The organism is Dermacoccus abyssi, from assembly GCF_003515945.1.
GTDB classification, from domain to species: Bacteria; Actinomycetota; Actinomycetes; order Actinomycetales; family Dermatophilaceae; genus Dermacoccus; species Dermacoccus abyssi.
This window is the reverse complement of sequence record NZ_QWLM01000007.1, coordinates 1-115343: the sequence shown is the minus strand read 5'-3', so window position 1 is coordinate 115343 and position 115343 is coordinate 1. Positions and strand designations below refer to the sequence as shown.

Here is a 115343-nt window from a genome sequence, read left to right as displayed (position 1 = left end):
CGCATCGGCGTCTTGTACGGGTCCTCACCCGTGATCCGCGCGTACATGTCGAACAGGTTGCCGTACTTCTCCTTGACGGCGGCCTCGCCCATGCGCTCCATGGCAGCCGTGAAGTCGAGGTAGACGCCGCGTCGCATCTGACGCTTGTTGCCGTGCTCGTCGACCTCGTCGACGAGCGGGCCGACGCCGCGACCCTCGTCGCACATGTTCTTGGCCTGGCGCGACGCGATGTCACGCGGCACGAGGTTTCCGAAGGCCGGGTAGATGCGCTCGAGGTAGTAGTCGCGCGCTTCCTCGGGGATGTCGCGCGGGTCCTTGTCGCAGTCGGCTTCGTTCTTCGGCACCCAGATGCGACCGTCGTTACGCAGCGACTCCGACATCAGCGTCAGCTTCGACTGGTGGTCGCCGGAGACGGGGATGCAGGTGGGGTGGATCTGCGTGTAGCAGGGGTTGCCGAAGTAGGCGCCCTTGCGGTGCGCGCGCCACGGAGCCGTGATGTTGCAGCCCATCGCGTTGGTCGACAGGAAGAAGACGTTGCCGTAGCCGCCCGTGGCGAGCACGACGACGTCAGCGAGGTGCGTCTCGATCTCACCGGTGACCATGTCGCGCGCCACGATGCCGCGCGCACGACCGTCCTTGATGATGACCTCGAGCATCTCGTGGCGCTTGTACTCCTTGACCGTGCCCTTGGCGACCTGACGCTCCATGGCCTGGTAGGCGCCGATGAGCAACTGCTGGCCCGTCTGGCCGGCCGCGTAGAACGTACGGGCCACCTGCACACCACCGAACGAACGGTTGTCGAGCAGACCGCCGTACTCGCGAGCGAAGGGCACGCCCTGCGCGACGCACTGGTCGATGATGTTCGTGCTCACCTCGGCGAGGCGGTAGACGTTGGTCTCGCGGCTACGGTAGTCGCCACCCTTGACCGTGTCGTAGAAGAGGCGGTACGTGGAGTCACCGTCGTCGTTGTAGTTCTTCGCCGCGTTGATGCCGCCCTGCGCAGCGATCGAGTGCGCGCGTCGGGCCGAGTCCTGGTAGAAGAACGTCTTGATGTTGTAGCCGGCCTCACCCATCGTGGCGGCGGCCGACGCACCGGCGAGGCCGGTGCCGACGATGATGACGTTCAGCTTGCGACGGTTGGCCGGGTTGACCAGCTTGTTCGTGAACTTTTGCTGGGTCCACATCTGCGCGATGTCGACGTCCGGCGCCTTGGTGTCGCGGATCGGCGCGCCCTCGGTGAAGAAGGCGGCAGCGTCGTTGCGCTTGGCCGAAGTGGTGGTCTGCTCATCCATGGGAGTGCTCATGTTTCTCGTGTCTCTCCTAGCTCAGATGATGCCGAAGAGGATGGCAAGCGGCGGAATCAGGAAGCCGATGACGACGATCGCCGCAACGGCGTGCGACACGAGCTTCGCGTTCTTGCGAGCCGACGGGGTGCCCGTGAGGCCCAGCGTCTGCGAGGCGCTCCAGATGCCGTGCATGAGGTGCATGCCGAGGGCCACCATCGCGAGGACGTAGATGAGGGCGACCCACCACAGCTGGAAGCTGTCGTGCACGAGTCGGTAGGGGTTCTCGGTCGTACCACCGTCGAAGTTCACCTTGGGGAGGGTGAACTGGATGAGGTGGAAGACCACGAACAGCAGGAGGAAGAGCCCGCCCCAGCGCATCGTCGGCGCGGAGATCCCCTCGATGCCGCCCACGCCGGATTTCTTCACGGCGTACCGCTGCGAACGGGCCTTGCCCGAGCGCTGCCAGAGCTTGACAGCCGAGTACACGTGCGCGACGAGCGCGAGCACGAGGAGAACCTCGGCGAGAATGAGTGCGCCACGGTGCGGGAGCATCGGCTCACCGATCGTGCGCAGGTGATGGGCGTATTCGTTGAACGCGCTCTCGCCCGCAAGGAGCTTGAGGTTGCCGTACATATGCCCGAGGACGAAGAGCACAAAGAAGATTCCCGAACCCGCCATGAGGGTCTTCAGGAAGATGGTGCTCCCAGCCTTGCCGGTCCGCTTCGCGGGGAGAGTATTCGTTGCCACGCAGGGCACTTTACGCCCCTGAAACACGCCGGGGACGGCCGGGGTTCCCACCGCAAGCAAATTGTGACCCATCCCACTGTCCGTGAGCCGGCTACGAAGTGGCTGAAGGACGCCTGGGAGCCGTTCAGCCCTCGAGGGGGAAACGCTCGACGGGTGCCCACGCGCCGTCCTCGTCCTGCAGGTAGAGGTGGAACGCGTCGACGAGGAAGCTCGCTTCGAAGTGCTTGTTCTTCTCGAACGCCCGGTCCAGGGCGTCCTCGTCGAGGTGGTGGGCGATCGTGACGTGCGGGTGATAGCGGAACTCGAGTGGACGCTCGACAGGGCCGCTGCGCACTGCGGCTTCGAGCAGCTCGCAACTGCTGACGCCCTGCGCGAGTTGGACGAAGACCACCGGGGAGACGGGCCGGAACGTGCCCGTGCCACGAAGGATCATCTCGAACGGCTCGGTGCGCGCAGCCACGTCACGCAGGTGGGCCGAGAGCGCCTCGAGGGTCGTTTCGCCCTGCTCCCCCAGGTCCGTCGGGGGCATGAGCGTGACGTGCGGCGGGACTGCGTCGGCCTGCGGGTCGCCAACGTCCCGGCGCATCTGCTGCAGCGCCGAGAAGTAGGGCTCCGGGACGGCGATCGAGACGCCGACGGTCTTCACGACCTCGCTCCTCAGCGGGCCGCCGGGACGAGCCCGACTGCGTCGTACGCCCTGGCGAGCGTGGCCGAGGCAACCTCGCGGGCGCGCTCGGCACCCTGCGCGAGCACACGGTCGAGCTCCGCCCGGTCGTCCATGTAGGTGAGGTAACGCTCGCGGAACGGCCCCTGCACCGATGTGACCACGTCGGCGACCTCGCCCTTGAGTGCGCCGTACTTGTTCTCACCGGCGAAACGCTCGACGAGGACGTCGATGCTCTCACCCGAGAGCGCCGAGTGGATGCGCAGGAGGTTCGCGATGCCCGGCTTGTTCTCCGGGTCGAACGCGACGTTGTTGTCGAGGTCGGTCACCGCGGACTTGATCTTCTTGAGGTTGACCTTGGGCTCGTCGAGCATGCTGACCGACGCCTTGGGGTCCTCGTCGGACTTGCTCATCTTCTTCGTCGGGTCCTGCAGCGACATCACCTTGGCCGTGCCCTCGGGGATGTAGGGCTCGGGGACGACGAAGGTCTCGCCGAAGCGCGAGTTGAAGCGCTGCGCGAGGTTGCGTGTGAGCTCGAGATGCTGACGCTGGTCCTCACCCACCGGCACGGCCTGGGCGTCGTAGAGCAGGATGTCGGCGGCCATGAGGACGGGGTAGGTGAACAGACCGACGCTCGTGTTCTCCTGGCCGCGCTTGCCGGCCTTGTCCTTGAACTGCGTCATCCGACCGGCCTCGCCGAAGCCCGTGATGCAGTTGAGCACCCAGGCGAGCTCGGCGTGCTCACGCACGTGGCTCTGAACGAAGACGGCGGAGCGTTCCGGGTCGATGCCGCCGGCGAGGTACTGGGCTGCCGTCGCGTAGGTGCGCTCCCGCAGCTGCGCCGGGTCGGGGTTGACCGTGAGGGCGTGAAGGTCGACGACGCAGAAGTACGGCGTGTAGTTCTCCTGCAGCGTCACCCAGTTGACCTGCGCCCCGAGGTAGTTACCGAGGTGCAGCGAGTCGGACGTCGGCTGCATTCCGGACAGGATGTGCGGGCGCTCCTGGCCCGCCACGAGGGGCGAGGTGTTGTCGGACATGCCGCCATTCTGACACTCGCCATGGGCGCTGTCGCATCCGAGCGGCCCTGTGAGCGATGAGGGGCCCTCATCACGGGGCGTTCGACTATGTTGGGATCTGTTGGGTCGCACCGGTTCCAGTGGCACGAGGAGGTCGCATGCTGGCACGCCAGCGTCAGGAAGCCATCCTGCGAGGCATCGAGGACGACGGAGGGGTCCGTGTCAGCGACCTCGTCGAGCGGCTCGGAGTCTCCGACATGACCATACGCCGCGACATCGAGTTCCTCGCCGGCAAGGGTCTCGTGCTCAAGGTCCACGGCGGGGCGACGGCGATCGGCGACCACACGATCGACGAGCCCGGCTTCTCCGTGAAGTCGGCGATGAACCCCGTGCAGAAGTCCGAGATCGCGCGTACGGCCGCGAGTCTCATCGGCCACGGGCAGACCGTGGCGGTCAGCGCCGGGACCACCGCGTACGCCGTCGCCGTCGAGCTGCGCCCGGTGAAGCGACTCACCGTCGTGACGAACTCGCCGCGCGTTGCCGAACTGCTCTACGACCCCTCCCGCGAAGACCAATCGATCGTCCTCACCGGAGGGGTGCGCACACCGTCGGACGCCCTCGCCGGCCCGGTGGCCAACCGGATGCTCGCCGACGTCCACGTCGACACACTGATCCTCGGTATCCACGGCATCGACCTCGACGCGGGTCTGACGACCCCGAACCTGCTCGAAGCAGAGACGAACCGACTCCTCATTGCTGCGGCAAAGCGTGTGATCGTCGTGGCGGACCACACGAAATGGGGTGTCATCGGCCTCTCGACCATCGCCCCGCTCGAACGTGTGGACGTTCTCGTCACCGACGCGCAACTCGACGTGGAGGCCAGACGCCTTGTCAGTGACAGGGTGGGCCAGCTCATCCTCGCGACGGGATAGGTGCCGCGGCGCACCCGTTAATATCTTCCACAGCAGCGGCAGACGCAGCGATGCTCGGCCCAGTCTCGCGGCTCAGCGGTGCCTGGATCGGTAGTGATGTGAAACGTCCCGCCCCCTCTACAGCGGCGGCATTCCCAGTGGCGGGGATCAGGGGCTTATGCGCCGGGCGTTATGCTGGTTAGCAGAAAAATGCGTATTACGTGCCCGGTCGGGTGCAGCGTCGTTCAAGTGTCAAGGGGAGCGCACAGTTTAGTGACCGGGGCGTCGGCAAGAACAGGTCCTCTTGGACGCCTGCGGGGAGATTGGCGTCGAAACCTTCTGATCGTGTTGGCGTGTCTTGACCTGGGCGTCGTGACGTTCTCCCTCGTCATCGCGTTCCTGGCACGCTTCGCCACAGCTGAACAATCCTTCGCCGAAGTCCGCGAAGCGGGGTTGTTGTACGTGATCTCGATGGCCGTGCTGATCGTCGGTTGGCTCGTAGCGCTCGTCGTCAACCAGACCTACCACATCGAGTCCCTCGCCATCGGTAGCGACGAATACCGCGGAGTCGTGCGCGCCACGTTCGCCACATTCGGCGCGTTCGCCATCATCATGACCCTGATGCGATGGCAGGTGGCTCGCGGATTCCTCGCCGTCGCTCTTCCGCTCGGGCTCTTCCTCCTGCTCGTGGAGCGCCTGCTCGTCCGGCGTTGGTTGCTTCGCCAGCGCCAACATTCGATGCTTGTCGACGGGGCGATCGTCATCGGCTCGCCGCAGGAGGTTCGGTACGCAGCCGAGGCGATCGCGCGTAACCCGGCAGCTGGCCTCGTGGTGCGGGCGGTGGCGACCGATGCCGAGGCGCCGACCTTCGAACTGGCGAATGGGGTCGTCGTGCCAGAGGCAGGTCCGATCGCCGACGTGGTCGACGCGGTGCACCGATATCGCGCGACGACCATCATCGTCGCCGGTCACAACCGAGTGAATCGCAAGCAGTTGCGGCAACTCGGGTGGCAGTTGGAGGACACGCCCATCAAGCTGGCCCTCGCAAGTCGCATGACCGACGTGGCCGGCCCCCGCATCCACTGGCGCCCCGTGGAGGGGCTCCCGCTGATGAACGTCGCGATGCCCCGTTATAGCGGTGTGAAATACACCCTGAAGCGACTCTTCGACTTCGTCGTAGCAGGGGGAATGGTGCTGATGTTGGCGCCGGTCCTGCTCGCCGTGGCCCTCTGGGTCAAGCTGGACAGCACAGGTCCTGTGTTCTTCCGTCAGACGCGTGTGGGTGTGAACGGCACCCTGTTCAAGATGACGAAATTCCGCTCCATGGTCGTCGACGCGGAGGCGCGTCTGGCCGAGCTCGAGCGTCAGAACGAGGGATCGGGGCTCCTGTTCAAGATGAAGGACGATCCCCGCATCACGCGGGCGGGGGGCTTCATTCGCCGATACAGCCTGGATGAACTACCGCAACTCTTCGATGTGCTCCGGGGCAGCATGTCCCTCGTGGGGCCACGGCCTCCGTTGCCCCACGAGGTCGAGGCCTACGACAACCACGTCCACCGTCGTCTCAACGTCAAGCCGGGCATCACCGGGCCGTGGCAGGTGGGTGGCCGCTCGAACCTCTCCTGGGAGGAGTCGGTCCGCAAGGATCTCTACTACGTCGAGAACTGGTCCCTCTCGGGTGACGTGGTCATCATGTTCAAGACGGTGCGGGCTGTGCTCGCGCGCGACGGCGCCTTCTGAGGCATAGCGACTGCGACGCTTCGAGATCAGCGTCCGCCACAACCCCGAACTGCGACCCGAGCACTCACACACCTGGCCCGGATGGAACTTCCCGAAGCTGCTTGACACCAGTAGGAGCATCCACTGGCAGGGGCTCCACTGATCCAGGCCTTGACCCCACTTTCGTGACACGGATCGCGTCCACCATCACGCAGTCACCGAACGCGGCACGCACATCGTCCACCGTGCGGGCGATGTGAGCTTGTTTCGAGCCATCTCGGTGGCGTTGAACGATGAGCGTCCTCCGGGGAACGCGAGACGGGCGTTACGGTGGGACGCGAAAACCTCCGCACGTGGTTGCGGGCCTTAGCCAAGCCACATCCCACCCGGAGGTTCTCGCAACTCGAGCCCACTTCGCTACCAACGTCCTGGTCGGATACACCGAGACAGCTACGCGGCATTCCGAGGGGTCTTGGCCTGTCACCCCGTTCAGAACGACGAGCCGCACAGACTCGTCCCTCGTGCCCGTTCAACAGGCAGGAGGGCGGCGCCACACCCGTTGTCGTCCCCACGGCGAAGATGCCCGGACGCTCTGTCCCAGTGGAGCTACGGCATGTGTCATACTGAGGATGAAACGTTCCCGCACACTCCGGAGTTGTCATGAAAGATGTTTCACGTCGCACAGTTGCTCGCGGCGCTGCCTGGGCGGTTCCCTCTGTAGCCATTGCAGGATCAGCACCAGCACTGGCTGCGAGCCCCACGACCCCTTCTTGTCCTACGTGCCTCGTTCCCGGCAATGCCGGTGGATTTACAGCCCAGGCAGTTGTTGCTAACAACCGGGGGGCGCTAATCGGGAACCTCACTGCCAATATTGACGCTCGAGGTTGCGACCTCACCCTTTTCAAGCCTGCCTATACGATTATCGGGCTGGGCGCCTCGCTGACGATGAGCGACGGTCGAACGTACTCGTCACCAGTGGGCGTCACCGCTGGGGCAGGGACGCTGGGCCGCGTGAGTGCATTGAACTCAACCTTCACATTCGGGGGTGTGCGGTTCCCTGATGGAACATACTCGCTCCTGGGAGCGCCGGTCACCCCGAAGCAGCTTTGCGTGAGCTTCCGGGCAATTTTCATTGGCCTCCCACGCCTTATCGAGATCTCATGCGAGTACTCGCTGTGCTACAACGTTGAACTCGGAGTGTCCACGGGAATCGTCGGAGCTCTGACGCACGCGGGAACGATCAACTACACCGGTACTCTTGACGCTGCGCGGGGCTGATGCCGTGTCTGTCGTCTCAACGGGGTGGTCCCCGTTGAGAGACAGACATCAGCGGTGGTTTTTAGATCTGTCGTCGTGCGCGGGCCGGTTCTAAATTAAGTTATTCGATCTGAACCGCAGTGAGTTTTTTTACCGGCAATAATTGCCAGAGCCTTCTCAAGGCAGTCTGTATTCACCCTCTTACGCCCAGTATTGGGTGGACCCGGCCGTGATCGGCGTGTGTGCGACGGCGTTGTTCTGGTGTTCCGACCAGCGTGACGGGTCAGTGCCCTTGGGGAAGTATTGACGAAGCAGGCCGTTCGTGTTCTCGTTGGTGCCGCGCTGCCACGGTGAGTGCGGATCGGCGAAGAACACCGGGATGCCTGTCTCGACACGAAACGCTATGTGCGCGGACATTTCCTTGCCGTGGCCCCAGGTCAGTGAACGCGTCAACTCCGCCGGCAGACGTGTCATTGTCGTCGACAACGCGTTCTTCATCGTGATCGCGCCGTACCCGGCCAGGGCCGGCCCGTTCTTCACTGATTCCTTGTGCCGATAGCCTTCCTCGCGGGGCAGGTGAACGAGCATCGTGTAGCGGGTGGTGCGCTCCACGAGCGTGCCGATCGCGGAGCGTTCCAGCCCGATGATCAAGTCGCCCTCCCAATGGCCCGGCACTGCACGGTCGTCGGCTTCAGCAGGCCGTTCACTGATGAGCGCTTCGGGCGTGACGTGCGCCCACGTCGTGCGCTGCGCGCGCGCCCGCGGGGCGCGCAGCGCACGCCCGGTGCGCAGGCACAAGATGAGTTCACGTTTCAACGCTCCTCGGCCTTGGATGTAGAGGGATTGATAGATCGCCTCGTGACTGATGCGCATGGACTCATCATCGGGGAAATCGAGGGGCAGGCGCCTACTGATCTGCTCCGGGCTCCACACGCGCACCCACGCCCGGTCCTTGCGGCGTGGCTTGTTACGGCCCGTCCATTTCTCTACCGGCGGCCCGGCCACGACGTTTCCGTCCTCGTCGACGATGTGGCCGCTGAGTCGTTGCTCAACGTACTCGCGCAACCGCGGGTTCGCCACGAGCTTGGCTTCCTTCGGCCGCCGCGCTGCCATGTCGGCCTTCCACTGCGCGACCGACGCGCGATAGTCACGCGTGCGGCCCCGTGTCGCGGCGTTTCGGCGTAGCTCGCGCGAGATCGTTCCTGGGTCGCGGCCGATCGTGCGCGCGATCTGCCGCACACCATGACCTTTCGCGACAAGAATCGCGATCTCTTCACGCTCGGTGAAGCTGAGGTAACGCCCTGACGGCGTCGGCGGCATGAACGGGCGCATCCCACCATGCTGGCGGTACCAGCGCGTCGCGACCGCAGGGGCCACGCCGATGACACGAGCCGCTTCCTCTGCCAGCAATCCCAGCGCTATCTGATCCCAGAACGCTGACTCGACATCCCGGCGGTACTTCGGATGCCCAGGCGATCGCAGCTTGGGGACTGCTCATCGTTCAACGCCACCGGGCTGGCTGGAGACACACTCACATCCCCGCAGCGATGGGCGTGTCCCGCAAATGCGTCGAGTGCATCGCACGGGGTCTCTTGAAGGCTCCCGACCTTGGAAACGAGGATGGAGCCATGCCGAAGGATCAGACGCCCGGGAACCCGCAGTTGCGGCGCTACCTCGGAGGAGAAGGCGGCACCGGTCCGGATGGTCCGCACGCTGCGAGCAGAGCTGGGAGCCGAGCACGGAACGGTGCAGCGGGTTGCGACCCAGCTGGGCTACGGGGTCGAATCGGTTCGTCAGTGGGTCGAGCAGGCCGACATCGACGAGGGCCACTCGGGGGTGTCAAGACGTGGAAGCAATGTGGGTTTGGCTGGCGAGTTGATGGAAGACTCGCGGGGTGTGAGGTAGCCAAGCGTGATTCGGGGGCGCTCGTTCAGTTCAGTGTTGATCGCTCGCAGGTAGGGCTGGTGCGCGGGGATGGCTTCGCCCTCGGACAGGTATTCGCGGATCAGCCTGTTCGTGTTCTCGTTGCTCGGGCGCTGCCACGGCGATCGTGGGTCGGCGAAGTACACCGGCAGGTCGGTGGCCAGGCTCAACACGGCGTGACGCGCCATTTCGCTGCCTTGATCCCAAGCCAGTGACGCGCGCATCATTTCGGGCCACTCGCTCGTGTGTTCGATGAGGATGTCCGCGACGATCGCGCTGTCCTTACCCATCGGCCATCGGGTACGCCAGGAACGTGACGTAGCGGTTCATCCGCTCCGCAAGAGTGATCGCGCACGACGCGCGGTTCGTGCCGATGATGAGGTCGCCCTCCCAATGGCCTGGCACCCGCCGCTCGAGCGCGCCCTCCTCGAGTTCGCTCAGGGGCGTCATCCGATCGGTGCGCGTTTCGTTTGCATTCCGGGATGTCGGCGCGCAGGGCGGCGGGTGCGCTTGGACTGCAGGAACACCACGTGCGTGACCAGTTCGGCGCGGGGCATGGCGTAGATGAGCTGCTAGATCGCCTCATGGCTGGCGACGTGCCCCTCGGCCGGCAGGGAGTTCGGCATGGGCTCAACGCTCGCGTCGGCTGTTTCCAGGTGCAAGCGGCCCGCGATCTGGCGTGGCGTGCGTGACTCACGCAGATCCGCCACCACCCTGGGCCGCAACACCTGGCATGCCATGACTTCGCGGGCCTGGGGGCGAGCGCGGCGGCGGTCGGCTCTCAGGTCACCCCGGCCACCACGCCGCCCGGACTGTTGCTACGACGCTATGACACCGCCCGCCACTCAGCGCTCGGCTAAGTCAGCCCCATCCAGCATGCGCTAGCATCCCCCCGCAGCCGAATATCCGCCCGGCTCATCCACTCAAGTTGGAAACCCGTGTGGGGCAACGTAACGGCGCAAATCACGGTGTGCGACACGTCACTTTTCCGGCTCCCCCCTCAAGCGGGCGTGCCAAGTTTGGCATTCCAGGTAGCTCGGCAAAATACCCGCGTCCCGCGCTTCCAGTAACGACGGCGCGGAGGCGTCCTTCGGAGATAGTGCAGGGACAAGGCCACTTGGGATAGCCAATCCCACATGGGTGTCGAGAGGATTGATTCCGCGCTCGTTGGTCGGGTTGTAACCCTGCGAGCACAAATAGACCGCAGTTGAGTTGTCCTCGAGCGCTACGAGACAGTGGCCCAGCCCCTCGCTCAGATACACGGCGTCCCGCGTCTCGGTGTCCAAGCGGAGGCTATCCCACTGCCCGAACGTCGGCGACCCGACGCGAATGTCTACGATGAAGTCAAGGAACGAACCGCCCACCGCGGTGACGTACTTGGCCTGCGAGGGCGGGAGGTCAGCGAAGTGGATGCCCCGCACGGCCCCCCTAGACGAAATCGAGATATTCGTCTGCACGACGCGCATCTCATGGCCGATGTGTTCGGCCAGCTTGTCGCCGCGGAACCCCTCCATGAAGACACCGCGGTCATCGGCAAACTGACGAGGACGGCAGCGATAGGCGCCTTCAATATTCAGAGGTTCGATGTCCATCGAGATCAAACACCCTTCGGCTGGTTGTGCGGATCCGCGGCGATGCGGTGCAGGTAGTGGCCGTAGCCGCTCTTGGAGAGCTCATCGCCGAGTGTGAGCATCTGCTCGGTGGTGATCCAGCGGTTGCGCCAGGCAATCTCCTCGATGCATCCGATCTTCAGGGCCTGCTGCGCCTCGACGACCTGAACGAACTGACCAGCAGCCATCATGCCCTCGAAGGTGCCGGTGTCGAACCAGGCCGTGCCGCGCGGCAGCACCTCAACGGTGAGCGAGCCGTCACGCAAATAGGACTCGTTGATGCCGGTGATCTCTAGTTCGCCGCGAGAACTTGGCTGAAGCTCGTGCGCGCGCTGGACGACCGAGTTGTCGTAGAAGTACAGCCCCGGCACTGCGTAGCCGGACTTGGGCTCGGTTGGCTTCTCCTCGATTGAGACCACAGTGCCGTTCTGGTCGAATTCCACGACGCCGTAGGACGACGGGTTGGGTACGTGATAGGCAAAGATCAGGCCACCATCAGTAGGCACGCGCCGTGAGAGCGCGGTACCGAGGCCGGGGCCATGGAAAATGTTGTCTCCGAGCACGAGCGCCACGCTCTCGTCGCCGATGAACTCTTCGCCCAGCAGAAACGCCTGTGCGAGGCCGTCGGGCGAGGCCTGGACGGCGTAGGAGATCGCAATGCCCCACTGAGAGCCGTCGCCGAGAAGTCGTTGGAACTGCTCAGCGTCGTGCGGTGTCGTGATGACGAGAACGTCCCGAATGCCCGCCATCATGAGCGTCGAGAGCGGGTAGTAGATCATCGGCTTGTCGTAGACCGGCATGAGCTGCTTGCTGATACCCCGGGTGATGGGGTGCAGGCGCGTGCCCGAGCCCCCGGCGAGAATGATGCCCTTCATGCCCCCGAGCATACGGGGAGCGCTCGACGTGGCCGTGATGATCGGACCGTTGCCTCGGAATGGGGCACTGGCCCGTAGACTTCCCTCATGCGAGTTCTCGTCACCGGTGGAGCCGGATTCATCGGCAGCAACTTCGTTCACCTCACCCGCGAGCAGCGGCCCGACGCACAGATCACGGTGCTCGACAAGCTCACCTACGCGGGCACCACGCGCTCTCTCGACGGCGTCGCGGACGACATCACCTTCGTCGAGGGCGATGTGGCCGACCGCGAGCTCGTCGACCGTCTCGTGGCCGATTCCGACGTCGTCGTGCACTTCGCCGCGGAGAGCCACAACGACAACTCCCTCGCCGACCCGTGGCCGTTCGTCGACACGAACGTGCTCGGCACGGTCTCCCTGCTCGAGGCGGTGCGCAAGCACGACGTGCGCTACCACCACATCTCCACCGACGAGGTGTACGGCGACCTCGAGCTCGACGACCCGGCGCGCTTCACCGAAGCCACGCCGTACAACCCCTCGAGCCCCTACTCCTCGACGAAGGGCGCGAGCGACCTGCTCGTGCGCGCCTGGGTGCGCTCGTTCGGCGTGAAGGCCACCATCTCGAACTGCTCCAACAACTACGGCCCGCGCCAGCACGTCGAGAAGTTCATCCCGCGTCAGATCACCAACGTCATCGACGACGTCCGGCCCAAGCTCTACGGCGACGGCCTCAACGTGCGCGACTGGATCCACGTCGACGACCACAACTCGGCCGTGTGGGCCATCATCGAGCGTGGCCGCATCGGCGAGACCTACCTCATCGGCGCCGACGGCGAGGAGGACAACAAGACGGTCGTCGAGGCCATCCTCACGACGATGGGCAAGGACGCCGGTGACTACGACCACGTCACCGACCGCCCGGGGCACGACCGCCGCTACGCGATCGACCCCACCAAGCTTCGTGAGGAGCTGGGCTGGGAGCCGAAGTACACGACGTTCAGCGACGGGCTTGCGGCAACCATCAACTGGTACCGCGCCAACGAGTCGTGGTGGCGGCCGATGAAGGACGAGACCGAGGCCAAGTACGCGAAGATGCAGAAGGTCGAGAAGCGTTGACCCGTTGGGTGATCACGGGCGGTACCGGCATGTTCGGCACCGACCTTGCAGTTGTCGCACGTGACAAGGGCTATGAGGTCCTCGCCCTCGGCTCCGGCGATTGTGACATCCGCGACCTCGAGGCCGTGCGCCGGGCCGTTGCCGGAGCCGAGGTCGTGATCAACGCTGCGGCGTACACCGCCGTCGATGCCGCTGAGAGCGACGAGGCCGCCGCCTTCACGCTCAACGCGACCGGTGCACACAACGTGGCCATCGCGACACGGGAGGCAGGTGCAAAGCTCGTGCACATCTCGACGGACTACGTCTTCGACGGCTCCTCCTCCGAGCCGTACGCCGAGAACACCCCGCAGAACCCGAAGTCGGCTTACGGCCGCACAAAGGCTGCCGGCGAGTGGGCCGTACGAGCCGCAAATCCGGAAGCTCTCGTGGTGCGCACCGCGTGGCTCTACGGCGAGCACGGGCCGAATTTCGTCACGACAATGCTTCGCCTCGCGGGCTCCCACGAAACGCTCGACGTCGTCAACGATCAGCACGGGCAACCCACGTGGACCCTTGATCTTGCCCAGTACGTCGTCGCACTGCTCGAAAGCGACGCTCCGGGTGGGTATTACCACGGTACGAGCGAGGGCTCGACCACGTGGTTCGACTTCACCCGCGAGATCTTCCGCCTCTCAGGGCTCGACCCCGAGCGTGTCCGCCCGACGACGAGCGACAACTTCCCGCGCCCGGCCCCGCGACCGGCGAACAGCGTTTTGACTCACTCCTCGACCGACCGGCTCCCAGATTGGCCCGTCAGTGTTAAGACTTACCTTCGTTCTGCGGTGCTCGCCCAGGACTAGAGGAGCCGCGATATCGAGCTTGAGTGGCCTGGGCATCTCTTGCAGGTGGCTAGTACGAAAGGGACGCATCAGATGCACGTCGTTTGTTTTTCACGCTTCGTCCCGGTGCCCAATGCGAATCACGCAGGCGGGGTCTACCTCTACGAGCACCTCAGTGCCCTGCTCGGTGCCAGCCACACGGTCCACGTGTTCGCGCCTTCGTCCTCGCGCAACCGTGACGACCTCCCCCTGGTGGAGTCCAAGTTCCAGGTGAGCCTTGTTGGTGACGGCGAACAGGGCTCGCCTAAGTGGGGGCGGCTGGGGCACCTAGCACACCGCGTCCTCCCCGAATGGCTTCCGCGCCGTGTTGTCCGTGAGGTTGCTCGAGATGCCCGCATCGTGCGGGAATGCGAAAGCGCTGATCTCGTCGAATTCCAGTGGTTCGAGTCGCTCGCGTTCATCCGCATGATCGCGAACCTGATCCCGGATACACCCCGGCTTCTGGTTCTGCACGACCTCAGTTCGATTGCCTCCGCACGTTCTATGACGCAGGGCCTCCCCTGGAACCGCGCCCTGGCCGCCCTGCGCTTCGGCATGACCCGCGTCCGCGAACTTCGCCTTATCCCACTCGCCAATTCGGTCTCCACACTGAGCCCGAAGGATGCAGCACTCGTCCGTCTTGTGACGCCCGGACTTCGTCATGTCACGTTCGTCGATGTGCCCCTGCTTCCGCCCGGAATGCCCGTCCCCAACCCACCCTCGGAGCATGAGGTACGTGACGTACTGTTCGTGGGCGCCTTCGACCGAGGACCCAACTCGGACGCAGCACATTGGCTCATCGACACGATCATGCCGATCGTTTGGGATGAAATGCCCAGCGTGCGACTCACTTTGGCCGGAATCAACCCCACTGATCGCATGCTCGTAGCTGCCGAGCAGGACCAACGTGTTGCCGTGACCGGTGCAGTGGAGAGCCTCGAGCCTTATTACCAGCGAGCGACCGTCGTGACGGTCCCTCTCCGCGGCGGCGCGGGCGTCAAGTTCAAGACCATCACTGCGATGCTCGAACGGCGAGCTGTCATCGCCACCCCTGTCGGCATCGAAGGCATCGCGGGCCAAGACAGTGACCTGATCTTCGCCGTCGCCGACGACGCCCGCGGTATCGCGAACGGCATCCTCGCAGCCCTCCGCGACGAGTCAGCCCGCAATGCCACAGCTGACCGGGCTTACGAATGGGCGACGGCGAAGTACTCGCACGAGGCCTTCTCGCAACGACTCAGCCGGATCTACGAGGCTGCCCGCGCTGTCAGGTGACCGTGTCCAATGACAAACCGCCACTAGTTCTGCCGACGCTCACCAGGGCGCCGAGCAGACTCGCCTTGGGATCAGGCGAGCGGGATCTCGTGACGCGACGACAACGGCACCGCGAGTCCGTCGCGTACTGCCAGCATCATGAGTCGGAAGTTGTCTGCCCGACGACTTCTCGCTGCGAAAACCGTGGCCAGCATGAGGAAGCCAGCACCGTTCAGGATGAAAGCCGGCGTCATCAACCGGCCCCGACGAAGCCGCTCCGTGTGAACTTGGTTCCTCACTGAGTAGTACAAGAGGGCCGGATGACGCGATGTCATGTATGAAGCGGCCCGGAATCCCGGCGCGTTCCACTTCTCCGAGATGTCGTGGACGAGCGCGCGCGGAGTGACGGACAGGACTCCTCCGGCCGACACGATTCTGGCCGTGAACTCGGTGTCGTCGCAGTAGACGACGTACTCGGACAGCGGCATTCCGACGGTGGCGAAGACCGACTTGTGCAGGAGGAGACCGCCCCAGGGCGCGTACTTCAGGTCGAAAGTTCCCTGCACGCGGATTCGCGCCAGTCGTTGAGGGTCCGGACGCGATCGTCGGTTGAGTGCTTTGGCAACGAACGTCGCCCAGTCGAAGTCGACGAACGATCGCTCGAGCGGCGAGTAGTGAGCCTTGCTTCGAGAGACCAACTCGGCATCAGCGTTCGGATCGCCGTCGCGAAACCCTCGGAGGGGGCCCACTGCGATCAGTCCTGAGCGATGGCCCGAGTCGGCAAGACGACTCCACTCGATCATCAAGTGCTTCAGGCAGCCAACTTGCGCCACGTTGTCGTCATCGAGGAGCCACACGAATTCGGCCCCTGATTCGAGTGCGCTGGCGATACCGCGCGAGAAAGCGGGCGCTGATCCCGCATTCTTCGAATTGACGAGTAGGTGAATGCGTTCCCCTCGGCTTTCCGCGTAATCGCGGAGGGCACGTGCGTCCTCCTGCGCCGAACCGTTGTCGACCACGAGCACTCGGCGCGCACCGTTGTGTAGTGCGGACTCAGCGGCCTCGACGCACAAAGCGGATCGCCGCCCGTACGTGACGACCACACACACGACGTTTTGAGTAATCACGGGATCACACCAATCGGTACAACTTTGAGGCAAGGCGATTTCGTGAAGCAAAGTGCGCCGCGAATTCCTTGACGGTCGATCGGTCATCAGCACCGAGCACCCGCCAGGCAAGACCGTAGCCGAGGAGCCAGACACTCCCCAGAATCACCAAGGCGATCGGATCCCCCTCGCGTGAAGCCATGGTCGTCGCCACGAGCCGAACAAGGCCAAGGGCGACGAGACCGATGGCCATGCACCGCAAGGCCGTTTCGATGTAGGGAGCCGCTGGGAGGCCCGCCCGGGGGAAGTAGATCGCGCCGCTGACGATCCACAGGAGCCACTGGCCGAAAACGACGGACCACGCGACCCAATAGGGATCTCCAAAGGCTGCGCAAGCGATCAGCACGACCAACATGATCGATCGAGAGATCAGTTCGGACTGGGCCAAGAGCCGAGTCTGTGCCGTGGACACAAAGCCCCAGTAGTACACGTAGCCCACGGCCTGAAAAGCGGAGCTCAAGCACAGAATGGTGATGAAGGTTGCGCTCATCTCCCATCCGGGTCCGAGCACCAGGTTCACTGCGGGAAGTGACAGCGCGGCGAGCGCACTGGAAAAGGCGGTCAGGGGGTAGGCGAGCAGGATGTGGTAGCGCCGCAGCAGGGTTGCCGCAGCACCTTCCTGTGCAGCACCGGCCACCTTCGGCACGACAATCGCCGTCAGCGGCGCCGCGACCTGCTGGACAGCCATGGAGGACATCTGAGTGGCGCGGTTGTAGTAGCCGACCGGCACAGGTCCGAAGAACTTGCCGATCGCCAACGTGTCCGCGTTCGTCGTGACGTAGTTGGCGAGCTGCGCGATCATGGTGTGCCACCCGAAGCGAACCATTCCGCCCACGGAAACGTCGCGCCGGGGCCAGCCAGGCCTCCATCCAGCCCAGGCAACGTGAGTCACCAAACCTGCCAGCGCTGCGATGGTCACGTTCAGGGCCAACGCGAAGTACCCAAAGCCGCAGAGAGCCAGGACGAGCGTGCCCACGAAGCCGATCAAATCCCCGAGGAACCGCGCTCCCGCCAGTCGGCCGAACTGTGAGTTCCTGTTCATCTCGACCCCGAATTGCACGGCCGCTCCCCGCAAGAAGAACGCCGGCGCCATGCACAGGATGATCCCGACGAGCCTCTCGTCGCCGAACAGCATGGCGAGGGGGAAGGAACAGAGCGGGACGAGAACAGCGAGCCCGAGCCCCATCGCCGTGTTGAGCCAAAAGAGATTGCTCTTCTCTGCCTGTGTGAGGCGAGGAGCCTGGAGGGCAGCGAGGCTCAACCCGAAATCCCCGAGCACCCAGGCAAAGCCGGTCAAGGCCGTGGCCACTGCTACGAGTCCAAAGTCGGCAGGGTTGAGCAACCGCGCAAGGACCGCAAGGTTGGCGATCTGAAGCAGATACCTGCCCCACTGGGCTCCCAGGAGGTACTTGGCGGCCTTCATCGAGCGCCCTGGAACGTGGCCGGCGAATTGTCGACATCCTCGGAGCGGGCGTTTTCGGGCGCAGACAGTACGAGAACCAGCAGAGGCAGGATGGTGACGGCGAAGAGCTGGGTGGGCAGGGTTGGCGTCGTCGTCGTTTCAGTCGCGGCCACCGCGAGCTGAGCGACGACACAGATCACTCCGAATCGTCGAACCTCGCGGTCAGCCGACTGAACCGCGCAGCGGCGCGCCTTGATGATGACCAGCGCCAGCGCTGCGACGAGGAAGAGTCCTCCGATGACGTAGTTCGTCACGAAGGTGTTGTGCGCGTGGAGTCCCTCCAACGTGAGAGCTCTTTCAAGGCGTTTGCTGTTCTCCGTGATCCAGCTGGTACCGTGCCCGGTCCACCGCGCGTGTCCCGCAACATCGAGGTAGTAGTGCCAGATCTTTCCTCGACCTGTGAACGCCCTCGGATTCTCCGTCATGATGGGCAGGAGAACGACGATTGTGGCCAGTACGAGCGTGAGGAACGTGGCAAGCCGCGAGAACGACTTCTCCTTCCAAACCAGGGAGATGAGCCACATGACGATGATGACCGCGGCCGCCGCCATACAGGTACGTGAACCGGTGAAGACGGTCGCCGTCGCCAGGATGCCAACAGCGACAACCCGTGTGCGCCAACCTCGGATGAGCAGGGACGGCGGGATAGACAGAACGCAGAAGAGTCCCATCGTGTTGGGGTGTGAGAAGGGACCATCCAGCAGGGCCATACCCGTGAGCGACTTACCGGTGAGCTCGCCCGCCAAGCTGGTATAGGTGACACGTGCGGGGTCGATCTGCAAGAGCGCCAGCGAGCCCAGTGCCAAGAGCGCTCCCAGCTTGCCGATGATCGCAAGGTGCTGTGGAGTCACGCCGGCCGCCCACACGGCCACGACAACAATTCCGGGGAGCAGAATGCTCGCCTTGAAGAGCGAGTCGCCGTGCATGTACTGGCCCAGCAACACAGCCAGCGTCGGAAGGAGCGCCCACATCAGGCCTGCAGTGGAAAGAGGCTTCTTGATCAGAAGTCGCGCATAAAACGCCATGGCTGTGACGACGACCACCGTGTACGTGGCATACGTCTCGACATTGCGTCCCTGAACAGCTTCGGATGCCGCGCCTCCTTTGTTTCCCGAGACCGTCTGGCTCAGCGCCGACGCGACACAGAGGAGCCATACACCGAACAAGACCAGGCCCGGCAGCGCCTGAGCCCGCCGAGCCCGTCTTCTCTCCGACCTCTCCTCGGACGCAGATTCTGGGGTGATCAGCTGTGCTTGAGTCATACCGAGCAACGATCCTGCCCACGTGCCACGTGCACTGGAAGGGCCACTTCGATTTCCTGGGACCCTGTGGGACGGACCTTCACGCACACCCTCTCTCGTCGGCATCGAGGTCGCGCAGGAAGCTCTGCCACTTCCGAGCCACGGCAACCTCACTCAACGACGAACGAACCGCGACACGTCCTCGCGCGAGCGATTCCCTTGTGGTCGCGTCCAGTGACTCGAGCGCACGCGCCAGCAGCTCCGCTCGATCCACTTCAAAGGCGACAGCGGCGCCCTCATCTGTGAGGAAGTCGTGCGCGGCGATGTTGCTCACCACGATGTCAGCGTCCATTGCCACTGCTTCGAGAAGTGACACAGGCATGGCCTCCCACCGCGACGGCAACAAGAACGCAGTGCAGTTAGCCATCAGGGCGCGCACCGCGTCGTTGTCCATGCGGCCGACGAAGTGCGCTCGGTCGGAGACCCCGAGACCCTTCGCAAGTGCCTTGAGCTCATCCGTGTCCGGCCCTCCGCCGACGAAGGTGATCGTGCGATCGTCAGGCAGCAGGGCCAGCGCGCGCAACGCCGTATCGAGGGCCTTCTCCTCCGCGTGGCGCGCCACCACCAAAATGTCCACGGGATGCCCGTCGGCGACGCCGCCCAATGCACGATCAGTATTCGGGACGGGGTTCGGGATGACCTTCGCTCCGCGGGGTGCGACCGCAGCGCTGCAGTAGATCTCCGCAGCGAAACACCCGAGACGACGCGCCAAACGGACGCCTGCACGCGCTCCGCGCGGATAACGATCCTCGGGCCAATGGTGCACAGCCACGGTCTTCACCCCCTTACGTGCGAGACGCCCAACGAGCGCCGCGAACACGATGGCGTAGTGGGTATGCGCCAGCAGGACCTCACCCTCACTACAGCTCTTGGCCCAGCGAGAAGTCGCGCGCACCATCTTCAGCGCGCCGGCCGGGTTCTTGGGACGCGTCTCCAGGAGAAGCTTGGGGTCCGGGAACAGATCGCTCTGAGCCTTCTCGTACAGGAAGAGCGTCCCCGAGTTCACCACGCCGGACGCCTCGAGCCATGCGGCGATCGACTGCGCGCCCGCCGGTTCCAGCTGAGTGACAACTTGGGTGACGCGCGAGTTACTTGGCACTGAGATCGCCTTTCCATCCCAGATCGTCAATGGCACGCAAATGCCCGAACAGCTTCCAGAGCGCCGGGGCGTGAATGGTGGCGTAGAGGGCATCCACGGTGTATCTGCGCAGGAGCCTCTTCGGCTCGTGCACGATGCGCCACAACCAACCCAGACGGAGGGTATGGAGCAGTGGCGGGAAATACTGCTCGTGGCTGGCCAGCTGATCGATCCAGCCGCCAGCGGTGAAGACGATCTTGGAACCGCCGAACTCGGCCAGTTGGAGGGCCGCGCGCTCCTGCGCACCCGCACCCATCCCGATCACCAGCATATCCGGCAGTTCCGTCTCGGACTCCGACAAGTTGCCCAGGAGTTCGCCAACCCCCTCGTACCCGTCAACAGCAAGCACGACATTCATCTCGGGATGCCGCTGTCTGGCCGCTTCGGCGACGCCCGGCTTACCTCCGATGAGACCGATTGTCATCTCCGGCTCCATGGCCAGGAACTGAGGGATGACCAGATCTGCTGACGAGCGCCCCACCCAAGACCCGCGCACACGCAGAAGGATCTGAAGGAACGTGCCGTCGACTCCGACGAAGTCGACTTGCCGCAGGTGTTGCTCATCGACGCGCAACGCAGACCAGTGATTCAACCACGTCACGCACACGGGACTTCCATCGCGCAGGCTGTCTCGCAGGAACTGTCCAACCCTCTGACCGTGCCTCCACGAGACAGGGAGCGAGTCCTCCCGCGACGTCGACTTCTTACTCATACCGAGCACTCGACATTCGACGCTTGAACGCCTGGACGAAATCCGTCGGGTAGGAAAACACCAATGCGCCCACGAGGTGGCGAGCGTATTCCGGGCGCGGAGTCCCCGGGACGAGTCGCGCGATGTGGGACTGCCGCTGCAGGATGCGATCCTGGCGCCGAGTGAGCCGAGAGGCATACTTCGCACGGTAGCGGTTCAGGCCCTCCACCTGCCGGGGACCTCGCGACGACAAATGCGAACCCGCGGCTCCGGTGGCGTCCTGCACAACGAGTTCCTGGCTCACCACGGAGTACGTTGCACCCGCGTCGAGGAGGCGAATCAGAAAGTCGAGATCGTCATTGACGACCATCTCGCTGTCAAAACCGCCAACTCGATCGAACACGGCCCTACGGATGACGAAGTTGCTGCCCGTGATTCCGGGGTTGCCCGCAATGACGTCGTCACCACGGCAGCCGGTCTCCATGGCCCAATTCTTGTGGACAAGGCCCTTGGACGTCAGCATGGCACCCCACGTGACGACGAAATCCGCCTCGGACCGCTCGAGCTCGATCAGCGCGGTCGCGAGGTAGCTGGGCAACCAGTAGTCATCGTCGTCCAGGAAAGCCAGCACAGACGACGACGCGCGGCTGGCACCGAAGTTGCGTGAGGCCGCCGCAGACTTCGAAGGGTTCTCGAAGGGGAGAACGTGCACACGTGGGTCGAGATCGGCTATCGCCTGCAACGAGGGCCGCTCCGGGTCGCGCCCGGAGTCGTCGACCACAATGATCTCGACAGGCACGATCTCTTGCTTCAACACGCTCGAGACAGCCCGCAGACACAGCTCATCTCGTTGATGAGTCGGGATAACACAAGACACTTGAGTCTCAGTCACTGAAACCTCTTGAAGTTGATTCTGTACAAGGGGTGCTGCTGCTTCCGGGATGGTGGTGAGCACAGCTTCCGTGTCTGGGACGTCGCGTGAACACGACGCCGACTATTATGTCACGCATAGTTTTCCTCCTCGCGTGACGACGAGTCTCCCACGGTGTTGGCGAGAACGCGCAGATCGGTCAGCTGTCGCAGGAAGTCCTCGATGGGCTGCGCGACCTCGACCGCGTCCACGTTCTGCTCCTCAGCCACCACTGCGACGAGTTCCTCCGGCGTGGCCTCTCCGTGGACCAGCATCTCCATGAGATCGACTGCGGTTGCGCTCAGGAACAGCGGTTGCGCCAATTGGCCCGTGAGTGGAAGGACGTACTCATTCCCGCCGGCTGGGACGCGGGCCACGTGTTCCAGCCTGTAACCGGCAGTCCGGCGACGCCCGGGCCGCCTCGTAGCTTCGGATGGACCACTCGCCCGGGAAGGTGCCGCATCGGCTTTTCGGACAGGACTGGTGGCGTTCCAGCGGCTCTCATCGGCACCGAGGGCGCGCCCGCTGCTAATCGTTCGCTTGAAGAGGCTGGACACGAGGGACGGCAGGCTCGCGAGGCCCGCACGGACGCGAGCCACGCGCACACGCCATCCGGCTTCGGAAGTCACATCAGGCTTCTCGATCGACAGATCCTCCGCGCTCGGCAAGAGCGCCTCACGCAGGATCTTCCAACGGGGATAATCCTGGCCTTGCGCGATTGCAATCGCCCATCGGAGCGTGCGACTTGCGCCGGCCGACTGAGCAGTCCACCGCGCGTAGGCGCCACGGTCGTTGAATGCCCGGTCGGAATGAAGATCCAGGAAAGGCAGGACACCTGCCAACGTGCGCTCGGCTCCGACATTTCGAACGAGGCCGACGAAGTCATCTCTGAACGTTGCACTCGCGCAGAGTTCCTCCAACAGGCCCTTGGCGTACAGCAGATCCTGTTGGTGCCTTTTCGAGTCCGGCGACCGTAGCCCGTGAAGGATCTCGAGCAGCAGCGCAGCCGGTCGGTCAACGCCCAGCACCTCGACGCCTGCGAGCGAGTAGGTCTGTAGGTGCCCCGTCAGAGAAGCGAAGATTTCCGTGGGCGGCTTCAACATGCCTGGGAAACCGCGATGAACGTCGATGTCGCAGGGCCAGTTGGGATTGATGTAGGCGCGAGAGTGATCGTTGAAGAGACGTTGAGCGAAGGATTCCGGTCGTCGGGACCAACCGGCGTTGTTCAACTCCTTTTCGAAAGCCTCCATACGATCGGGCTCCACGAAGACATCGACATCCATCGACACCCGAGGCATGCGGGCTCCGGCGAGCGTGGCGACTGGTCCTTTCACACAGAAGTACGGTGCATCGACACGCTTGGCGACCTCGGCCACCAAGGCGTGCCCCAACTCCGTCGCGACATCGAGTGGAAGGTAGGCACCCACTCGATCCGTCTCGCCCATGAAAGTCCTACTCGCCGTTGTTCAGGGTGTCACTGCGAGCCGCACTCTCGGCGCGGGCGCGACGAATGCCTCGTGTCATCGGAACGTCGTCACGTGACCGGTCACGGCCGGGAAGCTGGGCCGCAACGTCTCGGGCCGAATGGCCTTCACGCTGGATGGTGTCCGCAGGCAGGGCCGCCTCCGACGTGGTGCGCTCACGCGACACCTTGCGGTTGCCCTTGCCGCCCGAAGTGTCCGCTGTGTAGGCCTGGTAGGTGTAGGCACCGCCGTACCCGTACTTCGAATAGCCGTACCGGCCGTTCTTGTCGGACTTGGCACGGTTCATCACTGCACCCAGGACATGACCGTTGACGGCAAGGATGTTTCGGACGGCCTGCTCGACGTGTTCCTTGCGCGTGCTCATGGAGTCAACAACAAGCAAAGCACCGTCGGTGGACGGCAAAAGCAACGCCGCATCCGTGACGGGGAGCAACGGGGGTGCGTCGAGGATGACGAAGTACTCCTGACGCAACTCTTCGATGATCCGCTTCATGGTTCGCGAACCGAGAAGCTCACTCGGGTTGGGCGGGATCTGCCCGGCGGGAACGGCGAACATGTTTCGGTGCGTCGTCGGAATGATGACGTCGGACGCCTCGACGGAGCCCGCGATCAGTTGCGAGAGTCCAACCTCGGGCTCGATGTCGAGGATCGCACTCACCATCGGGCGACGCAGGTCAGCGTCGATGAGCAGAACACGCTCGCCGCTCTCGGCAAGAACTCGTGCGAGGTTCGAGGCAATCGAGGACTTACCCTCACCCATGCGGGAACTGGTGACGACGATGGCTCGAGGCGGATTGTCGGGGTCGACGAACCGCAGGTTGGTCCGCAGCTGGCGGAGCGCTTCGCGCGTACGGAAGTCTTCACGTTCCGCCTCACGACCATCGCTGGCCAGTCCCTTGCTGTCAGGGATCGCAGCCAGCACGCTCGTGCCGGAAGCCCGCTCAATGTCCTCCTCGCTGCGGACGCGCGTGTCACGGCGTGCCTGCGCCAAGGCGAAGAGCATCCCGAGCGCCAGGCCGGCGATCAAGCCGATCGGAAGGATCCGAGAAGGATTGGGGTAGCTGGGGGAACCCGGCAACTCCGCATTCGAGACCAACCGGATCTCTGCACCGGCTCCGGAACCCTCGAGCTTCGTCACCTGGTCTGCCGTCGCCTTGACGATCTCGTTGGCAGCGTCACGTGCCTGAACCGGCGTGGAAGCCGTGGCGCTCACGGTGATGACGGGGGCTTCTTCGTCCATCGTGGTGCTCACGGTGCTCGCCAGTGCGGCGGGGCTCGTGTCGAGCTTCAGCTTGTTGATGACCGACTCCATGACAGGAGTCGTCTTGAAGACGGGGAGCCAGGCCTGGGCCTTCTGCTTGGCCAGCATGCTGTTGCTGTAGGCCATCGCGGCCTGGGCCTGCTTGTCCGCCTGCGAATTGCCACCGTTCGTCGCGCCGGCCGTGACGTAGGCCGTCGTCGTGGCGGTGTATCGCTCCGGCTGAGTGAGCAGGAAGAGCCACGCGATGGCAACACCCGCGAGACTCATCGCCACCAGAATCGCCCAGTAGCGCCGTGCGATCCTCCACAGGTCGTCCAGTGACACGCAGCAATCCTTCGTCGATGTTCACTCGGGGCGGCCGCAAGGCGGCGCTCGGCCATCGTATCCGAGCCAGGTCAGTTGACCAAAATATTCCGGACAGCGCTCGGGGGCGCTCGACGGCTAATATACGGAGCGAACCTGACATTCCTCGGAGCTCGGAGGCCCTTGTGCACATCGTTTTCGTCTGCACCGGCAACATCTGCCGATCGACCTTCGCCGAGCGGTACGCCGCGCTGGTCGACGCCGAAGCCGGCGGGTCTCTTCACTTCTCGAGCGTGGGGGTCGGAGCCGTCATCGGAGCACCGATGGAGGAGCTCATGGCGGAGCGACTCGTCGCTCGCGGAGGCAGCCCCGAGGGATTCATTGCCCGCCAGCTGAACTACGACGCGATCGCGGATGCCGACCTCCTCCTCCCCCTCGAGTCGACGCACCGCCGCATCCTCATCGAGGAATACCCCCAACTGCACAGCAAGGCCTTCGTCCTGCGATCCGCCGCACGTCTCGCCTCCGAAGCGCCGGACGATGTCGACCGGGTCGAGTGGATTTTGCAGCACCGCCCCAGTCGCACGCGCGGCGACAGCATCGCCGACCCCTACCGCCGCGGGCCGGCTGCCGCCGACGAGGCCGCCGCTCAGATCACCGAGGCAATCGACACGATCTTCGGCTGACGCACCAGCGCGGCAAGGTCGGACAACGACGAGAACAGCAAGAAGCCCCGCCCGTCAGAACGACGGGCGGGGCTTCTCGGCGACAACACCGATGTCAGGCGTTCATGGCCTTCGTCAGGTTCTCGTCGATGGCGGCGAGGAAGTCCTGCGTGTTGAGGTACGGCTGGTCCTTGCCGATGAGCAGCGCGAGGTCCTTGGTCATCTTGCCGCTCTCGACGGTCTCGATGCAGACGCGCTCGAGCGTCTCGGCGAACTTCGTCACCTCGGGCGTCTCGTCGAGCTCGCCACGCTTGGCGAGACCACGCGTCCAGGCGAAGATCGACGCGATCGGGTTGGTCGACGTCTCCTTGCCCTGCTGGTGCTGACGGTAGTGACGCGTGACGGTGCCATGCGCGGCCTCGGCCTCGACGGTCTTGCCGTCGGGGGTCATGAGGACCGACGTCATGAGGCCGAGCGAGCCGAAGCCCTGCGCGACGATGTCGGACTGCACGTCGCCGTCGTAGTTCTTGCAGGCCCAGACGTAGCCGCCCTCCCACTTGAGCGCCGCAGCGACCATGTCGTCGATGAGGCGGTGCTCGTAGGTGAGGCCGCGCTTGTCGAACTCGTCCTTGAACTCGCGGTCGAACACGTCCTGGAAGATGTCCTTGAACGCACCGTCGTACGCCTTGAGGATGGTGTTCTTCGTTGACAGGTAGACCGGAACGTTCCGCTCGAGGCCGTAGTTGAACGACGCGCGGGCGAAGTCCTCGATCGACTTGTTGTAGTTGTACATGCCCATCGCGACGCCGCCGTCCTCGGGGAACTCGGCGACCTCGTAGACGACCTTCTCGCCACCGTCGGCCGGCGTGTAGGAGATCTCGACGGTGCCGGCGCCGGGCACCTTGAAGTTCTGCGCCTTGTACTGGTCACCGTGAGCGTGACGACCGACGATGATCGGCTTCGTCCAGCCCGGCACGAGACGCGGCACGTTGCTGATGATGATCGGCTCGCGGAAGATCACGCCACCGAGGATGTTGCGGATCGTGCCGTTCGGGCTCTTCCACATCTCCTTGAGGCCGAACTCCTCGACGCGGGCCTCGTCCGGCGTGATGGTGGCGCACTTGACGCCGACGCCGTACTCCTTGATCGCGTTCGCCGCGTCGACGGTGACCTGGTCGTCCGTGGCGTCACGGTTCTCGATGCCGAGGTCGTAGTACTTGAGGTCGATGTCGAGGTACGGGTGGATCAGGCGGTCCTTGATGAACTGCCAGATGATGCGCGTCATCTCGTCACCGTCGAGCTCGACGATGGGGTTCTTGACCTTGATCTTCTCCATGGCCTGTGCTGGCTCCTTCGATCAGTTGGTGCGACGAATGTTCGCTTGCCTCAGGCTATCGCTACGTGGGCGACCTCCCCAAGACGAAGGCATTGCAGCCCGAACGCCTGTGTCAGCACCTACCCCGGCGGCCGTCTCGGGGTACTCCTACCCCACTTGGAAAGAGCCGCTGCGCAGATATGCGCGCAGGTGCGCTGCTGTTGCCCCTGCAGTCCGGTCAAGAGAGGTGGGGAGGCCGGCCAGCGGCCACCACGTGTGCTCTGCGGCTTCACCGTCCGCGCCCCAGGCCGGCGGACGCTGTGCTACGCGCACAACAAAGCACAAGGCGAACGCCTGCACCTGGTCGCCATTGGAGTAACGAAGATGCGTGACCTTCGGATCGGAGAGGCAGGCAAAGGGCTCGAGCTCGTCCTCGCGCACGAGTACCCCGGCCTCCTCGGCCAGTTCTGTGATCGCGATGTCGGCGAAAGATTGCCCACGCTCGGCTGAACCGGACGGAAACTCCCACTGGCCTGAATCGGCGCGTCGCTGCATCAGAACGTGGCTACCCGCATCAAGCAGAACCACCTGGGCGCCAGGCATCAGGATGAGCTGAGACCCCACGAGGGCTCGTAAGCGTCCGAGGTACGTCTCGGCGAATGGGGTCATACGGCATCGTCGTGCGAGCCGTACCCCGTGACGTCATCGTCGGGGTGCGGCGCCAGCTCGTGCACGAGCGGAACGACGTCGGCGATCGAATCGCAGATGCGCGTCGGCACGAATGGGTACCGATCGACCTGATCGGGCTTCGTCGAGCCCGTCAGCACGAGGATGCTGCGCAACCCCGCCTCGAGGCCGCTGCGCACGTCCGTGTCGAGACGATCACCGATCATCACCGTCGACTCCGAGTGCGCGTCGATACGGTTCAGCGCACTGCGCATCATGAGCGGATTCGGCTTGCCGACGTAGTACGGCTTGACGCCCGTCGCCGCCGTGATGAGCGCCGCGATCGACCCCGTCGCCGGCAACGGCCCCTCCGTGCTCGGGCCAGTGACGTCCGGGTTCGTCGCGATGAACCGCGCCCCACCCTCGATGAGACGGATCGCGCGCGTGATCGCCGTGAACGAATACGTGCGCGTCTCCCCCAGCACGACGTAGTCGGGCTCGCGCTCCGTCATCGTGTAGCCGACGTTGTAGAGCGCCGTCGTCAGCCCCGCCTCACCGACGACGTACGCGCTGCCACCGGCGCGCTGATCGGCGAGGAACTGCGCCGTCGCGAGCGCCGACGTCCAGATCGCCTCCTCCGGCACGTCGATGCCCGACGCGAGCAACCGCGCGCGCAGATCGCGCGGCGTGTAGATCGAGTTGTTCGTGAGCACGAGGAAGCGACGCCCCGTCTCCTGCAACGCTTGCAAGAACTCCGAAGCCCCCGGAATGGCGCGCTCCTCATGCACGAGAACGCCATCCATGTCCGTCAGCCAGCACTCCACTGCGTGGTGGTTGCTCATCTGATCATCCTCACTGTCGTGCCGAATCGTTCAACCCATGATGCGACGAACGGCCGCCGCCACGGTCGCGAGCGCCGGATCGACCTGCGCCGCCATCCTCGCAAAGACCTCCGGGCCCTGACGGAACGGGTCGAGAATCTCCGCCTGGGCATCCAATCGAGTGCTGTGACGCTCGACGCTACCCGCCGGCGATTTGGCGACGAACTCGCGCAGCCCGTCGACGCCCTGGGTTCGGGGTAGGGGCGCCTCGGCGCAGACGTCGGCGAAGTCGAGCAACGCGAAGATGCGCGACGCCGCCGTCGGCGTCTCTTCGACGAGGACGCGCCGATGCTCGCGCGACGCTGCCAGCACGAGGTCCGCCTCGCGCACGAGCGCGGGCGCCACCTGACGCGGACGATAGCGCGCGCCGTCGAGGCCGCGCTCACGCAGGAGAACCTGCGTCCCCGATGACATCCTCTCGATGAGCAACGCGCCCGTCCCGGCGCCCTCGACGCGTACCGGCAGGCCCGCCAGGTCGGCAGCCAGCACACGCTCGAAATACGGTGAGCGACAGACGTTTCCCGTGCACACGACGAGGATGGTGAAGGTCTCGCGATCATCCCCAGTGGCCAGGCTGTCAACCTCATGGCCCGCCTGCTGAGGGCGAACCGGCGCCGGCCCAGCATCGAGGCTGAGCGAAACGTCCGGGCGGGCTCGCGCTGCCTCACGCTCGCGCTTCGCGGCCTGCACCTGCGCGAGCCGTCGCTGATCGGCGCGCGTGCGGAACGTGCCCCACTGCCCGGGCGTGACGGGCTCGACGGCCTCGTCAGCCTGGGCCGGTTCGCCCGACGACGCGGCGTCGCGCGGTTCGCTCACGTCACTCCCCCGTCCTCTCGAGCGCGGCCAGGTCGTAGTCGACGACGACCGCCGCGTGGTCGCTCCACCGCTGATCGTAGGCTGCGGCGCGCCCGATCCACGGTTCGCGGGCGACAGCGGCGAGCGTCGGGCTCGCGAACTGGTAGTCGATGCGCCACCCGGAGTCGTTGTCGAACGCCTTTCCGCGCCACGACCACCACGAGTACGGGCCCGGCACGTCGCCGTGATTGGCGCGCACGACGTCGACCCAGCCGTCCTGGGTGAGCCGCGTCAGGTACGCCTGCTCGTCCTCGAGAAACCCGGCCTTGCCACGGTTCCCCTTCCAGTTCTTGAGGTCGTTCACCGTGTGCGCGACGTTGAAATCGCCCATGACGAGCGCCGGACGATCGACGAGCTGCGCCATCCGCGCCTCCAGCGCGTCGAGGAAGGCGTACTTCGCAGTCTGCTTGTCGGTGCCCGCCTCGCCGGTGTGCACGTAGACGCTCGCGATCGTGACGCTGCGCCCGTCGACGACGACGTCAGCCTCCACCCAGCGGCCGAACTCGTCGAAGCCGTCGATGACGCAGCTCGACGACGCGAGCGCATGCTTCGTCAGGATGGCGACGCCCTCACGGCCCGCAGCGGCCGACTCGGCGTGCGCGAGTTCGTACTCGGCGAGAGCCGAACCGTCGAGTGCGGTCGCGAACTGCTTCGCCGACGCGCGCACCTCCTGCATCGCGACGACGTCCGGCTCCTGCTGCGCCAACCACTCCAGCCCCCCGCGACGCTGCGCTGCCCTGATGCCGTTGACGTTCGCCGTGATCACTCGCATGTGCTCATCGTTTCAAGGCCTGATGGTCGTGTCGAACCCACCGACCGCAACCGCGCCCAGCCCGAAACCCTGCGTCCAAGTGCACCCGCGTGCATCTGGACGCGGGGAATAGGTCAGCTTGCGGGGGCGATCGTCGGGCGGCCGAGGGCGTGGACGGTGAAACCCGCCTCAGCCCACCGCTGCCGATCCAACGCATTCCGCCCATCGATGAGCACACGACCCGCGACCTGCTCAGCAACATCGGCCGGGTCGAGATCGCGGTACACCTGCCACTCCGTCAACAACACGACCACCCGCGCCCCCACCAACGCCTCATCAACCGTGTCGACATAACCCGGCCCCGGACGCTGAGCCCGCGCCACAGCCAGTGCCTCCGGATCATGCACCCGCACATCCACACCCAACGCCACCAGACGCTCAGCCACGTCCAACGCCGGACTATCCCGAATATCGTCCGAATTCGGCTTGAACGCCGCCCCCAACACCGCCACCGGCGCCCCCACGACGTCCTCACCCAACTCGTCACGCACGAGCTCCACCACCCGCGAACGACGACGCACGTTCGTCGCATCCACCGTCCGCAAGAACTCCACCGACTCCGCCAGGCCGAGCTCCTCACCACGTGCCATGAACGCACGAATGTCCTTCGGTAAGCACCCCCCACCGAACCCGACACCCGCACCCAAGAACTTGCGGCCGATGCGCTCGTCATGCCCGATCGCATCCGCGAGCGCGACGACATCACCGCCGCTCGCCTCACACACCTCAGCCATCGCATTGATGAACGAGATCTTCGTCGCGAGGAACGCATTCGCGCTCACCTTGACCAACTCAGCCGTCGCGAAATTCGTCACCAACCGCGGCGTACCCGCCGCCAATGCCCGCGCATACACCTCATCCAGACGCGCGACATTCGCATCCGCGAACGCCCCCTCCACGCCGTACACGAACCGATCCGGCGTCAACGTGTCCTTCACCGCGAATCCCTCACGCAAGAACTCCGGATTCCAGATCAGACGCGCATCCACCCCGTCACACACGCCGGCCTGCAGCACCTCCAGCACGCGCGGCACCGTCCCCACCGGCACCGTCGACTTGCCCACCGCCAGCGACCCCGCCTTCATGTGCGGCGCCAACGACGCGAACGCACCGAACACATAATCCGTGTTCGCCGCATACTCCCCCGGCTTCTGCGGCGTCCCCACACACACGAAATGCACATCAGCATCCGCCACATCAGCGATGTCCGTCGACCACCGCAACCGACCCGACGCCTGCGCACTCGCCAACAACTCCGGCAACCCCGGCTCGAAGATCGGACTACGCCCCGCCGCCAACGCCTCGATCTTCAACACATCCGTGTCGACACCCACCACGTCATGACCCAACTCAGCCATGCACGCCGCATGCACCGCACCCAGATAGCCCGTGCCGATCACCGAGATCTTCAAACCCATGCCGCATATTCTAGGGTGCCGCCCCCTGCTGCGACGCTCATTTGCCGCGCGCGGCACCCGTCACTGCGTCGTTGTTCGACGCGCGTTCACCGGACGGCGCGCTCACGCACTCGTCGGTGCGCTTCGGCATCTCGGGTACGACGGCTGACGGCGTCGGCCGCCGTCGACGATGCGACCTGAACCACACGCGCCCGACGACGAGTTCGAACAGGCGCCCCACCGCGTCCGCAAGCGGGCCGACGATGCCGTGACCACGCGCCGCTTCCCTGAGGGGCCGCAGCACCCACCGTCCCTGACACGACGGAGACAGGCCCCACGCAGGTCGCCGTTGCGCCCGTTGTCGACAAGGACGAGGACGAACGGCGGCGCGTCGAGCTGCACGGCGAGCACGCTCAGCTGCACAGCCAGGCTCACGCTCGACCCACGGACGGGGATGATGACGCTCACCTCGACGTCCGAGGGAGGTGTCAACAGTTGCGACCTAACCGAGCTTGACGCCCGTGAAGGCGACGAAGGTGACGATCGCACCGAGCGCGTACAACGCGACGTCCGTGCCCCTCGAACGCACCTTGAGATCGGGCACGACACGCTCGGGGAAGACGGCGCGCATGATCGCCCCCAGCAGCGGACCCACGGCCATGAGGATGCCTCCGACGCGCACATGCCCGCCGAAGACGACGGCGAGGCCCAACGCGACCGGCAACACGACGACGAGCCACGGGACGCCGAGCTTGAAGTGACTCACCGACCCCGAGCCTCGGCCTCACGCTCGGCGGCCTGCACGACGTTCGTCAGCAGCAGCGCACGCGTCATCGGGCCGACGCCGCCGGGGTTCGGCGACATGAATCCGGCGACCTGCGCGACGTCCGGTGCGATGTCACCGGCCACCTTGCCGTCGACGCGGCTGACTCCGACGTCGAGCACTGCGGCACCCTGCTTGACCATGTCCTTCGTGATGAGCCCTGGCACACCGGCGGCGGCGACGATGACGTCCGCGTTCTTCGTGTGAGCTGCAAGATCCTTCGTGCCGGTGTGGCACAGGATGGCCGTCGCGTTCTCGCTGCGACGTGTGAGGATGAGACCGAGCGGGCGCCCCACCGTCAGCCCACGCCCGACGACGACGACCTCCGCGCCGTTCAGCGGCACGTCGTAACGGCGCAGCAGTTCGATGACGCCCATCGGCGTGCACGGCAGCGGCGCCTCCTCGCCGAGCACGAGCTTGCCGAGGTTGACCGGGTGCAGACCGTCGACGTCCTTCTGCGGCTTGACGCGTGAGAGCAGCGCGACCTCGTCGAGACCCGTCGGCTGCTGGATGAGGAAGCCCGTGCAGTTCTCGTCGTCGTTGAGCTCGTCGATGACGGCCTCGACCTCGGCCTGTGTCGCGGTGGCCGGCAGATCCTTGCGGATCGAGGTGATGCCGACCTCCGCGCAGTCCTTGTGCTTGGCGTTGACGTACCACTGCGAGCCTGGGTCATCGCCGACGAGCACCGTGCCGAGGCCCGGCGTGATGCCGCGCGCCTTCAACGCAGCGATGCGCTCGCGCAGCTCTTCCTTGATCGTCGCGAGGGTGGCCTTGCCGTCGAGCGTCGTCGCAGTCATGGCCCCAATCCTGCCAGACACCCCGGGCGCGCGGTCGGCGCTCACACCGGGGTGTGACGGGACGCTCGTGATCGACCTGGGCTCACGCGTACGGTCGTCGTATGACAGGAGCGTGCCGAGCGGCGAGTGGCGTGGCGCGTTCCCGCGCTCGTGGCACTCGTCGTCGGGGTGCTCGTCGTGGCGTTGTTCCTCGTCGTCGACCGCCGTTCGTCAGCCCCGGTCGCCGACGCGCCCTCACCCAGCCTGAGCGGACGCCCCGTGGTGGCCTTCGTCGGCGACAGCTACTCCGCCGGCTCGGAGGCGAGCTCACCGGACAAGCGATGGACCACCGTCCTGAGCGCTGAGCGCGGGTGGAACGAGATCAACGTCGCCGTGCCTGGCATGGGCTACGACGTGGGGCGTCCGACGCAGCACTACCTTTCCCAGGTCGCACGAGCCGCAGCGTCGAAGCCGGGCACGGTCATCATCTCCGGCGGATGGAACGACGTCGCCCGCGGCGTGCCGACGGCGACCATCGTCGAGGGCCTGCGCGAGACGCTCGCGGCGGTGACGAAGCACGTCCCCGAGGCGCGCGTCGTCATCATCGCACCGATCGGACCGGCAAGTTCTCCCCCACCCGACCTCGTACGGCTGCGCGATGCCGCCGCACCCGTGGTGCGCAGCTCAGGTGCGACGTGGCTGGATCTCGACTTCCCGCTCACCGGTCACCCTGAGTGGATCAGCCCTGACGGCCTGCACCCCAACGACGCGGGCTACAAGCGCCTCGCCGAGCTCACGAACGCGCGTCTGAAGTAGCCCGTCGGCCACCGGAGCGTGCCGCCACCGCTGCCGCCGCAGCGGTGACGACCATGCCGACGACGGTGCGCACATCGACACCTTCGCGCGCCACCGGGTCGAGCAGGTCGATGACGAGCGCCGCGACGAGCTGCCCCATGATGCCCATGAGCCCGAGCACGAGCACGCTGATGTGCTCCGTCGCCCACGCCGACAACCCGATGAACGCGATGCCCAGCGGCGCACCGAGCCACGCCCACCAGGGAGCGTCGTGCGGCCACTGCCACTGCGTGAAGCCGAGGAGCACGCGCGCACCGGCGAACACCACGAGAGCGATCACGCCGACGAGGAAGTTCTGCAGCGTCGTCGCGTACGAACTACCTGCCCGCGCACTGACGCGCCCGTTGAGACCCTGCTGGAACTGCGTCATGACGCCCGCGATGATGACGGCGAGGGCCGGCAGGATCGCGATGCCACCCGGGACGTGCTGGCCGCTCACCGTGATGCCGACCCCGACGACGGCGAACGCTCCGGCGAGCGCGCGAGCGGGGGTGATCGGCGTGCGCCCCTTGGGGCCGGCACCGACGTGATCGGCGAGCAACCCGCCGAGCGCACGACCGCCGACGCTCGCCACGATGAAGACGGCAACACCGAGAAGCGCGACCGCGCTCGTCTGCACGGCGACGAACGCGCCACCCAGGACGCCGCCAAGGCACTCCCACCAGCGCAGACGTCCGGCCCGGATCGACAGGACGAGTCGTGTGGCGCCTTGGCGCAAACTCGGCACCGCGAGCGCCAGCACGAGCAGTGCGAGACCCGAGCCGAAACTCCAGATGGCAGCGACGAGCGGCTCCGACAGAGGTTCGCCGAGCGTCCCGTTGAAGCGAGCCTGGAGCGACAGGCAGGCACCACCGACGAACGCCGCGGCGAGCGCGAGCGCCTCCGAGGACGCACGTCGTTCACGCGTCATCGCGTCACCCCTATGGACATGGCGTGTTTGGCTGGAGATGGCGCCGACGTCGCGATGATCCCCCACCAAACACGCCATCCGGCACTCGCCGGGCCGCGATCAGTGGGCGAAATGACGCGTACCGGTGAAGTACAGGGTGACGCCGGCCTTCTGCGCAGCCTCGATGACCTCGGCGTCACGGATCGAACCACCGGGCGCGACAACGGCCTTGACGCCGGCGTCGAGCAGGATCTGCAGGCCGTCGGCGAAGGGGAAGAACGCGTCCGACGAGGCAACGGAGCCACGAGCGCGTTCGGCGCCCGCACGCGTCACGGCGAGGTTGCACGAGTCGACGCGGTTGACCTGGCCCATGCCGATACCGACGGACGCGCCGTCCTTGGCGAGCAGGATCGCGTTCGACTTCACTGCGCGCACGGCACGCCACGCGAAGGCGAGATCACGCATCGTGTCCTCGTCCGCGGCCTCCCCCGCGACGAGCTGCCAGCGCTGCGGGTCGTCACCCGTCGTGCCGCCGTTCTTGTCCTCGCCCTCGGCGTCGATCATGTCGCGCTCCTGCACGAGCAGACCGCCGCTGATCGGGCGCATCTCGAAGCCGCCGGCGCCCGGCGCGGGCACCGTGACGAGGCGCAGGTTCTTCTTCGCCGTGAGCACCTCGAGAGCGTCGTCGTCGAAGGAGGGCGCGACGACGACCTCGGTGAAGATGTCCTTCACCGTGTCCGCCATGGCCTTCGTCACCGGGCGGTTGGTCGCGATGATGCCGCCGAACGCGCTCGTCGAGTCGCACTCGTGGGCGCGCTGGTGCACGGCGGCGATGTCCTCGTCGGGAGCGCCGACGGCGATGCCGCACGGGTTGGCGTGCTTGATGATGGCGACCGTCGGCACGTCACCGTGGTCGTACGCGGCGCGGTAGGCGGCGTCGGCGTCGACGTAGTTGTTGTACGACATCTCCTTGCCGTGCAGCTGCTCGCCCTGGGCGAGGCCGCTCGCGTCGGCCGACGTGTAGAGGGCCGCCGCCTGGTGCGGGTTCTCGCCGTAACGCAGGCTCGCGGCCTTGGTGTACGTCGAACCCGTCCAGTCGGGGAAGGTGTCGCCGGTGGTGGCGTCGTTCGAGCCGACGAGGTTCGCCCCCATCCAGGTGGCGACTGCGACGTCGTAGGACGCGGTGTGGACGAAGGCGTCACGCGCCAGCGCGGTGCGCTGCTGCAGTGTGAAGCCGCCCCCGCGCACGGCGTCGAGCACGTCGGCGTACGACGTCGGGTCGGTGACGATGGCCACCGTCGGGTGATTCTTCGCGGCCGCGCGCACCATCGTCGGGCCGCCGATGTCGATCTGCTCGACGCACTCGTCGATGCTCGCGCCCGAGGCGACCGTCTCACTGAACGGGTAGAGGTTCACGACGACGAGGTCGAACTGCTCGACACCGAGGTCCTCGAGCTGCTTCATGTGATCGCTCTTGCGCGAGTCGGCAAGGATGCCGGCGTGCACCTTCGGGTGCAGCGTCTTGACGCGACCCTCGAGGCACTCGGGGAAGCCCGTGAGCTCCTCGACCGCCGTGACGGGGATGCCGAGACCCGCGATGAGCTTGCTCGAACCGCCCGTCGAGACGATCTCCACCCCGGCCTCGTGCAGGCCGCGGGCGAGCTCCTCGAGCCCCTGCTTGTCGTACACCGAGACGAGAGCCCGCCGAATAGGGCGCATGCCGTCACTCATTGATCGAAACCGTCCTGCCGTTGATGGACCAACCTCGTGCGAACCCGCGGACCACGTCCACGAGCATGGTGCGCTCCTCGACCTTGATGCGTTCGTGGAGCGATTCCTCGTCATCGTCGGCGCGTACGTCGACGACGCGCTGATCGATGATGGGGCCTGTGTCGACACCGGCGTCGACGACGTGGCACGTCGTACCGGTGACCTTGACGCCGTGCGCGAGCGCGTCCCGGACGCCGTGCGCCCCGGGGAAACTCGGCAGCAGCGCCGGGTGGGTGTTGATGACGGTGTGGCGCGAGAGAGTCTGCGCGCCGAGGATCTTCATGAACCCAGCCGAGACGACGAGCTGACGAGCCGCGACGTCACCGCCGGTGAGCGCTGCGAGGTCGAGGTCGTCGTCGGCATCGCTGAACGCGCGCTCGATGGCGTCGGCGAGCGCCGCGTCCCACTGGCTGCGCTCGGGGAAGTGCCGCGTCTCGACGGTGAAGGTGGGGATGCCGGCGAGGGTGGCGCGCTCGAGGCCGGTGCACTCCCGATCGGCACCGACCGCGACGATCTCGTACACCTTGCCGTGGGCGCCGTCGTCGATGAGAGCCTGCAGCAACGAGCCGCTTCCGGAGACGAGAACGACGACCTGCAGGGGCTTCGACTGCTCGCTCACGCCCCCACCCTATCCCCCGATGTTGAGCGGTCGCAGCGGCATCTGTACCCGGATACCCAGGCAACATCGGCGAGGTTTTCCACAGGCCCACATTCATCGGGAGCATCCTCACCGCCGGCACGCAGGCTGGAAGCATGACTCCCCGTTGGAAGCAGACCCATGAGCGAGCCGTGGCGCTGGCAGAGTCGAGCTACGGCGTTGTGAACCGCGCGCGTCTTAGGCAAATCGGCGTGACACGGGAGGACGTACGCACACATGTCCGCGCCGGACGTTGGATGCAGTTGGGTGACAACACCTTTCGCCCGCCGACAAACGCTTGGTGCCCTGAACGCTCTCCCATCGCTGTCGCCGTCTTCGAAACTCAGGGGCCGGCCTGGGCCGAGGCCTCGAGTGCCCTGATTCTCCACGGTTTGCGAGGCTGGAGCGCGCAGCAGATCATCGTGGCGCTGCCTCACTACGGTCAGCGCACGTCCTTCCCGCCCGGCACGCGAGGGATGTTCCTGTTCCGGCCACCCCGGCTGTCGCAGACACCGATTCCCCACTCTCATCCCGCATGGGCGTCGTTGCGCGCCGCCGCCATCGCGCGAACGGATCGGGAGGCTGCGACGGTGCTCGCCATGACGGTGCAGCAGCGACTCGCCCGAGCAGACGACTACTGGCAGGCCCTCGAATGCCTCCCCAAACTGCACCGCCGCAAACTGATTCGCGAACTTCTCGGGGACATAACCACCGGGTCCGAGTCGATTGGTGAGATCGATTTCGTTCAGCTGTGCCGCAGACGCGGTCTACCGGTGCCGGATCGTCAGGTTCGACGACGTCACCCGAACGGCTCGTACTACCTCGACGTGCGCTGGGAGGCTGCGAAGCTCACCGTCGAGATTGACGGCATGCACCACTTCGTGGGCGACAACCCGACTCAGGACGCCCTGCGTCAGAACTACCTCACCCTGGGCGGTGACGCCGTGCTGCGCATTCCCGTGGTGGCGCTGCGCACCGATCCGGATCCGTTCTTCGCGCAGATCGAACATCGGCTGCGCGACGCGGGGCTCCTGTGACGCCGATGTTTCCTGGGTATCGCGGGACCGGTGCCGCGGCGCCCGCTCAACATCGGGGGTGGGGGTGGTCAGTCGAGGAAGAAGCGCTGGACGGTGCCCGGGTGCTGGTCGTGCTGGTTCTCGCAGGCCTCGCGCGCCTGGTTGGTGTTCGCACCCCAGAGGCACTTCTGGTAATCCATCGTGCGCTCGTACTGAACGAGCGGGGCGACGACCATGGCGATGAGCAGTGCCGTGAGACCGAGCCCGATCATGTTGGGCGCAACGGCCTTGTTCTGGCCGGACTTCTTGAGGTCCTGGATGAAGCGCACCCCGTAGTAGAACGACGCGACGAGCGGGATCACCGCAAGCGCCGTGCCGGGCATGGGCAGCCACGACAGGGCGAAGCCGAGGATGAGGTAGCGCAGCGACAGCATGCTGTTGCGCGTACCGACGGGCGCCTTCGGAGTGTCGTTCACGTCTCTCCCAACGAGCGAGGGCCTGGGATTACTCCCGACCTCAGCGGGTTCTTCAGTGGGTGTGGTTGAGCATCCAGTGCCGCACGCCGGCCACCCCGACGGCCGGCGGCACGAAAAGGACGGGCAGCAGCACCCATGCGTTCCACCCGGGGCCGACATAGTCGAGAAGCCCGGTCGAGACACGGGCCGTTGCGAACCACCACACGAGCCACATGACGAGCGTGGCGAGCGCAGCGGCGCACAGAGCCACCGTGCATTTCGCGCGCAGGCTCGACAGTCGCGTCAGCGCGCCGACGGCGTCCCAGCCGATCCAGCCGCCCACTGCGATCGGAACGAGGAGGAAGATCCACGTCCAGGGCCCGACCCCGTCCGGCAGTGCGCCGAGCACCGGAATCATCGGCAGAGTGCCCGGCGTCATCGCGCCGTGCCCGATCGAGACAGCACCGACGTGCACCGACGAGCCGGTGAACCATCCGGCGCCGAGGGCCATGAGGTTGGGCAGAGCCAGAAGCTGCGCCGCGACGAGGAGGATGCCTCCGACGAGACCGGGGTTCAGCTGTTGGTGGACGGTCCAGACGCGTCCGCCGTGCCAGGCGACGAGCGCGACGACGAGAACGAGCGAGGCGAGGGCAAGCCAGCGCAGGCCGCGTAGACCGGACCGGATCGAACGCTGCAGCAACAGCGGTGTGGCGTCGAGGACGAGATCGTCGAGAGCCTTCAGCTCAGGTGAGTGCTCCCGCTCGTGCCAGGCCGTCCATGCCACGCCGGCAGCCGCGACGACGAACGGTCCGAGCAGGAGGGACCACCAGCTGATGTGGCTCGCACCCAACGAGGCAACGACGGCGAGCACCTGAGCCGCAGCGACGTAACCGCCGATGAACGCGAGCAGGATGAGGCGCAGGTCGCGCGCGTGCAGGCGCTCGTCGGGGAACGCCGCGCGAGCGCCGAAGCGAGCTGCCAGAACGCAGATAAAGGTGAGGACAAGGGGGCTGAAGACGACGCTCGTGCCGTCGACGTTGACGTGTCCGCGGTGCGCGAGGGCCCACAGGTCGATCGTCACGCCGAGCGTGTCGTTCCACGACGAACTCGACTGCGAATCGATCGTCCACGCTGCGAAGACCGGCACCATGAGCGCGATGACGACACCGATGGCCGAGAGCGCTCCGTAGCCGAACGCGAGGGGCACGTGCGGGCGTCCCTCGGGCCGGGCGTCCTTGCCGCTCGTCGGCCGTCCGGGGCCGGGCCGCCGGGAAACGCGAGGGTTCTGCGCGTCACGAGGGGGTTTCACACCGCGGTTCGACGCGTTGCGTCCTCGGTCGAGCTCCGGACGCGACGCGCCCCTGCTGGTCTGGCTGCCCTGCGCTGCGCGCTGCGGACGCGCACCGGACCCACCTCGGCCGTCACTCGGACGCGGGGGTCGTGGACGGTTCGAGGAGGGACGTTCGGCGGGATCGGGGCGTCGTGAAGTCATCTCGCCCGTCATCCTCTCAGGCCCGCCTGGGAGCCTCACGCTGCCACGCCGTGGACACACGCGAGCGGGCCGGCCAGACACTCTCACCGGCCCGCTCGGGGCAAGACACCGCTCGGGCGTCAGTTGGCCTGGATGCGAACCGGACGGTCGTCGCCGTAGCTGCAGTCGACGTCGATCGTCTTGATCTTCTGGCCGGGCGAGACTTCGTACACGAGGTCACCGGTCGTGGTGTCACCCTTGTAGAGCGAGCCGTAGCCGAGACGCGAACCGTAGTCGACGTACTTGTCGCTCGGGCTCGTGTTGTCGCTCAGGCGCACCTTGACACAGCTGCTGCTGAAGCGCAGCTCGTCGTCGTCGAGGTTGGTTGCCGAGATGTTGATGGCCACCCAGTGCTTGCCCGCCGCGGGCTTCTGGTAGTCGCTGGAGGACTTCACGTCGTCCGTGACCTTGCTGACCTTGATCGACATCTTGTCGGTCTTGACCTCCTGGCCGACCTTGCCGACCTTGGGGCCCGACGAGTCGTCGCCGCCGGAGTCGTCGTTCGACTCCGAGGAGCTCGGGCTCGACGACGAGCTGCTGGGCTCCTCACTCGGCGACGAGGACTCCGACGACTCGGGCGATTTCGAGCTGCTCGGGCTGTCCTCGCTCGGGGCCGCCTCGCTCGAGGAGCTGGACGAGGAACTCGAGCTGGTACCACCGGAACCTTCGACCTGCGTGCAGGCGCTCATGCCGAGAGCCATCGTGCCTGCGATTGCGGCGACGCTCAGCTTGCGCGTCATCAACTTGGTCATGTGCTCTTCTCCCTGTTCTGAGTGAATTTCGGACTCACGCCCGAACGGTGCTGTCGAAAAATTGAGGATGGTGTGCGCTCACTTGCTCACATCGATGCGGATGGCGCGCTGGTCGCCTTGCAGCGAACTGAACGAGCACTTGACGTCGACCTGCTTGAGCTTCTGACCGGTCGGCACCTCGAACGTGATGTCACCGACGGCGGTGTCACCCTTCTGCAGAGCACTCGAGTTGAACTTGGTGCCGTAGTCGGAGAAGAGCGAGTCGTCAGCCGTCTGGTTCTGATCGGTCTTCGCGTCGACGCAGAACAAGGTCGAGAAGTTGAGCGGCTTCGACGACGTGTTCGTCACGCTCATGTTGACGGCCACCCAACGCTTGCCCGCGTCGGGCTTCATGAAGCTGTCGGAGGAGACGGGAACCGGGTCGACGACCTTGCTGATCTTGACCGTCATGTCGCCCGTCTTGGCCTCCTCGCCGACCTTCGCCCGCACGAGGCCCGACTGCCCCTCGGAACCCGAACCGGGGTCTTCGGAACTCGACTCGCTCGACGAGCTGGATTCGCTCGGCTCGCTCTGGGAACTCGATTCGGTAGTGGACGAACTCGCCTGTGTCTGTTCGCTCGAGGATTCACTCGACTGCGGCGCTGCCTCGCTCGATGACGATGACGAGTTGGACGATGCGCCCGACCCGCCTTCAACGCTGGTGCAAGCCGAAGCGGACAGCACCACCGCGGCAGCGGCCGCGAGCATTGCGGAACGTGAGACCTTCATGACTTCTCCTCCCCCGCCCGGGCGCCATCGCTCGGGATCTCAGGACAAAACTAAATGCACCTGAGACGCGAAGAAGGCTCGTTCGGTTCCGCCGGTGATCAATGTTCTCAATTCGTGTCCGAGCAGCCGGAATGTGGACGTTCTTCGCGCTCGGACACGACAACGCCCGGCCGCCGTCCCCTGCGGGACGACGGCCGGGCGTCGGTGATTCAGTGCGTCACTTGGAGAGGTTGTTCATGATCTCCGTCATGAGAGCAGCCGTCTCGGACGGCGTCTTGCCGACCTTGACGCCGGCGGCCTCGAGGGCCTCCTTCTTGGCGGACGCGGTACCCGACGAGCCGGACACGATGGCACCGGCGTGGCCCATCGTCTTGCCCTCGGGGGCCGTGAAGCCCGCGACGTAACCGACGACCGGCTTCGTCACGTTCTCCTTGATGTAGGCCGCGGCACGCTCCTCGGCGTCGCCACCGATCTCACCGATCATGACGATGGCGTCGGTGTCGGGGTCGTTCTGGAACGCCTCGAGCGCGTCGATGTGCGTGGTGCCGATGACCGGGTCACCGCCGATGCCGATGGCCGTCGAGAAGCCGAAGTCACGCAGTTCGTACATCATCTGGTACGTCAGCGTGCCCGACTTCGAGACGAGGCCGATGCGGCCCGGGCCGGCGATGTTCGCCGGGATGATGCCGGCGTTCGACTGTCCGGGGCTGATGATGCCGGGGCAGTTCGGGCCGAGCAGGCGCGTCTTCGTGCCCTTGCTCAGGTTGTAGAACTCGGCCGAGTCCTTCACCGGGATGCCCTCGGTGATGACGACGGCGAGCGGCATCTCGGCCTCGATGGCCTCGACCGCGGCGCTCTTGGCGAAGGCCGGCGGAACGAAGATCACGGAGACGTTGGCGCCGGTCTCGGCCATGGCGTCCTTGACGGAGCCGAAGACGGGCACGGACTTCGACTCACCGTTCACGTCGAAGTCGACCGTCTGGCCGGCCTTCTTCGGGTTGACACCGCCGACGATGTCGGTGCCGGAGGCGAGCATGCGCGTGGTGTGCTTCATGCCCTCCGAGCCGGTCATGCCCTGGACGATGACCTTGGAGTCAGCGTTGAGAAAAATCGACATGGAAGTCTGATCCCTTTCAGTTGGCCGCGGCCAGCTCGGCAGCCTTGCGTGCTGCGCCGTCCATGGTGTCCACGACCGTCACGAGCGGGTGGTTGAAGTCGGCGAGGATCTTGCGGCCCTCTTCGACGTTGTTGCCGTCGAGGCGCACGACGAGCGGCTTCGTCGCCGCGTCGCCCAGCTTCTTCAGGGCGCCGACGATGCCGTTGGCGACGGCGTCGCACGCCGTGATGCCACCGAAGACGTTGACGAAGACGCTCTTGACCTGCTCGTCGTTCAGGATGACGTCGAGACCGTTGGCCATGACCTCGGCCGAGGCGCCGCCACCGATGTCGAGGAAGTTGGCGGGCTTGGCCTTGCCGCCGGTGAAGTCCTCACCGGCGTAGGCGACGACGTCGAGCGTGCTCATGACAAGGCCGGCACCGTTGCCGATGATGCCGACGTTGCCGTCGAGCTTCACGTAGTTGAGGTCGAGCGCCTTGGCCTTGGCCTCCAGCGGGTCGGCCGCGGCCTTGTCCTCGAGAGCCTCGTGGTCGGGGTGACGGAAGCTGGCGTTCGCGTCGAGCGTCACCTTGCCGTCGAGGGCGACGATGTCGCCGTCCTCGGTCTTCACGAGCGGGTTGACCTCGACGAGGGTTGCGTCCTCGTCGCGGTAGACCTCCCACAGCTTCTGCAGCACGGGGACGATCTTGGCGCCGGTCTCGGCGTCGAACTTCGCGGCCTCGACGATCTCCTTGGCCTTGGCCTCGTCGATGCCGACGTTGGGGTCGACCTCGATGCGTGCCAGAGCCTCGGGACGCTCCACGGCGAGCTGCTCGATCTCCATGCCGCCCTCCTTGGAGCACATGGCGAGGTAGCTGCGGTTGGCTCGGTCGAGCAGGATCGAGAAGTAGTACTCCTCGGCGATCTTGGCGCCCTGGGCGATCATCACGGTGCCGACCGTGTGGCCCTTGATGTCCATGCCGAGAATCGCCCTGGCGTGCTGCTCGGCCTCGTCAGCGCTCTTGGCGACCTTGACGCCGCCGGCCTTGCCTCGGCCACCGGTCTTGACCTGCGCCTTGACGACGGTGACGCCGCCCGACTTCGCACCGATCTGCTCGGCGGCTGCCTTGGCTTCTTCCGGAGTGGTGGCCGTCTGGCCGGCCAGCACCGGAACGCCGTGCGCCTCGAACATGTCGCGCGCCTGGTACTCGAAGAGATCCACGCGAATCCATCCTCATCGTTGAATATGGGGTGTTCCTCTGTGACTTTAACGCGCTTTCGACGCCCGTCGTAACCGGGGGCGTCCCGGCATCGTGCCGGGAGTCAGACTGATGCCGCAGGCTGACCGACGTTGGCCCGCACCCAGTCGACGACCGTGGTCGTCGGGGCACCCGGAGTGAAGATCTGCGCGACACCCATCTCCTTGAGCGGCGGGATGTCCTCCTCCGGGATGATGCCGCCACCGAAGACGACGATGTCGTCGACGCCCTGCTCCTTGAGCAACTCGGTCACCTTGCGGAACTGCGTCATGTGAGCGCCGGAGAGAACGGACATGCCGATTGCGTCGGCGTCCTCCTGCACGGCGGCGGTGACGATCTGCTCGGGCGTCTGGTGCAGGCCCGTGTAGATGACCTCCATGCCCGCGTCACGCAGGGCACGGGCAATGACCTTGGCGCCACGGTCATGGCCGTCGAGGCCCGGCTTGGCGACGACGATGCGCAACCGCTCGGTGGCACCTTGCGTGTTCTCGGACATGGTGGGCTCCCTTCGCTCGTTGTTCGAACTGTAACGCGCACCACAGCGGAAAATTCAGTTAGGCGCTATTAACCGAGGCCTGGGTGTGGCGGGCACCGCGGCCGCGCCGAAGGTGAGCCACCCACGGCGGTGCTTCAGAGCTTCGTCACCGGCGCGTAGCGCAACAGGAGGCGCTTGGGTGGGCCGTCGCCGAAGTCGATGTGGGCCATCGCGCGATCACCCTGACCCTCGACGCGGATGACCGTGCCGAGGCCGAAGCTGTCGTGCGTCACCTTGTCGCCGGCATCGAGGTTCGGGATGGCGCGGTTGCCACGGCCCACGGCCGAGTTCTTGTTCGCCGAGAACGAGCCTGCGCGTCCGCCACTCGACAGGCGCGCGACGGGAGCGGTGCCGCGGCCGATGACGGGGCCGTCATCGTCGTCACGCCGCGAGCCCCCGCCGTAGCCGGAACCGTAGCCGCGCGGACCCGTGGCGAACGTCGTGCCCTCGCGCTCCCAGTGCAGCAGGTCGTCGGGGATCTCGCCGAGGAAGCGCGACGGGGGGTTGTACTGCGGCGCACCCCAGGCCGAACGCACCGCAGCACGCGAAAGGTAGAGCCGCTGCCGAGCGCGCGTCAGACCGACGTAGGCGAGGCGCCGCTCCTCCTCGAGCTCCTTGGTGTCGCCGAGCGCCCGCATGTGCGGAAACGTGCCGTCCTCCATGCCGGTGAGGAAGACGACGGGGAACTCGAGGCCCTTGGCCGTGTGCAACGTCATGAGCGTGACGACGCCCTGGTCCTCACCGTCCTCGGGAATCTCGTCGGTGTCGGCGACGAGGGAGACCTGCTCGAGGAAGTCCTCAAGGGTGGCTCCCGGGTAGTTGTCGTCGAACTCGTTCGCGACGGCGACGAGTTCGGCGAGGTTCTCGATGCGCGTCTCGTCCTGCGGATCGCGGCTCTCGCGCAGCTCCTTGAGGTAGCCGGTGCGTTCGAGGATCGCCTCGATGAGCGGGCCGACCCCGCTGCCGCTCTCGCGCACAACGCGCAGGCCCTCGAGCAACTCGGTGAACCCGCGGATCGCGCTCACGCTTCGCGTGGCGATGCCCGGTGCGTCGTCCGGGCGGGCGAGCGCCTGGATGTACGTGATGCGTTCCCTTTCGGCCAGCGCCCCGATGCTCGCCTGCGCCCGGTCGCCGATGCCACGCTTCGGGGTGTTCACGATGCGACGCAGGTTGACCGTGTCGGCCGGGTTGGAGATGACGCGCAGGTAGGCGAGCGCATCCTTGATCTCCTTGCGCTCGTAGAAGCGCGTGCCGCCGACGACCTTGTACGGCAGGCCCACGCGCACGAACACCTCTTCAAGCGCGCGTGACTGAGCGTTCGTGCGGTAGAAGACGGCCACGTCCTTGGGCTTGACGCCGCGGCTGTCCCCCAACGAGTCGATGGTGCGGGCGACGAAGGCCGCCTCGTCGTGCTCGCTGTCGGCGACGTAGCCGACAACCTTCTCCCCCGCGCCCTGATCGGACCACAGGTTCTTCTTGCGCCGCTCCGGGTTGCGCTCGATGACGGCGTTCGCCGCACCGAGGATGTTCTGAGTCGAGCGGTAGTTCTGCTCGAGCAGGATCGTCGTGGCGTTCGGGTAGTCCTCCTCGAACTCGACGATGTTGCGGATCGTCGCGCCGCGGAATGCATAGATCGACTGGTCGGCGTCACCGACGACGCACAGGTCGGCCATCGGCACGCCCTCAGCCGCGCGCGAGTCGCCCTCGGCGTCGACGGATTCGATGCCACCCGACGCCTTCTCACCCCCGGCGAGTTCACGCACGAGCACGTACTGCGCGTGGTTCGTGTCCTGGTACTCGTCGACGAGGATGTGGCGGAAGCGGCGCCGGTAGTACTCGGCCACCTGCGGGAACGCCTGCAGGATCGTCACCGTCGTCATGATGATGTCGTCGAAGTCGAGCGCGTTCGCGGCCGTGAGGCGCTGCTGGTAAAGCCGGTAGGCGTCGGCGACCTTGCGTTCCTGGTCGGTCTCGGCGCGACGCGCGGCCTCCTCGGCGTCGATGAGCTCGTTCTTGAGGTTGCTCACCTGGAAGCTGAAGGACTTGGGCGGGTAACGCTTCGGGTCGAGGTCGAGATCGCGGGTGACCATCGCCATGAGGCGCTGGCTGTCGGCGGCGTCGTAGATGGAGAACGTCGACTTGAGGCCCACGTGCTTGGCCTCGCGGCGCAGGATGCGCACGCACGCCGAGTGGAACGTGCTCACCCACATGGCGTTCGCGGCGCGCCCGACGAGCTGCTCGACGCGTTCACGCATCTCGGCCGCGGCCTTGTTCGTGAAGGTGATGGCGAGGATCTGCCCGGGCTGGGCTCCTCGTTCGGCCATGAGGTAGGCGATGCGGTGGGTGAGCACCCGCGTCTTGCCCGAACCGGCACCGGCCACGATGAGCAGCGGCGAACCGAAGTGCTTGACGGCCTGCGCCTGCTGCGGGTTCATGCCCTCGAGCAGGCTCGCGGGGTTCGCGCGGAAATCGGGCCCGGCTGAGGTGTCGGGGCGCCCCCAGTGCGAACCGCGCCCGAGCATCGGCGCGTCGGACTCCTCCGGCGGGACGTCGCCGTCGGCCGAGGGCTCTTCGAGGGCCCACAGCGGCACTCCTGAATCGTCGGCCGCAGAGGTCTGCGCGCCCTTCGGCGTGCGTTCCGCGCGGTTCGCCCGGCGCGCGTCGCCGTTGCTTCCGGCGTCGAAACCGGGCAGGGGAAGGTCGTCGAAAAGCCCACTCATGATGGTGCCCAGTCTAGGAGTGAGCACCGACAACGTCGGCCCTCCCCGCGAGAGGCCGTGCGGGGGCTGCACGCAAGGTGGGCGACGACACGTCTCATCGGCGTCATGACGGTCAAAACTGCCGAAAAAGGCGCCTACCCTGGAGGGGTGGATTTCAATGCCCTCCTCGATGCGGTACCGGCTCAGGCCGTCTATGCCCTGACCGGCCTCATCATTCTCGTGGAGAGCATCGGCATCCCCCTGCCCGGCGAGATCATGCTCGTCACTGCGTCCCTTCTCGCGTCGGGGCCGGAGCCGCGCATCAGCATTCACGGCGTGGCCGCCGCCGCCATCGTCGGCGCTGCGGTGGGTGACTCGATCGGCTACTTCGTGGGCCGCCACTTCGGCGATCGCCTGTTCGGCTGGCTCGGCGAACGCTTCCCGCACCACGTCAACGACGAGACGATCGGCTACGCCAAGCACGCGTTCCACCGCCACGGCGTGTGGGCCGTGTTCTTCGGCCGGTTCGTGGCACTGCTCCGCATCTTCGCGGGCCCGCTCGCGGGGTCCCTGCGCATGAACTACCCGCGCTTTCTCCTGGCCAATGTCACGGGCGCTTTCGCGTGGGCCGGCGGTCTGGCCTACGGGGTTCACTTCCTCGGCAAGGTCGCGGAGAAATGGATGCACAACTTCTCGTTCGTCGGCCTCATCGTGGCCCTCGCGTTCGGCGTCTTCGTCTCCACCGTGATGCGCAAGCGGATCAGCGCCAACGTCGCCGCCTACGCCGAGGCCAAGCGGGCCGCCGGCGAAGAGATCAACCCGACGACCGTCGCCTGACGCTCGGATAGCGAACGCACGGCGAACAGCCCCGCCGCACAAGCGATGTGCAGCGAGCACCTAGCCTGGAGTCATGACGACTCTGCAGAACGTGCTCCTGTTCGCCCACCTGCTCGGCATGGCCGCGATCATCGGTGGGTACGCCGCCGTCGCCAAGGCACCGCGTGCCGTGCCCGCGATGGTGTGGGGTGCCCGCGCACAGCTGCTCATCGGCCTCGCGATGGTGGGTGTGGCCTCATCGCAGAGCTGGGAGCTCAACCACGTCTGGGTGGCGGTCAAGCTCCTCATCGCCTTCGTCGTCGTGGGCCTGCTCGAGGTGGCCCAGTCGAAGGAGAAGAAGAACGAAGTGGCTGCTCCGCTCGTCACCGGTGCCGCGGTGCTGGCCGTCGTCAACGTTGCCGTGGCCGTCTTCTGGCACTGATCGACTCGCTCGCACGAAGGTGCGCCCCGGTTCGCCGGGGCGCACCTTTCGTCGTCCGAGCCTGGCCGCGATGGGCTGCTCGTGAAGTGCGCACTCGTCGTCACGCCACTTTGGATCCTGAACTCGCCCGGTTGAGGTGCCGACCTGCCGTCACGGCCCATGCGGCTCTCAAGGCCGGGACGTCAGAGAAGGCGCCGCGCCATCGCCCACGACGTGAGCTCGTGCCGGTTTGACAACTGGAGCTTGCGCAGGACGTTGCTCACGTGGGTTTCGACGGTCTTGACGGAGATGAACAGCTCCTTCGCGACCTCCTTGTACTGATATCCGCGCGCGATGAGTCGCATCACTTCGCGCTCACGGGCCGAGAGCTTGTCGAGTTCCTCGTCGACCTCGGCCACCTCCCCCGCTGCGGCGCCGAACGCGTCGAGGACAAATCCGGCCAGCCGCGGCGAGAAGACGGCGTCACCCGCGGCGACGCGCTCGAGGGCACGCAGCAGGTCGTCGGGTGAGATCGTCTTCGTCACGTAACCGCGAGCGCCCGCGCGGATGACGGCGACGACGTCCTCCGCCGCGTCCGAGACCGACAGCGCGAGCATCCGTACCGGCTCCCCCGCGTTCGAGTCGACGCCCGCACAGGCGCGGGCCACGTCGGCTCCGCCACGTCCGTCACCGCCGGGCAGGTGCACGTCGAGCAGGACGACGTCGGGGCGCTCGCGGGTGATGACCTCGACCGCCTCCTCGACGCTGCCCGCTTCACCGACGAACTCCACGGGCGTGCCCGCCGACGCGGCCTCGAGCAGTTCGGCGCGCACGCCGGCGCGAAACATCCGGTGGTCGTCGACGAGGACGACGCGCAACGGTGCAGTCATGACCTTTCCTCCAAGGGCATCGTGAGTGAGACTTCGAGACCGTCGTCGAGACGACGGATGCGGGCGCTGCCGCCGTGACGTTCCATGCGCCCGACGATCGACTCGCGCACCCCCGCGCGGTCCTCCGCGACGGCGTCGAGATCGAACCCTTCGCCGTGGTCGCGGACGAACACCTCTGCCACGTCGGCGTTGAACTCGGCGTAGACGGAGACGGGCGGCGCACCGTGCTTGGCCGCGTTCGTCGTCGCCTCCCGTACCGCGCTCACGAGTGCTTCGATCCGCGGGGTCACGGGTGCTTGCCCGGTGACGATGACGTCGACCGGCACGGCGAAGCCGTCCTCGACCGCGTGGACGACGCCGCGCAGCAGTTCCGGCGCGTCGGCCACCTCGGGGGCGTTCTCGTCGTCGGCGAAGAGCCACGAGCGCAGGTCGCGCTCCTGGGTGCGGGCGAGCTGGGCGATCTCCGGTTCGTTCGTGCGGCGCTGGATGAGCGCGAGCGTCTGCAGGACGGAGTCGTGCAGGTGCGAGGCGACGTCGGCTCGGGCGTCGGCCATGGCCTTCTCCGCCTGGTCGCGACGCATGTCGTCCCACAGGCGCAGCCCGAACGGCGCGAGCACGGCCGCCAGCCCGCCGAGCAGGACGACGAGGGCGATACCCACGTCACGCAGACCGGCGAAGCCACGACCCGTCGCGGCCGCCGTGACGAGACCGACGAGCACGAGGAACGCACCGAAACTCAGGCGCAGCAATGACTCTCGTCGACCGAAGTCACTGCTCACCCAGGCTCGTCGGTCGCGGTCGGCCAGGCGCGACCACGCAATGACGAGGCCCGCCGACGACACGAGCAACGGAATGCCGAGCTGAACGCTGACGCCCGAGGTGTCGGCCAGCAGTGCGCCGACGAGCGTGACGATGAGGAATCCGGACGCGAGCAGCAGGCGCGGACGCGGCGTCCGACCGGCCTGCTCAGCGCGCGGCATCGAGAACCACAGGAAGAGGTAGACCGGCAGCCCCACCCACACGAGCGACGTGACAATGACGACGCCCCGCACGGCCCACGCCGAGACGCCGAGGTGGCGTGCGATACCGGCACAGACACCGCCGAGCCAGCCTGCTCGCGGCAGGCGCTCGAGCGGAGGTCGTTCGTTGACGTCCGGCCAGTGCGCGGGCAGCACACGTTCGGCCCCCGAGGGGGCCGAGGTGCTCTGCTGCGTCGTCATGACTCCATGGTGTCGCACGCGCGAGCGCGAGCGCCCCTTTCCCGGGGTCGCCTCGAGGAAGTTCAGGGTCGCGTCAGGGTTGCTCCCCCTGCCGGTGGACCGCGAGCACGCGGCAGGCTGGGGGCATGAACGAGACGGCCACCCCGAACCCGCGGGAAGACGAGCGCACCGGAAGCAGTGCGCGCGGCGCGACAAGCGCCGCGACGGGAGCGGGCTTCGACCGCTTCATCGAGACGTTGCGCGACATCGACCTGCGTCGCGACACCGACGGCGGGTGGCTCGGCGGTGTCTGCGCCGGCGTCGGGCTGCGACTCGGCGTCGCGCCGTTGCTCGTGCGCGCGGCGGCCATCCTGCTCGTGCTGTCAGGTGTCGGCCTGGTGGTCTACCTCCTGGCGTGGAGCCTCGTGCCCGACCTCGCCGACCGCGTCGTGCTCGACGAGGTCCGCCGCGGCGACAGCGGTATGCCGATGGTCGTCCTCGTGCTCACCGCGCTGGCCCTCCTCGTCACGATGCCGTGGGGCTTCGGTTTCGAGTTCCTCGGCAACACCGGCCCCGTGATCTCCCTTGTTGCACTCGGGGCCCTGGCGTTCGTCGTCGTTCGTCGCGGCCGCACGGACGAACCTCTCCCCCTTGGCGCGACCTACGCACCGACGCCCGCACCCGGCGGGAGCAACACCGTGGCAGAACCACCCGTGACGGGCTACGGATTCGACGGCGACGCCACCTCGAGCTCGGTGCCGTTCATCGACGAGCGCCGAAGCGCCCGGGAGCAGTTTCGGGCGGCTCGGGCTCACCACCAGCAGAACAACCTCGCCGCCCAGGAGGCCCGCCGCGCGCGCAACGCCGAACGCCGCGCCCGCCGGCGCCGCACCCGGTTGCCGTTCGCCGCTTTCCTCCTGCTCGCCGGCCTTGCGGTCGTCCCGCCGGCACTCGGCCTCGTCGGCGGCGTGACGACCGGCGGCGAAACGGCATTGCCCTGGTTGGTGTTCGGGAGCCTTGCCGTCGTGAGCCTCGGAACCCTCTTCTTCGCGCTGCGCGGCTACCGCGTCGGTGTGTTGAGCCTGCTCGTCGTGCCGCTCATCGCCGTCAGCATCACCTTCGCGTCGTTGCACGCGGCCGGCTACTCGAGTCGCACGAGCTCCCTGTCCGCCCAGCCGACGACGTTGGCCGCCACGCAGTCGTACGACGCCGGAATGGGCACGAGCACGATCGATCTCACCCGCGTCGACGTCGCGACAATGCCCGAGGTCGTCGACGTCAACGCCCGCCTCACCGCCGGGCGCCTGCGCGTCGAGGTGCCGCGCGGCGTCAAGGTCGAACTCACCTCGGTGACGCGCCTCGGGTACATCAGCGCCACCGACGACGCCGGCCAGGTGTTCTACGAGGCAGGCGGTTCGAGCGGCACGGAGCCGACCCGTACGACTCTCGGGTCGGGCAACAAGACGATCCGTCTGAAGACCGACGTCGGAATCGGCGACGTGTTCGTCCATGTGCGCAGCCAGGCACCGGCGAAGACGTCGGGTACGGGCTCGTGAACGACGAATCAAGCCTCGAGATCCCACCGATGACCAACCCCACCTCACGAGAGCAGGCGAACGAGCGATGACGAGTTACGACGACTTCAGCTACGGCGCGAGCGCCCCCACGCAGGCCTGGTCGTACGAGCAGGGGGCCACACCCGCACCGGCGAGCGCACGGGAGCGACGCGACGACGAACGTCGTGAAGCCAACATCGTCGGGGCCGTCCTCGCCACGATCGGACTCGTCACAGCCGTGCTCTGCGCGCTCGCGTACGGTGACGTCATCAGCCTGGACTCGCGCTACACGGTGCCCGGCATCCTGCTCGGCATCGGCGCCACGGCCGTCGTGGCCGGTGCGCTGGGGCTCGTCTACGGGCGCCGACGCTGATTCGTGTCCTGGATACGACGCTGGCTCCATCGACGCACACGATGCCGGACGAACAGCACCATGAGCACCGCCACGGCTGCGGCCATGGCGTCCGCCAGCCAGAACCATCGCGTGTCCACGAGGTTCGCCACCCGATGTTCATGGTCCTCCACCGTGGCAGCGTTCGGCGCCCCAGGGACGTAACGCACTTCGAGAGGCGGCTAGGCGCGGGTACCCGGCATCGGAGGTTGCAGGCCACCCCGTGTGTACCAATGGCGGGTGGAATCAGGCCGGTCTTCGTCAAACCCCGACAGCCACACCCATGTGCCGTCGATTCGCACCCCTACATTGGAGACGTAGCGCTGCGACCTGGAACTCTGGACGCTGACGCGCACGTCCTCGACGTTCTCCACCGTGACGACACGGCCCGACTCGGCGAGCGCGCGTGTCTTGGCTTGCTCACGCACGACGAGCCCGTGCATCGCCGGGACCCAGATCAGGCAGAACCCAGGAGCCCCAAGGCGAGCCACCCGAATACGGTGCGAGCCCTCACCCGGCCGCCCTGTGCACTCATGGCATATCCGCGAAGGCCCGCACCGCGTCGAGGGCCCACGAGGCCATCCCGCCCTCGGGGTAACCGGGCGCTTCGGGGTCGACGGCTTCGGCGATCGAGAACCACGCCGCGCTCTCGGTCGAACCACCGACGTCGTGGACAACGGGTTCGGACGGCTGCGAACAGGACGCGGTGAACAGCAGGCGCACCGCGTGGAAGTCCTCCACGACGTCACCGCGCCCGATACCCACCCGATGCGAGGACGAGACGTCGACGAGCTCACCGAGCTCCACGTCCTGCCCGGCTTCCTCCCAGACCTCCCTCACGACGGCTTCCGCCGGGTGCTCCCCCGCGTCGACACCGCCACCCGGCAGGATCCACAGACCCGGTCGTCCGGTGGTCTGGGACAGCCGGGTGAGCAGCACGCCACGTTCGCTCGTGACGACCGCGTAGGCGGCGAGGCGCTGCCGCACGAGGTCCGCCTTCTCCGTGGCATGCGCACAGGGTGTGCGGGACGAGGCCGGCAGCGACGTCACCTCGTACGCGAGGACGGCGTCGTCGGCGTCGCTCGTCACGTGGGGCAGCCTGGAGGCCCGGAATCCAGCCTCGCGCAACTGGCGCCGGGGCGCGACGCCCTGGCGCAGCGGTTCCCGGAACACCTCTCGAGTGCCACCCGCGTCATCCGCGGTGAGTCCGACGACGGTGATGCCCGCCCCGATGTTCATCGTCGCCTCTGCAGGTCGGCGGCCCGCGCGTACTCGTCCTCGGCGAGGCGTACGACCTCGGGCCACGCCTGCTTCGGGCGCACGGTGCGGTTCGTGTGGGCCATCGACTCGCGCAGGTCCCGGTCGAGTGCGAGCCGGGTGAGGCCCGCGACCAGCCCCTCGTCACCGTCGACGAGCAGGCCGTTCACCTCGTTCTCGACGAACTCGCACACGCCGCTGCTCGTGGGCGCGAGCACCGGCAGACCCGACGAGCGCGCTTCGAGAGCCGCGATGCCGAACGCCTCGAGGCGCGCAGGCGCAACGTAGAGGTCGGAATCGAGGTAGCGCTCGTGCAGTTGCGCACGCGTCATGCGCCCCGGCAGCGACACCCACTCGTGCGCGTCGGCGAGGTCGACAGCGCGTACGAGCTTCGCGCGCAGCTCCCCCTCGCCGGCGATCTCGAGACGCACGTTCGGCGCTTCGCGGTGCACGGCCTTCATCACCTTGAAGAACTCGAGAGGGCGCTTGCGCCGCGCCAGACGCATCGCCGAGATGACACGCACCTCGTCACCGATCCGCGGGCCACCGGGGGTCCAGACGTCCGTGTCGATGCCGTTGGGCAGGACGACGACCTCGTGCCCGGCGCCGGCCATCGACGCCACCGGCCGCGCGGCCACCCGCGACACCGCCGAGAGCGCCGCGCCGTCGGCGGCCCACCGCTTGATGAAGCCCAGCGGACGCAGCAACGGTCCCGCCCAGCTCATGACCGAGTGCCACGTGACCGCGGTCGGGATGCCCATGCCGAGCGTCATCCGGACCGCGTCCATCGAGAAGGGGCTGATGACGCCGATGTGGGCGTGGACGACGTCGAATCCGCCGTTCGTGATGGCGACGCGCAACTGCGAGATGGCCATCGGGTTGAGCGCGACGTCGTACGGCAGACCGAGCGCGAAACGGTGGACGTGGATGCCGTCGATGATCTCCAGGCCGCTGTACTGCTCCGCGTGCGCCGGCGTCACCGTGTAGGCGACGACCTCGTGGCCCTGGGCGACGAGGCGCTGCGCGAGATCGTGCACCTGCACCTCGATACCGCCCAAGCGAGGCAGGTAACAGTCCGACACCAGCGCGATCTTCACGGATGAAAGTCTGTCATGCGCGAGGATGGCACACGATGACCACACCAGATGCCGTGTCCCCCGATGCCATGCCGCGCACGCTTGTCGCCTTCCACGCTCACCCCGACGACGAGGCGCTGCTCACCTCGGGCACGATGGCGAAGGCTGCCGCAGAGGGACACCGCGTCGTCCTCGTCGTCGCCACCGACGGTGCCCTCGGCCTCGCCGACTCCGGCTACGGCGGCCCCGACGAACTCGCCGCCCGACGCTGGAACGAACTCCTCGAGAGCGCCCGCGCACTGGGCGTCGCGCGCGTCGAGACGCTCGGCCACGCCGACTCCGGCATGGGTCCCGAAACCTTCCCCGACCCGCCCGGTAAGCGCCGTTTCATCACGGTCGACGTCGACGAAGCGGCCGAGGCGCTCGCCGAGATTCTGCGCGAGGAGGACGCCGACGTCCTGCTCTCCTACGACGAGAACGGCGGCTACGGCCACCGGGATCACGTGCGTGTGCACGAGGTAGGTGCCCGCGCCGCCGAGCTCGCCGGAACGCCACGCGTCCTCGAAGCCACCGTTCCGCGCGACCTGCTCGTCCGGGCTCTGCACCTCGTCGCGCGCTTCTATCGTTTCCCCGACGACTTCGACATGGCCTCGTTCGAGCGCGCCTACAGCGCCCGGCGTGACATCACCCACCGCATCTCGGTGGGACGCTTCGCCGCGCAGAAGCGTGCCTCGATGCGCGCCCACGCTTCGCAGGCCAGCGCCGACGGCGACGCGGACCGAACTCTGGCGGCATTCCTGAGAATTCCCCGACCGCTCTACGACGTAGTCTTCTGTCGGGAATGGTTCCGCGACCCGCTCCACAAGGGCCCGGTCGCGCGTGACATCTTCGGGGGCTTGCCACCGCGCGCCGCCCGAACGGACACGAAGGAGTGAGTGTGGGGCGTCAACCTGCCGCGACCGACGCCGAAGGGCGCGCGACGCAGGAAGCCGACCCCACGGCGTTTCCGAAGGCCACCGGCAAGCAGCTGCTGCAGGCCGTGTTCGGCCTCGCCCTCGCCGCGGCGATCCTCGTCTTCGGTCTGCCGTGGTTCGGTCAGACGACGTGGACCGAGATCGGCACTCACCTCGATCGACTCGGGTGGGTCAACGGCCTCGAACTCTTCGGTCTCGTCGTCCTGGGCCTGTGGCTCTACACCTTCACCCTGACGGGTTCGCTGCCCGGCTTGGGCCACGTCAAGGCGCTCATCGTCAACGTCTCCGGCTCTGCAGCGGGCAACCTGCTGCCGGGCGGCGGTGCCGCCGGGGTGGCCGCGACCTACCTCATGCTGCGTTCGTGGGGCTTCGCACGCGCTGCGATCTCGACATCGGTCATCGTCTCGGGCGTCTGGAACGTCGTCGCCCGCATGGCGATGCCGCTGCTCGGCGTGGCCCTGCTCTCCTCCACGGACGCACTGCCCAAGGGCGTGCGCCGCGGGGCGTTCACGGGAGGCATCGTCGGGCTCGTCATCATCGCCGTGTTCGTGGCCATTCTCATCTCGCCGCACAAGACCGAGCGCTTCGGCGCGTGGGTGCACCGCCGCTTCGGCGGACGCGTCAGCGCCTGGCGAGAACAGCGCGGCAAGTCGCGCGTCGACCTGCGTCACGTGCTCGTCGACCAGCGTCGCCGCCTCGCCACGGTGACGGCCACCGGGTGGTTCCCCATGACGGTCGGCGTCGTCGGGTTCCTCGGCGTCTACTTCCTCCTCTTCTGGCGAACGATGGAGGTCGTCGGCGTCGACCTCTCGCTCGGCAAGCTCTTCGCCGCCTACGCCGTCGGACGCCTCCTCACCGCGGTGGGCGTGACGCCGGGTGGGCTCGGCATCACCGAAGCCGGCACGCTCGCCGTCATGGTGGCCTGGGGCGCCGACAAGCCCGCCGCCGCTGCCGGCGTGCTCGTCTTCGCAATCTTCACGCACCTGCTCGAGGTACCGCTCGGCGCCATGGGCTGGCTCGCCTGGTTCGTCTTGCCCAAGGTGCCCCTGACGCCCGACGGCGCGCCCGGCGCCCGCGCGTAGTCACCACACGCCGTCAGAACGCGACGAAGCCCCGTCACCGCAACGTGTGCGGCGAGGGGGCTTCGTCCCTGAGATCAGCGAGTGCCGGTCAGCTCTTCGTGAGGCGGCGAACCTGACGCTCGCGGGCCTGGTCGGCGAACCGGTCGTCGATCTCACCCGGTTCGAACGGCTGGGCGAGCGCCTTCTCGACGGCGCGGGCGATGAGCCAGTCGGCGAGGTGCGGGTTGGCCGGCAGGATCGGGCCGTGCAGGTAGGAGCCGACGACGTTGTTCGTACGGGCTCCCTCGTGGCCGTCCTCGCCGTTGTTGCCGAAGCCGGAGCGTACGGAGCCGAACGCCTCCTGCCCCTCCCCCAGCACCGTCGAACCGGAGTGGTTCTCGTAGCCGACGACGTCACCGAACTCGGTGGAGAGCACGACGGGACCGATCATGCGCTTCTCGTTGCCGCGCGTCGTGACGTCGAGGATGCCGAGGCCCGGCAGCGTCTTGCCGTCAACCGTGATGAAGGCCTTGCCGAAGAGCTGGTACATGCCGCAGATCATGAGCATCGGCACGCCGTCCTCGGCGAGCTCCTTGAGCTCGGGGCCGATCTTCTCGAGGTCGGCCTCGACACGCACCTGCCCGGAGTCCTGGCCGCCGCCGCCGACGACGAGGTGCGCGTCGTCGGGGAAATCGTCGCCCGGGTTGTGGCTGATGACGTTCGGCTCGTACCCGTGCCAACGCAGGCGCGCCTCGAGGCAGCGCGTGTTGCCGAGGTCGCCGTAGATCGACATCTCACGCGGGTACAGGTGGACGACGGTGACGCGTCCCTTGCTCGGCCCGGTCGGGTCACCGAGCGTCGTCGGGACGACGTCCATGGCGGCGAGGTCGTCGTTGACGATGGGCTCGACGTTCGCGGGAGTGGGCTGGCTCATTCGGGGGCGTCCTCTCCGATGTCGGGCAGGTCGTAGCGCTCGGCGAGCGTGCGGCGTAGCGCCATCATCGCCGTGTAGGTGCAGAAGATGCGCTTCGGCTCGTTCGGGTGCTCGGCGAGGAACGTGTCGAGCGCGGACGTGAGTTCGGGCTCGACGTGACGCACCTCGACGCCGTCGTAGGCGAGGCGCAACGCCATGTCGTAGGCGCGCACGCCGGAGGTGAGTTCGACGCCGCGCTCACGCAGGGAGGCGAAGTTGACGTCGTACAGCCACGACACGTCACGCCCGTCGGCGTAGTTGTCGTTGATGGCCACCATGCTCGCCACCGGGCGTCCGCCGTACGTCGAGAGGGCCACGGTGAACCCGGCCGGGTTCTTCACGAGCACGAGCTCGAGTTCCTGACCGTCGACGTCGATGACCTCGCCGCGACCGAACGGCGGCTGCACCGCTTCGAGGGCGCTGACGGCGGTGGCCGGCAGGAAGTCGTCGCCGAGCAGCCGACGCGCCATCGACGTGGCCGCCGTGGCGTTGATCATGGCCGCGAGACCGTGCTGACGCACCTGCATCGGCCCGACGTTGGCGCTTCCGTCGGCGCGGTCGGCGAACGTGACGAGGAACTTGCGATCGTCGATCGGCAGAAGGAGTCCGTCACCGGAGCTCACGAGCGGCTGGACGAAGTCGTCGTCGCTGCGCACGTCCTGTTCCATGAGCTCACCGAGGCGCTCCGCGATCGTCTCGTCGACGCCGAAGTAGGAGACCTCGACGTTCGGCTTCAGCGTGCTCTCGATGCGCGCGACGAACGAGTCGTCACGGTTGAGCACGACGCCCTCGGTGGTCTGCTCGGCGAGCTGACGTAGGAGCTTCGCGGTGTAGTCGATCTCGGCGAAACGGTCGAGCTGGTCTCGTGCCACGTTGAGCAGCAGCGCGTGCGTCGGCTTGACCACCTTGGCGAAGTGCAGGGCGTGCGCCTCGTCGAGTTCGAGCACGGCGATGTCGGCGTCGATGGTGCCGCGCAGCGACACCTCACCGAGCACCGAGGAGATGACGCCGCGCGTGAAGTTCGAGCCCGTGGGGTTGGTGAACACCTTGAGGCCGTGCGCGCGAAGGAGCGCGACGAGCATCTTGGTCGTCGTGGTCTTGCCGTTCGTGCCGGTGACGACGACGACACCCTTCGGGAGGTCCGCGAGAGCCGTGGCGAGGAACTTCGGGTCGACCTTCTCGACGACGAGACCGGGCAGGGCGCTACCGCCACCGCGCAGTCTCGTTGCGACGCGAGCCGACTTCCCGGCGAGCACAGCTGCTGTAGTTCGAAGCACCCGCCCAGCCTAGTGGAGGCGACTGACAGGGCTTTCGTCGACGCGCGCGGCGAACCACACGAGCAGCCCCGCCGCGAGGGCGAGGCCCCATCGCACGGCCAAGCCGCCGACAAGGGCAGCGACGTTCTCGCCGACGAGCGCCGAACCCCACCCCTGGTAGAGCACGACGCAGCCGGCTGCGCCGCACAGAGCCGCCAGGAGCGCTTCGATCGCGGGGCTGTAGCCGAAGCCACCCCGAAACGTGTGCGCCCGGTTGCCCTCGGCCTCGCTGACGGCCGGGGCGATCGCGCCCGTCCTGGCGAAAGGACGAGCGACCGCCGTCACGGCCGTGACGAGGGCGAGGGACGCGAGCACGTCGCCCGGGCGGTGCCACTGCGCGACGACGATGCCGAGCGACCCGGCCGTCGCAACGGCACCGGCTGCGCACAGGACCGCGAGGTGATGCCGGGCGGGTGCGATCCAGATCCAGGCCACACAGGCGCCGAGCACGAGGGCCGCATGCCCGCTGGGGAGCGTCGCGGACTCCTGTCCGAGCACGGGCACGAGGAGACGCCCCAGCACCTGCGCCCCCACGCCGCTGACAACGAGGACGAACGCCCCTGCGAGTGCTCGGCGCCGCAGCGAGTGGCGCGTCAGTGCGACCGCGAGCGCCACGAGCATCAGTGCAACGAACGGTAGATAGGCACGCGTCACGAGGCCGGAGGCGGGCCAGATCAGACCGCCGTCAGGGCGATCGGCTTCACCGAGCCAGTGCGTGGTGGCCGCAGCCAGGCGCTTGCCGGACGCCGTGGCGCGCAGCGCGATGAGGGCCTCGAGAACGAGCAGGCTCCCCGCCAGGACGAGTGGCTCGATTCGCTTCACCGGGTCCCTCATCCGAGGTTGTCGTCTGCCGCAGCGCTCACCCATGCGACGACGAACGCCGCGAGCAACCCGGTGACTCCGAGGGCGACGATCGCCTCGGCCAGCTTGAGGTCGGCGTCGAGCGGCCGCACTCCGAGCCCGACGAAGATGAGCCCCGCCGTCATGCTCCCGACGACGCCTGCGGCAGGGCGCAACGCGTACTTCGCGTCGCGGGTGTGGCGCCGCAACTGGAGTTTGAGCACGAGACCGATCGCTCCGGCCGACCACAGGAGGCAGACGAGGAAGGCCGCCCAGACGTCGGCCGGGCGGTGCCAGTGCCCGACGATCGTTCCGGCGCCGACGAACGTGGCTCCGAAGGCGGCGAAGGGCACGAGCCACCGTCTGGCCCCGGACGGCGCGACGAGGATCGCCGCGAGGCTGAGGCTCATCGCAACGGTCGAGTGTCCGCTCGGCAGGGAGTTGTCCCACAGGTGCGGGCTCGTGGGCCAGTACGCCTTGAACAGTTGCGTCGTGACGTTCGCTCCCCCGACCACGAGGATCGCGGCCAGCGCGAGACCCGCTCGTTGCCGCGCGAGCGCGATGACGACGAAGGCGGCGAGCAGCGTCGCGACCGAGCCGATCGTGATGTAGGTGAGCGGATCGACGATGTGAACCCACGCCCGCGCGCTCGCACCTGTGCTCATCCGCCCACGCTCGTCCCACACCTGGGCGCGCGCAGTACGGGTGAAGACCCACAGGACGAGGACGAACGACGCCAGTGAGACGAACGCCATCGTCCGAACGGAGCAGACGAAGCGGCGGACGGGTTCGGTGAGGTCGCTGGGTTCACCGACCGGGGTCGCCCCGTGGCACGCCGACGGCGCGACCACGTGGGCCGCGCCGTCGGCGTCGGGAGCGGGCTGCTGCTCGCTCATCGGTGGGCGCTCACTCCCACTCGATGGTGCCCGGGGGCTTGCTCGTCACGTCGAGCACGACGCGGTTGACGTCGGAGACCTCGTTCGTGATGCGGTTCGAGATCGTGGCCAGGACGTCGTAGGGCAGGCGCGTCCAGTCGGCCGTCATGGCGTCCTCGCTGGAGACGGGGCGCAGCACGATGGGGTGGCCGTAGGTGCGGCCGTCGCCCTGCACACCGACCGAGCGCACGTCGGCCAGAAGGACGACGGGGCACTGCCAGATGTCGCGGTCGAGGCCCGCGGCCGTGAGCTCCTCGCGGGCAATCTTGTCGGCCGCGCGCAGGATCTCGAGACGCTCGGCCGTCACCTCGCCGATGATGCGGATGCCGAGGCCGGGGCCGGGGAACGGCTGGCGCCAGACGATGGAATCGGGCACGCCGAGTTCGAGGCCGACCTGGCGCACCTCGTCCTTGAAGAGGGCGCGCAGCGGTTCGACGAGCTTGAACTGCAGGTCGTCGGGCAGACCGCCGACGTTGTGGTGGCTCTTGATGTTGGCCGCGCCGGTGCCGCCGCCGGATTCGACGACGTCGGGGTAGAGCGTGCCCTGAACGAGGAACTCGACGGGGTGTTCGCTGTCCGATTCGGCACCGACGATGTCGCGCGCCGCCTGCTCGAAGACGCGGATGAACTCGCGGCCGATGATCTTGCGCTTCGTCTCGGGATCGGACTGGCCGGCCAGCGCCTCGAGGAAGCGCTCGGAGGCGTCGACGACGACGAGGTCGACACCGGTAGCGGCGACGAAGTCCTCCTTGACCTGCTCGGCCTCACCGGCGCGCAGCAGGCCGTGGTCAACGAAGACACACGTGAGCCGGTCGCCGATGGCCTTCTGCACCATGGCCGCGGCGACGGACGAGTCGACACCACCGGAGAGACCACAGATGGCGCGGCCCTCACCGATCTGCTCGCGCACCTGGGCGACGAGTTCCTCGGCCATGTTGGCGGGCGTCCACTCGGCCTTGAGGCCGGCGCCGTTGAGCAGGAAGTTGCGCAGCACTTCCTGGCCGTGCGTGGAGTGGAGCACCTCCGGGTGCCACTGCACGCCGAAGAGCTTGCGCTCGGCGTCCTCGAACGCGGCGACGGGGGCGCCGGGCGTGCGAGCGCACACCGTCATGCCCGTGGGGGCCTCGCTCACGCCGTCACCGTGCGACATCCACACGGCCTGCTCGGCGGGCTGACCGTCGAAGAGGATCGAGTCGGTGTGGGTGATCGTGGCCATCGTGTGACCGTACTCGCGGCCACCGGTGTGGGCGACGGTTCCGCCGAGGGCGTGCGCCATGGCCTGGAAGCCATAGCAGATACCGAAGACCGGCACGCCCGCTTCGAGCAGCGCCACGTCGAGCGACGGAGCACCGTCGGCGTAGACGGATGAGGGCCCGCCCGACAGCACGATGGCGGCGGGGTTCTTGGCCAGCATCTCCTCTGCGCTCATCGTGTGCGGCACGACCTCGGAATAGAGGGCGCACTCGCGCACGCGGCGCGCGATGAGTTGGGCGTACTGGGCGCCGAAATCGACGACGAGTACGGGGTGATCCTGCAGGTTGTCGCTCACGCGTTCATCCTATCCGTCGCCACCGACAGGCCTTCCGGCCGTCGGCCCGTCAGCGGCCCGCGAGGTCGGCCTCGACCTCGCGGCTCATCTTGCGCTCGACCCAGAACGACAGGAACGGCACGCACCCCGCGAGGATGACGAGGACCATCTTGCCGAGACCCCAGCGCATCTTGAACCCGAGGTTCGCCGTCGCCGCGACGTAGACGAGGAAGAGCAGGCCGTGCGGCTGCGGCCACCACGCGAGCGCGTCGTTGTGGAACCCGTAGTGCAGCACCATCTCGAGCACGAGCACGAGCAGGCCGATGCCGACGATGAACGCGGCGATCTTGAAGAACTTCAGGGCCGAGCGGGCCTGGTTCACGTCGATCATGGGCTTGCCCGCAGCAGCGGGCTTCTGGTCGGTCATCGGTCGTCCTCTCGCTCGCCCGTAGGGGGCGTCGTCACGTCGGAAGGGGAATCGTCTTCGCTGGGAGTTGTGTGATCCTGCTCGTTGTTCTCGTCAACACGGCTCTCGTCGGCGGCGATCTCGAGGTGGTGCTCGTCGCGCACGAGCTTGACCCACATGAAGACCGCGAAGACGGCGAACACCCACCACTGGATGGCATAGGCCGCGTTGCGCCACTCGATGTGGGTCGTGCGCGGCACGGGCGGTGGAATGTGCTCTGGGGTGGTTTCCCCCGGCTTCACCCGCGTCGCGGGCTGCTGGTCCGTGGAGAAGATGAAGGCGTTGTAGACGCGGCCGTCCCACTTGTTGAGCAGCAGACCCATGTCGATCGTGCCGATCTGGCCGGGCGGAAGAGCGTCCATCGTCGACACCGACTCACCGGGCGCCAGCGCGCCCTCGACGGTCACGGTGCCCGAGGGCGGTTTCGGGATGTTCGTCGTCTTGTCGACGAAGCCGCGCACGATGGGCAGCCGTGCTCCGGTGCTGTCGACGACGAGTGGGGTCATGACCCACCAGCCGTGCTTGCCCTCGAGCACGCGGCCCGCGACGAGCTCGGTCTTGCTCGTGTCGTAGCGGCCAGTGACGGTGATGGGCTGCAACGACGTCGAGTTGTCGAACGGCGTCTGCGGCTTGATCACCGCGTCGAGCGGCTCGCGCGTGCGCTGCGACGCCGCTTCGAGCACCTTCTGGTTGGCCTCGTTGTTGGCCGTCCCCCACTGCCACTTGCCGAGCCAGATGAACGCGGCAACGAGCACGAGCATGAGCGCGAACAGCCGCACGAAACGGGGTTTCATCGCGGTCTGGAGCACCCCACCAGGGTACGCGCCGACGCGCGGTGACTACGTCGCGGGTGTCCGTGCCACCGTCGGCATGCCGAGGGCTACGGGCTGGCCGGGCACCCGGTTCGGCTCGCGTTCGAGCCGGACGTACGCCTCGCCCTGAGCCGGACGCTCGTCGCGCTCGCCCTTGGCCGGCCACAGCGAGAAGGCACGCTCGGCCTGAGCCGTGATGGTGAGCGACGGGTTGACGCCGAGGTTCGCGGAGACGGCCGTACCGTCGACGATCGACATCGTGGGGTAGCCGTGCACGCGCTGGTAGGCGTCGATGACGCCGGTCTCCGGGCCGTCGCTGATCGGGGCGCCGCCGAGGAAGTGCGCCGTCATGGGCACGTCGAACAGTTCGTTCCACGTGCCACCCGCGATGGCCTCCTTGCCGCTGACCCGCTCGAGACGCTCGGCCATGCCGCGGATGGCCTTGTGGCCGCCCGGGATCCACGTCGGGTTCGGCTCACCGTGGCCCTGACGGGAGGTGAGCTTCCACCCGCGGCGCGTCTTCTTCGGGGAGACGATGAGCGAGTTGTCGACCGTCTGCATGACGAGCGCGATGATGGTGCGCTCGCTCCAGCCCTTGGGGACGACGGCCTTCGTGAGCATGACCGGGCGGCGCGCGAACTGCTTGACGAACTCGACGACGCGGTTGCCCACGTCACCGGGAATGAGCAGCGTGGAGAACAGGCCCATGGCGTTCGAGCCGCGCCCGTAGCGCACGTTCTCGACGTGGGTGGTTTCGTCGACGTGGAAGCTCGACGTGATGGCCACGCCGTGTGTGAGGTCGACGCCCTCGGGCAGCTGCGTGGCGGCGGCACCGCCGAGCTCCTCGGAGTTGGTGCGGGTGAGGTGACCAAGCGTGCGCGACAGGCGCGGAAGCTTGCCGTCGGCCTGCAGCGAGTGCAGGAGGCTCTGCGTGCCCCACGTGCCGGCTGCCATGACGACGTGCTGCGCCGTCACCGTGCGACGGTTCTTGCGCACCCAGGCGCCGGTGGCCTCCGTCGTGATGCGCCAGCCCTCATCACCGTTCGGGCCGAGCGGCTCGAGGTCGACGACGGTACGCATCGGCTCGATGCGCGCGCCGGAGCGTTCGGCGAGGGGCAGGTAGTTCTTCGCGAGGGTGTTCTTCGCACCGACGCGGCAGCCGACCATGCAGTTGCCGCACTCGGTGCACCCGGTGCGCTCCGGGCCCTCTCCCCCGAAGTACGGGTCGGCGACACGCTTTCCGGACTCCCCGAAGAACACGCCGACGGGCGTCTTGCGGAACGTCTCGCTCACGCCGAGGTCTGCGGCGACATCGCGCATGAGCTGCTCGACCGGCCCCTCGCACGGGTTGGACTCGACGACGCCGAGCATCTTCTTCGCCGTCTCGTAGTGCGGCATGAGTTCTGCGGACCAGTCGGTGATGTGCGACCACTGCTTGTCGGCGAAGAACGGCTGCGGCGGCACGTAGAGCGTGTTGGCGTAGTTGAGGCTCCCGCCGCCCACACCGGCCCCGGCGAGGATGACGGCGTCAGGGATCTTGTGGATGCGCTGCACGCCGTAGCACTTGAGCGCGGGCGCCCACAGGTAATTTCGCACGTCCCAGCTCGAGGTGGCGAAGTCGTCGTCCTCACGGCGCGGGCCCGCCTCGTAGACGAGGACGTCGTAGTTCTTCTCGGCCAATCGCAGGGCGGCGACGGAGCCGCCGAAACCGGAACCGATGACGACGACGTCGTGATCGAAGCCGCTCATGCGACGCCTCCTCGCTTCATGAGGCGCATACCGACCGTCATCACCTTGGCGAACTGCTTCTGCGACATGCCCTTCGGCACGCCGAAGCCCTGGACGTGCTGCACCGTGACGTTCTGGATGTCGGTGTACTTGCGGATGCCCTCAGCCCCGTGACGACGGCCGACGCCGGAGGACTTCATGCCGCCCATCGGCGCACCGTTGCTCGCGTACGCAGAGGCGTAGCCCTCGTTGACGTTGACGGTGCCGGACTGGATGCGGGCGGCGATGGCGCGGCCGCGCTTGACGTCCTTGGTCCAGACGGACGCGTTGAGGCCGTACTCACTGTCGTTGGCGAAGGCGACGGCCTCGTCGTCGTTCGCGACGCGGTAGACCGACACGAGCGGGCCGAAGGTCTCGTCGCGTCGGCAGCTCATGCCATCGACAACACCGTCGAGCACGGTGGGCTCGTAGACGAAGGGGCCGACGTCGGGGCGCGCCTTGCCGCCCGCGAGCACCGTGGCGCCCTTGGAGACGGCATCCGCGACGTGCTCCTCGACGCGCTCGAGCTGCTGGGCGGAGATGAGGCTGCCCATGTCGGCGCCCCAGCCCACCTCGGTGCTGAGCTTCATCGCCTTGACGCGGGCGAGGAACAGGCGGAGGAACTCGTCGGCGATGGCTTCGTGGAGCACGAGGCGCTCGATCGAGATGCACAGCTGGCCCGCGCTGGAGAACACGGCGCGCTGGGCACCCTCGGCGGCGCGCTTGAGGTCAGCGTCCTCGGCGACGTACATGGCGTTCTTGCCGCCGAGCTCGAGGGATGCACCGACAAGACGCTCACCGGCGTCGCGTGCGACCTGACGCCCGACGTTCGTCGAGCCCGTGTACATGACGTAGTCCGCGCGCTCGAGGACGGCGCCACCGACCGTGGGGCCGTCGCCCAGGACGACCTGGAGCAGCCCCTCCGGTAAACCGGCCTCGTCGATGAGCTCGACGATCTTGAGGCAGGTGAGAGAGGCCTTCTCGTCAGGACGAAGGACGACGGCGTTGCCGGCAGCAAGGGCGGGCAGGGCATCGGTGATCGTCATCGACAGCGGGTAGTTCCACGGCGCGACGACGCCGACGACGCCCTTGGGGCGGTAGCCCGTGCGGGCCTGCGTCAGCACCGGCATGGCGCCCGCACCCTTGCGCTCGGCGAGATAGCTCGGTGCCTTCTTCGCGTAGTGGCGGCACACACCGGCGGTGTCGAGAATCTCCTCGAAGGCCTGGATGCGGGCCTTGCCCGAGTCGAGCTGGATGAGGTCGAGCATCTCGCTCTGGTGCTCGAGCACGAGGTCGTGCAGGCGTTCCAGGAACTCCACGCGCTCCTTGACGGGCGTCGCGGCCCACGCGGGCTGAGCCGCACGCGCCGCCTCGAAGGAGCGCTCGACGTCGGCGACGCTCGACTCAGGCAGCGACGCGACAACCTCACCGGTGAGAGGCGTCGTGCGCTCACGCTGGGGCGCGTCGGCGGCAGCAGTGACGCGGTGGCTCATGCGCTTCGCCACGTCCTGCGCAACGCGGACGGCGGGCGAAGATGCGGTCTGAGAAGTCATGGATCCACCCTAGGACGGGCCACCGACAACGTCCTTACTTTGAAGTAAGTAAGTGGCCGTCGACCCAGGATGCGAGGCACCGCGGGCATGACGGAGGGGCTCGACCTGCCGGTCGAGCCCCTCCGTCGTGAGTGTGCCTCAGGAACGCTGGTACGGCGCGACGACGACCTCGACGCGCTGGAACTCCTTGAGGTCGGAGTAGCCGGTGGTGGCCATGGCGCGCTTGAGGGCACCGACGATGTTGGTGGTGCCGTCGGCGCCGCGGCCGGGGCCGTTGAGGATCTCCTCGAGGCTCGCCACTGTGCCCACCTCGACGCGCTCACCGCGCGGCAGCTGGCTGTGGTGCGCCTCGGGGCCCCAGTGGAATCCGCGACCAGGCGCCTCGGTCGCGCGAGCCAGCGCGGCGCCGAGCATCACGGCGTCCGCACCGCAGGCGACGGCCTTGACGATGTCACCGGAGGTGCCGACGCCGCCGTCGGCGATGACGTGGACGTAGCGGCCACCGGACTCGTCGAGGTAGTCGCGACGGGCTGCGGCGACGTCGGAGAGGGCCGTGGCCATGGGCGTGTGGATGCCGAGCGTGCGACGCGTGGTGTGGGCCGCGCCGCCGCCGAAACCGACGAGCACGCCGGCCGCACCGGTGCGCATGAGGTGCAGCGCTGCGGTGTACGTGCCCGCACCACCGACGATGACGGGAACGTCGAGTTCGTAGATGAAGCGCTTGAGGTTGAGCGGCTCGGCGTCGCCGGAGACGTGCTCGGCGGAGACCGTGGTGCCGCGGATGACGAAGACGTCGACGCCGGCCTCGACGACGGTGCGCCAGTGCTCCTGGGTGCGCTGCGGCGTGAGGGCGCCGGCGACGGTGACGCCGGCGTCACGGATCTCCTTGAGGCGGTCGCGGATGAGCTCGGGCTTGATCGGCTCGTCGTAGATCTCGCGCATGCGGGCGACGGCTTCGGCCGGGTCGACCGTGGCGATGGAGGCGAGTTGCGTCTCCGGGTCCTCGTAGCGCGTCCACAGGCCCTCGAGGTCGAGCACGGGCAGACCGCCGAGGCGGCCGAACTCGATGGCGGTGGCGGGCGACATCACGGAGTCCATCGGCGCTGCCATGACGGGCAGGTCGAAGTGGTAGGCGTCGATCTGCCACGACGTCGACACCTCGCGGGGGTCACGCGTGCGGCGCGACGGCACGACGGCGATGTCGTCGAGTGAATACGCGCGACGGCCGCGCTTGCCCTTGCCGATCTCGATCTCAGTCACCCACCCAGCGTACCTGCGGGCGCCCGCTTCCCCACAAGCGCGGAATGTCGCGCAAGTGGGGACCAACCGCGCACGTCTCTTCCCATTCGTGCGAGATCTCGCGCATGTGGGTATGCCCGCCTCAACACACGAGCGCTCACCTTCGTCGTGAAGGTGAGGCGCTCGAAAGTGGGCCGAGGCGTCGTCAGCGGATCGAGTAGTTCGGCGCTTCGACGATGCCCTGGACGTCGTGGGGGTGCGACTCCTTGAGGCCGGCCGCGGTGATGCGGACGAACTGGCCGCGCTCCTGCAGCTCGGGGATCGTGGAGCCACCGACGTAGAACATCGACTGGTGAAGGCCGCCGACGAGTTGACGCACCGCGTTGCTCACCGGGCCCTTGTACGACACGCGACCCTCGATGCCCTCGGGCACGAGCTGGTCGTCGCTGATGACGTCGGCCTGGAAGTAGCGGTCCTTGGAGTACGACTTCTTGCCGCGCGAGCTCATCGCACCGAGCGAGCCCATGCCGCGGTAGGCCTTGAACTGCTTGCCGTTGATGAGCACGACCTCGCCCGGCGACTCCTCCGTCCCGGCGAGCAGCGAGCCGACCATGACGCACGACGCACCGGCGACGAGGGCCTTCGCGATGTCACCGGAGTACTGCAAGCCACCGTCGCCGATGACCGGCACGCCGGCGGGGCCGCAGGCCTGGGCGGCCTCGTGGATCGCGGTGACCTGCGGAACGCCGACACCCGCGACGATGCGCGTCGTGCAGATCGAGCCCGGCCCGACGCCCACCTTGACGGCGTCGACACCGGCGTCGACGAGCGCCTGGGCGCCCGCGCGGGTGGCGACGTTGCCGCCAATGATCTGGACGTTCTTCGTGGCCGGGTCGGCCTTGAGCTTGCGGATCATGTCGAGCAGGAGGCGTGCGTGGCCGTGCGCCGTGTCGACGACGAGCACGTCGACGCCGGCGTCGATGAGCGTCGTGGCACGCTCCCACGCCTCACCGAAGTACCCGACGGCGGCACCGACCATGAGGCGGCCGTCGGCGTCCTTCGAGGCGTTGGGGAACTGCTCGGACTTCACGAAGTCCTTGACCGTGATGAGCGCGGCGAGGCGGCCGTCGCGATCGACGAGCGGCAGACGCTCGCGCTTGTGCTGACGCAGCAGCGCGGTGGCGTCCTCGTTCGAGATGTCGACGGGCGCGGTGATGAGCTGCGTCGTCATGACGTCGCGCACCTTCGTTCCGGCCCACTCGGCGACGGGCGTGAAGCGCAGGTCGCGGTTGGTGATGATGCCGATGAGCTTGTTGTCGCCCTCGACGACCGGCAGACCGGAGACGCGGTACTCGCCGCAGATGGCGTCGAGCTCTTCGAGCGTGGCGTCGGGGCCGATCGTCACGGGGTTGGTGATACGGCCCGTCTGAGTGCGCTTGACGAGGTCGACCTGGTAGGCCTGATCCTCGATCGACAGGTTGCGGTGCAGCACGCCCATGCCGCCCTCGCGGGCCATGGCGATGGCCATGCGCGCTTCGGTGACGGTGTCCATCGCTGCAGAGACGAGAGGGATGTTGAGCTTGATCTCGCGCGTCAACTGCGCGGTGGTGTCGACCTCCGAGGGGATGACATCGGTCTCCCCGGGAAGGAGAAGGACGTCGTCGTAGGTGAGGCCGAGCGTCGCGAATTTCGGGGGAATCTCAGTGCCGTTGTCAGAGCCGAAAGCCATTCATCGATTCTAGGTCACGCGCACGCGCGCCCAGCGCCGCGCGCTCAGCGTTGTGCGCATTCTCACCTAGCGCGTCGGCGTGGCGGTTTCGTTCGGCACCGGCTCCGCCGTAGCGCTCGGCTCGAGAGGCGTTGAGGACGCCTCGATCGACGGCCTCGGCATGAGGTACCTGAACCGGTTGCGCGTCTTCTTCTCCGCCTTCGTCAGCGCACCGCTTCCGGAGGAGGCCTTGTGTGAGCCGCGTGTCGACCTCGGGGAAACGCTCGAGGTGGGGCGAGGGGTCGGCTTCGTCGTGGAGGGCGAGCCCGAGGAACTCGAGGAGCCCGACGTGCCTGTCGAACCCGAGGGACCGGTGCTCGGCGACGTCGTCGACGGACCTGGGGTGGACGGCGTGCTCGGCTTCGTGGTCGTCGGCGGCTGCGTGGACGACGGCGAGGGCGGCGTCGTCGGACGCGGCGGACGCGTCGTGCTCGGCGCCTGCGTCGGTCGGGTGCCCGTGTTGGGCCGGTACGTCGGTACCGCCGGGCGCTGACGGTCGATTCGGGTCGCGGCGACGACCGAGCGGTCGAGACCGGTACGGCGCTGCTCGACCCGAGGCCAGGAGTCGCTCGGTGCCGTTTCCTTCGGAGCGGCGGACGTGCGGGGCCGCGCAGCGCCCTCGGCGTGGCCGTCCGTGCGATCCGGCAGCGCCTCGACACGCTTCTTCGCCGGCTTCTGCGGCGCTGCTGGTGCGTCGGTCGCCGTGGCGCGAGGCACCTCATCGGCCAGCACGGAGGGGTTGTGAGCCTTCGTCGAACTGAGCGTGAAGGAGTCGAGGGACGGTAGGCGTGCCCCACCGACAGCGGCGGCGACGGCGGACAGGGAGAGCACGAGACCCGCTGCAGCGGCCGTAGCGCCGGTTCGCACGCGGGCAGCCGGGGCCAGGCCCCACCATCCGCGGCCGAGAGCAGCGGCCACTCGGCCGTCGCCCGAGGCACTGTACGTGCCGCCGCGAGGGCGCGGCGCGGCCGTGACAGGTCCGGGTTCGACGGACTCGGCCTCATTGGACACCGCGTAGGCGGCGCGAGCTGCCCGCGTGACGCGTCGGGGCTCGACCGTGAACGTGGCCTCGGCCTCGTCGTCGATGTCCTGTGCCCAGGCGGCGAGCATGTGAGCGACATCGTCCGGCTCGTAGGTGCCGGCGTCGATGTTCGTGTCGGCGTTGGACTCGTCCGCGTCGAAAAGGCGTGCGCCGAGGACGTCGAGGAGTTCGTCGTCGCGGGCGATCTCGAAGAGATTCGTGTCGCGGGATGCGTCGTTCACGTGGCTCACCTCAACTCCTGGCCGGAGGCGTCGTGCAGCTTGCGCAGCTTCGCGAGCGCGCGGTGCTGGGCGACGCGCACGGCGCCGGCCGTCATGCCGAGGCTGCGGGCGGTCTCCTCGGCGGAGAGGCCGACGGCGACGCGGAGCGTCAGGATTTCGCGGTGCTGTTCGGACAGGCCGCCCATGAGCATCGAGAGGCGCTTGGCGGTGTCGCCGCTGACGGCCATCTCCTCGGGGCCGGTCGACAGGTCGACGCCCTCGGGGATCTCGTCGGTGGGCACAGCCGCGCGGAAGGCGCCTCGCTGCACGTCGGCCACCTTGCGCGAGCAGATGGAGTAGACGAAGGCCTCGAAGGGGACGCCGCGCTCGACGTAGCGCGGAAGCGCCTGCAGGACAGCCACGCACACCTCCTGAGCGGCGTCGGCGGCGAGTTCACGCGAGGCGCTGAAAGCGCCGAGACGGGCTGACGCGTAGCGCAACGCCATCCGGTGAACGTCGTCGAGGAGTTGGTGTCGTGCTGCCGGATCGTTGTCCTGAGCGGCAGCCACGAGGTCGCGCATCGGCGCTTCCTCGGATGACATCGGCGTGGACGGTAGGTTCGTTACACGCGCGCGGGCATGGGACACCTGGGGCCAGGAGGCCCCTCCCATGTATCCACCTTCGAGCGCCATGGCCTACTCCAGTCACGGATGTGCGCGGTTCACGGTCAGCGGTTGCGGCCCCCACGGTAACCACACCACGGGGTGCACGGCGAGTTCGGTGCGAGAATGTGGCCATGAACTCACCCGTAGACGTTCCGATTCGCGACGAAGCCATCAAGCTCGGTCAGCTGCTCAAGTTGGCCAACCTCGTGGAGGACGGCGCCGAGGCGCGCATCGTCATCATTGAGGGCCTCGTGACGGTCGACGGCGAGGTCGACACGCGCCGTAGCGCCCAGATTCCGGTCGGCGCCGTGGTGTGCCTTGAGGACGAGTGCGTGCGCGTCACCCGGCGCTGACAGCCGAACACAGGCGCCTCCGCATCGCCTTGTAACCAGGGCCACTCGCAAAGCCGCGACCCTCTCCCCCAACGAAACCGGGCCACGCGCAAAGCCGCAACCCTCTCGCTCAACGCACCCACGCTGGAAGCAGACCGCGCAGAAAGACGCCCTCCCGCGAGCTTGCTCGTGGGAGGGGCGTCTTTCAAGCCCCGAAGCGCTGTCGCACCGAGCGCGCGGGGTTCCGGGCGAGCCTGCGAGCCCGGAACCCCGCGCGCCGGAAGACGGCGCGAGGGAGATCAGTGCGTGTGGCCGTGACCTGCCGCGGGTGCCTCTTCCTCTTCCTTCTTCTCGACGACGAGGGTGTCGGTCGTGAGAACCATGGAGGCGATGGAGGCGGCGTTGGTCAGTGCGGAGCGCGTGACCTTGACCGGGTCGATGATGCCGGCTTCGACGAGGTCGATGTAGTCGCCGGTGGCGGCGTCGAGGCCCTGGCCGACGGGCAGTTCGCGCACCTTGGAGACGGCGACGTAGCCCTCGAGACCGGCGTTCTCGGCGATCCAGCGCAGCGGCTCGGCGATGGCCTTGCCGACGAGCGTGGCGCCGGTGGCCTCGTCACCTTCGAGCTGGAGGGAGTCGAGCGCGGAGGCGGCGTGGATGACGGCGGAGCCACCACCGGCGACGATGCCTTCCTCGATGGCCGCGCGCGTGGCCGCGATGGCGTCCTCGATGCGGTGCTTCTTCTCCTTCATCTCGACCTCGGTGTGTGCACCGACGCCGATGACGCAGACGCCGCCGGCGAGCTTCGCAAGACGCTCCTGGAGCTTCTCGCGGTCCCAGTCGGAGTCCGTGCGCTCGATCTCGGCCTTGAGCTCCTTGACGCGGCCCTCGACTGCGTCGCCCTGGCCGGCGCCGTCGATGATCGTCGTGGAGTCCTTCGTCACCTGGATGCGGCGAGCCTGGCCGAGGACGTCGAGGTCGGCGGCCTCGAGCTTGAGGCCGACCTCCTCGGCGATGACCTGGCCGCCGGTGAGGATGGCGATGTCCTGCAGCATGGCCTTGCGGCGGTCACCGAAGCCGGGGGCCTTGACGGCGACGACGTTGAACGTGCCGCGGATCTTGTTCACGACGAGCGTCGAGAGGGCTTCGCCCTCGATGTCCTCGGCGATGATGAGCAGCGGCTTGCCGGACTGGACGACCTTCTCGAGGACGGGCAGCAGGTCCTGCACGTTCGAGATCTTGCCCTGGTTGATGAGGATGTAGGCGTCCTCGAGAACGGCCTCCATGCGCTCGGGGTCGGTGACGAAGTACGGCGAGAGGTAGCCCTTGTCGAACTGCATGCCCTCGGTGTACTCGAGCTTCGTCTCGGCGGTGGAGGACTCCTCGACCGTGATGACGCCGTCCTTGCCGACCTTGTCGAACGCCTCACCGATGAGGCCACCGATGGTGGCGTCCTGGGCGGAGAGCGAAGCGACCTTGGCGTAATCGTCCTTGCCGTCGACCGGGCGCGCGTCGGCGAGCAGCTGGTCGTTGATGGCGGTGACGGCCTTGTCGATACCGCGCTTCAGGCCGGCCGGGGCCGCGCCGGCGGCAACGTTGCGCAGGCCTTCCTTGACGAGGGCCTGGGCGAGAACCGTGGCGGTCGTCGTGCCGTCACCGGCGACGTCGTTCGTCTTGGTGGCGACCTCCTTGGCGAGCTGCGCGCCGAGGTTCTCGTACGGGTCTTCGAGCTCGACCTCACGGGCGATGGTGACACCGTCGTTCGTGATGGTGGGGGCGCCCCAGGACTTGTCGATGACGACGTTGCGGCCCTTCGGGCCGAGGGTCACCTTGACGGCGTTGGCGAGCGCGTCGACACCGCGCTCGAGCGACTTACGCGCGTCGTCGTTGAATTCGAGGGTCTTGGCCATGATTCAACCTCTCTTGTTGATACCGCGCGAGGCGGCGTGGAACGGGAGCCTGCTGCGTGAGTTCACGTGCGGCTGGAGGGAACGCAATGCCCCGGCGGGCCGACGTGGGCCACGGCCGGGGCATGCGCGCACGGAGTGGGATCGTCAGGCGACGACGGCGAGCACGTCGCGAGCGGAGAGGATGAGGAACTCCTCGCCACCGAACTTGACCTCGGTGCCGCCGTACTTCGAGTAGATGACCTTGTCGCCCACGGCGACGTCGACCGGAACGCGGTTGCCGTTGTCGTCCACGCGACCCGGGCCCACGGCGATGACCTCGCCCTCCTGGGGCTTCTCCTTGGCGGTGTCCGGGATGACGAGGCCGGACGCGGTGGTCTTCTCGGCCTCGACGGACTTGACGACGATGCGGTCTTCCAGCGGCTTGATGTTCACCGACACGGTGGCACCTTCCTTGTTGCGACGGTCCGCTCGCGCGGACGTGACGGATGCTTGTCCACCCCTGCCCACGCCACGTGGTGTGGCATGACAGCGCGCGTTGCCGCCTCGCCGTCGCGGGGGTCGAGGTGACGTGCTCGCTGGCACTTACCCAGGGGTGAGTGCTAACTCCGAATTTATTGCTCGGTTAGCACTCGGTCAAGCCGAGTGCCAGGTGGAGGGTCGGCGTTCGCTCAGGGCGCACAGGCGGGGCGGGTCTTGGTTGGAAGTTCGCCTGAAAGAATGAGCCCATGGATGCCGCCGCCGCGCACGCTCTCATGTCCGACGAGGGTCGTGAACTGCTCGCATCGCTGCCGCCCTACGACGAGAAGAACGCCGTCGCGCTCACCTCCCGATTGCGGGATCGGGACTACTCCCCGAACTCGTCGCCGCCGCGCTGACGCAGAGCCGATTGCGGGCGAAGGCCGTCACGAAGTTCGGCGCGAATGCCGAGCGGATGTTCTTCACCCCGGACGCCCTCGAGCAGGCCACTCGCTCGGCCGTGGCGGCTCTGCACGCCGAGCGTCTGCGGTCGTCCGGCGCCTCACGCGTGGTCGACGGCGGGTGTGGCATCGGCGCGGACGCCGTCGGTTTTGCTCGTGCCGGCCTCGACGTCATTGCCGTGGAAGCCGACCCGACGACGGCCGAACTCGCTCGCCACAACCTGGCGCCCTACCCCGCCTCACGCGTGGAGACGGGGTTGCTCGAAGACCTCGCACCCGAACTCCGCCGGGAAGCCCCGGACGCCGCGTGGTGGTTCGACCCTGCCCGGCGCATCCCGGGCGTTGCCGACATCCACGGCCGAACCAAGCGAACCTTCTCCCTAGCCGCGCTCTCGCCCGACTGGGAACTCGTCCAGCAACTCGCCGCTGATGCCCCGGCTGCCGGCGCCAAACTCTCCCCCGGCCTCGCGCACGGCGACATCCCGCCCGACTGCGAGGCGGAGTTCGTCTCGTACGCCGGCGACCTCGTCGAAGCGACGCTTTGGTGGGGCCAGGCCGTTCGCGACGAAGGCACGACGGCGACGATCGTGCGGCCGACCGACAAGCGCGCCGACGGTTCCGCCAACGCAGACAGCAGCGGCGACAGCGTCGAGCTTCGCCACGTCACGACGCCCGACGCTGCCGACGCCTCGGGGGCCCTCGCGCGTCGCGCCGACCTCGGCGCCTTCTTCTACGAGGCCGACAAAGCGTTGACGCGTAGCGGTCTCGTCGGCGCGTTGCTCAACGCCGTCGACGGGCGCGAGTTCACGGCCGGGTACGGGTACGTCACCGCCGACGCGCTCACCGACATCGGTCTTCTCGGGCGCGCATACCGGGTGCTCGACGCCGTTCCGCTGCACGTCAAAACACTCCGCTCCTACCTGCGCACGCACGACGTCGGACGCCTCACGATCAAGAAGCGCGACGTCGACCTCGACGCCGACGCCCTGCGTCGCCAACTGAAGCTCAAGGGCTCCCGGGCCATGACAGTCGTGCTCGTCAACCTCGACGGCGAGCGTGCTGCCCTCGTCGTGGAGCCTGCCTGACCTGACCTGCCACAGGTCGCACCTGGACGACCGCCGCTGCCCCCGAACTGAACCCGCCCCCTGACTCAAGGGGCTGGAGCTTCAAACAGCGCGCGAAGTCACGAACAGGCCGAGTCGCCCACCTCGTTGTCACCGACGGCAACCGGCAGCGTGCCGCCCGCCTTGGCCTTGCCCGCAAGGATGTCCGCGAGCGCCGCGAACGTCGACGGCGTGTCGCCGTACGTCGCGAGACCGACGGCTCCGGCCGGTCGCGAGGCGAGGACGTACGGGGTGTCGAGCGCGACCTGAACGCCGGCCTTCGTCGAGGAACCGGCACCCGAACCACCAGCGGAATCGGCTTCCGAGCCGCCGTCGGCCGACGCCTTACCTGCGTTGTACGACCCACCGGCGATGAGCGAGACGCGTGTGCCGGACGAGCCGACCGTGATGCCGCGGGCCGAGAGGGCCTTCGTCAGTTCCGCGCGGTCGGAGGTCGATCCGCCGTCGAGGCGGACGCTCTTGCCGACGAGCGGCCTGTCGCATGAGCCACCGAGCTGGGTGATCGACTCTCGCGCGAAGTGCTCGGCGTCCTCGCCGTGCGCGCCGACGACATTCGTCGCCGGAGCCTTGACCTGCTGGTGCCGCGTCGTCGCGACGATACGGGCAGCCGATTCCACGAGCCGTTCGCGCGTCAGCTCACCCGAGGCCACGGCCTTCTCGATGGCGGCGACCGACGCGGTGGCGTTGGCCGGCATGAGCACGACGTCGGCGCCCGCCTTGAGCGCTGAAACGGCTGCGGCGCCGCCCTTGTCGAATTTCTTCACGATGGCGCCCATGTTCATGCCGTCGGTGACGACGAGGCCCTTGAAACCGAGCTTGTCGCGCAGTTCGCCCGTGAGCACCTTGTGCGACAGGGTCGAGGGCACGTTCGGGTCGACGTCCTTGAGCACGATGTGCGCGGTCATGACGGCGGGTGCCCCCGCCTTCACGGCGTTGGCAAACGGCACCCAGTCGCGCTTGGTGAGCGCCGAGACCGGCTGCGACTGCACCGCGTAGTCGACGTGGGTGTCCGTCGTCACCGAGCCGTGGCCCGGGAAGTGCTTGATGACCGGCACGAGACCGGCCTCCTGGAAGCCCTTGACCTGCCCGTTCACCGCGCGCGAGACGCGCTGCGGGTCGCTGCCCGGCGAGCGGACGGCGATCGTCGGATCCTGCGGGCCGACCGTGACGTCCGCGTCGGGGGCGAACACCATCGTCACGCCGAGGGCTCGCAACTCCTGGCCCTGGCCCTTGGAGATCTTCGCGGCGAGTTCGGCGTCATCCGCGGCGCCGTACGCCATACCGCCGGGCAGCTGCGTGACGGGCGCCTTGATGCGCGCGACGGGGCCGCCCTCCTGGTCGATGCCGATGACGGCGGGCCACGAGCGTCCCGTGTCCTTCATCGCCTGCTGCGCGGCGGAGGTGATGGCAGGCAGGCCGGCCGTGACGTCCTGCGGCACGTTGTCGCCCATGATGATGACGCCGCCGAGGCCGTCCTTGCGGATCGCCGCGGCAGCCGCCTCGCTCTGCGAACCCGGGTAGTACCCGACGATGACCTGCCCCGCGAGTTGCTTCGTCGTGAGCTTCTCGACGTCCTTCTTCGCCTGGGCGAGTTCGGCCTCCGTCGGCAGTCCGGCGTCGGCGCTCGTCCGGTTTTGGCCCTGGGAGGAGCTGCCGGACCCGCTCTTCGAGGAGCTCGAAGCGCCGGTCGAGGGCTTGTCTCCGTCGGGCGAGCCACCGCTGCAGCCGGCGAGAGCGAGTGCGCCCGTGGCGGCGAGCGCCGTCAAGCGCACCCGAAGCGTGGTCGTGGCAGACATCGTGGTCGTCATCCCATCACCTGTCCGATCGGCATCGAGGAGTCAGCGGGCACATCGAGCGCGGACGGCTCGATGCCCTTCGCGACGAGGTGTGCCCCGAGCGTGGCCACCATGGCGCCGTTGTCGGTGCACAGGCTGAGTTTCGGCACGCGGATGGCGATGCCGGCCTTGCCGCAGCGTTCTTCGAGCAGCGCACGCAGACGGGAGTTGGCCGAGACGCCGCCGCCGACCATGAGGTTGTTGCACTCGTAGTCGCGGCAGGCCATGACGGCCTTCTTCGTGATGATGTCGACGACGGCTTCCTGGAAGGACGCGGCGACGTCGGCGACAGGTACCGGCTCCCCGGCGGCTTCGCGGGTAGCGACCCAGCGCGTCACGGACGTCTTGAGGCCGGAGAAGCTGAAGTCGTAACGGTGCTTCTCGAGGTCCTTCTTCGTCGAGAGCCCGCGTGGGAACGCGATGGCCTTCGAGTCTCCGCCCTGGGCTGCCTTGTCGATGTTCGGGCCGCCCGGGTAGGGCAGGCCGAGCACGCGGGCGACCTTGTCGAACGCTTCGCCGCACGCGTCGTCGATCGTGTTGCCGAGGCTGCGCACGTCGGTGGCGATGTCCGGCACGTAGAGCAGGTTCGTGTGCCCGCCGGAGACGAGCAGACCCATGGTCGGCTCGGGCAGCGGGCCGTGGTCGAGGATGTCCACGGCCACGTGCGCGGCGAGGTGGTTGACGCCGTACAGCGGCTTGTCGAGGGCCACGGAGAGTGCCTTCGCGGCGGCGACACCGACCATGAGCGCGCCGGCGAGGCCGGGCCCGACGGTGACGGCGATGGCGTCGACGTCGGTGAGCTTCACTCCGGCGGTGTCGCACGCGCGACGCAGTGAGGGCAGCATCGCCTCGAGGTGGGCGCGGCTCGCGATCTCGGGCACGACGCCGCCGAAGCGGACGTGCAGATCCATGCTGCTCGCCACCTCGTTGGCGAGCAGGGTGGTGCCGCGCACGATGCCGATGCCCGTCTCGTCGCACGAGCTCTCGATGCCGAGAACCAGCGGCCCCCGAGTCGTGGTGATGCTCATGAGGTCTCCAGGAGTTTGCGCATGATGACGGCGTCGACGTCACCGGGTTGGTAGTAGCGGCGGCGCAGAGTGAGGCGCTCGAAGCCGGATCGTTCGTAGAGGCCGAGGGCGGGCTCGTTGTCGGCGCGCACCTCGAGCAGGAGAGCCTCGGCGCCGGTCGCCGCCGCGGCGTCGACAAGGTGGGTGAGCAAGCGCTTTCCGACGCCTGTGCCGCGGGCCGCATGGGTGACGGCGATCGTCATGACGTCGACCGCGCTGCCGCCCGCGTCGAGGCCGGCGTAGCCCAGCACGGTCTCGTTCGCGTCCTCGTTACCTGCGACGGCGACGACGTACTGGCGACGCGGGCGCTCGGCGAACTCGGCCCACCACGTCGGTTCGCTCCACGCGTCGTGATCGAAGAGTTCGGCGTCGAGACGCGCGAGGGTCTCGATGTCCCGCCAGGTCGCGTCGCGCAGGCGGACGCTCGCCGGGGCGTCGGTGGTCGTGGCGTTCACTTGCCGAGGACCCGGGCGTTGGACGCGGCCGCGGCGGGTACGGCGTCCGGGCGACGTAGGTAGAGCGGCTCGGTGGTCAGCAGGCGCTCCCCCGCCATGACGCGTTCGATGGCGAGCGCGGCGATGTCGGCGGCGTCGACGTCGAGGAGGTCCTCGTGGCCGCCGGTGGCGTCCTGCAGGTGGTCGCTGTACAGCTGGGCTCCGCGACCGATCGCGGGAATGTCTCCAACGTGCTCGGCGACGACGGCTGCCTTGTCGACGGCCGGTTCACCCGGCGCGATGCGGTCGGCGTCGAGGTCGTAGCGGGCCCAGTAGACCTCCTTGCGGCGCGCGTCCGTGGCGACGAGCAGCGGGCCCGTCATGCCGGAACGTCGGGCGCGGTACGCGAGGGCGTCGAGGGAGCACAGACCGCCGACCGGAAGGTCGAGGGCGTACGCGAACGTCATGGCCGTCATGATGCCGACGCGCAGACCGGTGAACGGGCCGGGGCCGACACCGACGGCGACGCGGGAGAGGTCGGCGGGTGCGACACCGGCGTCACGCATCATGGCGTCGATGGCCGGAGCGAGGATCTCGGTGTGCCGACGCGCGTCGATCGTCGAGGTGCGCGCCACAACCTTTTCGGCGTCGTGGAGCGCGGCCGTGACGGCCGAGGTGGAGGTGTCGATCGCGAGAAGCACCGACCCAGCTTATCGAGGCCCGGCAACTGCGCCGATCACACGCGCCTCGACGGCGGTGCCGTGCGGCGTTGCGTGCGTCAGTCGAGTCCCAGTTCGGAGGCGAGGTCGATGTCTGCCCAGCGTTCCCCGGCCGTCTCGATCGTCGCGGTGCGGTCGTCGAGGCCCGTCAACGTGAGGTGAAGGCGATCGTCGGAGAGCGCCTCGGCCATGCCGGCGCCCCATTCGATGACGGTGACGGCGTCGTCGAGCGAGGTGTCGAGGTCGAGGTCGTCGAGTTCGCCGAAGCCGCCGAGGCGGTAGGCGTCGACGTGGACGAGGGCCGGGCCGTCACCGAGCGAGGGGTGTTCGCGGGCGATGACGAACGTCGGGCTCGTGACGTCACCGCGCACACCGAGCGCTTCGCCGAGAGCGCGCGTGGTCGTCGTCTTCCCTGCCCCGAGGTCGCCCGTCATGACGATGACGTCTCCGCGACGAACGATGCGGGCGAGTGCACGTCCGAGGTCGGCGGTGGCTTGGGCGTCGGGCAAGTAGCGGGTGCCGCGCAGGCGTAGGTCGTCGCTCATCGGGTGAGTTCCTCGCTCAGGTCACCGCAGTAGATGCGTGGCAGGCGGATGCTCATGCGTGTGACGATTTCGTAGCTGATGGTGTCGGCGGCGTCGGCCCATTCCTGCGCGGTGGGCCCGGGTGTCCCGTCGGCTGCACGTCCGAAGAGAACGGCTTCGTCGCCGGGCTCAACTGCGGCGTCACCCATGTCGACGACGAACTGGTCCATGCACACGCGGCCGGCGATGTGGCCGATCGTGCCGTTCACCATGACCGGAGCCTTGTTCGACGCGTGGCGCGGCACGCCGTCGGCGTACCCCGCGGGAATGTCGGCAAGGGTCGTTTCCGCATCTGTGACGTAGGTGTGGCCGTAACTAACGCCCTGGCCTGCGGGGACGCGTTTCGTCACGGCGACGTGGGCCGTCACCGACATTGCGGGGTCAAGACCGAGATCCTGGGGCGCGGCGAGGTCCGGCGCGGGCGAGAGGCCGTAGAGCGCGAGGCCGACGCGCACGAGGTCGAAGCGCGACTCGGGCACGAAGATCGCGCCGGCGGAGTTCGCCATATGCCGCACCTCAAGGTGAAATCCGGCGTCGTCACAGTCCTTTTCGGCGGCGCGGAAGCGGTCGATCTGGGCGGCGACCTCGGGGTGGCGCGGTTCGTCGGAGCGGACGAAGTGGGTGAACAGACCGACCACCTCGACGAGGCCCCTCCCCCGCGCCTCGCGGGCGGCGGCCACGAGCTCGGGCCACTGGTCGCCGTACGCGCCGTTGCGGGCCATGCCGGTGTCGACCTTGAGGTGGACACGGGCCACACGCCCGGCGGCCTCGGCGGCTATCGCGACGTCGCGCATCATGGCTGCCGACGAGACCCCGAGGTCGATGTCGCGGCGGATCGCCGTTTCGAAGTCGGAGCCGGGCGCGAGCAGCCAGCACAGCACGCGGGCGTCGATGCCGGCGTCGCGTAGTGCGGTGGCTTCGTGGAGTTGCGCCACTCCCAGCCAGGTCGCTCCCCCACGCAGCGCGGCGCGGGCCGTCGGCACGAGCCCGTGGCCGTAGGCGTCACCCTTGACGACAGCCATGAGCTGGGCGTCGCCCACTCGCGCCCTGAGCGTGGTGGCGTTGCGCACGATGGCGTCGAGGTCGACGACGACGCGGGCCTGCGCACCTTCGAAGGCGAGCCAAGCGGGGTGGTCGGACGGCGTCGGGGCGTCGGCGGCGGGCACGTTCATAGCGACTCAGTCTCTCACTAGCGCGGGAAGCGTCCCGCACGGCGTTCCTCGTGCACCCGCCGCTGTTCGGCGACCAGTTCTGAGACGACGCGTCCCAGCGACGTGGCGACATCGAGGGCGCGGACGGGGCCGTCCGGGTTGGCGAGGTGCGCCGCGCGTCCGTGGGTGTACGCGGCGAGTGCGGCGGCGCTCCTGGGCTCGAGACCGGCCGCGAGCAGGACGCCGAGGAGCGCGGCGAGCACGTCGCCCGTTCCGGCGGTGGCGAGCCAGTGCGGGGCGCGGTTCTCGATGGTGACCGGGCCTTCGCCGGGCGAGGCGATGACGGTGACGCCGCCCTTGAGCAGGACGGTCGCGCCCGTCTCGTTGGCGGCACGGCGAGCCCACGTGACGGGGTCGGCTTCGACTGTCGAGCGTTCGACGTCGATGTCGCGCGACTGCAGGAGCGTCGCGAGCTCGCCGGCGTGGGGGGCGATGACGGTCTGGGCCCCTTCAGGGCGGACACCGGGCTCGAACCAGGTGAGCGCTCCCGCGTCGATGACGACGGGTTCCTCGGAGCGCAGAGCGGCCATGGCGGAGTCGTAGCGGTCGCTCTCGTGCTCGCGTTCACTCGGCCCGTCGATTCCGGAGCCCACGACCCACGCCTGCACGCGACCACTGCCGTGCACGACCTCCGGCGCCGCCGCCGTGACGGCGTCCTGTGCGCGACGCGGCCCGACGTAGCGCACCATCCCGGCTCCTGCCGTCACCGCCGCGACGGCACCGAGCACCGCGGCCCCCGGGAACGCGTCACTACCCGTCGCGAGACCCACCACTCCGCGCGTGTACTTGTGATCGCGCGGTCCGGGCACGGGCCACAAGTGCGCCAGGTCCGTACCGGACAGTCGCATGGCTTCCCGTTCGCCAAGGGGGAGGTGGACGCCGATGTCGGCCACCTCAATTCGTCCGTTCGCGGCGGGTGCCAGCATGAGCGAGGTCTTGGGCCCGCCGAAGGTGACGGTGATGTCGGCACGGAATCCTGGGGTGGGGCAGTCGACGGCCACCACGAATGCCTGGATCGGAATGAGGTCGGCGAGTTCCTGCCAGGTCGAAGCGCGCCCGGGATCGGCGCCGATTCCGAGGATGCCGTCGACGACGAGGTCGGCGTGCGCGAGCGCATGGGCGTTCTCACGGCCGCCGCCCTCGGGCTCCGCGCCGCTGTGGGAGGCGGACTCGTACCGGGCCACGTCGACGCCCGCTGCACGCGCTGCGGCAACGCCGTCGACGTGTGCCTTGTCGGCGACAAGGAGAGCCAGACACTCGATGCCGTCAACTGCGAGGTCGCGGGCAGCGTACAACGCGTCACCACCGTTGTTTCCGGGCCCAACCAGGACCACGACCCGCGGCGACGTCACGCCCCGCCGCTCGAGTTCGACAACTTCACGGCTGACGATGTCTGCGAGCCCCCTCGCGGCTCGCTGCATCAGAGCGCCGTTGGTGAAGTCGTCGCCCGTGGCTTTCTCAGCAGCGCGTACGGCGTCAACCGACCACGCTGCTCGAATGCCGCCGTCGAGGTCGTCCCGCCAGGCAGCAGCGGCACCATCCGCGTCCTGAACCTCCCCCGCGCTGTCGTCACACCGACCGCCATCGTTCGGGCTCAGCCGTCCCGATCCGTCTGGCGTAGACGCGGGGTTGTTCTCCTGGCGAAGGTCGTCATCCGCCATGTCAGCCCTCCGCGATGCAGACGGCGGAGGCGATGCCACCGTCGTGGGTGAGCGAGAGGTGAAGCGCGTCGACGTCGAGCGCGCTCATGCGAGCTTCAACGGTGCCGCCGGTGCGGAAGTAGGGCTGGCCGTCGCTGTTCTTGTCGACCTCGGCGTCCTGCCAGCTCATTCCGGGCGGCGCGCCGAGCGCCTTGCTGAGCGCTTCCTTCGCTGCGAAGCGGGCGGCCAATGAGCGGATCGGCAGGTCGCGCTCGCTCGGCGTGAACAGCCGGTCACGCATCTCCGGGGTGTCTGCGAGTTTCTGCGCGAACCGGTCAATTTCGACGACGTCGATTCCCACTCCAACGATCATTTCGCCAGTCAACCACGTCGGCCCTGCCGTGCGATGGAGGCCTTTCCCCCTCGTTGGAATCCAAGCGCCTACTCGCAGGTAACATCTTGGGTTGGCGCTCGCTCGGCGTCGCTCTCGAGAGGAATTGAATGTCAGACAACATGTTCTCCGCCGGTTGGTATCCAGACCCGGAGAATGCCCAGCAGCAGCGCTACTGGGACGGCCACGCGTGGACCTCGCACACGGCGCCGAACGGCACCACACCCACCCAGACGCAGCCGCTACCCGTGGCACGCCAGACGAACACCTTCCCTCGCGCTATGGAGGCGGCCCCCGCCAAGACGCCGTTCTGGTAGAAGAAGTGGGTCATGATCGGCGCCGGTGCGTTCGCAGCACTCGTCCTGATCGGTAGCCTCGCGCCGAAGGACGACCAGAACACCGCCGCGGCCACACAGCCGAGCACGTCGTCCACGACGTCGGCGGCACCGAGTACGACGCAGCCCACCACCGCACCCGCGGCTGCGCCCGCGTCTACCTCGTCCACCTCGTCAGCATCGGCGCAGGAAACGAGTGAGACCTCGACGCCGTCGGGCTCGACCAGTGAAAGCTCAACCACCACGATGGCTCCGTTCATTATGCCGAGCGAGGTCGGCAAGGGCCTTCAGGCTGCACAGGACCACATCCAGAGCGTCTCAGGTGACCCGTTCTACATCTCCCTGTCCGATGACGCTCTCGCGCTTGGACGCCCCCAGATCAACGACTCGAACTGGCACGTCTGCTCTCAGTCTCCGGCGCCCGGAAGCACTGTGACAAGCGACTTGGAGGTCACGTTCACGGTGGCCAAGCTGGACGAAGCGTGCCCGTGAGCTGCAACCAGGACGTCATCGCCCGGCCGATGAGCTGACTGATCTCGACGAGGGGCGCCGCCTGAAGGTGGCGCCCCTTTGTCAATTGCGCTTCAGGCCGCTGGAGCGGTGAAGACTGCCGGCTGCGGCAGCGTCGGGCCGCTGGGGAGAGTCAGCCAACGGTGGCCGGTGGGCGACTCCCAGAGGCACTCGCCGTCCGCCTGCATGACGACCGCGAAGCCGCCGAACGTCTTGGCGCGGTGGTGGTGACGGCACAGGCACTGGAGGTTGGCCGGGCTCGTCGCGCCACCTTCGGCGAAGGGAATCACGTGGTCGACGTCCGTGACGTCGGCCGGGCGGGTGCAGTACGGGAAGCGGCAGTGCCCGTCACGCGTCTTCACCGTGCGCTCGACCAGCGTCGCCGGTCGGTACGAATCGGTCACCGTCGCCAGCGTTGTGACGCGCTCGCCGTCGACGGCCACGAATTCAGAGACGAACTTCGTGCCGACTGCCCCGGCCAGCGCACGAACCGTGGCCGCATCGACGATTCCGACTCCGGGCACCTCCACGTCGCCGAAGGGCATGCGAACGTCGTCGCCGAACCACGCCGCCGCGTTCTTGCGGGCAGAGTTCTCCCCGGAGCATCCGGTAGAGCCGTGCGCGCGAGCGAGAACAGACCGCGACGACAGAGGTTCAGCGGGCGATGACGTCGGTGGGCGCACGGGGACGCGCAGGTGCAATGTCGTGGTGACGGTGGCCTGACCGAGGAGGAGGTCGACGAGGGCGTCGGCGCGGGATGGACCGGCGAAGAGCCCGTGGCCGGCTCCGTCACCACTTCTCGGCGCGTTGTCGCGCAGGAACTGCGCCCTCGCGTCGATGGCGGCTCGCACCGTTGCGGCATCGACCGAGTCGAGCACGACACGCATTTCGGTGAGTTGGTCGAACTCGAGGTGCGGGGAGAACCACACGCCCATCTCGCGGCGCTGTTCAACGGGATCAACGGGCCGCGCCAGACCGAGTGACCGCAGGAGGCGCTTCGTCTGCCGGCGGGCGCCTTCGACCGTCATCGTCGGGATACTGCCGGCCGCAAGAAGGCGGTTCACTTCGTCGAGATCGGGAGCCTCGACATGTTCGAGCTCGGACGCGATCGCGGCAACCGTGGCGAAGCGAACCTCACCGCGAAGGGCCGATCGAAGCAGTTCGGAGTGCCTGCAACGCAGCTGCGCGGCGTCATCGGCCATGGCGCCTGCTGCACCGGAACTCATGCCGAGGGCCGGTCCGAAGCTGTCGCCGGCGAATTCCCCCGGAGCGAGCGGGTACGAAACGTCGCGCAGGTGCTCGAACTCCAGCGCCTCGACCTGCCGCACTGCTTCGGCGTGCTCGGCGGCCATGACGCGCACGAGTGCATCAGCGGAACGAGAGATCGTGAGGACCGCGGCGGCCGCACCTTCGAGCTGGCGAGCCGTCTCCACCGACTCGGTGATGCGCTCGTCCAGCGACGCGCCGATCTCGGGCAGATCGAGCAGCGGCGAAACGCTCACGAGGGCTTGCTCGACCACAGCTTCGGTGAGCACCGTCCATGCAGCGAGCAACCGCTCGCGAGGCATGCGAGACACCGCGTCGGCGGTTATCTCGAGGTGCTGTTCCATGAACTCATTCTAGTACACTTGTTCGAACATGTGTAGGGGGCACTCCCCACAATTTCGCGGTCCGCCCAGACATTCCGCGACGCGCACCGTCAGCTCCGTGGGCACCGGGCTCAGCATCCGGATCACGGAGCCGGCGTCGACCCGGGGCGCGCGGACGCGCAGGAGCAACACACGCATAATGACTTTCCAAATGCGCGAGACATCGCACAAGTGGGGAAGCCCGAGCCGAATACGTCCCGACTTGCGCGACCAACCGCCCAAGTAGGAACCAAGCAAACGGGGGCCAGTGCGCGTCCATGACAAGCACACGAACGGTGACCAAAAGACAGGCGACCCAAGCACCAGCGACGTGACCCAAGAGGGCCAGCAGACACGTCTCCCGGCACCCCAGCCGACCACATCCACGCCCGAAGAAGTCCGCTGACGGTAGCCCGGCCGCGCCGCCCCCAACAGTGGCTGTTCCCCACAAGCGCGAAACGTCGCGCAAGTGGGTACCCCCGAGCCGAATACGTCCCCACTTGCGCGACCAATCGCCCGAGTAGGAACCAGGCCAACGAAGACGACGCGCGCACCAAGCACCCACGGCCGGCGACCAAAAGACAGGCAACCCAAGCACCAGCGACGTGCCGCAAGAAGGCGAGCGGACACGTCTCCAGGCACCCAAGCCAGCACCATCCATCTCGCCAACTTCGCCGTCCCGCCCATGGGCATGGCAGGCGATCACGCCGCCCATCCCCCACACCCAAACCCCACAAAACGAAAACCGCGCCGCCCCACAGGGTCGACGCGGTTTTCAGCGAAACAGAAGGTCACTCCACGGTGACGGACTTCGCGAGGTTACGCGGCTGGTCGACATCGAGGCCCTTAGCCGTCGAGAGCTCCAGCGAGAACACCTGCAGCGGCACGATGGCGAGCAGCGGTGCGAGCAGCGGAGCCGACTTCGGGATGCGGATGACCTCGTCGGCGAACGGCACGACAGCCTCGTCGCCCTCTTCGGCGATGACAAGGGTGCGAGCGCCGCGAGCGCGGATCTCCTGGATGTTGGAGACAACCTTGCCGTGCAGACCGTGCGGGGTGTCAGGGCCGGGCACGACGATGAACACGGGCTGGCCGGCGTCGATCAGCGCGATCGGGCCGTGCTTGAGCTCACCGGCGGCGAAGCCTTCGGCGTGGATGTAGGCGAGCTCCTTGAGCTTGAGCGCGCCCTCCATGGCGATCGGGTAGCCGACGTTGCGGCCGAGGAAGAGCACCGAGCGCGTGTCGGCCATGAAGCGGGCGATTTCGCGCACGCGGTCGAGGTGGCCGAGAAGCTCGTCGATCTTGGCCGGCATCTCCTGCAGTTCGGTCATGACCTTCTTCGCGTCGTCGGCGTACGTGCCGCCGCGCAGCTGCGCGAGGTACAGGCCGAGCACGTAGCAGGCGGTGATCTGCGCGAGGAAGGCCTTCGTCGACGCGACGGCGATCTCCGGGCCGGCGTGCGTGTAGAGCACGGCGTCGGACTCACGCGGAATGGTCGCACCGTGCGTGTTGCAGATGCTCAGCGTGTTCGCGCCCAGGTCACGGGCGTGCTTGACGGCCATGAGCGTGTCCATCGTCTCGCCCGACTGCGAGATCGAGACGACGAGCGTGCGCTCGGAAACGATCGGGTCGCAGTAGCGGAACTCGTGCGCGAGCGCGACCTCGACGGGGATGCGCGTCCAGTGCTCGAGGGCGTACTTGGCGACCATGCCGGCGTACGCGGCGGTGCCGCAGGCGACGATGGTGATGCGGTCGATGTTCTTGAGCTCGTCCTCGGAGATGCGAATCTCGTCGAGGGCGAGGCGACCTTCGGAGTCGGTGCGTCCGAGCAGCGTGTCGCGCACGGCGTCGGGCTGGTCGAAGATCTCCTTCTCCATGAAGGTGTCGAAGCCGCCCTTCTCGGCGGACGCGGCGTCCCAGTCGACGTGGAAGGTGTTGCCCTGAGCTGCGGAACCGTCGAAGTTCACGACCTCGACGTTCTGCGGCGTGATGACGACGACCTGATCCTGGTCGACCTCCATGGCCTCCTTCGTGTAGCCGATGAAGGCGGCGACGTCGGAGCCGAGGAAGTTCTCGCCCTCACCGAGGCCGATGACGAGCGGCGAGTTGCGGCGCGCGGCGACGACCTGGTCGGCGTTGTCGGCGTGCACGGCAAGGAGCGTGAAGGCGCCCTCGAGGCGGTTGACGACCTCGAGCATCGCGGCCCTCAGGTCACCCTTGTACGCTTTCGCGAGCAGGTGCGCGACGACCTCGGTGTCCGTCTCGGACGCGAACTCGACGCCGTCGGCGAGCAGCTCGTTACGCAGGGGGTGGAAGTTCTCGATGATGCCGTTGTGGATGAGGGCGAGCTTGCCGTCCGCGCCACCGCGGTGGGGGTGGGCGTTCGCGTCCGTGGGGCCACCGTGCGTGGCCCAGCGCGTGTGCCCGATACCGGTCGACGACTCGGGCAGCGGGTTCGCCTCGAGTTCGGCCTGCAGGTTGGCCAGCTTGCCGGCCTTCTTCGCCGTCGAGACGTGGTCACCGGTCACGAGCGCGATGCCGGCCGAGTCGTATCCGCGGTACTCCAGGCGCCCGAGACCCTCCATGACGACGGTCTGGGCGCGCTCGTCGACGCGCGGGCCGACGTATCCAACGATTCCACACATGGGCGACAGCTTACTCGGGGCGTCGGCCCCGGCACGAATACGCGGGAACGCGCGGCGCGGCCCGCCGGGCTGCGTTGTGCCGCACCGGCTCCCCGACACGCCCCGGCTACGGCACAATGACGGGGTGAGTCGCCCGCATCTGCCTCCTCTTCCGAGCCCGTACGTCGAACTGACCCGTGAGGACTGGGCCCGACTGCACGACTCGCGCCCCATCGACCTCACGTCCGACGACGTGCGTCGCCTCTCGGGTCTCGGCGAGCGGATCGACCTCGCGGAGGTCGAGGACGTCTACCTGCCCCTTTCCCGTCTCGTGAACTTTTACGCAGGCGCGACGAAGAGCCTGCACCGCATCACGAGCGACTTCCTCGACGAGCGCCCCGCCAAGACGCCGTTCATCATCGGCGTGGCCGGTTCGGTGGCCGTGGGCAAGTCGACGACGGCGCGCGTTCTGCGCGAACTCCTCGCCCGCTGGCCCGACACCCCGCGCGTCGAACTCCTCACGACAGACGGTTTCCTCTTCCCCAACGCCGAGCTGGAACGCCGCGGCATCATGGATCGCAAGGGCTTTCCCGAGAGCTACGACCGCCGCGCGCTCGTGCGCTTCGTCGCCGAGGTGAAGGGCGGCAAGGCCGAGGTCGAGGCTCCGGTCTACAGCCACCTCGTCTACGACATCGTGCCGGACGAGAAGGTCGTCGTCCGTCAGCCCGACATCCTCATCGTCGAGGGCCTCAACGTTCTCCAGCCGCCGATCCCGACGCCGGGGCAACCGTCGCGTTCGACGCTCACGGTCTCCGACTTCTTCGACTTCAGCGTCTTCGTCGATGCCCGCGAGAGCGACATCCGTCAGTGGTACGTCGACCGCTTCCTGCGTCTGCGCGGCACGGCCTTCGCCGACCCGGACTCCTACTTCCACCGCTACGCCGAGCTGAGCGACGAAGAGGCCGTCGACCGTGCCACCGCGATCTGGGAGAGCATCAACCTGCCCAACCTCGTCGCCAACGTCCAGCCGTCGAAGCACCGCGCCACCGCCATTCTGCGCAAGGGCGCCGACCATCACGTCGAGAGCGTCAAACTGCGCAAGCTCTGACACAACCTGGCTCCGGAGCGCCGGCGCCAGGCAACGACGAAGGCCCCGACTCGCGCGAGTCGGGGCCTTCGTCGGGGGATGTCAGCGGCGAACGGCGGAGCGTCCGTCACCGTCGAGGTCGTGTTCGTCGACGAAGTTGCGGTCTCCCTCGGCGAACTCGTCGTCAGATTCGTCCTGCGCGTCGCGCTCGGCCTCGTCGAAGTCGTCATCGAGGTCGTCGAGCGTGTCGTAGTCGTCGCGGTCGTCGAACTCGGGGTTCGCGCGCCGGTCGAGGGCCCACAGGCCGATCCAGACCCCGGCGAAGATCGCGGCGACCAAGAGGCCACCGAGCACCGCGCCCCCGAGGCCGAAGAGAATCTGCGAGCCGACGCTCGTACCCGATCCGTCGCTGAACTCGGGCGCAGCACCGGCGCCCGAGCGAGCACCGGCGATGATGGCGAGCACGGTGGCCAGGAACGCGACCACCCAATAGACGACCGCGAATCCCTTGCGGTGGATCAAACGCACAGTGAGCCTTCCTCAACATCGAGTCGGCGGCGCGTCGTCCCCGTCACGCACCGTCCGGCCACACACCCCCAGGGCGCGCGACGCAGTTCACGGTACAGATTCCATCCCGTCGGATGCTATTTGCCACACCGCCGACTTCGAGCGGCTCACAGGACGTGCATCATCCGGCCGTCAGGAGGCGAGGACGTCCGTGACGAGCGCGGCGATCGGGCTGCGCTCCGAACGTGTCAGCGTCACGTGCGCGAACAGCGAGTGCCCCTTGAGCTTCTCGACGACGGCCGCAACCCCGTCGTGACGGCCAACGCGCAGGTTGTCGCGCTGCGCGACGTCGTGCGTCAGGACGACGCGCGAGTTCTGCCCCATGCGCGACAGGACCGTGAGCAAGACGTTCCGCTCGAGCGATTGAGCCTCGTCGACGATGACGAACGCGTCGTGCAACGAGCGCCCACGAATGTGGGTTAGCGGCAGCACCTCGAGGAGGTCGCGGGCGATGACCTCGTCGAGAACCTCCTTGCTCACGACGGCGCCGAGAGTGTCGAACACGGCCTGCGCCCACGGGCCCATCTTCTCGTTCTCGCTGCCGGGCAGGTAGCCGAGCTCCTGGCCGCCGACGGCGAACAGCGGGCGGAACACGATGATCTTGCGGTGCGCGCGACGCTCCATGACGGCCTCCAGCGCGGCGCACAGCGCGAGCGCGCTCTTACCCGTGCCGGCCTTGCCGCCGAGGCTGACGATGCCGACGTCGAGGTCGCCCAGAACGTCGATGGCGATGCGCTGCTCGGCCGAGCGGCCGTGCAGGCCGAACAGGTCTCGGTCACCGCGCACGAGCTTGAGCACACCGCCGGGCATGACGCGGCCGAGCGCGGACGATGACCCGCCGGCGCTCGTCAGGACGACGCCCGTGTTGAGCGGCAGGTCCTCGATGTCCTCGAGCGCGAGGCGACCGGATTCGAAGAGGCGATCCACGTCGTCGGCGGTCACGGTGCGCTCGACGATGCCCGTCCAGCCGGAGTCGGGCACGCCGTCGGCGCGGTACTCGTCGGCGTCGAGCCCCACGGCAGAGGCCTTGATGCGCATCGGCAGGTCCTTGCTCACGACCGTCACATCGTGGCCTTCGGCCGCGAAGTTCGCCGCCACCGCGAGGATGCGCGAGTCGTTGTCGCCGAGGCGGAAGCCGGCAGGCAGTGCTGACGGGTCGGTGTGGTTGAGCTCGACGCGCAGCGTGCCACCGTTGCCGACGGGCACCGGGTGGTCGAGGCGCCCGTGCGTCACGCGCATGTCGTCGAGCAACCGCAGGCACTCGCGGGCGTAGTAGCCGAGTTCGGGGTGGTGGCGCTTGGCCTCCAGTTCGGTGATGACGACGACCGGCAGCACGACGTGATGTTCCTCGAAGCGCAGCACGGCCCGCGGGTCGGAGAGCAACACCGAGGTGTCGAGCACGTACGTCTTCGTCGCCGTATCGGCCCGTCCGTCGCCGTCACGCGGGGCCGTTTCGGCGTCCTTCGTCGTGATGTCGCGCTCGAGAAGGTGGCCATCGAGAAGTTGGCTATTGAGGACGCCCGTGGCGCCCCCGTTCGTGCTGGAGTACGCCAGAGTCATCGTCGATCCTCGGGTCCCTCGTCGGTGCGCCCCGCCGTCGGTGGGGCTGCAAGAGGCGTTCTCGCCCCTCCCTTGCGACGCTAACGACACCGGTGTCGTTCCGGGTGTTCGTCACCCGTCGCAGGGGTGAACCTTGGATGAACCGGGCCGCCGGTCAGCCGCCGAAGCGACGCTCGCGCTCGGCGTAGGCGCGCACCGCGCGCAGGAAGTCGACGCGGCGGAAATCGGGCCAGAAGGCCTCGCAGAAGTAGAACTCCGAATGGGCGCTCTGCCACAGGAGGAACCCGCCGAGGCGCTGCTCGCCGGACGTGCGGATGACGAGGTCGGGGTCGGGCTGGCCCTTCGTGTAGAGGTAGTCGCCGACGTTCTCGATCGTGAGGCGATCGGCGAGCGACTCGAGCGACTCCCCGCGCTCGGCGGCGTCGAGGAGCATCGCGCGGAACGCGTCGACGATCTCCTGTCGTCCGCCGTAGCCGACGGCGATGTTGACGACGAGACCTTCGGCGTCGGTCGTCTTCTCGACGGCGGCCTGAAGCCGGGCACGCGTTGCGTCGGGCAGCAGCCCGAGCGCACCGACGAGGTTGAGGCGCCGACCGGACGCGGCGAGACCGTCGACGACGTCCTCGATGATCTCCAGCAGCGGCTTGAGTTCGACCTCTCTGCGCTTGAGGTTGTCGGTCGACAGGAGCCAGAGCGTCACGACCTCGATGCCGAGTTCGTCGCACCACGTGAGCAACGGCTCGATGTTGTCCGCACCGGCGCGATGGCCGTGCTCGGTGTTCTCGCCACGCAGTTTCGCCCACCGACGGTTGCCGTCGAGCATGAGTCCGACGTGACGCGGGAGGCGCTCACCCGGCAGCCCCTTGACGAGCTGACGTTCGTAGGCGGTGTAGAGCACGTCACCGGGACCGCGCACCGGGCTCACCTCCGTTGACTCGTCATGGCTGCAATCGGGTCGAACATACCAACGTTTGACGGGTGTTCCCCGTGCGTCGGTTCCATGCGGGCGGGGAAACCCACGCGACGAACGCAGGCGTCAGTGGCGCGCGCTACCGATGGGGTCGTCGTCCTCCGGCGGCACGGGGCTCTCCTCGGAACGCGCCCCCGCCGTCCGCGTGTTCTCGGGCACCTGCTCGCGCTGTTGGAACGTCATCTTCCGCAGGTGCGCATTCATGCTGCGGAAGAGGAACCAGCAGGCCAGGGCCAGGCCGAACAGGACGAGGAAGCCCCAGATCCCTGCGGTGACCTCGACGCTCTCGTTGCCGCCCATCAGCTTTCCTTCCGCTCTACGACGTCGTCCACGACCATCTTCGCAGGTGGGGTTGCGGTGGCCATCGCGTCGGCCTCCTCAGGGGTGCCGAGCCCGGCGAACAGGTCGTTCTCGTCCTCGGCCACGGGCACGGCCGACAGGGCGATGTCCCAGTCCTCCATCGGCCATGCCGTTGCCTGCTCGTCTGCGCTGAGCGCGAAGAACTGACCGTCGGGGTCGATCTGCGTGGCGTGCGCGAGCAGTGCCTTGGTGCGCACGTCGAACCACTTCGAGGCGTCGACGCGCGTCGTGATGCGGCCCTCGGGGCGGTCGGCGCGGCGCTCCAACCACGCGGGGTACGGCGACTCGCGCCCCGCCGTGACGAGCACGTCGTGGTAGGCCTCGAGCTTGGCGCGGGAGAACGTCCTGTCGTAGTAGACCTTGAGCGGCTGCCACGGCTCGCCCGCGTGCGGGTACGCCTCCGGGTCGCCAGCGGCACGCACGGCCGAGATCGTGACGAGGTGGGTCATGATGTGGTCGGGGTGCGGGTAGCCGCCGTTCTCGTCGTACGTCGTGACGACGTGCGGGCGGAACTCGCGGATGACGCGCACGAGCGCCTCGGTCGTGACGTCGAGCGGCTCGAGCGCGAAGCAGCCCGGCGGAAGCGGCGGCAGCGGGTCGCCCTCGGGCAGACCGGAGTCGACGAAGCCGAGCCACGTGTGCTCGTACCCGACGACGTCGCGTGAGGCCGCCATCTCCTGGCGACGCAGGTCGACGAGGTCGCTCTTGACCCGCGGGTCGTCGGCCAGGCGCGGGTTGAGCACGTCGCCGCGCTCTCCCCCGGTGCAGGTGACGACGTGGACGCGGTTTCCCTCGGCCAGGTAGCGCGCCATCGTCGCCGAGCCCTTGCTCGCCTCGTCGTCCGGGTGAGCGTGCACCGCCATGAGGCGGAATCCGCTGGTCACGTCGTACCTCGTATCGTGTGGGTGACATCTGAGCTCGCCTGCCCCGGCCAACCTGCCGGGACGGAGCGTGCGTCGCCCATTGTTGCAAAGGAGCAGCGGTGTCCCCTGCACGCCCACGGGCCGAACAACGCAAGTGGTGGATCATCGGCATCGTCGGTGTGATCCTCATGTCCGCTTTCGCGGCCTGGTTCGGCATCAGTGCCTCGTCGAACACGGTGAGGGCCAACCAGGCCGGGTTCAAGGTCATCTCCGACGACCGCATCGAGGTGCGTTGGGACGTCATCCCGAGCGAACGCAACCGTGCCATCACGTGCACGATCATTGCGCTCAACGACAAGCGCGACGTGCTGGGTACCAAGCAGGTGGAGCTCAAGCCCAGCCCCTACCGCTCGACGCGGTACTCGGACGTGCTGCGCACCACGTCGCGCGCCGTCTCGGGAACGGTCAAGGAGTGCCACTACACGGGGGAACGCCCGCCGGCGCAGTGACGTTCGCGCCGCCGCCACGCGGATGCGCCATCTCGTGCCACGCGGCGGGCGGTGTTAAAATGGTGGTTTGATCCCGGGCCGAGAGGCGCGCCGCAGTACGCGGTAGCCGCCGTCTCGGCGTTCATCGCACGCCCGCGCCGAGCGCGCGTGGAACCTGATGCACACAGCAAGGAGTACACCGTGAGCGAGACCACCACGTCGTCGAGCTTCCTCACGCAGGACGCGTTCGATCGTCTGTCGGCCGAGCTCGAGCACCTTTCGGGCCCGGGCCGCTCCGAGATCGCCAAGCGCATCGAGGCTGCCCGCGAAGAGGGCGACCTCAAGGAGAACGGCGGCTACCACGCGGCGAAGGAGGAGCAGGGCAAGATGGAGGCCCGCATCCGCCAGCTCGAGTCGCTGCTGCGCAACGCCACCGTGGGTGAGGCTCCCGCCGACGACGGCATCGTCGAGCCGGGCATGGTCGTCACGGTCGAGATGTTCGGTGACAAGGAGACGTTCCTCCTCGGCAGTCGCGAGATCGCCGGCGACGCCGCCGACATCGACGTCTACAGCGAGCAGTCGCCCATGGGCGCTGCGATCAACGGCAAGAAGAAGGGTGACGAGGTCACTTACGACGCGCCGAACGGCAAGTCGATCGCCGTCAAGATCATCGACGCGAAGCCGTACGCCGGCTGACACTGCGTCACCGCAACGAAGGAGGCGAGCACCCGTTCGGGGTTCTCGCCTCCTTCGTCGTCTTGGCGGTACTGCTGCCTACTTCGCCACGGCCCGCGCGTAGATGCGGGTAGCGAGTGGCACGAAGATTGCGAGAACCACGAGTACCCAGGCCAGCGTGTAGATCTCTGCGTGCTGCAGCGCCCACGTGTACTCGATCTTCTCGCGCATGGCCGCCGAGTCACCGCCCATGGCGCCGAGGTTGCGGAAGCGTTCACGGGCGGCGTGCGTGATGGTGGAGACCGGGTTCCAGCCAGCGAACCACTTGAGTGCGCTCGGCATGTTTTCAGCCGGCACGAACGTGTTGGCGATGAAGGTGAGCGGGAAGATCACCATGAACGCGGCGTTGTTGACGATCTCCGGCGCCTTCACCTTGAGGCCGATGCACGCCATGATCCACGAGATCGCGTAGCTGAACAGGAGCATGAGCGCGTAGGCGATGAGCGCGTCGAGCACGCTTCCGCGGATGCGCCACCCGATGACGAGGCCCGTCAGGGACATGACGACGAGCACGATGACGTTGTTGACCACGTCGCTCAGGGTGCGCCCCACGAGCACCGACGACGGGTGCATCGGCAGCGTCCGGAAGCGGTCGATGACGCCCTTCTGCATGTCGTCGGCGAGGCCGGCACCGGTGATCGTGGCGCCGAAGACGATGGTCTGGGCGAAGATACCGGCCATCATGAACTCGCGGTAGCCGCCGGCGTTCGGTCCGGCGAGCGAACCGAAGACGTAACCGAAGAGCAACACGAACATGATCGGCTGCATCGTCGAGAACACGAGCAGGTCGGGAACCCGCTTGATCTTGATGAGGTTGCGACGCATGACGGTGAGTGCGTCGGACACGAGGTGACCCATCAGTGCTCACCCCCTTCGCTCGCGGCGTCGGCTTCGTCCTCGGACTCCGCGACCGAGTGGCCGGTGAGCGAGAGGAAGGCGTCGTCGAGGGTGGGGCGACGCACGGCGATGTCCGCCACCTCGATGCCGGCCTCGTCGAGGTCCCGCACGAGTGCGACGAGGGCGCGAGTGCCGGATTCGACCGGGACGACGAGCTCGCGGCCGCCTTCCGGAGCGTCCACCTCGCCGGAGCCGTGACGCGCCATGAACTCGCGGGCGCGGGCGACGTCACCCTTCTCGCGAAGGTGCACTTCGAGGCGCTCTCCCCCGACCTCGTTCTTGAGGTCGTCGGCCGTTCCGCGCGCGATGACGTGCCCGCCGTCGACGACGACGATCGAGTCCGCGAGACGGTCGGCTTCCTCGAGGTACTGGGTCGTCAGGAGCAGGCTCGTGCCGCCGGATACGAGTTCCTCGATGACCTCCCACATCTCGCCGCGACTGCGCGGGTCGAGGCCGGTCGTCGGCTCGTCGAGGAAGATGACCGGCGGGCGGGCGACGAGTGCTCCGGCGAGGTCGAGGCGGCGGCGCATGCCGCCCGAGTACGTCTTGGCCGGGCGGTTGGCCGCGTCCTCCAGACGGAATTGGGCGAGCAATTCCTTGGCCCGCGCCTTCGACGCCTTCCCACCGAGGTGATACAGGCGGCCGATCATGTCGAGGTTCTCGAAGCCGGTGAGGTATTCGTCGACGGCCGCGTACTGGCCGGAGACGCCGATGCGGCGACGCACTTCGTCGGCCTGCTTCACGACGTCGGCTCCGGCAACACGCGCATGGCCGCCGTCGGGGCGGATGAGCGTCGTGAGCATGCGCACGGTTGTCGTCTTACCGGCACCGTTCGGGCCGAGGACACCGAGCACGGTGCCCTCGGGAACCGTGAGGCTGACATCGGCCACCGCTACGGACTGGCCGAACTTCTTGACGAGGCCCTCGGCCTCCACCGCGTGAGGCACGGGTGTCTCCATTCGTCGAGGCGCCCGGGATACGAGCGCCTGTCCCATGGTCTCAGGGCATCGAGCCTTCTGGCCAACCCTTTTGGGTGAACGGGCGTCCAGTTCGACGTCAGACGCTGCCCGAACTCAACTGTGCGACAACGCTGACGGCGAGGAACGCCGCAATGACCACACAGATCCAGCCCCAGACCCATGCGGCCTGGTCGGGCTTGGGGCCACGAAGCTCCGAGCGAGGCCCGTTCGGGCCGAGGTACGGCGCGATGTCGCCTGGTACCTCGCGTCGTTCCTGATCGAACGGGCCGCCGTGCGTGCGCGCCCACCACTCCTCCGCGCGGTGAGCGCAGCGTCGCGCACGGCCCACTCGCGCCGTGCGACCGCTGAACGGTGCAGCAGTCGCACGGCGAGAAAGAGGGCCATCGCCAGGAGGACGAGGCGGATGACGACGCCGGTCATCGCGTGCTGTCGAGCGCCTGACGCAGGTCGGCGACGAGGTCGTCCGCGTCTTCGATGCCGACGGACAGGCGGATGAGTGCCGGAGGCACCTCGAGCGCGGTGCCCGCAACGCTCGCGTGCGTCATCTTGCCCGGGTGCTCGATGAGCGACTCGACACCGCCGAGGCTTTCGCCGAGGGTGAAGATCTTCGTCGCGTCGCACACCTCGAGCGCACGCTCCATGCCGCCGACGACCTCGAAGCTCACCATGCCGCCGAAACGCTTCATCTGCTTCGCGGCGACCTCGTGGCCGGGGTGCTCGGCCAGGCCCGGGTAATAGATCTTCGTGACGTCGTCGCGTGCCGAGAGGAACTCGACGACCTTCTCCGCGTTGTCGCAGTGGCGCTCCATGCGCACGGAGAGAGTCTTGAGGCCACGCAGCGTGAGCCAGGCGTCGAACGGGCCGGCGATGGCGCCGAGCGCGTTCTGGTTGAACCGGATCATGGCCGCCACCTCGGCGTACTCCTCGACCGCGACGTTGTCACCGACGACGACGGCGCCGCCGACAACGTCGGAGTGGCCACCGGCGTACTTCGTCGTCGAGTGGACGACGATGTCGGCGCCGAGGGCGAGCGGCTGCTGGAGGTAGCTCGAGGCGAAGGTGTTGTCGACGACGAGCAGCGCTCCGCGCTCGTGCGCGACGGCGGCGATGGCCGTGATGTCGGCGATGCCGAGGAGCGGGTTGGTGGGCGTCTCGACCCAGACGAGCTTCGTCTTGTCCGTCATCGCGGCGGCGACGGCCTGCGGGTCGGCGATGGGAGCGGTGGAGTAGTCGACGCCCCAGTGCTGCGTCACCTTGTCGACGAGACGGAACGTGCCGCCGTAGGCGTCGGTGGGGATGACCATGTGGTCGCCGGGGCGCAGAACAGCGCGCAGCACGGCGTCGGAGCCGGCGAGGCCCGAGGCGAACGCGTAGCCGTGCGTACCGCCCTCGAGAGCCGCGATGCATTCCTCGAGCGCGGTGCGGGTGGGGTTGGCCGACCGGCTGTACTCGTAGCCCTCACGCAGACCTCCGACACCGTCCTGCTTGTACGTAGAGGTCTGGTAGATCGCGGGGACGACGGCCCCGGTGCGCGGATCGGGCTCCTGCCCTGCGTGGATGGCGCGGGTGGTGAACCCCAGGGACTCAAGCTCGTTCTCGTGCGTCATGATCGCAAGCCTAGTGGCGTCCTCCGACAACCCGCGAAAGGCACTCCGCGCATAAGCTGACAGCCCCCGATTCGCTTCCCTGAGAGGCTCGACCATGGCCCGCGTCCTCGTCATCGGTTCGACGAACGTCGACCTCGCCGTGCGCGTCGAGCGTCACCCGTCACCGGGCGAAACGCTCAGCTCTCGGACGCTGCACACCTCCCCCGGCGGCAAGGGGGCGAACCAGGCCCTGGCTGCCGCCCTGAGCGGTGCCGACGTCGTCTTCGCTGCGAAGGCGGGGCGCGACGCCTACGCCGACGAGGCACTGCGCCTCCTGCGCACATCAGGGGTGGACCTCTCCCGCGTCGAGGTTGTCGACGACCCGACCGGAATGGCGTTCATCACGATCGACGACAGCGGAGAGAACAGCATCGTCATCATCCCCGGAGCCAACGGTGCCTGGCGGCCGGAGGACGTGCGCACGCTCGCGTCAGCGATTGCCGACGCTGAGGCCGTTGTCTGCCAGGGCGAGATCCCCGCGGAGGTGGTCGACGCCGTGGCCGTGGCTTGCCGGGCTGCCTCGACGCGGTTCGTCCTCAACCTCGCGCCGGTCATCGACGTGGCGCGCGAGACGCTGACCGCCGGGGACCCGCTCGTCGTCAACCAGCACGAGGCGCGACTCGCTGCCGACGCACTGGGCATCGCACCCGCCGACGACGACAGCGAAATGATCCGCGCCGTGGTGGCCGCCGGCGTTCCGTCGCTCGTCCTGACCCGCGGGGCCGACTCGACGCTCCTTGTCTCCGCCGACCGCGTCGACGAGATCGTCTCCTGCCCTGTCGACGTCGTCGACACCACCGGGGCGGGCGACGCGTTCGTCGGGGCATTCGTCGCGAAGCTCGCAGACGGTGCCGACACGCGTGACGCTGCCCGCTACGCAGCCGCCTTCGCGGCCGACACCGTCACACGCGCCGGAGCGCAGGAGTCCTACCGACGAGGCTGAGCGCCCTCACTGGGAACAACGACGGTGGCCGCCCCGAGGAGGGACGGCCACCGTCGAACGCTCCGGCGTTCAGGAGGAAGTGATCAGGCGTCGAGCGCCCTGTCGAGCTCCTTGTAGTCGATGCCCGCAGGTGCCTTGGCGACGACCGTCTGCAGCATGCCGAGTCGTGCAGCCTTGAGCTTCTCGTCGTCAGCCATGACGAGCACCTCGTCGAAGAACGTGTTCAGCTTGTCGGTGAGACCGCTTGCCGCAGCGAACCATTCGGTAAGTGATCCGTGCGAGTTGTCGGCCAGGTCGGCCACGAGCGGAGCGACAACCCTCTCTGCGTCGTCGGTGAGAACCGACGCGTCGAAGGAGGCGTCGGTGCCCGCAGGAACGATGCGCGTGATGCGCTGCGTCACCTGCACGAGAGCCGCGAACGCCTCGTCTCCCGAGAGCGTCTGGATGTCGGCGAGGTAGGCCTCCGCCGCACCCGGCGTGCCGGCCGACGGAGCCACCGCTGCAACGAGCGGCGCGGAGACGCCCTCGTCACGCAGCTGCTGGCCGAAGCGGCCCTCGACGAACTCGGCTGCCGCCGCGAGCGCTTCGTCGGAGACCTCGACGCCCTGCTCGCGCAGGCGCGCCGCTGCGGCCTCGAGCCCGGAAGCCACGCTCACGGTGGCCACCGTCGGCACGCCGCGCAGGATCGAGACGACACCGAGCGCGGCGCGACGTAGCGCGAAGGGGTCGGACGAACCGGTCGGCTTCGCGCCGATGGCGAACATCGCAGTGAGCAGGTCGAAGCGGTCGGCGAGGGCGAGCAGTGCACCCGGCGTCGAGACCGGCAGCGAGTCACCGGCCGAACGGGGCTTCTCCATCTCGAAGAGTGCCTCCGCGACGGCCGGGGTCTCCCCTGCCTTGAGCGCGTACTCGCGCGCCATCGTGCCCGCGAGCGACGAGAGTTCGACGACCATCTGCGTCGACAGGTCGAACTTGGCGAGTTCACCTGCGCGCGTCAGCGTCGTCTTGTCGTCGCCCGACAGCTCCACATGGCCGGCGAGCGCCTGAGCCACGTCGCGGATGCGATCCGCGCGCTGGGCGAAGGAGCCGAGCCGGTTCTCGAATGTCAGGGAGTCGATGTTCTTGCGGAAGTCGTCGAGGCCCACCTTGAGGTCGGCGTCCCAGAAGAAGGCCGCGTCCTCGTAGCGGGCGCGCAGCACCGACTCGTTGCCGGCGCGCACGACGTCGTCGTCGATCGCCCCGTTGGCCATCGTGACGAAGTACGGCATGAGCTTGCCCGACTCGTCGCGCACCGGCAGGTAACGCTGGTGCTTGCGCATGACGGTGGTGAGGATCTGCTCGGGCAGGTCGAGGTAACGCTCCTCGAAGGTGCCGAGCACGCCGCGCGGCTCCTCGACGAGGTTCGTGATCTCGTCGACGAGACCGGCCTCGCCCTCGATGTCGATCGTGCCGCCCACGGAGCGAGCGAGTTCCAGCGCGCCGTCGACAACGGCCTGGCGCCGCGCGTCGATGTCGAGGAGGAAGCCGGCGCCCTCGAGCGTGCTGACGAGATCGTCGGCCGAGGCGATGTCGACGTGCGGCTGCGCAGCGGTGCGCTGCAGGTACGTGGTGCGACCCGCCGTGAGAAGACCGGCCGTCGCGGGGACGACAGCAGTGCCCCACAGCGCCACGAGCCAACGGATCGGGCGGCTGAAGGTGAGCTCCGGGTCGTTCCACTTCATGTTCTTGTCGCTGCGCAGGCCCGAGACGACGTCAGTGACGATCGCGCCGAGCACCTCGAGCACACCGCGACCGGTCTGCGTCTGCTTGACCGCAACGTGCTCCGCGCCGTCGAACTCGGCGGTGACGACGTCGTCGACCGAAACGCCCTTGCCGCGGGCGAACCCTTCGAGCGCCTTCGTGGGCTTGCCGTCGGCGTCGTAGGCGGCCGCGACCTTGGGGCCCTTGGCGAGAGTCTCGGCGTCCGGCTCGTGCGCGCTGACGCCGGGCACCGTGACAACGATGCGGCGCGGCGTGCCGACGACGCTGACGTCACCGTGCTCGAGGCGGGTGGCCGCGAGCGCCGTCGTGACGGCGTCCTTCACCGCGGGGAGGGTGGCGTCGACGACGTGCGGCGGCATCTCCTCGACGCCGATCTCGAACGCGAACGCCTGAGCGTCGTCGCCGAGGTCCGCCGCCGACTCGGCCTTCTGGACCGGCTGCATGACGTTCGGCGCCGTCACCGCTGCAGCAGCGATCTCGTTGACGCGCGACGTGGCGACGCCGTCCTTGAGCAGCGGGAAGCCGAGCTCCTCGCGGCGTTCGGTCCACAGAGCACCGGCCTCGCGGGCGAGGCGGCGCATGAGCGAGAACGAGCGAGCGCGCTCGGTGGTCGACACGGCGCCACGCGAGTCGAGGATGTTGAACGCGTGCGAGCTCTTGAGCACGTACGTCCACGCCGGCACGGGCAGGCGGGCGTCGATCATGCGCTGCGCTTCGTCCGTGTAGTTCTTGAAGAAGGTGTGCGCAGTCTCGACGTCGGCGTCGTCGAGGTAGTAGCGCGACATCTCGTACTCGTTCTGCGCGAAGACCTCGCCGTAGGAGATGCCCTCGGCGTACGCCATGTCCTTGAAGTGCGTGACGCCCTGGAGCGCCATGAGGATGCGCTCCACGCCGTAGGTGAGTTCGACCGAGATCGGCTCGAGGTTCTGGCCCACGACCTGCTGGAAGTAGGTGAACTGCGTGACCTCCATGCCGTCGAGCCAGACCTCCCACCCGAGGCCCCACGCGCCGATGGCGGGCTGCTGCCAGTTGTCCTCGACGAAGCGCACGTCGTGCGCGTCGAGATCGATACCAAGCGCCTGCAGGGAGCCGAGGTAGAGCTCCTGCGGGTTGCCCGGGTCGGGCTTGAGGATGACCTGGAACTGCGTGTGCGTCTGCAGACGGTTGGGGTTCTCGCCGTAGCGGCTGTCGTCGGGGCGCACGGAGGGTTCGACGTACGCGACGTGCCACGGCTCGGGCCCGAGGACGCGCATGACCGTGGCGGGGTTCATCGTTCCCGCCCCGACCTCGGTGTTGTAGGGCTGGACCACCATGCAACCGCGGTCGGTCCAGTACTTCTGCAACGTCAACAGGGCATCTTGCATCGTCAGTACATCGGTCACACGCCCAAGGTTACCGAGTGCCGCGTGTCACCCGCGCCACCGTTCGTCCACGGGGGCCGGTGCCTTGTCGCTCAGGCGTCGTGTGCAGGGTCACCCGGAGCCGAATCGAGCACCTTCTGCCACTCGACCAACGTCCCCTCTCGCTCGTAACCGAGTTCACGGTTGATGCGCAGCATGTGCTCGTTGGTCTCGTCGTTCCAGGTGCGTTGCACGGTGACGCCGGGCGCGGCCTGGGGCAGAGCCAAGGACACGGCAGCCTTCACGCGGTAGCCGAGCCGATGGCCCCGGTGGGCTTTCGCGACGAGGGTGTCGTCCTGGTAGGCGATCCACGGTGTTTCCGCGGGCACCGAAACGTGCGTGAACGCGGCCATCTCACCGGATTCCTCGTGCCAGGCCACGGTCTCTACGACGACGCGCCCGCGACGTTCGTCCTCGTCGAACATCGCGGTGACGCGCTCGGGGGTCCAGTTCTCCGGCTCGATGGCGAGGGCGCCGAGAGGTGTGTCCGTCGACATCATTCCGGCGAGGCGCGCCCGTTCCGGCAGCCAGTCTTCGGGAAGCCGACCGACGACGGTCTCGATGCGGTAGCCGTCGTTCATCTCGATGACGCGGCGCATCTCGGCCCCGATGTCGGCGCTGACGGGGAGCCGCTGCCCGTTACGCACGCACGTCTGCGCTTCCGCATAGCCCGCTGCTTCGAAGAAGGCGGCCTCGTCGTTGGCGGCACCGACCGGCGTCTGCGTTTCGATCATGAGCGTGGTGCGCCCGGCCTCTCGGCAGACACGTTCGACCTCGTCGACGAGACGTTGCTTGAGCGCCGTAGCCCGCTCGTCGAGGCAGGCGACGTCGAACCCGGCGAGATGTGGGTTGTCCTGCGTCGGCATCCCGATGGCTGCGGACCCGACGACGTCGCCGTCGTCGTCGATCGCGACGAGCCAGACCTTCGCGTGGGCCAGAGACTCCCACATCTGTGCGAGTTCGTTCGGCGTGTAGGCAGTCGTGTCGCGCCCCCACTGGCGGCGCCCGGCCGTGACGAAGACGGTCGCCCACTCCTCGAACTGCGGGTGGTCAGGGGTGATCCGTTCGATGCGCACCGTGTTCATGCCAGTCATGGAACGCCAGCAACCGCGCGCCCGACAAGTGAATTTCCGGCGGTACCGGCCCTACGATCGACGGCAGGCCCGGACCCCGACGCCACATCACCCTGCGTTTCATGGCCGCACCCATGGATGCCAACGTGCGCGGGCGCGTCGGTGCCGGCCGGATGCTCGAGTGGATCGACAAGTCCGCGTACGCCTGTGCCGCGGCGTGGAGCGGGCACTACTGCGTGACGGCCCACGTCGGCAATGTGCGCTTCACCCGCCCCGTCGAGGTGGGCCACATCGTCGAGGTGCAGTCGCGTATCGTCCACACCGGACGCACGTCGATGCACATCGTCGCGACCGTTTCGTCCGGCGACCCGCGTCAGGGCGAGCTGCGCGTCAACACACAGTGCCTGCTCGTCTTCGTCGCGGTCGACGACGACCGGAAGCCCACACCTGTCCCGACGTTCACGCCGCAGGACGAGTGGGAACGCGACCAGCAGGAGCGCGCCGTCACCCTCACCGACGTGCGCACCCGCATCGAAGCCGACATGGTGAAGCAGAGTTACACGGACGGGACGGAGTCGTGCCGCGAGACGCTGCGCTTTCTCGCCGCACCGACGACCGTCAACTGGGGCGGCAACGTGCACGGCGGCGTCGTCATGGAGTGGATCGACGAGGCAGCAACCCTCGTCGCGGAGCGCTGGAACCAGGGTTCGGCGGTGGCTGTGTACGCGGGCGGCGTGCGCTTCCACCAGCCGTTGCACGTCGGCGACTTCGTCGAGGTGCAGGCGTGGCTCATCCACACCGGCACGTCGAGCATGCACGTGTCGGTGCGAGTGCGCTCGGGCAACCCGCGCACCGGAGAACTGAACCTCACGACCGAGTGCACGATGGTGCTCGTCGGGCTCGACAACGACGGCCACAAACGAGCCGTGCCGCCTTGGAAGCCAACACTTTCCGAGGACGTCGCGCTCGACACGCACGCGCAGACGATGGTCGAGATCCGCGCGAGGCTGCTGCGCGCCATCCCACTCGAAGTGCCGCCGCTCGTCGACTGAAGTGCACCCCGGCGACACCCGCTCGGAATCCTCTCGGACGCGTCTGTGTTGAACACAGCGACTCCAGTGAAAGGAACGCCCCATGTGGTTCACCCGTCAGGATTCCGCCCCGGTCGACGTCGCTGCCGTGCACGACGTTCTCGGCACGCCACTGCTCGGCGGGTGGCCGGACAAGACCGAGACGCTGTACGTCGCGATGGGATGTTTCTGGGGTGCGGAGCGCATCTTCTGGCAGATCCCGGGGGTCGTCTCGACGGCCGTCGGCTACATGGGTGGCGACCGTGAGAACCCCTCGTACGAGGACGTCTGCACGGGCACGACGGGCCACACCGAGGCCGTCCAGATCGCGTACGACCCGGACAAGGTCTCCCCGGCCCAGCTGCTCAAGGCGTTCTGGGAGAACCATGACCCGACGACGGCCAACCGTCAGGGCAATGACATCGGCACGCAGTACCGCTCTGCGGTCTACTGGACGACGCCCGAGCAGGAGACCGCTACGCGTCGCACCGCGGAAGCGTTCCAGGGTGCGCTGACCGACGCGGGCCGCGGCGCCATCACGACGGAGATGAAGCCCGCCGACGAAGCCGGAAAGTTCTGGCCGGCCGAGGGCTACCACCAGCAGTACCTCGCGAAAAATCCAGGCGGGTACTGCAATCACGGCTACAAGGGCGTGACGTGCCCGGTCGGCGTGGCCGACCTTCCCGCGCAGACCGACGTGCTTCCGCCGAGCAAATAAGCGCGAGCTCGGGGGTCCCTCGACCCCGTGGAGTCCACGCTCCGGCCCTAGTGACTCCAGCCCACGGCGAGAGCACGGCGTCAGCGCATCTCTCCACTGGGCAGACTTTCCTGCCGTTGGGTCGAGGCTGCGACTACCCAACCGCAGGAAACTCGGCCCAGCGGTGACGCAGAGTGGCCCAGATCACTTGATTTGACGGGCTTCTCGCGGCGCCTCTAATCTAATGCCGGTCAAGAGATCCGATGCAAAGCCCTGGCTGGTCGGACGGCAACCCTCACGAACGTGGCGGGGTGCTCCAGGTGATGACCCGGCCGCGTCAACCGCGCGGCAAGCACGTTCCGCACCCGGAACACATCCCTTTCGAGGGCTTCGTACCGGTGCGCCCGATCCCGGGAGATCACATGCAGCACACGCATCGCCCCACCCAGGCCCCCACCGCGCGACCGCACACGCACGACGCCGCGTACGCGCGCCCCAAGCACTGACCGCACCCATCGTCGGGCGGTCGTCGCCGCCCACCCCACCGGCGCCTCGCACGCCCCTTCGAGGAAGGCATCACCATGTCCGAGAACACCAACTCCACCACCCCCGGAGCCAGCCCGGCCGTCCAGGCCCTGCCCGAGAAGCCGAAGAGCAACGGCCCCAAGTACGCGGCCATCGGCGCAGGCGTCCTCGTCGTCGCGCTCGCCGCAGGCTTCGGCATCAAGGCCTTCACGGGTAGCGACGACGAGAAGCTGACGAAGATCACCGTCGGTACCACCGAAGCGTCCGACCCGTACTGGACCGAACTGGTCAAGGTCGGCAAGGAGAAGTACGGCCTCGACATCCAGCCGGTCAACTTCACCGACTACACGCAGGCCAACCCGGCGCTCTCCCAGGGCCAGGTCGACGTCAACCAGTTCCAGCACCTGCAGTTCCTCGCCGACTACAACGCCGCGAAGAACGACACCCTGACGCCGGTCGGCTCCACCTACATCGTGCCGCTGTCGCTGTACTCGAAGAAGCACACCACGGTGAACGAGTTCGCCGACGGCGGCAAGGTCGCCATCCCGAACGACGCGACGAACCAGGCACGCGCCCTCCTGCTCCTGCAGAGCGCCGGTCTGCTCACGCTCAAGGGCGGGGGCAACTCCCTGTCGACGCCCGCCGAGATCGACGCCGCGAAGTCGAAGGTCGGCGTCACGCCCGTCGACGCTGCCCAGACCGCAGCCGCCCTGCCCTCCGTCGAGGGCGCCGTGGTCAACAACAACTTCGCCGCCGACGCGAACCTCGACCCGAGCAAGGCGCTGTTCAAGGACGACCCCAAGGCGAAGTCCTCGGAGCCGTACATCAACGTCATCGTGGCCCGCAAGAAGGACGCCGACAACCCGACGTACGCGAAGTTCGTCCAGGCGTACCACGAGAAGTCGGTGCAGGACCTCATCTCCAAGCGCACCAAGGGAACCCAGTACGAGGTGAAGCGTTCCGTCGCGGACGTGCGCGGCATCCTCACCCGCATCGAGTCGCAGATCAAGGCCAAGAAGTGACCCCCACTCCCCCGGCCCGACCCGAGAACGCGCCGGCGGTCCGGCTGCGCGGCGTGAGCAAGACCTTCGTGCGCGGCAAGAAGAACGTCACCGCGCTGCAGGAGATCGACCTCGACGTCGCTACCGGCCGCGTCCTCGCCGTCATCGGGTTCTCCGGTGCAGGCAAGAGCACCCTCGTGCGGCTCATCAACGCGCTCGAGACCCCGACGACCGGTTCCGTCGAGGTCGACGGCGTCGATCTGGCGGGTCTGGGAGCAAAGCAGATCCGAGCTTTGCGGGCCCGCATCGGCATGGTGTTCCAGCAGTTCAATCTCATCCGCTCGCGCACGGTGTACGCCAACGTCGCCTATCCGCTCGAGGTCGCCGGTTGGGACAAGGACAAGCAGGAGGCGCGAGTCACCGAACTGCTCCACTTCGTCGGTCTGACGGAGAAGGCCTGGGCCTATCCTGACGAGCTGTCCGGCGGCCAGAAGCAGCGCGTCGGCATCGCCCGCGCCCTGGCCACGAACCCGGAGATCCTGCTCGCCGACGAGTCGACCTCCGCCCTCGACCCCGACACGACGAAGGACGTCCTCGCCCTCCTGCGCCGCGTCAACGATGAGCTCGGCGTGACGATCGTGGTCATCACGCACGAGATGGACGTCGTGCGTGAACTGGCCGACGACGTCGTGGTCCTCGAACACGGCCGCGTCGTCGAATCCGGGCCGACCGAGCAGGTGCTCGGCGCACCGACATCGTCAGCCACGCGGCGGCTCGTCGACGCGACGCTGCGCAACGTGCCCGACGCCCGCGAGATCGCGCGGCTGCGCGAGAGGGTGAGCGGACGCCTCGTCACGGCAACCGTCCACGACTCCGCTGGATTCGGAAGGGTTCTCGCCTCCACCGGCGCCCGCGGTGTCGAACCGGAGATCGTCCACGGTGGCCTCACGCCCCTCAAGGAAGCGAACCTCACGACGTTGACCCTGGCCCTGCGCGGTGACGACGTCACCGTCACGCAGGTGCTGACCGACCTCGCCCAGGTCGCCACCGTCCACGAACTCGAGGAGGCCACGGCATGAAGGTCATCACTGCGGACACGGACTGGAGCGCACTGCGCCCCGTGCTGTGGGAGTCGGTCGGGCAGACCCTCCTCATGGTCAGCGCCACCATCGTCCTCGGCGGTCTGTTCGGGCTCGTGCTCGGCGTGCTGCTCAACACGACGCGCCGCGGCGGCATCATGGCCAACCCGACGGTTCACACGATCCTCAACGTGCTCGTCAATATCATCCGCCCGATCCCGTTCATCATCTTCGCTGCCGCTCTCGGACCGTTGACGCTCCTCGCCACCGGCTCGACGATCGGCACGACGTCGATGATCTTCCCCCTCACGATCGCGGCGACGTTCGGCATCAGTCGCATCGTCGAACAGAACCTCGTGAGTGTCGACCCGGGCGTCATCGAGGCGGCTCAGGCGATGGGCGCGAGCCCGTGGCGGATCATCCGCACCGTTCTCATCCCCGAGGCGCTCGCGCCGCTCATCCTCGGGTACACCTTCGCGCTCGTCGCCGTCATCGACATGACCGCGGTCGTCGGCGCGATGGGCGGCGGCGGTCTCGGCAACTTCGCGCTGGCGTACGGCTACCAGCGCTACCAGTGGGCCGTGACGTGGGCAGCCGTCGTCATCATCATCGTGTTCGTGCAGATCGCGCAGTTCATCGGTAACGCACTGGCCCGCAAGGCCCTGCGTCACTGATCGACGCGCTCGGGCGTTCAAGGGTCAGTCCGTCAGCGGGTCGACGAAGCGGCCTGCTGCAACTGGGCGCGCAGATCCTGCGGCATGCCGTGACGCTTCTTGCCGTGGCCCTTGCCGTGACCGTGGGCGCGCCCCGAGTCGGACGCCGACTCCGTCAGCGCGTTCGCCGGGCCCGGCGCCGGCTGCGGCACCGGCTCGCACTTCACGTCCGAGTGCCCCTGCCCGCGAGTGCGCTGCGGCGTCTTGCCGGACAGCAGGTAGGTGGCGATCTTGTCGTCCGTGCACGCGATACCGCTCAGCGAACCCGAGTGCGTCGTGCCGCCGACGCCCTCGATGAGCGAGCTCTTCGGGAAGCGCTTACGCACCTCGAGCGCACCGCCGTACGGCGTCGCGCCGTCCTTCGTCTCCGAGATGAGCAGGATGGGCCCGACCTTCGAACCGTCGACGCGGGGCGCCTGGCGGTTGCTCGCCTTCACCGGCCAGCTCGTGCACGGAAGGTTGAACATCGCATTGGCCCACGTCTCGAACGGCGCCTTCTTGGCGACGCGCGTGTTGTCGGCCTTCCACTTGTTCCACGACGTGGGCCAGGCAACATCCGAGCACTGCGTGCCGAGGTAGACCGCATACCCGTTGTCCGAACCCGGGCCGGAGCCGTTCGCCTCGTCGTAGAGGTCGGTGACCGGGCCGAAGTCGCCCTTGAACGCCGCGACGAGTGCCTCGGCGTCACCTTCCCAGCCGAACACGTAGTAACCGGCGTTGAGGAAGGCATCCGTCCACTCGTTCGGTCCGATCTTGCCGTCGGCCGGCGTTTTCGCGAGCTTGTCGAGCATCGCGTACCAGCGCTTCTTGATCGCCTTGCCGCTCTTACCCAGGTGGTAGGTGGCGTCGTTCTTGGCGACCCAGTCGAAGAAGGTGTCCATGTTCGCGTCGAACGCGACGTCCTGGTTGAGGTTCGCGTCGTACCAGACGTCCTTGGGGTTGACGACGCCGTCGAGCACCATGCGGCGCGTTTGCTTGGGATACATCGTCGCGTAGACCTGGCCGAGGTAGGAGCCGTAGCTGAAACCGTAGAAGTTGATCTGCTTCTCACCGAGGGCCTTGCGGATCGAGTCCATGTCACGCACGTTGTCGACGGTCTTCATGTGCGGCAACAGACGTGCGCCGTCCGCCTTCGAGCAGGCCTTCGAGTAGCCCGCGGTCTTGTGTAGCCACTGACGTTCCGTGCCGGCCTTCGTCACGCGGTAGTCGGGGCGGTTGTAGCCGAAGTAGTTACCGTCGCACGCGAGGCTCGGGAGGCTGTCACCGACGCCTCGCGGGTCGAATCCGATCCAGTCGTACGGGTCGCCGCCTCCGTTCGGCACCCACTGACCCAGGCGTGCCAACGTCAGGCCGGAACCGCCGGGGCCACCCGGGTTGACGAGCATGATGCCCTGCTTCTTCGCGTCGGGCGTCTTGTGCTTGATACGGGACACGGCGAGCTTGATCTTCGCGCCCTTCGGCTTCGCGTAGTCGAGGGGAACCGTGACGTAGCCGCACTGGGCACCCGCCTTGACGAGACTCGGCGCCTTGCATGCTCCCCATGACACCGGCGGTGGCGTGTAGCTCGACGACGCGCCGGAGGTCGGCGCCTCGGACGAGGCCTGCCGGGCGCTCGCACCTGCAGGTGCAAGGCCGATGCTGACGAGACCGAAGGCTGCGGCTGCTGCGCTGAGCGACTTCTTCATGATTCCCCTTGAATCCCTTCGCGCGACGCGTTCGTTCGCGCACTCACCCACTGATCTTGCCGCTCATAGGTCATCGATGGGTGAAAAGGACTCAAGGAATTGTCATCCACCTCATACCTCAGTCGAGAGGAGAGCAGGTTCCCTTCGCCGAGGAGGAGGGTCCACTCAGCCCTGCGGACGGACGAACGGGAACGCGAGCGTGGCGCGGATCGGAGCCCCGAGCAGCATCATGATCGTGCGGTCGACGCCGATGCCGAGGCCACCCGTGGGCGGCATCGCGTACTCGAGCGCGCCGAGGAACGACTCGTCGAGCGACATCGCCTCGACGTCACCGGCCGCCGCCTTGAGCGACTGCTCGGTGAGGCGACGACGCTGCTCGACCGGATCGACCAGCTCGGTGTACGCCGTACCGATCTCGGCGCCGAAGGCCACGAGGTCCCAGCGTTCCGAGAGGCGCGGATCGTCACGGTGCTCCCGCGTGAGCGGCGACGTCTCGACGGGAAAGTCCGTGTAGAACGTCGGGAAGGTCGTTCGTGCCTCGACGAGTTCGTCGTACAGCTCGACGACGAGTTCGCCGGCGCTCTTCTCCCGCGGAGCATCGATGCCGTGGGCTTCGCACACCGCAGCGACTTCCTCACGTGTCGACGCGGACGTGAGCGTCACGCCGCAGGCTTTCGACACCGCCTCGTGGACGGGCACGGCGGGCCACGGTCCAGAAAGATCGACACGCTCCACGCTGCCGTCCGACATCGGTCGCAGCGCGATCTCCTTACCGTGCACCGCGCGTGCCACTGTGAGCAGGACCTCGCGCGTCAGGTGACGCATCGTCGTGTAGTCGCCGTACGCGTCGTAGGCCTCGAGCGAGGTGAACTCGGGGTTGTGCGTCGCGTCGGCGCCCTCGTTGCGGAAGTTTCGGTTCAGTTCGAAGACCTTCTGCATGCCACCGACCGCGAGGCGCTTGAGATAGAGCTCCGGCGCGATGCGCAGGAACAGATCCATGCCGTAGGCGTTGATGTGTGTCTTGAACGGCCGCGCGGACGCTCCGCCGTGCACGGCCTGGAGCATCGGGGTCTCCACCTCGGTGTAGCCCAGGTCGTCGAACGCGTCACGGAAAGCGCGCACCCCACGTGAGCGTGCTTGCAGCATCTCCATGGAGTCGGCGTTGACGATGAGGTCGAGCGAGCGCTGACGCACGCGGGCGTCGGGGTCGCGGAAGCCGGAGTGCAGATCGGGTACCGGGCTGAGGCATTTGGCCGCCATGTGCCACGAGTCCACGAGAACCGACAACTCGCCGCGCTTCGAGGTCACCACCTCGCCGCTGACGCTGATGATGTCGCCGAGATCGATCCAGTGGCCCCAACGGCCGAGGGCAGGCTCCGGGGTGCCGTCCCGGGTGGCCATCGCCTGCAGGCGAACGCCGTTCTCCTCGAGCACGACGAAGCTCACCCCACCGAGGTCGCGCAGAGCGCGCACTCGGCCCGTGACGGAGACTCGCTCCCCCGTTGCGGCGTCGGGCGCCAGATCGGGATGGCGCGCCACGACGTCGGCAACGGTCGTCGTCCGCGGAACGCGGGGCGGGTAGGCCTCCACGCCGGCTTCGGCCATCTGCGTCAGCTTCGCGCGCCGGACGCGCTGCTGCTCACTGCGCCGCGGCTCGGGAACGCGCGGGGTGAGGCTCTCGGCCTCGAGCGCCTGAACCCGCTCGACGAAGTCGGCCTCCGGGCGCGGCGGCTGGTGGTCGGCCGGCTTCGGCCCCACGAGCAGGCGCGGACCGAGAAGGGGCACGAAACCCTCCGCCACGCCCATGGCCAGGGCGGCGCGCGGCACCGTCAGCTCGGGGTCGTAACAGAGATAACGCGGCACCCACTCGGGGCGGTACTTGTCGTTCGAGCGGTAGAGCGTCTCGAGCTGCCAGAAGCGAGAAGCGAACGACAGCGCCTTGTCGCTCAGGCGCGTCACGGGGCCGGCGCCGACCTCATCGGCATCGGCGAAGACGTTGCGGAAAACCGCGAAGTTGAGCGAGATGCGCCGGACGCCCAGCGCCGGCGCCGCTTCGACGAGGTGAGCGACCATGTACTCGTTGAGCCCGTTCTCTGCGGCCCGGTCACGGCGCATGACGTCGAGAGACAGTCCACGCGCACCCCACGGCACGAAGGACAGGAACCCGCGAACGGCCCCGCTCTCGTCGTGAGCCGTGATGACGACGCAGCGTCCGTCAGCGCGATCGCCGAGACGGTTGAGCGCCATGGAGAACCCACGCTCGGTCTCGTTGCCGCGCCAGGCGTCCGCCAGCCGCGAGATCTCATCGAGTTCCTGGCCGGACAGCTCTTCGTGCCGGCGCACGTGTGTCGAGTAACCGGCGCGTTCGACGCGGGTGACCGCCTGGCGCACGGGACGCATCGTGCGCCCCTGCAGGGTGAATGCGTCGACGTCGATGATTGCCTCGTCGCCCAAGGACCACGCCTTGAGACCGGCGTCGACGTACGCCTGCGCGCCGTCAGCGCTCGCCGACAGGACGGCCGGGTAGAGCCCGTGCTCAACACACTGCTCCAGCCAGCCTTCGATCGCGCCGTTCCAGGATTCGCGTCGCCCCACGGGGTCGGCCGATGCAACGCTGACGCTTCCCTCGTTGCGGAACGTCAGCGCGGCTCGCCCGTCTGGCGCGAAGAGCGCGGACTTGTCACGACGCGTGGCGAAGTAACCGAGCGAGTCGTCCTCGCCGTGTTCGAGAAGCAGAGCACGCAGACGCAATTCGTCGTCCGCGTCCGTCAGGCCACGCACACGCCCGGAGCGCCACAGCACGAGCACGGCGAACAACAACGCGAGCGTGGACAGGACGCTGCCGATACCGAAGACCCACTGATGACCGTGGTGGCCGGCGAATCCCGGAGTATCAGGAGGAGTCCGAACACCGAAAGCGCTCCGGATTCCCCACACGACTCGTTGCCCCACGGTGTCGAGGCTGCGAGGGAAAAACAGTGTGAGTGCCACGGTCACGAGAACGGAGAAGGCCCACCCACTGAGCAGGGCGACGAGGGAGGCCCGCTTCGCGCCTTCGCTGAGACGAGTCTTGAACGCACGTCGAGAAGCCAAGACGAGGGCGAAGCTCGCAACCGAGATGGCCAGCGTGACGCTGGAGACGATCGGCGATGCCTGGAAGCGTGCCCAATCTCGATAAGCCCCGTGAACGTGGAGCCGATCGAGCATGAGAAGCGACTCTGTGCGGAAGAAGATCCGCATGACGGAGTCGAAGACGGCGAGGCCCATGATGAACACGAGCGCCGTGTGAGCTGCTCGGAAGCGACGTCGTACTCCACCGGAGAGCACGAGTGTCATGCAGACCACGAAGAGTGACGGCTCACTGGGGATGTCGAACCAGCCGAGGACGTCCATGACGACGTTGAGGAATGTGTTGCGGCGAACGGGGATCGCCACGAGGGACACGAGCGCGGCAATGAGAAGCAGCCGGCCGGCCCAGGTCGCAACCTCGTCCCGCCAACCCTCGTCGCGCCAACCGCGTCGGGATCTGACGCTGCTCTTGTTCCCATGCTTCACAGCCACACGTGTGAGGGTAGCCGCCGCACAATGCAAGAAGCCTGAGACGGTCCCAGACGCGTCGCAGGAATTGTTTTTGGGTATGCGAAAAAAAGGGGGTTCTCGAACCTGAACTGTTGTCGGTGTGGGCCGAGCCGTTGGGCTACGAGGCCGTCACACGTGTGACACGTTCAGATCGTTCGAGAACCCCCTTTTTCCATGGGAAGGAGTCCGGCGGTGTCCTACTCTCCCACACCCTGGCGAGTGCAGTACCATCGGCGCTGAAGGGCTTAGCTTCCGGGTTCGGAATGTGACCGGGCGT

Annotated in this window: 107 protein-coding genes, 1 rRNA gene, 2 pseudogenes and 1 riboswitch (1 of these 111 running past the window's edge); of the genes and pseudogenes, 29 read left to right on the top strand and 81 right to left on the bottom strand. The window is 67.6% G+C overall.

Features of this window, described 5'->3' with window-relative positions; translation table 11 throughout:
- The 4 genes from D1832_RS07870 to trpS form a co-directional block, all read right to left on the bottom strand.
- On the bottom strand, window positions 1–1292 hold the 5' portion of the coding sequence (locus tag D1832_RS07870; protein WP_118913371.1) for a fumarate reductase/succinate dehydrogenase flavoprotein subunit. It extends 754 nt beyond the left edge of the window; only the first 1292 of its 2046 coding nucleotides appear in the window; the start codon lies at window positions 1290–1292; its stop codon lies off the left edge, out of view.
- Between the two features lie 33 nt (window positions 1293–1325).
- Window positions 1326–2033 (bottom strand): succinate dehydrogenase cytochrome b subunit, encoded by a 708-nt coding sequence (locus D1832_RS07865; protein ID WP_241510921.1) that lies wholly within the window; start codon window positions 2031–2033, stop codon window positions 1326–1328.
- 124 nt (window positions 2034–2157) lie between these two features.
- Window positions 2158–2679, bottom strand: coding sequence for a 2'-5' RNA ligase family protein (locus D1832_RS07860; protein WP_118913369.1), 522 nt, complete (start codon window positions 2677–2679; stop codon window positions 2158–2160).
- A gap of 11 nt (window positions 2680–2690) precedes the next feature.
- Entirely contained in the window at window positions 2691–3734 is a 1044-nt protein-coding gene (gene trpS, locus D1832_RS07855) for a tryptophan--tRNA ligase (protein ID WP_118913368.1), read from the bottom strand.
- Window positions 3735–3871: 137 nt separating this feature from the next.
- Here trpS and D1832_RS07850 point away from each other — a divergent pair, with 137 nt between their 5' ends.
- Window positions 3872–4645 carry a DeoR/GlpR family DNA-binding transcription regulator gene (locus tag D1832_RS07850; protein WP_118913367.1) on the top strand — a complete coding sequence of 258 codons (774 nt, stop codon included), beginning with the start codon at window positions 3872–3874 and terminating at the stop codon, window positions 4643–4645.
- A gap of 324 nt (window positions 4646–4969) precedes the next feature.
- Window positions 4970–6364: a sugar transferase gene (locus D1832_RS07845; protein ID WP_182434719.1), complete on the top strand. Its 1395-nt coding sequence runs from the start codon at window positions 4970–4972 to the stop codon at window positions 6362–6364.
- A 1473-nt stretch (window positions 6365–7837) separates the two neighbouring features.
- On the opposite strand, the pseudogene D1832_RS07840 reads toward D1832_RS07845, so the two are convergent.
- A pseudogene (locus D1832_RS07840) lies at window positions 7838–9082 on the bottom strand (IS30 family transposase); the annotation flags it as partial.
- Window positions 9083–9228: 146 nt separating this feature from the next.
- Between D1832_RS07840 and D1832_RS07835 the strand changes: the two are divergent.
- Window positions 9229–9427 (top strand): annotated as a pseudogene (locus D1832_RS07835) (IS3 family transposase); the annotation flags it as partial.
- On the opposite strand, the gene D1832_RS07830 reads toward D1832_RS07835, so the two are convergent.
- The 4 genes from D1832_RS07830 to rfbA all read right to left on the bottom strand — a co-directional run bounded on the left by D1832_RS07830 (window position 9394) and on the right by rfbA (window position 12008).
- Window positions 9394–9813 (bottom strand): IS30 family transposase, encoded by a 420-nt coding sequence (locus D1832_RS07830; RefSeq protein ID WP_118913365.1) that lies wholly within the window; start codon window positions 9811–9813, stop codon window positions 9394–9396. The pseudogene D1832_RS07835 and the gene D1832_RS07830 sit on opposite strands and share 34 nt — an antisense overlap.
- Complete coding sequence (locus tag D1832_RS15325) at window positions 9806–9973, bottom strand: hypothetical protein (RefSeq protein ID WP_182434718.1); 168 nt, start codon at window positions 9971–9973, stop codon at window positions 9806–9808. The genes D1832_RS07830 and D1832_RS15325 overlap by 8 nt, the downstream gene beginning before the upstream one ends.
- Before the next feature lie 530 nt (window positions 9974–10503).
- Complete coding sequence (locus tag D1832_RS07825) at window positions 10504–11115, bottom strand: dTDP-4-dehydrorhamnose 3,5-epimerase family protein (RefSeq protein ID WP_118913364.1); 612 nt, start codon at window positions 11113–11115, stop codon at window positions 10504–10506.
- 5 nt (window positions 11116–11120) lie between these two features.
- Window positions 11121–12008: a glucose-1-phosphate thymidylyltransferase RfbA gene (rfbA, locus tag D1832_RS07820; protein WP_118913413.1), complete on the bottom strand. Its 888-nt coding sequence runs from the start codon at window positions 12006–12008 to the stop codon at window positions 11121–11123.
- 87 nt (window positions 12009–12095) lie between these two features.
- Here rfbA and rfbB point away from each other — a divergent pair, with 87 nt between their 5' ends.
- From rfbB to D1832_RS07805, 3 genes are all read left to right on the top strand, one after another.
- Complete coding sequence (rfbB, locus tag D1832_RS07815; RefSeq protein WP_118913363.1) at window positions 12096–13103, top strand: dTDP-glucose 4,6-dehydratase; 1008 nt, start codon at window positions 12096–12098, stop codon at window positions 13101–13103.
- Window positions 13100–13942 (top strand): dTDP-4-dehydrorhamnose reductase, encoded by an 843-nt coding sequence (gene rfbD / locus D1832_RS07810; protein WP_118913362.1) that lies wholly within the window; start codon window positions 13100–13102, stop codon window positions 13940–13942. Before rfbB ends, rfbD begins: the two co-directional genes overlap by 4 nt.
- A gap of 105 nt (window positions 13943–14047) precedes the next feature.
- A complete protein-coding gene (locus D1832_RS07805; protein WP_182434717.1) occupies window positions 14048–15235 on the top strand; it encodes a glycosyltransferase family 4 protein in 1188 nt (395 codons plus the stop codon).
- Between the two features lie 71 nt (window positions 15236–15306).
- Here D1832_RS07805 and D1832_RS07800 read toward each other — a convergent pair whose 3' ends face one another.
- The 8 genes from D1832_RS07800 to D1832_RS07765 all read right to left on the bottom strand — a co-directional run bounded on the left by D1832_RS07800 (window position 15307) and on the right by D1832_RS07765 (window position 24951).
- Window positions 15307–16428, bottom strand: coding sequence for a glycosyltransferase (locus D1832_RS07800; RefSeq protein WP_118913360.1), 1122 nt, complete (start codon window positions 16426–16428; stop codon window positions 15307–15309).
- Complete coding sequence (locus D1832_RS07795) at window positions 16346–17803, bottom strand: lipopolysaccharide biosynthesis protein (protein WP_118913359.1); 1458 nt, start codon at window positions 17801–17803, stop codon at window positions 16346–16348. The genes D1832_RS07800 and D1832_RS07795 overlap by 83 nt, the downstream gene beginning before the upstream one ends.
- A complete protein-coding gene (locus D1832_RS07790) occupies window positions 17800–19191 on the bottom strand; it encodes an O-antigen ligase family protein (protein ID WP_147362641.1) in 1392 nt (463 codons plus the stop codon). The genes D1832_RS07795 and D1832_RS07790 overlap by 4 nt, the downstream gene beginning before the upstream one ends.
- Window positions 19184–20335: a glycosyltransferase family 4 protein gene (locus D1832_RS07785; protein ID WP_118913357.1), complete on the bottom strand. Its 1152-nt coding sequence runs from the start codon at window positions 20333–20335 to the stop codon at window positions 19184–19186. Before D1832_RS07785 ends, D1832_RS07790 begins: the two co-directional genes overlap by 8 nt.
- Window positions 20232–20882 (bottom strand): WecB/TagA/CpsF family glycosyltransferase, encoded by a 651-nt coding sequence (locus tag D1832_RS07780; protein WP_182434715.1) that lies wholly within the window; start codon window positions 20880–20882, stop codon window positions 20232–20234. The genes D1832_RS07785 and D1832_RS07780 overlap by 104 nt, the downstream gene beginning before the upstream one ends.
- Before the next feature lie 103 nt (window positions 20883–20985).
- On the bottom strand, window positions 20986–21849 hold the full coding sequence (locus D1832_RS07775; protein WP_274541957.1) for a glycosyltransferase family 2 protein: 864 nt from the start codon (window positions 21847–21849) through the stop codon (window positions 20986–20988).
- A 125-nt stretch (window positions 21850–21974) separates the two neighbouring features.
- Window positions 21975–23327 carry a PqqD family protein gene (locus tag D1832_RS07770; RefSeq protein WP_118913355.1) on the bottom strand — a complete coding sequence of 451 codons (1353 nt, stop codon included), beginning with the start codon at window positions 23325–23327 and terminating at the stop codon, window positions 21975–21977.
- A gap of 7 nt (window positions 23328–23334) precedes the next feature.
- Window positions 23335–24951 carry a tyrosine-protein kinase domain-containing protein gene (locus tag D1832_RS07765; protein WP_118913354.1) on the bottom strand — a complete coding sequence of 539 codons (1617 nt, stop codon included), beginning with the start codon at window positions 24949–24951 and terminating at the stop codon, window positions 23335–23337.
- Window positions 24952–25115: 164 nt separating this feature from the next.
- On the opposite strand from D1832_RS07765, the gene D1832_RS07760 reads away from it, so the two are divergent.
- Entirely contained in the window at window positions 25116–25616 is a 501-nt protein-coding gene (locus D1832_RS07760) for an arsenate reductase/protein-tyrosine-phosphatase family protein (RefSeq protein ID WP_182434714.1), read from the top strand.
- Between the two features lie 94 nt (window positions 25617–25710).
- Here D1832_RS07760 and D1832_RS07755 read toward each other — a convergent pair whose 3' ends face one another.
- The 9 genes from D1832_RS07755 to D1832_RS07715 all read right to left on the bottom strand — a co-directional run bounded on the left by D1832_RS07755 (window position 25711) and on the right by D1832_RS07715 (window position 33140).
- A complete protein-coding gene (locus D1832_RS07755) occupies window positions 25711–26931 on the bottom strand; it encodes an NADP-dependent isocitrate dehydrogenase (protein WP_118913352.1) in 1221 nt (406 codons plus the stop codon).
- A gap of 147 nt (window positions 26932–27078) precedes the next feature.
- Entirely contained in the window at window positions 27079–27513 is a 435-nt protein-coding gene (locus tag D1832_RS07750) for an NUDIX domain-containing protein (protein WP_206609368.1), read from the bottom strand.
- Window positions 27514–27575: 62 nt separating this feature from the next.
- Complete coding sequence (locus tag D1832_RS07745; RefSeq protein WP_118913350.1) at window positions 27576–28418, bottom strand: HAD-IIA family hydrolase; 843 nt, start codon at window positions 28416–28418, stop codon at window positions 27576–27578.
- Between the two features lie 30 nt (window positions 28419–28448).
- Window positions 28449–29273: an arsenate reductase/protein-tyrosine-phosphatase family protein gene (locus D1832_RS07740; RefSeq protein ID WP_182434712.1), complete on the bottom strand. Its 825-nt coding sequence runs from the start codon at window positions 29271–29273 to the stop codon at window positions 28449–28451.
- Between the two features lies 1 nt (window position 29274).
- Window positions 29275–30084 (bottom strand): exodeoxyribonuclease III, encoded by an 810-nt coding sequence (locus tag D1832_RS07735; protein WP_118913348.1) that lies wholly within the window; start codon window positions 30082–30084, stop codon window positions 29275–29277.
- Between the two features lie 113 nt (window positions 30085–30197).
- Window positions 30198–31541 carry a UDP-glucose dehydrogenase family protein gene (locus D1832_RS07730; RefSeq protein WP_118913347.1) on the bottom strand — a complete coding sequence of 448 codons (1344 nt, stop codon included), beginning with the start codon at window positions 31539–31541 and terminating at the stop codon, window positions 30198–30200.
- Window positions 31542–31578: 37 nt separating this feature from the next.
- Window positions 31579–31824: a hypothetical protein gene (locus D1832_RS07725; protein WP_118913346.1), complete on the bottom strand. Its 246-nt coding sequence runs from the start codon at window positions 31822–31824 to the stop codon at window positions 31579–31581.
- Window positions 31825–32022: 198 nt separating this feature from the next.
- Window positions 32023–32286, bottom strand: coding sequence for a DUF3017 domain-containing protein (locus tag D1832_RS07720; RefSeq protein ID WP_038569071.1), 264 nt, complete (start codon window positions 32284–32286; stop codon window positions 32023–32025).
- Window positions 32283–33140: a bifunctional methylenetetrahydrofolate dehydrogenase/methenyltetrahydrofolate cyclohydrolase gene (locus tag D1832_RS07715; RefSeq protein WP_118913345.1), complete on the bottom strand. Its 858-nt coding sequence runs from the start codon at window positions 33138–33140 to the stop codon at window positions 32283–32285. The genes D1832_RS07720 and D1832_RS07715 overlap by 4 nt, the downstream gene beginning before the upstream one ends.
- Before the next feature lie 126 nt (window positions 33141–33266).
- On the opposite strand from D1832_RS07715, the gene D1832_RS07710 reads away from it, so the two are divergent.
- The gene (locus D1832_RS07710) at window positions 33267–33935 is read left to right on the top strand and encodes an SGNH/GDSL hydrolase family protein (RefSeq protein WP_118913344.1); all 669 of its coding nucleotides are present in this window, start codon (window positions 33267–33269) and stop codon (window positions 33933–33935) included.
- On the opposite strand, the gene D1832_RS07705 is transcribed toward D1832_RS07710, so the two are convergent.
- From D1832_RS07705 to purN, 3 genes are all read right to left on the bottom strand, one after another.
- Window positions 33913–34884 carry a DMT family transporter gene (locus D1832_RS07705; RefSeq protein WP_182434711.1) on the bottom strand — a complete coding sequence of 324 codons (972 nt, stop codon included), beginning with the start codon at window positions 34882–34884 and terminating at the stop codon, window positions 33913–33915. The genes D1832_RS07710 and D1832_RS07705 overlap by 23 nt on opposite strands.
- Window positions 34885–34983: 99 nt before the next feature.
- On the bottom strand, window positions 34984–36594 hold the full coding sequence (purH, locus tag D1832_RS07700) for a bifunctional phosphoribosylaminoimidazolecarboxamide formyltransferase/IMP cyclohydrolase (protein ID WP_118913342.1): 1611 nt from the start codon (window positions 36592–36594) through the stop codon (window positions 34984–34986).
- The gene (purN, locus tag D1832_RS07695) at window positions 36587–37252 is read right to left on the bottom strand and encodes a phosphoribosylglycinamide formyltransferase (protein ID WP_241510919.1); all 666 of its coding nucleotides are present in this window, start codon (window positions 37250–37252) and stop codon (window positions 36587–36589) included. Before purN ends, purH begins: the two co-directional genes overlap by 8 nt.
- A gap of 410 nt (window positions 37253–37662) precedes the next feature.
- Between purN and D1832_RS07690 the strand changes: the two genes are divergently transcribed.
- Entirely contained in the window at window positions 37663–38307 is a 645-nt protein-coding gene (locus D1832_RS07690; protein WP_182434710.1) for an endonuclease domain-containing protein, read from the top strand.
- 68 nt (window positions 38308–38375) lie between these two features.
- Here the strand turns inward: D1832_RS07690 and D1832_RS07685 are convergent, their stop codons facing one another.
- The 8 genes from D1832_RS07685 to pcrA form a co-directional block, all read right to left on the bottom strand.
- A complete protein-coding gene (locus tag D1832_RS07685) occupies window positions 38376–38762 on the bottom strand; it encodes a hypothetical protein (protein WP_118913340.1) in 387 nt (128 codons plus the stop codon).
- Between the two features lie 52 nt (window positions 38763–38814).
- A complete protein-coding gene (locus D1832_RS07680) occupies window positions 38815–40050 on the bottom strand; it encodes a cell division protein PerM (RefSeq protein ID WP_147362639.1) in 1236 nt (411 codons plus the stop codon).
- A 302-nt stretch (window positions 40051–40352) separates the two neighbouring features.
- Window positions 40353–41024 (bottom strand): DUF4352 domain-containing protein, encoded by a 672-nt coding sequence (locus tag D1832_RS07675; protein WP_118913338.1) that lies wholly within the window; start codon window positions 41022–41024, stop codon window positions 40353–40355.
- A 78-nt stretch (window positions 41025–41102) separates the two neighbouring features.
- Complete coding sequence (locus D1832_RS07670) at window positions 41103–41792, bottom strand: DUF4352 domain-containing protein (RefSeq protein WP_147362638.1); 690 nt, start codon at window positions 41790–41792, stop codon at window positions 41103–41105.
- 217 nt (window positions 41793–42009) lie between these two features.
- On the bottom strand, window positions 42010–42909 hold the full coding sequence (gene sucD, locus D1832_RS07665; protein ID WP_118913336.1) for a succinate--CoA ligase subunit alpha: 900 nt from the start codon (window positions 42907–42909) through the stop codon (window positions 42010–42012).
- Between the two features lie 16 nt (window positions 42910–42925).
- Window positions 42926–44110, bottom strand: a complete 1185-nt coding sequence (gene sucC / locus D1832_RS07660; RefSeq protein WP_118913335.1) for an ADP-forming succinate--CoA ligase subunit beta — start codon at window positions 44108–44110, stop codon at window positions 42926–42928.
- Window positions 44111–44211: 101 nt separating this feature from the next.
- Window positions 44212–44643, bottom strand: a complete 432-nt coding sequence (locus D1832_RS07655; protein WP_118913334.1) for a cobalamin B12-binding domain-containing protein — start codon at window positions 44641–44643, stop codon at window positions 44212–44214.
- A 134-nt stretch (window positions 44644–44777) separates the two neighbouring features.
- Entirely contained in the window at window positions 44778–47402 is a 2625-nt protein-coding gene (gene pcrA, locus D1832_RS07650; RefSeq protein ID WP_118913333.1) for a DNA helicase PcrA, read from the bottom strand.
- A 147-nt stretch (window positions 47403–47549) separates the two neighbouring features.
- Between pcrA and D1832_RS07645 the strand changes: the two genes are divergently transcribed.
- Window positions 47550–48218, top strand: coding sequence for a DedA family protein (locus tag D1832_RS07645; protein ID WP_118913332.1), 669 nt, complete (start codon window positions 47550–47552; stop codon window positions 48216–48218).
- Window positions 48219–48291: 73 nt separating this feature from the next.
- Window positions 48292–48639 carry a hypothetical protein gene (locus D1832_RS07640; RefSeq protein WP_047311801.1) on the top strand — a complete coding sequence of 116 codons (348 nt, stop codon included), beginning with the start codon at window positions 48292–48294 and terminating at the stop codon, window positions 48637–48639.
- 182 nt (window positions 48640–48821) lie between these two features.
- Here D1832_RS07640 and D1832_RS07635 read toward each other — a convergent pair whose 3' ends face one another.
- Both D1832_RS07635 and D1832_RS07630 read right to left on the bottom strand, forming a co-directional pair.
- A complete protein-coding gene (locus tag D1832_RS07635) occupies window positions 48822–49508 on the bottom strand; it encodes a LuxR C-terminal-related transcriptional regulator (protein ID WP_047311800.1) in 687 nt (228 codons plus the stop codon).
- Complete coding sequence (locus D1832_RS07630; RefSeq protein WP_118913331.1) at window positions 49505–50728, bottom strand: ATP-binding protein; 1224 nt, start codon at window positions 50726–50728, stop codon at window positions 49505–49507. The genes D1832_RS07635 and D1832_RS07630 overlap by 4 nt, the downstream gene beginning before the upstream one ends.
- Before the next feature lie 125 nt (window positions 50729–50853).
- On the opposite strand from D1832_RS07630, the gene D1832_RS07625 reads away from it, so the two are divergent.
- Together D1832_RS07625 and D1832_RS07620 are read left to right on the top strand one after the other, a co-directional pair.
- Window positions 50854–52263 (top strand): PspC domain-containing protein, encoded by a 1410-nt coding sequence (locus D1832_RS07625; RefSeq protein ID WP_118913330.1) that lies wholly within the window; start codon window positions 50854–50856, stop codon window positions 52261–52263.
- A 67-nt stretch (window positions 52264–52330) separates the two neighbouring features.
- On the top strand, window positions 52331–52636 hold the full coding sequence (locus D1832_RS07620) for a hypothetical protein (RefSeq protein ID WP_118913329.1): 306 nt from the start codon (window positions 52331–52333) through the stop codon (window positions 52634–52636).
- On the opposite strand, the gene D1832_RS15320 is transcribed toward D1832_RS07620, so the two are convergent.
- The 3 genes from D1832_RS15320 to D1832_RS07605 form a co-directional block, all read right to left on the bottom strand.
- Entirely contained in the window at window positions 52618–52755 is a 138-nt protein-coding gene (locus tag D1832_RS15320) for a hypothetical protein (RefSeq protein WP_182434709.1), read from the bottom strand. The two genes, D1832_RS07620 and D1832_RS15320, sit on opposite strands and share 19 nt — an antisense overlap.
- A 430-nt stretch (window positions 52756–53185) precedes the next feature.
- Window positions 53186–53893: an NUDIX hydrolase gene (locus D1832_RS07610; protein ID WP_118913327.1), complete on the bottom strand. Its 708-nt coding sequence runs from the start codon at window positions 53891–53893 to the stop codon at window positions 53186–53188.
- The gene (locus D1832_RS07605) at window positions 53890–55008 is read right to left on the bottom strand and encodes a glycosyltransferase family 4 protein (protein ID WP_047311797.1); all 1119 of its coding nucleotides are present in this window, start codon (window positions 55006–55008) and stop codon (window positions 53890–53892) included. The genes D1832_RS07610 and D1832_RS07605 overlap by 4 nt, the downstream gene beginning before the upstream one ends.
- Before the next feature lie 35 nt (window positions 55009–55043).
- Between D1832_RS07605 and D1832_RS07600 the strand changes: the two genes are divergently transcribed.
- Together D1832_RS07600 and D1832_RS07595 are read left to right on the top strand one after the other, a co-directional pair.
- Entirely contained in the window at window positions 55044–55922 is an 879-nt protein-coding gene (locus D1832_RS07600; protein ID WP_241510918.1) for a PIG-L deacetylase family protein, read from the top strand.
- Between the two features lie 2 nt (window positions 55923–55924).
- The gene (locus D1832_RS07595; protein WP_241510917.1) at window positions 55925–57043 is read left to right on the top strand and encodes a lysylphosphatidylglycerol synthase transmembrane domain-containing protein; all 1119 of its coding nucleotides are present in this window, start codon (window positions 55925–55927) and stop codon (window positions 57041–57043) included.
- Between the two features lie 88 nt (window positions 57044–57131).
- Here the strand turns inward: D1832_RS07595 and D1832_RS07590 are convergent, their stop codons facing one another.
- The 13 genes from D1832_RS07590 to shbA all read right to left on the bottom strand — a co-directional run bounded on the left by D1832_RS07590 (window position 57132) and on the right by shbA (window position 72063).
- Window positions 57132–57956: a type 1 glutamine amidotransferase gene (locus tag D1832_RS07590; protein WP_415544796.1), complete on the bottom strand. Its 825-nt coding sequence runs from the start codon at window positions 57954–57956 to the stop codon at window positions 57132–57134.
- Window positions 57953–59272, bottom strand: coding sequence for a Mur ligase family protein (locus D1832_RS07585; protein WP_118913323.1), 1320 nt, complete (start codon window positions 59270–59272; stop codon window positions 57953–57955). The genes D1832_RS07590 and D1832_RS07585 overlap by 4 nt, the downstream gene beginning before the upstream one ends.
- 9 nt (window positions 59273–59281) lie before the next feature.
- The gene (locus tag D1832_RS07580; protein WP_118913322.1) at window positions 59282–60133 is read right to left on the bottom strand and encodes a hypothetical protein; all 852 of its coding nucleotides are present in this window, start codon (window positions 60131–60133) and stop codon (window positions 59282–59284) included.
- An 8-nt stretch (window positions 60134–60141) separates the two neighbouring features.
- A complete protein-coding gene (locus tag D1832_RS07575; protein ID WP_118913321.1) occupies window positions 60142–61047 on the bottom strand; it encodes a phosphatase PAP2 family protein in 906 nt (301 codons plus the stop codon).
- Window positions 61048–61057: 10 nt separating this feature from the next.
- Window positions 61058–62635 carry a glutamine-hydrolyzing GMP synthase gene (guaA, locus tag D1832_RS07570; protein WP_047311794.1) on the bottom strand — a complete coding sequence of 526 codons (1578 nt, stop codon included), beginning with the start codon at window positions 62633–62635 and terminating at the stop codon, window positions 61058–61060.
- A 49-nt stretch (window positions 62636–62684) separates the two neighbouring features.
- Window positions 62685–63041: a DUF3817 domain-containing protein gene (locus D1832_RS07565; protein WP_118913320.1), complete on the bottom strand. Its 357-nt coding sequence runs from the start codon at window positions 63039–63041 to the stop codon at window positions 62685–62687.
- Complete coding sequence (locus D1832_RS07560; RefSeq protein WP_118913319.1) at window positions 63038–63889, bottom strand: SURF1 family protein; 852 nt, start codon at window positions 63887–63889, stop codon at window positions 63038–63040. Before D1832_RS07560 ends, D1832_RS07565 begins: the two co-directional genes overlap by 4 nt.
- 30 nt (window positions 63890–63919) lie before the next feature.
- Window positions 63920–65641, bottom strand: coding sequence for a GMC family oxidoreductase (locus D1832_RS07555; RefSeq protein WP_118913318.1), 1722 nt, complete (start codon window positions 65639–65641; stop codon window positions 63920–63922).
- Window positions 65638–67212 carry a succinic semialdehyde dehydrogenase gene (locus D1832_RS07550; RefSeq protein WP_118913317.1) on the bottom strand — a complete coding sequence of 525 codons (1575 nt, stop codon included), beginning with the start codon at window positions 67210–67212 and terminating at the stop codon, window positions 65638–65640. The genes D1832_RS07555 and D1832_RS07550 overlap by 4 nt, the downstream gene beginning before the upstream one ends.
- 138 nt (window positions 67213–67350) lie before the next feature.
- Window positions 67351–68472, bottom strand: a complete 1122-nt coding sequence (locus D1832_RS07545) for a GuaB3 family IMP dehydrogenase-related protein (protein ID WP_118913316.1) — start codon at window positions 68470–68472, stop codon at window positions 67351–67353.
- Between the two features lie 184 nt (window positions 68473–68656).
- Entirely contained in the window at window positions 68657–70180 is a 1524-nt protein-coding gene (gene guaB, locus D1832_RS07540) for an IMP dehydrogenase (protein WP_118913315.1), read from the bottom strand.
- Between the two features lie 66 nt (window positions 70181–70246).
- The gene (locus tag D1832_RS07535) at window positions 70247–71482 is read right to left on the bottom strand and encodes a hypothetical protein (protein WP_147362637.1); all 1236 of its coding nucleotides are present in this window, start codon (window positions 71480–71482) and stop codon (window positions 70247–70249) included.
- A gap of 5 nt (window positions 71483–71487) precedes the next feature.
- On the bottom strand, window positions 71488–72063 hold the full coding sequence (shbA, locus tag D1832_RS07530; RefSeq protein WP_225910837.1) for an RNA polymerase sigma factor ShbA: 576 nt from the start codon (window positions 72061–72063) through the stop codon (window positions 71488–71490).
- Window positions 72064–72257: 194 nt separating this feature from the next.
- On the opposite strand from shbA, the gene D1832_RS07525 reads away from it, so the two are divergent.
- The gene (locus D1832_RS07525; protein WP_118913313.1) at window positions 72258–72479 is read left to right on the top strand and encodes an RNA-binding S4 domain-containing protein; all 222 of its coding nucleotides are present in this window, start codon (window positions 72258–72260) and stop codon (window positions 72477–72479) included.
- 278 nt (window positions 72480–72757) lie between these two features.
- Here D1832_RS07525 and groL read toward each other — a convergent pair whose 3' ends face one another.
- Window positions 72758–74368 (bottom strand): chaperonin GroEL, encoded by a 1611-nt coding sequence (groL, locus tag D1832_RS07520; RefSeq protein ID WP_118913312.1) that lies wholly within the window; start codon window positions 74366–74368, stop codon window positions 72758–72760.
- Window positions 74369–74512: 144 nt separating this feature from the next.
- Window positions 74513–74806, bottom strand: coding sequence for a co-chaperone GroES (gene groES / locus D1832_RS07515; protein ID WP_118913311.1), 294 nt, complete (start codon window positions 74804–74806; stop codon window positions 74513–74515).
- Between the two features lie 287 nt (window positions 74807–75093).
- Here groES and D1832_RS15770 point away from each other — a divergent pair, with 287 nt between their 5' ends.
- Both D1832_RS15770 and D1832_RS07510 read left to right on the top strand, forming a co-directional pair.
- Window positions 75094–75243 carry a hypothetical protein gene (locus tag D1832_RS15770; RefSeq protein ID WP_241510916.1) on the top strand — a complete coding sequence of 50 codons (150 nt, stop codon included), beginning with the start codon at window positions 75094–75096 and terminating at the stop codon, window positions 75241–75243.
- An 11-nt stretch (window positions 75244–75254) separates the two neighbouring features.
- Window positions 75255–76370, top strand: a complete 1116-nt coding sequence (locus D1832_RS07510; RefSeq protein WP_241510915.1) for a class I SAM-dependent methyltransferase — start codon at window positions 75255–75257, stop codon at window positions 76368–76370.
- A gap of 98 nt (window positions 76371–76468) precedes the next feature.
- Here the strand turns inward: D1832_RS07510 and D1832_RS07505 are convergent, their stop codons facing one another.
- The 8 genes from D1832_RS07505 to D1832_RS07470 form a co-directional block, all read right to left on the bottom strand.
- Window positions 76469–78217, bottom strand: a complete 1749-nt coding sequence (locus D1832_RS07505) for a glycoside hydrolase family 3 protein (protein WP_118913310.1) — start codon at window positions 78215–78217, stop codon at window positions 76469–76471.
- On the bottom strand, window positions 78214–79272 hold the full coding sequence (gene tsaD / locus D1832_RS07500; protein WP_118913309.1) for a tRNA (adenosine(37)-N6)-threonylcarbamoyltransferase complex transferase subunit TsaD: 1059 nt from the start codon (window positions 79270–79272) through the stop codon (window positions 78214–78216). Before tsaD ends, D1832_RS07505 begins: the two co-directional genes overlap by 4 nt.
- The gene (gene rimI / locus D1832_RS07495) at window positions 79269–79766 is read right to left on the bottom strand and encodes a ribosomal protein S18-alanine N-acetyltransferase (RefSeq protein WP_047311782.1); all 498 of its coding nucleotides are present in this window, start codon (window positions 79764–79766) and stop codon (window positions 79269–79271) included. The genes tsaD and rimI overlap by 4 nt, the downstream gene beginning before the upstream one ends.
- Window positions 79763–80446 carry a tRNA (adenosine(37)-N6)-threonylcarbamoyltransferase complex dimerization subunit type 1 TsaB gene (tsaB, locus tag D1832_RS07490; RefSeq protein ID WP_118913308.1) on the bottom strand — a complete coding sequence of 228 codons (684 nt, stop codon included), beginning with the start codon at window positions 80444–80446 and terminating at the stop codon, window positions 79763–79765. Before tsaB ends, rimI begins: the two co-directional genes overlap by 4 nt.
- A 77-nt stretch (window positions 80447–80523) precedes the next feature.
- A complete protein-coding gene (tsaE, locus tag D1832_RS07485) occupies window positions 80524–81009 on the bottom strand; it encodes a tRNA (adenosine(37)-N6)-threonylcarbamoyltransferase complex ATPase subunit type 1 TsaE (protein WP_118913307.1) in 486 nt (161 codons plus the stop codon).
- On the bottom strand, window positions 81006–82220 hold the full coding sequence (alr, locus tag D1832_RS07480) for an alanine racemase (RefSeq protein WP_118913306.1): 1215 nt from the start codon (window positions 82218–82220) through the stop codon (window positions 81006–81008). Before alr ends, tsaE begins: the two co-directional genes overlap by 4 nt.
- 17 nt (window positions 82221–82237) lie before the next feature.
- Complete coding sequence (locus D1832_RS07475; protein ID WP_241510914.1) at window positions 82238–83920, bottom strand: bifunctional ADP-dependent NAD(P)H-hydrate dehydratase/NAD(P)H-hydrate epimerase; 1683 nt, start codon at window positions 83918–83920, stop codon at window positions 82238–82240.
- A gap of 1 nt (window position 83921) precedes the next feature.
- Window positions 83922–84272, bottom strand: a complete 351-nt coding sequence (locus D1832_RS07470; RefSeq protein WP_118913305.1) for a holo-ACP synthase — start codon at window positions 84270–84272, stop codon at window positions 83922–83924.
- 128 nt (window positions 84273–84400) lie between these two features.
- On the opposite strand from D1832_RS07470, the gene D1832_RS07465 reads away from it, so the two are divergent.
- Both D1832_RS07465 and D1832_RS07460 read left to right on the top strand, forming a co-directional pair.
- A complete protein-coding gene (locus D1832_RS07465) occupies window positions 84401–84607 on the top strand; it encodes a DUF2510 domain-containing protein (RefSeq protein ID WP_118913304.1) in 207 nt (68 codons plus the stop codon).
- Window positions 84608–84619: 12 nt separating this feature from the next.
- The gene (locus D1832_RS07460) at window positions 84620–85117 is read left to right on the top strand and encodes a hypothetical protein (protein ID WP_118913303.1); all 498 of its coding nucleotides are present in this window, start codon (window positions 84620–84622) and stop codon (window positions 85115–85117) included.
- 92 nt (window positions 85118–85209) lie between these two features.
- On the opposite strand, the gene D1832_RS07455 is transcribed toward D1832_RS07460, so the two are convergent.
- Together D1832_RS07455 and glmS are read right to left on the bottom strand one after the other, a co-directional pair.
- A complete protein-coding gene (locus tag D1832_RS07455; protein ID WP_118913302.1) occupies window positions 85210–86745 on the bottom strand; it encodes an HNH endonuclease signature motif containing protein in 1536 nt (511 codons plus the stop codon).
- Window positions 86746–87554: 809 nt separating this feature from the next.
- A complete protein-coding gene (gene glmS, locus D1832_RS07450) occupies window positions 87555–89408 on the bottom strand; it encodes a glutamine--fructose-6-phosphate transaminase (isomerizing) (RefSeq protein ID WP_118913301.1) in 1854 nt (617 codons plus the stop codon).
- Window positions 89409–89532: 124 nt separating this feature from the next.
- On the opposite strand from glmS, the gene coaA reads away from it, so the two are divergent.
- The gene (gene coaA / locus D1832_RS07445) at window positions 89533–90495 is read left to right on the top strand and encodes a type I pantothenate kinase (RefSeq protein ID WP_241510913.1); all 963 of its coding nucleotides are present in this window, start codon (window positions 89533–89535) and stop codon (window positions 90493–90495) included.
- An 81-nt stretch (window positions 90496–90576) separates the two neighbouring features.
- On the opposite strand, the gene D1832_RS07440 is transcribed toward coaA, so the two are convergent.
- From D1832_RS07440 to mca, 5 genes are all read right to left on the bottom strand, one after another.
- Complete coding sequence (locus D1832_RS07440; protein ID WP_118913299.1) at window positions 90577–91002, bottom strand: hypothetical protein; 426 nt, start codon at window positions 91000–91002, stop codon at window positions 90577–90579.
- A gap of 171 nt (window positions 91003–91173) precedes the next feature.
- Entirely contained in the window at window positions 91174–92601 is a 1428-nt protein-coding gene (locus D1832_RS07435; protein WP_118913298.1) for a PhoH family protein, read from the bottom strand.
- 154 nt (window positions 92602–92755) lie between these two features.
- Complete coding sequence (locus D1832_RS07430; RefSeq protein WP_118913408.1) at window positions 92756–93517, bottom strand: isoprenyl transferase; 762 nt, start codon at window positions 93515–93517, stop codon at window positions 92756–92758.
- A 120-nt stretch (window positions 93518–93637) separates the two neighbouring features.
- On the bottom strand, window positions 93638–93871 hold the full coding sequence (locus D1832_RS07425; RefSeq protein ID WP_118913297.1) for a hypothetical protein: 234 nt from the start codon (window positions 93869–93871) through the stop codon (window positions 93638–93640).
- Window positions 93871–94815 (bottom strand): mycothiol conjugate amidase Mca, encoded by a 945-nt coding sequence (mca, locus tag D1832_RS07420; protein ID WP_240730254.1) that lies wholly within the window; start codon window positions 94813–94815, stop codon window positions 93871–93873. The genes D1832_RS07425 and mca overlap by 1 nt, the downstream gene beginning before the upstream one ends.
- Window positions 94816–94913: 98 nt before the next feature.
- Between mca and D1832_RS07415 the strand changes: the two genes are divergently transcribed.
- Window positions 94914–95303 carry a DUF4307 domain-containing protein gene (locus tag D1832_RS07415; protein WP_118913295.1) on the top strand — a complete coding sequence of 130 codons (390 nt, stop codon included), beginning with the start codon at window positions 94914–94916 and terminating at the stop codon, window positions 95301–95303.
- Window positions 95304–95483: 180 nt separating this feature from the next.
- Window positions 95484–95978, top strand: a complete 495-nt coding sequence (greA, locus tag D1832_RS07410; protein ID WP_047311771.1) for a transcription elongation factor GreA — start codon at window positions 95484–95486, stop codon at window positions 95976–95978.
- Between the two features lie 78 nt (window positions 95979–96056).
- On the opposite strand, the gene D1832_RS07405 is transcribed toward greA, so the two are convergent.
- The 4 genes from D1832_RS07405 to D1832_RS07390 all read right to left on the bottom strand — a co-directional run bounded on the left by D1832_RS07405 (window position 96057) and on the right by D1832_RS07390 (window position 99501).
- Window positions 96057–96875: an ABC transporter permease gene (locus D1832_RS07405; protein ID WP_118913294.1), complete on the bottom strand. Its 819-nt coding sequence runs from the start codon at window positions 96873–96875 to the stop codon at window positions 96057–96059.
- Window positions 96875–97861 carry an ATP-binding cassette domain-containing protein gene (locus D1832_RS07400; RefSeq protein ID WP_118913407.1) on the bottom strand — a complete coding sequence of 329 codons (987 nt, stop codon included), beginning with the start codon at window positions 97859–97861 and terminating at the stop codon, window positions 96875–96877. Before D1832_RS07400 ends, D1832_RS07405 begins: the two co-directional genes overlap by 1 nt.
- 109 nt (window positions 97862–97970) lie before the next feature.
- Entirely contained in the window at window positions 97971–98222 is a 252-nt protein-coding gene (locus D1832_RS07395) for a hypothetical protein (protein WP_118913293.1), read from the bottom strand.
- Window positions 98223–98310: 88 nt separating this feature from the next.
- Window positions 98311–99501, bottom strand: coding sequence for a cystathionine gamma-synthase (locus tag D1832_RS07390; protein ID WP_118913292.1), 1191 nt, complete (start codon window positions 99499–99501; stop codon window positions 98311–98313).
- 94 nt (window positions 99502–99595) lie between these two features.
- On the opposite strand from D1832_RS07390, the gene D1832_RS07385 reads away from it, so the two are divergent.
- Entirely contained in the window at window positions 99596–100483 is an 888-nt protein-coding gene (locus D1832_RS07385) for a ribokinase (protein ID WP_118913291.1), read from the top strand.
- An 83-nt stretch (window positions 100484–100566) separates the two neighbouring features.
- On the opposite strand, the gene D1832_RS07380 is transcribed toward D1832_RS07385, so the two are convergent.
- Window positions 100567–103626, bottom strand: a complete 3060-nt coding sequence (locus tag D1832_RS07380; RefSeq protein WP_338067304.1) for a glycine--tRNA ligase — start codon at window positions 103624–103626, stop codon at window positions 100567–100569.
- A 71-nt stretch (window positions 103627–103697) separates the two neighbouring features.
- Window positions 103698–104738, bottom strand: coding sequence for a hypothetical protein (locus D1832_RS07375; RefSeq protein ID WP_182434706.1), 1041 nt, complete (start codon window positions 104736–104738; stop codon window positions 103698–103700).
- A 101-nt stretch (window positions 104739–104839) separates the two neighbouring features.
- On the opposite strand from D1832_RS07375, the gene D1832_RS07370 reads away from it, so the two are divergent.
- The 5 genes from D1832_RS07370 to D1832_RS07350 all read left to right on the top strand — a co-directional run bounded on the left by D1832_RS07370 (window position 104840) and on the right by D1832_RS07350 (window position 109763).
- Window positions 104840–105769, top strand: coding sequence for an acyl-CoA thioesterase (locus D1832_RS07370; RefSeq protein WP_118913289.1), 930 nt, complete (start codon window positions 104840–104842; stop codon window positions 105767–105769).
- Between the two features lie 82 nt (window positions 105770–105851).
- Window positions 105852–106505, top strand: a complete 654-nt coding sequence (gene msrA, locus D1832_RS07365) for a peptide-methionine (S)-S-oxide reductase MsrA (protein WP_118913288.1) — start codon at window positions 105852–105854, stop codon at window positions 106503–106505.
- 228 nt (window positions 106506–106733) lie between these two features.
- Window positions 106734–106845: riboswitch (SAM riboswitch) on the top strand.
- Window positions 106846–107065: 220 nt separating this feature from the next.
- Entirely contained in the window at window positions 107066–108031 is a 966-nt protein-coding gene (locus D1832_RS07360; protein WP_047311757.1) for a MetQ/NlpA family ABC transporter substrate-binding protein, read from the top strand.
- A 44-nt stretch (window positions 108032–108075) separates the two neighbouring features.
- The gene (locus tag D1832_RS07355; RefSeq protein ID WP_415544799.1) at window positions 108076–109089 is read left to right on the top strand and encodes a methionine ABC transporter ATP-binding protein; all 1014 of its coding nucleotides are present in this window, start codon (window positions 108076–108078) and stop codon (window positions 109087–109089) included.
- On the top strand, window positions 109086–109763 hold the full coding sequence (locus D1832_RS07350; RefSeq protein ID WP_118913286.1) for a methionine ABC transporter permease: 678 nt from the start codon (window positions 109086–109088) through the stop codon (window positions 109761–109763). The genes D1832_RS07355 and D1832_RS07350 overlap by 4 nt, the downstream gene beginning before the upstream one ends.
- A 32-nt stretch (window positions 109764–109795) precedes the next feature.
- Here D1832_RS07350 and D1832_RS07345 read toward each other — a convergent pair whose 3' ends face one another.
- The 3 genes from D1832_RS07345 to rrf all read right to left on the bottom strand — a co-directional run.
- Window positions 109796–111487 carry an alpha/beta fold hydrolase gene (locus D1832_RS07345; protein WP_118913285.1) on the bottom strand — a complete coding sequence of 564 codons (1692 nt, stop codon included), beginning with the start codon at window positions 111485–111487 and terminating at the stop codon, window positions 109796–109798.
- A 165-nt stretch (window positions 111488–111652) separates the two neighbouring features.
- Entirely contained in the window at window positions 111653–115048 is a 3396-nt protein-coding gene (gene lysX, locus D1832_RS07340) for a bifunctional lysylphosphatidylglycerol synthetase/lysine--tRNA ligase LysX (RefSeq protein WP_241510911.1), read from the bottom strand.
- A gap of 202 nt (window positions 115049–115250) precedes the next feature.
- Window positions 115251–115343: ribosomal RNA gene (gene rrf / locus D1832_RS07335) — 5S ribosomal RNA — on the bottom strand; the annotation flags it as partial.

Coding starts and splice junctions, on each gene's coding strand:
- trpS (WP_118913368.1), bottom strand. CDS start 3,734: ATGTCCGACAACACCTCGCCCCTCGTGGCGGGCCAGGAGCGCCCGCAC.
- D1832_RS07850 (WP_118913367.1), top strand. CDS start 3,872: ATGCTGGCACGCCAGCGTCAGGAAGCCATCCTGCGAGGCATCGAGGAC.
- D1832_RS07830 (WP_118913365.1), bottom strand. CDS start 9,813: ATGGGTAAGGACAGCGCGATCGTCGCGGACATCCTCATCGAACACACG.
- D1832_RS15325 (WP_182434718.1), bottom strand. CDS start 9,973: ATGACGCCCCTGAGCGAACTCGAGGAGGGCGCGCTCGAGCGGCGGGTG.
- D1832_RS07825 (WP_118913364.1), bottom strand. CDS start 11,115: ATGGACATCGAACCTCTGAATATTGAAGGCGCCTATCGCTGCCGTCCT.
- rfbA (WP_118913413.1), bottom strand. CDS start 12,008: ATGAAGGGCATCATTCTCGCCGGGGGCTCGGGCACGCGCCTGCACCCC.
- rfbB (WP_118913363.1), top strand. CDS start 12,096: ATGCGAGTTCTCGTCACCGGTGGAGCCGGATTCATCGGCAGCAACTTC.
- D1832_RS07800 (WP_118913360.1), bottom strand. CDS start 16,428: ATGACCGATCGACCGTCAAGGAATTCGCGGCGCACTTTGCTTCACGAA.
- D1832_RS07795 (WP_118913359.1), bottom strand. CDS start 17,803: ATGAAGGCCGCCAAGTACCTCCTGGGAGCCCAGTGGGGCAGGTATCTG.
- D1832_RS07785 (WP_118913357.1), bottom strand. CDS start 20,335: ATGCCCTCTACGCCACCATTCACGCCCCGGCGCTCTGGAAGCTGTTCG.
- D1832_RS07770 (WP_118913355.1), bottom strand. CDS start 23,327: ATGGGCGAGACGGATCGAGTGGGTGCCTACCTTCCACTCGATGTCGCG.
- D1832_RS07755 (WP_118913352.1), bottom strand. CDS start 26,931: ATGGAGAAGATCAAGGTCAAGAACCCCATCGTCGAGCTCGACGGTGAC.
- D1832_RS07750 (WP_206609368.1), bottom strand. CDS start 27,513: ATGCCTGGCGCCCAGGTGGTTCTGCTTGATGCGGGTAGCCACGTTCTG.
- D1832_RS07745 (WP_118913350.1), bottom strand. CDS start 28,418: ATGAGCAACCACCACGCAGTGGAGTGCTGGCTGACGGACATGGATGGC.
- D1832_RS07735 (WP_118913348.1), bottom strand. CDS start 30,084: ATGCGAGTGATCACGGCGAACGTCAACGGCATCAGGGCAGCGCAGCGT.
- D1832_RS07730 (WP_118913347.1), bottom strand. CDS start 31,541: ATGGGTTTGAAGATCTCGGTGATCGGCACGGGCTATCTGGGTGCGGTG.
- D1832_RS07715 (WP_118913345.1), bottom strand. CDS start 33,140: ATGACTGCGACGACGCTCGACGGCAAGGCCACCCTCGCGACGATCAAG.
- D1832_RS07705 (WP_182434711.1), bottom strand. CDS start 34,884: ATGACGCGTGAACGACGTGCGTCCTCGGAGGCGCTCGCGCTCGCCGCG.
- purH (WP_118913342.1), bottom strand. CDS start 36,594: ATGAGTGACGGCATGCGCCCTATTCGGCGGGCTCTCGTCTCGGTGTAC.
- D1832_RS07675 (WP_118913338.1), bottom strand. CDS start 41,024: ATGACCAAGTTGATGACGCGCAAGCTGAGCGTCGCCGCAATCGCAGGC.
- D1832_RS07670 (WP_147362638.1), bottom strand. CDS start 41,792: ATGAAGGTCTCACGTTCCGCAATGCTCGCGGCCGCTGCCGCGGTGGTG.
- sucD (WP_118913336.1), bottom strand. CDS start 42,909: ATGTCGATTTTTCTCAACGCTGACTCCAAGGTCATCGTCCAGGGCATG.
- D1832_RS07655 (WP_118913334.1), bottom strand. CDS start 44,643: ATGTCCGAGAACACGCAAGGTGCCACCGAGCGGTTGCGCATCGTCGTC.
- pcrA (WP_118913333.1), bottom strand. CDS start 47,402: ATGAGTGGGCTTTTCGACGACCTTCCCCTGCCCGGTTTCGACGCCGGA.
- D1832_RS07640 (WP_047311801.1), top strand. CDS start 48,292: ATGACGACTCTGCAGAACGTGCTCCTGTTCGCCCACCTGCTCGGCATG.
- D1832_RS07635 (WP_047311800.1), bottom strand. CDS start 49,508: ATGACTGCACCGTTGCGCGTCGTCCTCGTCGACGACCACCGGATGTTT.
- D1832_RS07630 (WP_118913331.1), bottom strand. CDS start 50,728: ATGACGACGCAGCAGAGCACCTCGGCCCCCTCGGGGGCCGAACGTGTG.
- D1832_RS07625 (WP_118913330.1), top strand. CDS start 50,854: ATGAACGAGACGGCCACCCCGAACCCGCGGGAAGACGAGCGCACCGGA.
- D1832_RS07620 (WP_118913329.1), top strand. CDS start 52,331: ATGACGAGTTACGACGACTTCAGCTACGGCGCGAGCGCCCCCACGCAG.
- D1832_RS07610 (WP_118913327.1), bottom strand. CDS start 53,893: ATGAACATCGGGGCGGGCATCACCGTCGTCGGACTCACCGCGGATGAC.
- D1832_RS07600 (WP_241510918.1), top strand. CDS start 55,044: ATGACCACACCAGATGCCGTGTCCCCCGATGCCATGCCGCGCACGCTT.
- D1832_RS07590 (WP_415544796.1), bottom strand. CDS start 57,956: ATGAGCCAGCCCACTCCCGCGAACGTCGAGCCCATCGTCAACGACGAC.
- D1832_RS07575 (WP_118913321.1), bottom strand. CDS start 61,047: ATGAGCGAGCAGCAGCCCGCTCCCGACGCCGACGGCGCGGCCCACGTG.
- D1832_RS07565 (WP_118913320.1), bottom strand. CDS start 63,041: ATGACCGACCAGAAGCCCGCTGCTGCGGGCAAGCCCATGATCGACGTG.
- D1832_RS07555 (WP_118913318.1), bottom strand. CDS start 65,641: ATGAGCGGCTTCGATCACGACGTCGTCGTCATCGGTTCCGGTTTCGGC.
- D1832_RS07550 (WP_118913317.1), bottom strand. CDS start 67,212: ATGACTTCTCAGACCGCATCTTCGCCCGCCGTCCGCGTTGCGCAGGAC.
- guaB (WP_118913315.1), bottom strand. CDS start 70,180: ATGGCTTTCGGCTCTGACAACGGCACTGAGATTCCCCCGAAATTCGCG.
- shbA (WP_225910837.1), bottom strand. CDS start 72,063: ATGTCATCCGAGGAAGCGCCGATGCGCGACCTCGTGGCTGCCGCTCAG.
- D1832_RS07525 (WP_118913313.1), top strand. CDS start 72,258: ATGAACTCACCCGTAGACGTTCCGATTCGCGACGAAGCCATCAAGCTC.
- groL (WP_118913312.1), bottom strand. CDS start 74,368: ATGGCCAAGACCCTCGAATTCAACGACGACGCGCGTAAGTCGCTCGAG.
- D1832_RS15770 (WP_241510916.1), top strand. CDS start 75,094: ATGGATGCCGCCGCCGCGCACGCTCTCATGTCCGACGAGGGTCGTGAA.
- D1832_RS07505 (WP_118913310.1), bottom strand. CDS start 78,217: ATGACGACCACGATGTCTGCCACGACCACGCTTCGGGTGCGCTTGACG.
- tsaD (WP_118913309.1), bottom strand. CDS start 79,272: ATGAGCATCACCACGACTCGGGGGCCGCTGGTTCTCGGCATCGAGAGC.
- tsaE (WP_118913307.1), bottom strand. CDS start 81,009: ATGAGCGACGACCTACGCCTGCGCGGCACCCGCTACTTGCCCGACGCC.
- alr (WP_118913306.1), bottom strand. CDS start 82,220: ATGAACGTGCCCGCCGCCGACGCCCCGACGCCGTCCGACCACCCCGCT.
- D1832_RS07475 (WP_241510914.1), bottom strand. CDS start 83,920: ATGGCGGATGACGACCTTCGCCAGGAGAACAACCCCGCGTCTACGCCA.
- D1832_RS07470 (WP_118913305.1), bottom strand. CDS start 84,272: ATGATCGTTGGAGTGGGAATCGACGTCGTCGAAATTGACCGGTTCGCG.
- D1832_RS07465 (WP_118913304.1), top strand. CDS start 84,401: ATGTCAGACAACATGTTCTCCGCCGGTTGGTATCCAGACCCGGAGAAT.
- D1832_RS07460 (WP_118913303.1), top strand. CDS start 84,620: ATGATCGGCGCCGGTGCGTTCGCAGCACTCGTCCTGATCGGTAGCCTC.
- D1832_RS07455 (WP_118913302.1), bottom strand. CDS start 86,745: ATGGAACAGCACCTCGAGATAACCGCCGACGCGGTGTCTCGCATGCCT.
- glmS (WP_118913301.1), bottom strand. CDS start 89,408: ATGTGTGGAATCGTTGGATACGTCGGCCCGCGCGTCGACGAGCGCGCC.
- D1832_RS07435 (WP_118913298.1), bottom strand. CDS start 92,601: ATGACTCTGGCGTACTCCAGCACGAACGGGGGCGCCACGGGCGTCCTC.
- D1832_RS07425 (WP_118913297.1), bottom strand. CDS start 93,871: ATGGGCGGCAACGAGAGCGTCGAGGTCACCGCAGGGATCTGGGGCTTC.
- D1832_RS07405 (WP_118913294.1), bottom strand. CDS start 96,875: ATGGGTCACCTCGTGTCCGACGCACTCACCGTCATGCGTCGCAACCTC.
- D1832_RS07390 (WP_118913292.1), bottom strand. CDS start 99,501: ATGACGCACGAGAACGAGCTTGAGTCCCTGGGGTTCACCACCCGCGCC.
- D1832_RS07385 (WP_118913291.1), top strand. CDS start 99,596: ATGGCCCGCGTCCTCGTCATCGGTTCGACGAACGTCGACCTCGCCGTG.
- D1832_RS07375 (WP_182434706.1), bottom strand. CDS start 104,738: ATGACTGGCATGAACACGGTGCGCATCGAACGGATCACCCCTGACCAC.
- D1832_RS07370 (WP_118913289.1), top strand. CDS start 104,840: ATGGCCGCACCCATGGATGCCAACGTGCGCGGGCGCGTCGGTGCCGGC.
- msrA (WP_118913288.1), top strand. CDS start 105,852: ATGTGGTTCACCCGTCAGGATTCCGCCCCGGTCGACGTCGCTGCCGTG.
- D1832_RS07360 (WP_047311757.1), top strand. CDS start 107,066: ATGTCCGAGAACACCAACTCCACCACCCCCGGAGCCAGCCCGGCCGTC.
- D1832_RS07350 (WP_118913286.1), top strand. CDS start 109,086: ATGAAGGTCATCACTGCGGACACGGACTGGAGCGCACTGCGCCCCGTG.
- D1832_RS07345 (WP_118913285.1), bottom strand. CDS start 111,487: ATGAAGAAGTCGCTCAGCGCAGCAGCCGCAGCCTTCGGTCTCGTCAGC.